Origin of the sequence: Stenotrophomonas sp. TWI700 (assembly GCF_039673645.1) — a bacterium.
Classification (GTDB): Bacteria; Pseudomonadota; Gammaproteobacteria; order Xanthomonadales; family Xanthomonadaceae; genus Stenotrophomonas; species Stenotrophomonas maltophilia_AA.
Map to the genome: position 1 here is coordinate 57,672 of NZ_JBDJMB010000003.1, position 112,058 is coordinate 169,729.

Here is a 112,058-nt window from a genome sequence, read left to right on the forward strand (position 1 = left end):
CAGCTGGGTGCGCCGAAGGGTTCGCTGATCCAGCGCGAAGGCGCTCCCGATCAGCCGTTCGGTGTGACCGAAGGCCTGGCCTTGTATCTCAACGGCACCGATCTGCCGGACGAGGTCTACGAGCAGTGCGATTCGAACCATGTGTTCGAGCAGATCGTCGAGCGCATCGACGGCCACGGCGAGATCTGCAGCTGGTGGCAGGGCCCGACCGAAACCGCGCTGTATCTGTATGGCGCCTCGTTCGACACGATGCACGCGCGCATCGCCGATCTGCTGGCGAGCTACCCGCTGTGCCAGGGCGCACGCGTGGTGCGTACCGCCTGATCAGCCGTCCGGCGCGTGGCCTGCCGCTGCGGCACGGGCAGCGCATGCCTGCGCTATCCGCATTGCGGTGAGCCAGGACGCCTCGCTTCATCCCCGATCGCCCCCGACTCATCCCGGATTTCACGCAGTTCGTCGCGTGCCGCTTGTCGCTCCCCGGGCCGGCGCCCAGAGTCTGCCCCTGTCCGCTGGGAGCGCACTCGTGAACAAGGGAATTCCGTATCTGCTTGCTGCACTGGTCCTGCTGACATGGTCGGCAGGCTGGGCCGAGCCGGTGCTGGCCCTGTTCCAGCACGCACAGACCTGCCTGGCCGGCGGTGGCGACTTCGATCTGCTGCGCCTGCGCTGCCAGCCGCCGCCCAGCGTGGTGTACATCGGCCGGGCGACGCTGTGGTTCTGGCTGAGTGGCATCGTCTTCGCGGTGGTCGCATTGCTGGGCACGCGCTACAAGGCGCGCTGACAGGCGGACGGCCAACCGGCATCATCAGCCTCTGTCCGAAGGAGGCCATATGGGTCCGAGCGAAAAGGAAAAGATGCTGTCCGGGAAGCCGTATCGCCCGGGCGACCCGGAGCTGCAGGCCGACATGGCCGCGGCCAAGGTCTGGATGGTCCGCTACAACGCCGCACTGGCCGAGAGCCCGGCCGCGCGCCGCGCGCTGCTGCGCGAGCAGCTCGGCGCGGTCGGCGAAGGCGCGGTGATCCGGCCGCCGTTCCATTGCGACTACGGCTACAACATCCGCCTGGGCCAGGGCGTGTTCCTCAACTACAACTGCGTGATCCTGGACGTGGCCGAGGTCAGCATCGGCGATGGCACCCAGATCGGTCCCGCGGTGCAGCTCTACGCGGCCGACCACCCGCGCGATCCGCAGGCGCGTGCCGAGGGCCTGGAGTCGGCCAGGCCGGTGCGGATCGGCCGCAACGTCTGGATCGGCGGCGGGGCGATCGTATTGCCCGGCGTCAGCATCGGCGACGATGCGGTGGTGGGCGCGGGCAGCGTGGTCACCCGCGATGTAGCGGCCGGCGCGACCGTGGTCGGCAACCCCGCGCGGGAGGTGCCGGCACGGCCGCACGGCGATTGATCCAGCTCAAGGCGTCGCGTCCACATCGGGTGTGCAATGGTGGTGTCCCCATTGCCGATCCCAAGGAGCTCTGCCATGTACAAGCGCATCCTGATTGCCACCGATGGTTCGGAGCTGGCCGAGAAAGGCCTGGCCAAGGGCCTGGAGCTGGCCAAGGACCTCGATGCGGAGGTCGATATCGTGACTGTCTCCGAACCGTGGGCGGTCGGCATGTACGACGCCATGGGCTGGAGCGTGGGCTACATGAACACGCCCGAGTACAAGGCCGACCGCGAAGAGACCGCGCAGAAAGTTCTGCAGCCGGCCAAGGCCGCCGCCGAAGCGCAGGGCCTGCGTACCGCCACCGTGCACGTGCTGGACCGCTATGCCGCCGACGGCATCATCGATACCGCCACCGAGCGCGGCAGCGACCTGATCGTGATGACCTCGCATGGCCGCCGCGGCGTCACCCGGGTACTGCTCGGCAGCCAGACCGCCGAGGTGCTGGCCCGCAGCACGGTGCCGGTGCTGGTCATCCGGTAACGGGAAACCGGTATCCGGTACCGCACCCCCCGGTTGTCCGGCCCGCGGGCGGGCTCCTGGGGTAGTCCGAGGCCCGCCCAGCCGGCCAGCGGCCGGCACTACGCATCCGTTGCGCAGCGTGCGCGTCCGATCAGTCTCGCAGCTTCAACGTCTGCGATTCATCCAGCGTGCCATCCGGCTGCAAGACCACGTAACGCTCGCCGCTGCGGTCGAACAGCACCGGGATCGGGTCACGGAACAGGGGGCGGCGCACGAAGCGCAGCTGCCAGCCGAAATGTTCGAGTGTCTCCACCGCCTGGCGCTGCTCTGCGGTCAGGCCGGCGCGCAGTTCAGCCGGATTCGGAGCGTTGCGGCGTTCGGATGTGGTCATCGAGCGTAGACGTGCAGGGACGGGCTTGCTGCCCCGGCCACCGCGTGCGGACACGGGGCGGCGGGGCGGACACCAGCGGAGCTCACCAGCTGTAGAGCTTCCAGTAGACCGGCGAGACGCCGTCCTTGTCGCTGTCCATGCGGCCATCGCCATTCTGGTCGTACATGTAGAACGGCGCGCCGCGCGACGGAGTCACCTTGACCATCCGCAGCTGGCCACCCACCCGGTATTCCTCGATGGTGTCGCCATTGTCCTGGACGGTCTTGAGCACGTCGGCACCCGAGACATCGACCGGGGGCCTGCCGCCACCACCGGTGGCACAGCCGGCCAGCGCGAGCAGGCCTGCGAGCAACAGAATCTTCATGGGCCGGGAGTCCTTGGGCGAAGAAGGCCTGATTATGCCCGATGGATCGTGAGCCCGGTGCCGACGACGGTCAGGGCCGGGCGCGTAGAATCGTCATATGAGCCGATTAGTCCTGATTGACGGGTCCAGTTACCTGTATCGCGCGTTCCACGCGCTTCCGCCGCTGACCAACGCACACGGTGAACCCACCGGCGCGTTGTTCGGCGTGGTCAACATGCTGCGCGCCACCCTGAAGGAGCGCCCCGAGTACGTCGCCTTCGTGGTCGATGCGCCCGGCAAGACCTTCCGTGACGACCTGTATGCCGACTACAAGGCCAACCGCCCGCCGATGCCCGACGACCTGCGCCCGCAGATCGAGCCGATGTGCCGCATCGTCGAGGCGCTGGGCCTGAGCATCCTCCGCATCCCCGGCGTGGAAGCCGATGATGTGATCGGCACGCTGGCCCTGCAGGGCCACCGCGATGGCCTGCAGGTGACCATCTCCACCGGCGACAAGGATTTCGCCCAGCTGGTCCGCCCGGGCATCGAGCTGGTCAACACCATGACCGGCAGCCGCATGGATTCGGACGCGGCCGTGATGGAGAAGTTCGGCGTGCGCGCCGACCAGATCGTCGACCTGCTGGCGCTGATGGGCGACGCGGTCGACAACGTGCCCGGCGTGGAGAAGTGCGGGCCCAAGACCGCCGCGAAGTGGCTGGCCGAGTACCAGCACCTGGACGGGGTGATGGCGGCGGCGCCGACCATGAAGGGCAAGATCGGCGAGAACCTGCGCGCGGCGCTGGAGCGCCTGCCGCTCAACCGCGAGCTGGTCACGATCCGTACCGATGTGCCGCTGGAAGTGACGGCGCAGACGCTGCCGCTGCGCGAGCCGGACGTGCCGTCGCTGAGCGAGCTGTACCTGCGCTACGGCTTCACCCAGGCCCTCAAGGAGCTGGGCGGCCCCGTGCCGGCCCCGGCCGCTGCCAGCGATGCCCCGGTCAGCCTGCGCGGCACCGCAGCCGGCTACGCCCGCGCCACGCCGGATGAGGCGGTGGTGCCGGTCGACCCGGCGCTCTCCGCGCCGGGCGAGTACGAGATGGTGCTCACCACCGGGCAGCTGGAGGCCTGGGTGCAGCGCCTGGCCGATGCCGAGCTGATCTCATTCGATACCGAGACCGACGCACTGGACGCCATGCGCGCCAACCTGGTCGGCATCAGCCTGGCGGTCGAACCGGGCCGGGCCGCGTACATCCCGGTCGGCCACGATTACCCCGGCGCGCCGGCGCAGCTGCCGCGCGAGCAGGTGCTCGAGGCGCTGCGTCCTGCCCTGGAAGACCCCACCAAGAAGAAACTTGGCCAGCACGGCAAGTACGACCTGCACGTGCTGCGCCGCCACGGCGTGAACCTGCAGGGGTATCACGACGACACCATGCTCGAGAGCTTCGTGCTCAATTCCACCGCCACGCGCCATGACATGGACTCGCTGGCGATGCGCTACCTGGGCTACACCACGATCAAGTTCGAGGAGGTCGCCGGCAAGGGCGCCAAGCAGATCTCGTTCTCGCAGGTCGGCCTGGACGAAGCCTGCCGCTACGCCGCCGAAGATGCCGACGTGACCCTGCGCCTGCACCACGCGCTGCAGCCCCAGCTGCAGGCCACGCCGTCGCTGGACAGCGTCTACCGCGACATCGAGATGCCGCTGGTGCCGGTGCTGGCGCGGATCGAAGCCAATGGCGTGCATATCGACATGGCCGAGCTGCGCCGGCAGAGCCAGGACCTGGGCTCGCGCATGCTGGCCGCCCAGCAGAAGGCCACCGAGCTGGCCGGGCGCACCTTCAACCTGGATTCGCCCAAGCAGCTGCAGGCCGTGCTGTTCGACGAGCTCCAGCTGCCGGCGCTGGTGAAGACCCCCAAGGGCCAGCCCAGCACCAATGAAGAGGCGCTGGAGGCGATCGCCGAGCAGCACGAACTGCCGCGCGTGATCCTGGAGTACCGCGGGCTGGCCAAGCTGCGCAGCACCTACACCGACAAGCTGCCGGAGATGATCAACCAGGACACCGGGCGGGTACACACCAGCTACCACCAGTCCGGTGCCGCCACCGGCCGGTTGTCGTCCTCCGATCCGAACCTGCAGAACATCCCGATCCGCACCGAGGACGGCCGCCGCATCCGCCGCGCTTTCGTGGCCCCGCCGGGCCGCAAGATCTTGGCCTGCGATTACTCGCAGATCGAGCTGCGGATCATGGCCCACCTTTCCGAGGACCCGGGCCTGGTGCGGGCCTTCGAGCAGGGCGTGGACGTGCACCGGGCGACCGCGGCGGAAGTCTTCAGCCGGCCCCTGGACGAGGTGACCTCCAACGAGCGCCGGGCCGCCAAGGCGATCAACTTCGGCCTGATGTACGGCATGAGCGCGTTCGGGCTGGCCCGCAACCTGGGCATCGACCGCGGCCAGGCCCAGGACTACGTGGCCCTGTACTTCAGCCGCTACCCGGGCGTGCGCGACTTCATGGAGCGCATGCGCCAGCAGGCCCGCGAGCAGGGCTATGTCGAGACGCTGTTCGGCCGCCGCCTGTACCTGAACGACATCAACGCCCGCAACCAGGGCCTGCGGGCCGGTGCTGAACGGGCCGCGATCAATGCCCCGATGCAGGGCACCGCCGCGGACATCATCAAGCGCGCCATGGTGAACGTGGACAGCTGGCTGCAGGACCACGGCGACCAGGCCACGATGATTTTGCAGGTGCACGATGAACTGGTCTTTGAAACCGAAAGCAGTTTCCTCGACACCTTGCGTTTGAAAGTCGTTGAACTGATGTCCTCCGCCGCCGAACTGCGTGTTCCGCTGGTGGTGGATGCGGGCGTGGGCGACAACTGGGACGAGGCGCATTGAGGCCTGAATCACAGTCGAAAGGCTGAATCGGTTCAGTGGTCCGCGATAATCTGACTGTTGGATGAATGTTTATGGGAAGAGGCCCGGATTAATTGGGCCCCTTCACGAACTATCAATGTTCGGGGTGCTTTTATAGACCTCGACAGGCGCAATGCCTGTTGTGGATCTCTCCCATCCCCTGGAGCAGATCTCGGAACGGGGGCTCCTCCCCAAGCGCCCGTTCCCCGGCCCCGCTAACCTCCCCCTGGTTGGCGGGGCTTTTTATTTGTGGCGTTGGAACATGCCGCCCGCGACGCCCGGCCATTGCCTCGCGCCGGGTGCCGGCCCATGCTGGCCTGACCAGCCCGGGGAGAGGCAATGAGCGACCTGTTTACATTGGCCATGCCGTGGTGGGAATTCATCCTGCGCGCGGTGGTGGTGTACGCGGTGGTGCTGGGCATGGTGCGGCTGTCCGGCAAGCGCGCGCTGGGACAGATCACGCCGTTCGACGTGCTGCTGATCGTGCTGCTCGGCAACGCGGTGCAGAACGCACTGCTCGGCGAAGACACTTCCCTGGGGGGCGGCCTGCTGCTGGCGGCGACCCTGATCTCGATCAACTACGGCGTGGGCTGGCTGAGCACGCGCAGCCGTCGCGTGGAGACCCTGGTCGAAGGCGAGCCGATCCTGATCGCCCGCGACGGCAAGGTGCTCGATTCGGTGCTCAAGCGCGAACTGGTCACCCCGGCCGATCTGGACGCGGCGATGCGTCAGCAGGGCTGCCTGTCGATCGACGACGTCGCCCTGGCGGTGCTGGAGATCAACGGGCACATCACGATCGTCCCGAAGAAATAAAAAATAACGGGGACGGAGGTAGTTAAGCGCCCGCGCTTAACTACCTCCGTCCCCGTTACTGCTCCGTTACTGCTACACCCAGTCGCGCGGTACCAGGTAATCCGCCAAACGCGCCTCATCGCTGCCGGCCTCCGGCTGGAACCCATACTCCCAGCGCACGCGCGGCGGCAGGCTCATCAGGATGCTTTCGCTGCGCCCGCCGCTCTGCAGCCCGAACAGGGTGCCGCGGTCGTAGACCAGGTTGAATTCGACGTAGCGGCCGCGACGGTACAGCTGGAACTCGCGCTCGCGCTCGCCATACGGGGTGTCCTTGCGACGCTCGACCAGCGGCAGATAGGCCTCCAGGAAGCCATCGCCGACCGCGCGCAGATAGGCGAAATCGCGCTCGAAATCGCCGTGCAGGTCGTCGAAGAACAGCCCACCGACGCCGCGCGTCTCGTTGCGATGGCGCAGGAAGAAATACTCATCGCACCAGCGCTTGTGCGCGGCATAGCGCTCCTCGCCGAACGGCGCGCACAGATCGTGCGCGACCTGGTGCCAATGCCGCACGTCCTCGTCGATCGGATAGAACGGGGTGAGATCGAAGCCGCCGCCGAACCACGATGCGACCTCCACGCCATCGCGCTCGGCACGGAAGTAGCGCACGTTGGCATGCGTGGTCGGCAGGTAGGGATTGGCCGGATGGAACACCAGCGATACGCCGGTGGCGCGCCATGAGGCACCGGCCAGCTCGGGGCGGTTGGCCGAGGCCGATGGCGGCAGGCGCGTGCCAGCCACATCGGAGAACCCGATCCCGGCCTGCTCGAACACCGCGCCATCGCGCAGGATGCGGGTGCGGCCACCGCCGCCCTCCGCGCGTTGCCACACATCTTCGGCAAAGCGCGCCTGGCCGTCGGCGGTTTCGATCGCCGCACAGATGCGGTCCTGCAGGTCGGTCAGATACGCGCGGACGCGGTCGAAGTCGTTCATGGGCGCTACTTTACCGCAGGCCGGTGCACGGCCTGCGTGTGCCCGCGTGAGCTCAACGGCCGCCTTTGCGGTTGGTGCTCTTGCTGTTTTTCGTCGGGGCGGGCGTTTCGGACGGTGTGTCCTCGGCATCGACATCGGCATCCGCATCCGCGTCGCCTTCAGCCGCCATGCGCTCGGCGATCTGCTCCAGCCCGGCGCTGACCTGCATCAGCCCCCAGTTGCGGGTCGCGTGGACATCGCAGGCGACGTGCGTGCCTTTGCCATCCTTTGCGCAGACGGCGGCCATCTGCTCGGGCAGCGCCTCGTCACCGGTGTGTTCGTAGACGCTGGCCAGGTTCTCGCAGCCTTCGCGCACACCGGCCGTGCACAGCTTCAGATAGAACGGCGCCGCCTCGGCCCAGCGGTCGCGCAGGGCCAGCTGGTGGCCGGCGGCATTGCAGCCCTGCAGCTTGCCGGCCGCGCAGCAGGCCTGGGCGCCGCCCTCACGGCCCAGCGTCGGGCAGTCCTGCGGCAGCGGGGTTTCGACGAAGACCACCGGCGCGCTGCACTGCTGCGCCTCGCCGGTGCGCTCGTAGTAGCTGAAGCGGTTCCAGCTGTCCATGCCGATCAGGTTGCCGTTGGCCAGGCGCTTGAACACGAAGTCGTCGCCCTGGTCGTGGCGCACGCGGATGTCGCCATCGACCAGGCGCGCGCGCAGCTTGCCGCCGAAGCCGCTGGCGAGCATGCCGCCATCGCCGAACGGCAGATGGTCCATCAGGCCCTGGCTGGCCACGTAGCTGCCGCAGGGCAGGGCGGTGGCCGCCTGCGGAGTCAGTGCCTTGGCATCCAGCTTGGCCAGCGGCGCCGCCCGTTCACAGGCGCGCGGGTCCTTGCCGCGGCTGCAGGCCCGCTGCAGCGCATCGCGGGCGGGGACCAGGCGGCCGGCCTCCCACAGGGCTTCTGCAGCCTTGGCGCAGAACGTGCCGCCGGTCTGTGCCTGGCAGATCGTGGTGATCTCATCGAGCTGAGCGGCCGGCAACGGCGAGGCATCGGCGGCGGCGAGCCCGCCGAGCAGGGCCTTGGCAAAGGCCTGGCCCATGGCGTCACGCGCGGCCTCCAGGCAGGCGGCCTGGTCGTACTGGGCGGAGTCGGGCTTGCAGACCTCCGGCTCGGCCATATCCGGGCTGTCGTCCTGCGTGGCGGCCAGCGTCCTGGCTTCTTGCGCCTCGGACTGGAAGTTGGACAGCAGGCGCTTGCAGGCGGCCGGGACATCCTCGCGGCACCACTGGCGGAGGCGGTCGTTGTCGGCGAAAAGCATGTCGTCCAGGCAGGTGCCGATCTCGGCCCGGCAGGACGCAGCGGGGAACACCGTGGCGGGGCGACAGGTCGCGGCCTTCTGCAACCGGTACGCGTTGAAGCGGTCGCTGAGCCGGCGGCCGCCGTCCTCCACGGTCAGCGCGCCGACGCCGCCGTTGTCCAGGTCGGCCAGCTTCAACTCATTGCCGAGGCGGCTCAGCAGGTAAGGTTCGGGCGCCTGCCCGGGGATCTGCCGATAGCCCTGGTTGGCGCTCTCCAGCGTCAGCGTGGTGCCGGTGTCCTCGGCCAGGAAGGTGCCGCAGACCATGGCCTGGGCCGCCGCGGGCAGGCTGACCGCCGTGAGCAGGGTGAACAGCGTCGCGCGCCAGCCGTGGCGGCGCAGGAGGGGAATCGAAACAGTCACAGCATCATCCTTGCGGGGTGGTGCAGCGCACGCGGGCGCTGCGGGGGAAACTCAGCGGCGGAACAGCGCACGCACATCCGGCGCACACAGGCGCACGATCAGCCAGACATGGAGCACCGCGAACGCGACAGCGGTCAGTCCGGTCAATCCCGTCCAGATCACGCGTAGCACCCGCAGGTCTCTGCGCAGTTGCAGGATCTCCAGCGAGTAGGTCTCCGCCGGCAGCTGCGCCAGCACATGCCGGAACGCATCGTCGACGGCCCACACCACCACTCCGTTGAGTACGGCGGTCACGGCGAGCAGCACGACGAACGACGCCCACGCCCCACGCCAGCGGCGCAGCATGCCCCAGCACGACACGGCGCCGGCCAGGCTCGACACGCACAGCAGCACGTTGGCCAGGACCGGATGCGCCAGCAGCCACTGCAGCGTGCCGGGCAGCCAGTGCAGGTCCTCGCCGGCCAGCATCGCCTGCAGGGTGTCGGTAGCGGACAACGGAATGGAGATCAGCGCCAGCACCGCCCACAGCGCGGCCGAGGCCAGGCAGACCAGCAGCACGGACTTGAGCAGGGGTGCGAGGAACGCAGGCGCACCATCGCCGCTGGGGCGTGGCATGAACGAAGGCAATTGCGGGGGAAACGACGCTGACATCCGGTGTCCTGGTTGGGCAGGCCACGACGTCTAGGTCGCAGCCACCGCGTTTGCGGCCGCGGGCAGGATAGGGTCTGCGCTCAGCGGTGCCAAGCGCACGCCATGCGGCGGACGCAGCGGCACCCAGGCCAGTTCGGCGATTTCCGCCTGCGCCCGGGGCGTGCCGGTGACCGTCACCCGGTACGCATCGGCGCGCACGCGGTGCCCGGCATCGAAAACGACCGCGGCGACGATATCGATCGTCGCCGCGGCGTGCTGCACGTCAGGGGGAATCGACGTCATCGCTCGATTACTTCAGGGTCTCTTCGAACAGCTTGAGGATGCGCTTGTACTGGTCCAGCCACGAATCGGCACGCACATAGCCGTGGCGCTCCAGCGGATACGGCGCGATCGTCCAGTTGTCCTTGTGCAGCTCGATCAGCTTCTGGGTGAGGTTGACCGAGTCCTGGAAGAACACGTTGTCGTCCATCATCCCGTGCGCGATCAGCAGGTGATCCTGCAGGCCTTCGGCGTATTCGATCGGCGACGACGTGCGGTACGCCTCCGGGTCGATGTCCGGGGTGTTGAGGATGTTGGCGGTGTAGCCGTGGTTGTACTGGTGCCAATCGACCACCGGGCGCAGCGCGGCGCCGGCCTTGAACGTGCCCGGCGAGCGGAACAGCGCCATGAAGGTCATGAAGCCGCCGTAGGAGCCGCCGTAGATGCCGGCGTGGTCGCGGTCGCCCTGCTTGGTCTGGACCAGCCAGTCCAGGCCGTCCTTGTAGTCTTCCAGTTCCGGATGGCCCATGTTGCGGTAGATCGCCGTGCGCCAGTCGCGGCCATAGCCTTCGCTGCCGCGGTAATCCATGTCCAGCACGATGTAGCCCTTCTGCACCAGCAGGTTGTGGAACATCTGCTCGCGGAAGTAGGCGGGGTAACGCTGGTGCACGTTCTGCAGGTAGCCGGCGCCGTGCACGAACATGGCGATCGGGTACTGCTTGCCCGGCGCGAAGGTCTCCGGGCCGTAGTACTTGGCCCAGACCACGCCGGCACCGTGCTTGGACGGCACCTGCACCAGCTTGGGCTGGATCCACTCGCGCGCCTTGAATTCAGCGCTACGGGTATCGGTCAGCACCTTGGCCTGGCCGCCGGCGGTGGGCACCACGGCCAGCTGGGTCGGCAGGTAGGCGCCGGAGTAACGCACCAGCAGCTGCTGGCCGTCCGGGGAGAGCGAGAAGTCTTCCACGCCATTGAGCGAGGTCAGCTCACGCACCTGCCTGCTGGCATTGTCGACCGCGCACACCTCGTAGTCGCCCGGCGACTGCTGGTTGCACAGGAAGTAGAACCCGCGGCCGTCGGCGCTGGGGACCGGCATCGAGGTTTCCCACTTGCCGCTGGTCAGCGCCTGCGGCCTGGCCGTGCCCTGCTGGGTGTACAGGTGCGAATAGCCGGACTCTTCGGACAGCAGCCACAGCGTGCGGTTGTCGTTGGACCAGCCGAAATCGTTGAAGCTCCAGTTGATCCAGGCGCTGTCGGTCAGGCGATGACGCGTCTCCAGCTTGCCGCTGGTCGGGGTCACGCTGGCGATCCAGCGGTCCTTGTTGTCGTTGGCACGCAGCATGATCGCGGCCTGCTGGCCGTCGGGGCTCCAGCGGATGCCGGGCACACCGGGGCCACCGAGCACTTCCACCGGGCGGTTGCCCTTCAGGGCGTCCTTGCCGGCCGCCTTGCGCAGCGCGGCCAGCGGGTCGGTGGCGATGCCCGGCAGGCCGTCCAGCGACAGCGGCTTGACCGTGCCGGCAACGGCATCGACCAGCCACAGCGCGTTCGGTTCCGGATCGTTGCGGCCGACGCGGGTGCGGGTGTCTTCGAACTCTTCGTAACCGGATTCGGTCACGTATTTGGGCATTTTGCCGCCGCGGCCTTCATCGAAGCTCTTCGGCTTGGTCACCACGATCAGGGTGTGCGCATCGGGCGACAGCACGCTGTCGACGATCTCCACGTCGGCGCCCAGATACACCGGGCCCGGCGCGCGGGTACCGTCGGCACGGCGCCAGCTGGCTTCCTGTGCCTTGAGCGCCTCGCGCTGGGCGCGGTCGTTGCGCAGTGTGGCCAGGGTGCGCAGCTGCTGCTCGCGCAGGGTGTCGGCCTTGGGGGCGTCGTCCGGGTTCTTCTCGGCCTTCAGGCTGGCCACCTGCTGCACGCCGGCGGCGGCGGTCCAGTGGAACCACGCCTGGCCGGTGCGCCAGATCACACCGCCGTCGCGGGAGAAATTGACCGCGCCGGACTTCTCGGTGCTGCGGGTCAGCTGGGTCAGCGCGCCGCTGCGCAGGTCGCGCACGAACACATCGCCATTGCGCACGAAGGCCGAGCGCTGGCGCGCGCTGTCGTAGACCGGGCTGTCCACGTCCAGGGTGCCGCGCTGGTCATCGCCGACCTGGGCGGCCACGCCACCGGCCACCGGCTGGCGGAAGGTGTCGCGCACCGGGCTGCCGCTGCGCTTGAGCTGGTACTCGACCTGCTGGCTGTTCCAGGACCACCACGCGCTCTCGACCGGCGGACCGATCCAGTCCGGGTCGGCCATCGCCTGCTCGATGGTGATCGGCGTCGGCGCCGCATGGGCAGCGCCGCCGAGAGCGGCGAGCAGCAGCAGGGACAAAGGCAGCGTTCTGGGCATTGCGGGCGGCACCAATGAGGAAAACCCGGCAAGCGTAGCAGCCCGACTCCCGAGCGGGCTGGGCCAGTGGTAATGGATACGTCACAAAATGATCCAGAGCCCCTTGACCGCGCATTTATGCAGTGTTAACTAATAAGCGTCGGCTGAGTCCGACGGCAGTCGCAGGAGCGCATGCCGAAGAATGGATGTGGCCTTCTGTGGCTATACCTTCAACAATAGAAAGGAAGTCTCCGTATGTCCAAGAAAATCGACAAGAAGGTCCTTCTCTCGCCCGTGCTGGCCGCGATGCTGGGCATCGCCGGCACCGCAGGTGCCACCGAAAGTCAGCTGCCTTCGGACGCCAACACCCTGGTGGTCACCAGCTCGCAGATCGCCAGCCCATCGCTCGAGTTGAACATCGACTACCTGGATATCCAGGGCCAGCTCGAACTCGACGATGCGATGGCAGGCACCGAGTGCACGCTGTACTCGAGCGGTGGCACCAAGTGCACCTTCTACTCCTCCGACTCCATGGAGAAGTTGATCGCTGGCGAATACGGCGACGGCATCTTCGACGTCTGATGGAAGCGGCCGCCATCTTGTTGATGGCGGCCGTCCAATCACGCTGCCAGGAGGAGACAGGATGTCTCATATGCTCGATCACCTGCTGCTTGCCATGCAGCAGGACCAACAATCCCCGGAAATCTTCTCATCGCTGCTCTCGAGCTGGATCGAGCATACGGCGACTGAACTGGGCGAGGTCATTTCCCGCCATGGCGCCACCGACCATGCTCAGCGCACCCTGATCGATAAGGTGCTTGAGCGTTACCAGAGTCTTGATGATGTCAGTCGTGGCCGCTTCCTGCTGTCCGCGGACGTATCCAGTTACCTGGAAGAACCGGACGGAATGGCCTTCGAGGGTGAACACGTGGGAACGAGGAGCCTGCTGCAGGCCCTCGCGGACGCTCTGGAACGCGAGCATGTCATCGCGTGCATCCGCACCGGCCGGGATGTCACCACGGACGGCGACAGGGTGGACAGCCCGCTCGGCGATGTCATCGCCAGGCGCGGGGAACTCGGCTGGTCACTGGAGTCACGGCAGACCATCGGCGGCGTCATCGCGCTGGATGTCGACAGTACGCTGTCGATGCGCTACGAACCGGACAGCGGTACATTCTGCCGCGCCCGCCTTGAGGTGGACGACACCGAACACCAGCTGATCGCCGACAAGCTGGAGCGCGCGATGGCGCTGATCGACGCCGCGACACCGCTGTTCGGACTGATGATCAGGTCGTTCACCCGTCGCATCATGGTGCGCAAGTCGGTTGGCTTGGACGAGCCGGTGGAGCGCGTACCCCTCGGCTCGGAGTATCGGCCCATCCATACCGGCTGCATCCGCATACTCAACGTGCATCGAAGCGAAATGACCGTGGTTCTCTGCGCCGAGGCGATCCTGCACGAATCCACGCACAGCTTCCTGTCTGCGTATGAATCCATCCACGGCAAGTTCATGTCCTCGGAGATCCGGTTCAGGCCCGTCTCGCCATGGTCCGGGAACTACATTCCCAATCATTCGCTGGCACACGCGATCTTCGTCTACTACGCATTGCATGAGCTCTTCGATCATGCCCTGCGCGACGCCACGATCGAAGATGAGGCAATCCTGCGCAGCCTAAAACGCCGGCGCCTGGATGTTGCCGTGGGCTTCTGTCTCGGCCAGTCCCTGTCCAGCATGTTCCTGCTTGATGAGGTGGTGCCGCCGCGCTTCATGCAGATCGTCGATTGCATGCAGGAAAACATACGTCAGCGGTACAGGCAGAAAGCCATCCCACAACCGGAACGTCGGAGGGCTGCATGAGCCGCGCCATCGTCGTATTGCATACCAACCCCTTCGATGGCGTGGCCGAAGTGCTGCGCGGTCGCCCTGGCGTCACGTGTGTGCACCTGGATGAAATCAGCAAGCACTGGACCATCGGCGAAGGCCATGCGCCGACCGACATCGCGTATCCGGAGCCATTGCTTGCCTTATTCACCGATGCTTACGTGATCAACCGGGTCTTCGACTTCAACCACTGCGAGGCCGGACGTCGCCTGCAAGCGGCCGACCTGCATGGCCTGTGGGGCTACATCGCGTTGTCGGCGCTGCTCGAACGCGCACATACGCTGGCGCACGAGAACGGATCGAGGGGGGTAAGCAGATCACTGCTGCCCTTGAACGCACAGTGGTTCAAGCTGGCCGGCATCTGCAACGGGATCGCCTTCCCCGCATTCGAGTTTGGCTTTGGCCGTGTGGACCCGGACCTGTCCAAGCTGACCAATGCATTGCAGAAGTCACTGTGGTCATACTTTTCCTGGAAGACCGAAAACAGCCTCAACGAAGAAGAGAAGGACTGGCACAGGTTCTACGTGGATCGTCCCGAGGGCACTCCCGTCGTCTGCATCTACCACGAAGGCAACATCGAACTGCAGTTTCCACGTGGGAATGTGGAGGTGGATCGATCGCTGTACCAGCACATCGCCGACGGGGCCCGCCAGGCATTTGCAAGTGAAATGGGCGAGCTGCTGCTCTACGAGCGCGAGGATGCCCCGCCGCTGTTCTGTGCCTTCAGTCCATACATGGCCAATGCCACGCGCAGTGCGACCTTTGGCGATGCGGTGATGGAAACACTGGCGGCGTAGTGCTTCCACCGACCACAGCGGCCAGTCGAGGCGGTCGGCGACATCAACTGCAACCGATGCTCCGGTTCGTGCATCTTTGTAACTGACATCCACCAACGGAGCATCACCGTGAAGGAAATGATCCCGATCATGCTGTTCATCTGTATCGCCTACGCCGTTACCCGCGGCAGCGGCGTAACGGCAGGAGCGACTTCGTGTTGATGGCTCGCCTACCGCGCAATCAGGGGTCAAGATGATCGGCTACTACGCTCTCCTGGCGCTGCGCCGCCTTCGGCAGAACGCCATGGCTTACGCCGTCGTAGCGCTGGTTCTGGGCGCGGGTGTCGGCTGCACGATGATCATGCATTCGATCGTGCGCCAGATCACTCATGATCCTGCGCCCGGTCGCAGTGGGTACCTGTACCGTCCGGCGCTGGATGTGAGGCCGGAAGCGCAGCGTCGGGCGGGCGGCGAAGCGAGCGGCAATCTGACATGGCCGGATGCGCGGCAGTTGCTGGATGGGGGCAGGCAGTGGCCGCAGGTTGCCATGGCTGGTGGCCGGGCTGCCGTCAAGGATGCGAGCGGACGGCCCTTCAACGTCCGCGCGCGTTACGCCACCGACGGCGTGTTCACTGTATTGGGAATACCGCTCGAACAAGGCCGTGGGTGGACGCGCGCCGAAGGGGAGGGGGCACAACGCGTGGCAGTGGTCACCGCGCCGCTGCTCGCACGGGTGTGCAGTGCGGGGCCTTGCCTGGGCACGACCATTGAACTGGATGGGCATTCGTACCGCGTCATCGGCGTAACCAAGCCCTGGCACCCGGTCCCGATGTATCACGCAGACTTGCCGGGCAGCGCCTTTGCCGAGCCGGACGAGGTGTTTCTGCCGCTGGCGGCCGCGGTAGCGGACGACTTGGTGGTGGATGGCAGCATCTCGGCCTGGGGCGATGGCGGTGATACACCCCGGTTGGGCCCGACGATGGCCTGGCTGCAGCTCTGGACGTGGCTTCCGACCACCGACGATGTGCGGCAGTACGAACAGATGCTGCGTACCCACGCTCTCTTACGTGAGCTCCCTGCGGACCAGGCCAAGGTCTGGAGGATGGCCGATTGGCTGGATCTGAAGGGACTGGTCCCGCCCGATACTCGGATCCAGCTCTGGTTGTCCTACCTGTTGCTGGCTGTCTGCGTGACGAATGCTGGCGCGCTGCTTTACCTCACCCTCGACCGCCGTCGGCATGAAATGGCGATCCGCCGCGCCATCGGCGCACGGCGCGTTGATGTTCTGGTTCAGCTGCTGCTTGAAGCGGCCGTGGCAGGTGCCCTGAGCGGCGTGGTTGCCGTCGTGGTTTACGTGGGTGGGATGGAGTTCGTGCGGTCCAGCCGTGTGGTCGCATCCACGCTGACGGTGGTCGAGCCGGTCACTGCCGGGCTCGCCCTGCTCATCGGCGTTGCGGCCGCACTTGCGTGTGCAGCCGTGCCGGCACTTCGGCTCTGCACGCGCCAGGTCGCGGTACAGCAGATCGCAACAAGTCCATAGGGAATAGTCATGTTGATCCTCAAGGCATTGCGCCACTATCTTCCCGGCGCGCTGCTGCTGACCACGCAAGCCGCGCTGGCTTGCGCGGTGTGCATTCTGTCCCTCTCCGTGATCAGGGATAGTCAATCCCGATTGGGCGCACGCGTAAGCAGCGATGCGGAGCGCATCTGGATCGTGCATGCCGCCGACCCCGTGGGCAAACAGGCTTCGCCGGAGACAATCCGCGAAGACCTCGCGCTCCTCTCAAGGTTGGCGGGAGTCCAAGCCGCCGCGGCGGCCGATGCGATCCCGTTCGGCGGGCGATCCCGGCGGTTTGGCCTGTGCAACAGCGCAAAAGCCATGGAAGACGCCATTTCTGCGGGCTCCATCGAGGTGAAGGGCTGCCAGCAGCCCCCGGTCATCACCGCGACCGAGCGCTGGCTGTCCTCGATGGGTATCCCCGTGCTGCAGGGGCGGGACGCGGATCCTGCGGAGGTTGCCACGGGCGCTCGCGTGATTCTGTTGAGCCAGGCGCTTGCCCGCGTTCTATATGCCGACGAGCCGGCTGTGGGCCGTCAGGTTTACCTCGGTCCGGATGATGTGCGTACTGTGATCGGTGTGTTCGACGCCGTGGCGGGCCCTTCGCCCATGGGGAGCGAGGTCGACACCCAGTGGGCCGTCCAGCCAGGCTATCCGGGGGGAAGTCAGCGCTACTTTGCCATGCACGCCCAGCCAGGGCTGGGCCGGCAGGTCGTCGATGGTGCGATCGAGGGCCTGTATGGCCTTGAGGCTTACCGGATGCTGGATCCGGAGAAGGCGCGTTCGCTGGCGGAGTATCGTGATGAGTTCCTGCGGGCCGATACGTTCAAGGCCCGGCTGCTGGGTTCGATGACCGTGCTTGTGCTGGTGATCATGATGGTGGGGGTTTCCGGCATGGTCGGATCCTGGGTAAATCGGCGTCGCCGCGCCATCGGTATTCGCCGTGCACTAGGTGCCCGGCAGCGCGACATCCTCTCCTACTTCCTGGTGGAGAACCTGTTGCTGTCCGCGCCCGGTGCGCTTCTTGGCCTTGCCCTTGCAGCGGCCATCACGCATTTCTCCCGCTTGGAGGCACTCTCCAGCTGGGGTGCGGGCACCGCAGCCGTTGCAGTGTCCGTCGTCATGGTGACCAACGTGCTGGCCTGCCTGCAGCCCTCACTGCGGGCTGCACGACAGGAGCCCTTGGAGTTGCTGCGCGCGCGATGATCACCTCGGGGCGAGCAAGCCCTGCCGGGCCGGTCGAGGCACTGGGCGCCGAGGAGGATGGGCCACGGAAGACCCGCATCATCGCTGGCGGTCAGCAGGCTGTCTTGGCGTTGAGGGGGTGTCGGCAATCCACCTGATGGAGGAGGAGCCAAGGCCCCCAACCTCAGCCGGGCGCTCCAGGCCGGCAGTTGACCGCCGCGCTGGGGGCTGAGCCCATCCCAGCGCCTGATGATCGGCCTACACGGCGTGGAAGAGTTCGATATCCGTGAGATCGCCCAAGTGCCCTCACCTGGCAGGCACCGCTGGAGAGGTGGACCACCGACCAACCCTGAACCCGGCCTCCACCTGCGACAAAGTGAAGCAGCGCGTCACCGGGTCGCATGTGCCTTTCACGGATACCGGCCCAGACTGGTGCGGATTTCCAGAAACCAGTCGGAGGCGTCACGTGGACGCGTTGTTGTTGTCGCGGATCCAGTTCGGGTTCGTCATCAGTTTCCATGTGCTGTTCCCGGCCTTCACGATCGGTACCGCCAGCTGGCTGGCCTTTGTCGAATCGCGCTGGCTGCGTACCGGCAATCCGGTCTGGCGCGAGCTGTACTTCTTCTGGCAGAAGATCTTTGCCGTGTCCTTCGGCATGGGCGTGGTCAGCGGCATCGTCATGGCCTTCCAGTTCGGCACCAACTGGCCACGGCTGAGCGAGGTCGCCGGGACGGTGATAGGGCCGCTGCTGACCTATGAAGTGCTCACCGCGTTCTTCCTGGAGGCCAGCTTCCTGGGCGTGATGATGTTCGGCTGGGGCAAGGTCTCGCCGCGCCTGCATTTCTTCTCCACCTGCATGGTGGCGCTGGGCACGCTGGTCTCCACGTTCTGGATCCTGTCCTCCAACAGCTGGCTGCAGACGCCGGCCGGTTACGAAATCATCGACGGCATCGTGCACCCGCAGAACTGGTGGCAGGTGGTGTTCAACCCGTCCTTCCCGTATCGCCTGGCGCACATGGCCTTGGGCTCGTTCATCACCACGTGCTTCGTGATCGGCGGCGTGGGCGCGTGGTATCTGCGCAAGGACGTGCACCGCGAGGCCGGGCGCAAGATGCTGCTGGCGGCGGTCGGCTTCGCTGCGTTGACGGTCCCGGTGCAGATCTTCGTCGGCGACATGCACGGCCTGAACACGCTCAAGCACCAGCCGATGAAGATCGCGGCGATGGAAGCGCACTGGCACTCCGAAGGCGAGGGCAAGGGCGTCCCGCTGGTGGTGTTCGCGGTGCCCAATGAAAAGGCCGAACGCAATGACTACGAAATCGCGATCCCGCGCCTGGGCAGCCTGATCCTGACCCATTCGCTGGACGGCAGCTTCGAGCCGCTGACCTCGGTGCCCGCCAGTGATCGGCCCCCGGTGGTACCTGTGTTCTTCGCGTTCCGGGTGATGGTCGGGCTGGGCACGCTGATGCTGCTGCTGGCCTGGGTCTCCGCGTTCCAGTGGTGGCGCGGCAAACTGCTGCAGTCGCGCTGGTTGATCCGCGGCTGGAACTGGATGCTGCCCAGTGGCTTCATCGCGCTGATCTCGGGGTGGTTCGTGACCGAGATGGGCCGGCAGCCGTGGGTGGTCTACGGCGTGCTGCGTACCGCCGATGCGGTGGGCCCTCACAGCGCGTGGATGACTGCGTTGTCGCTGGGCGTGTACATCGTCGGCTATGCGTTCGTGTTCGGTTGGGGCGTCTGGTACCTGGTGAAGATCATCCGTACCGGTCCCAAGCCGCACGATCCGGCGCCGAAACTGGATGCCGGCAGCCACACCCCGGCGCGGCCGCTGTCCGGTGCCGATGAACCGCTGGAGGAGCGCTGAGATGGAAATGACGACCTGGCTGCCCGTGGCATGGTTCGCGGTGATCGGTTTTGGGGTGCTGATGTACGTGGTGCTGGATGGCTTCGTCCTCGGCATCGGCATCCTCGCGCCGATGGCCGAGGATGAAGAACAGCTCGACATCATGATGAACACCGCCGCCCCGATCTGGGACGGCAACGAAACCTGGCTGGTGCTGGGCGGGGCCGGCCTGATGGCGGCCTTCCCGAAGGCTTACGCGGCGCTGCTGTCGGCGCTGTACCTGCCGGTCCTGCTGCTGGTGGTGGCGCTGGTATTCCGTGGCGTGGCGTTCGAATTCCGCTTCAAGGCGCACCGCTCGCGCAAACTGTGGAGCGTGGCGTTCGGCTTGGGGTCGCTGCTGGCCGCCTTCGCGCAGGGCGTAATCCTGGGCGCGCTGGTGCAGGGCCTGCAGGTGGTGGACGGCCGTTACGTCGGCGGCGCGTTCAGCTGGTTCAGCCCGTTCTCGATGCTGACCGGCGCGGCGGTGGTGTTCGGTTACGCGCTGCTGGGCAGCACGTGGCTGATCCTCAAGACTGAAGGCCGCGAGCAGACCTTCGCCCGCACCTTGACCCGCCCGCTGGTGGTGGCGGTGATCGTGTTCATGGGGCTGGTCAGCGCCTGGCTGCCGTTCCTGGATTCGCGCCTGATGGCGCGCTGGTTCAGCGATGGCAATTTCTGGTGGCTCTCTCCCGTGCCGTTGCTGACCCTGGCGGTCGCCACGGCACTGTGGCGCAGCGCGATGCACCCCAAGCGCGACCTGCCGCCGTTCCTGTTGACGCTGGCCCTGTTCGTGCTGGGCTTCATCGGCCTGGTGCTGGGCATGTGGCCCTACCTGCTGCCGCCGAGCATGACCTTGTGGCAGGCGGCCGCGCCGGCATCGTCGTTGAGTTTCAGCCTGGTCGGGCTGGTGATCCTGCTGCCGGTGATCCTGGGCTATACGGCGTGGTCATACCGGGTATTCCGCGGCAAGGTGCGGGCGGATGTGGGGTATCACTGAGGAAAGCGCGGTGGCTATTCCCGGTTCCGTGTGGGCGAGGGCGGTCAGACCCTGCCCGGACGCGCCGTAAACCCATCCATGGGGGCTCGTGAGCGGCTTGCACGTGTACGCAGTCCTGCGTACACGGCAAGACCGGGGTTGGGCGTCCTGCCCAACCCGCCCGACGCGTGCGTCGGGCCCATGCCGCTCCAACGGTCCCGGCAGGGTCTGACCGCCCTCGCCCTGCAGAGTTTGCGTCGTCGGTTGGAAGAAGCCAGCCGCAAAAGAAGGGTCAAAGGCAGCCGACCAGCGGTCGGCTCTACCAGAGCCAGAGCGTGGCATCGCCAGATGCATCGGGAAGAAACAAACAGCGTCGACCCGGCACTGCATTTGATGTTCACCATGCGCACCAGCCAACTGTGGAAGGGGCGGTGTGGGTGGGGTGGCGGGACCATGTGTTGCCATGGATGGCAATGAGCTTACATGGGTGAAGGCGCATTGCTCGCGAGGCACTGCCTCGCATGCGACTGAACGCACAGCCGTCAGCGGCTGGGCCGGGCCGCGGAGCGGGACTTGCAGCGGGTCCCGATACCCCACCCACGCCGACCCAGGCCAGGCACGACCGGCAAATCAAGGCTTTTGGCTCAGCCGTGCAGCCCCTCGATCTCCACCAGCAGCTCCGCACGACACACCTCGGCGTGCAACACCACGAACGGCGGCGCCGTCGGCAGTGCCGCCATCTGCGCCGCCACCGCCGCCATATCCTCCGCACGACGCACATACACCTTCAGCACCGACGTCGAACCCAACACCGGTGACAGCGACGGCCGCTGACCGCGCGCCGTCTCCACCAGACTCTGCAGATTCGTCAGCGTCTCCCGCAACTGCTCATCCACCGCCCCCGTGTGCTGCGACACATGCCCCACGATCGCCGCCGTCCCCGACTGCAGCAACGGCAGGCCCGTGGCCAACGGCGGCAGCAGCGCCCGCGAAAAACTCGGCGACTGTGGCCCGTACTGGCGTGGATAGCGGAACGCGCTCACCTGGCGCGGATTCTCCAACGGCTGGCCCGGCTCGCGTGCCGACAACCAGTACACCTGCAGCCGACGCTCGCCATCGAAACGGCCAATGCAGGTCGCCGCCGGCAGCGCAGCTTCATCCAGCTCACGCAGGCCCCGCACGCGGCCCACGCAGAAACGCCGGTAGCGCTCCTGATCACCCTCGCCCTCGGTCACCGCATCCAGATAGTTCCAGGTCCGCAACAGATGCGGATACCCGCAGCGCGACAGGAACGCGCTCATCCGCGCGTAGGCCTCGGCCGCGGCGGTCTCGATGTCGCTGTCGATCTCGTCGATGTCCAGCACCCCGAACAGCAGCTGGCCGTTGTGCGACCAGCGCACGCCGTCGGTGACGCCGTGCTCGACGGGGGTATCGCCGCGCCAGACCTCGATCTGCGCCGGGCCTTGCTCCGCCAGTGGTACCTGCAGCCAGCGCGGGTCATCCAGCGTGGTGCGGGGCAGGCCGAAGCCGAACACGGCCAGCGTCTGTGGGTCGGCCAGGGCCGCGTCACGCTGCGCCGCCGGGACGTAGGCGACATGGAACAACGCAGATCCGGAGGAAAGGGGGGCGACTGCCGGGGCCGTTGCGTTGTCGATCGTGTTGCTCATTTCAGAATGTGAATGCTGCCAGTGCCGAGAGTGTCATGATAGCGTGCGCTCCTTTCTCGGCACCGCCACCGGTGCCAGGCGATGTCGACGACAGGCGTGGAATGGCTGGCATGGGGGGCCGTTCTGCGTTGCCACCATGGCTCGTGCCTTCTCTTGGTACCCATCCATCATGTTGGCGGGAATGATTGAGTTTTCAGTAATCGATTGGGCGGCGTGGGCGCCGGGCATCACGACCCGGGCGGAGTGGCAGGCGTGGGCGAAGGCCCCTTGGCTGCCGGCCGGCGACGATACCCCGGCGTTGTCCGAAGTGCCGGCCATGCAGCGGCGCCGGATCGAACGGCTGGGGCGCATGGCGATCCAGACCGCGTGCTGGTGCGAGCAGCCCGACGACGGTGGCCAGGCGCCGCTGGTGTTCGCCTCGCGCCATGGCGATGTGGCCCGCTCGATGGAACTGCTCAACACCTTGAGCGCGGACCAGCCGATGTCGCCGACCGGCTTCGGGCTGTCGGTCCACAACGCGATCGCCGCGCTGTACTCGATCGCCCGCGGGCATCGGGGCAACTATCTGGCCCTCGCGGCCGGCCGCGCCACGGTCGAGACCGCCTGCGTCGAGGCCTTCGGGCTGCTCGCCGATGGCGCGCCCGAGGTGCGGCTGGTGGTCTATGAATCCCCCTTGCCACCGATCTACGCCGGCTTCGCCGACGAGCCCGACCCGTTCTTCGCCTGGTGCTGGCGGCTGGGCCCGGCTGACGGTCCGGGCACCCGGCTGTCGCTGGGCTGGGGCGCCGGCGGCGAGGACCGACCCTCCCAGGGGCTGCCGCACGGTCTGGAAGCCCTGCGTTTCCTGCTCGACGGCGGGCCTGCGCTGGGGCTGGATGCCGACGGCCAGCATTGGACCTGGCAGCGCCATGGCTGAGCGTTGGCCGGCCCGGATCAACCGTACCTGGCGGGTGCTGGGCACGGGCCTGAGCTTTGCCGCCTTCGGGATCGGCGGGCTGGTGCTGGGCGGCCTGCTGTTCCTGTCGCTGCTGCTGATCCGCGATCCGGTGCGCCGGCGCGTGCTGGCCCGGCGGCTGGTGCAGGCCGGGTTCGCCACCCACGTGGGCCTGATGCACCGGCTCGGGCTGATGACGTATGACATCCGCGGGGGCGAGCGCCTGCAGCGCAACGGTCTGCTGATCCTGGCCAACCACCCGACCCTGATCGACGTGGTGCTGTTGATCGCCCAGCTTCCCAATGCTGACTGCGTGGTCAAGCAGGCGGTGGCGCGCAACCCGTTCATGCGCGGCCCGGTCCGGGCAGCGGGCTATGTCTCCAATGACGACGGTGCCGGGCTGGTCGACGACTGCATCGCCGCGGTCCGGGCCGGCGGCAACCTGGTGATCTTCCCCGAGGGCACCCGCACGGTGCCCGGCCAGCCGCCGAAGCTGCAGCGCGGGGCGGCCAACATCGCCGTGCGGGGCCGGCTGGACATCACCCCGGTGCGGATCACCTGCACCCCGCCGACCCTGACCAAGGGCGAGAAATGGTATCGTGTGCCATCACGGCGATTTCACGTTCAGCTGGAAGTCGGGGAAGATCTCCCGATTGCCCCGTTTCTGAACGAGACCGGCGATGCGCCCAGGGGGGATGCCTTGGCGGCCAGGCGTGTGACCGATCATCTTGCCCATTACTTCGACTTCGCTGGAGACCCGACCCGTGCAGGCACTTGAGCACGAGATCAAGGAATTGATCATTTCATCGCTTTCACTGGAAGACATTACTCCCGAAGACATCGATCCCGCCGCCCCCCTGTTCGTCGAGGGGTTGGGCCTGGATTCGATCGACGCGCTGGAACTTGGATTGGCCCTGCAGAAAAAGTACGGTGTCAGCCTGTCAGCCGATTCGGAAGAGACCCGTCGCCATTTCTCCAGCGTGCGTGCCCTGAGCGAGTTTGTCGCCGCACGCCAGCCGTCCTAACGGCGCGTCAGGATTTACCCATGACCAAGACCGAACTTTTCGAGCGCATCGTCAAGATCCTCAAGGACAGCTTTGAGATCGAGCCGAGCCGCATCACGCCCGCCGCGCGCCTGTACGACGACCTGGACATCGACAGCATCGACGCGGTCGACCTGATCGTGCAGCTCAAGCCGCTGCTCGGCCGCAATCTGCAGCCGGAAGCGTTCAAGCAGGTGCGTACCGTGCAGGACATCGTCGATGTGGTGCACGGGCTGTTGCCCGGTCAAGCGGCCGCCTGACGGCCATCGCTGAAGACTGACCATGGTCCGGGTACGCGTCGCGGCATTTGCGTTGCTGTCGCTGGCATACCCGCTGGTGGTCTACCTGTCGCTGGGCCGGTTCGAGCCACGCTGGTTGTCGCTGCTGCTGTTCACCCTGGCCGCGCTGCGCGCGCTGACCACCCGCCAGGCGGTGTGGTGGGTGGCCGCGCTCGGCACCGGCCTGCTGGCCCTGATCGCCACGGCCTTCAACGAGGCGCTGCCGCTGAAGCTGTACCCGGCACTGGTGAACGCGGTGATGCTGGTGATCTTCGCTACCAGCCTGCGCTTCGGGCCCAGTGCCGTGGAGCGCCTGGCGCGGTTGAGCGAGCCGGATCTGCCGCCGTTCGCGGTGCTCTATACCCGCCGCGTCACCTGGATCTGGTGCGGCTTTTTTGTTCTCAATGGAAGTCTGGCCCTGGCCACGGCGCTGTGGGCGTCCAACCAGGTCTGGGCGTTCTACAACGGAGTGTTGGCCTACGTGATGATGGGTGCGCTGTTTGGCGGGGAGTGGCTGGTCCGGCGACGGGTCAAGGCGGCGCACGCGCATGGCTGAGTGGATCGCACTGGACCGGTTGGCGCTGGCGCCGCGGCCCGGCCGCATCGTCGGCATCGTCGGCGACACCGTGGTGGACCACCCGCAGTTCCGTGCGCAGGTGCTGCGCTGGCAGCAGGCGTTCGCGCGGGCGCCCGGCACCGACTGGGCACTGTATTTCGATGACACGCTCACCTTCGCCGCCGCCCTGCTGGGCGCCTGGCATGCCGGCAAGCGCGTGTTCCTCGGCGGCGACAACCTGCCGGCCACGCTGGAAGGGCTGAGCCCGCGCGTGGCCGGATTCGCCGGTGACGTGCCGGCGCGGTACACACCGCTGCAGCCCGATGCAGAGGTCGATCCGGCGCGGGTGCTGCAGCCGCTGGATGAGGCGCTGCTGGAGCTGGTGGTGTTCACCTCCGGCAGCACCGGCGCGCCGAGCGCGATCGTCAAGCGCATGCGCCAGCTGACCCGCGAGGTGGATGCGCTGCAGGCCGCCTTCGGCGAGCAGCTCGATGGCGCGCAGGTGCAGGGCACGGTCTCGCACCAGCACATCTACGGGCTGCTGTTCCGGGTGCTGTGGCCGCTGGTGGCCGGGCGCGCGATCCAACCGCGGCGGTTCTTCCACGAAGACCTGGTCAGCGCGCTGGGCGGCCAACCGTCGGTGCTGGTGGCCACCCCGGCCCATCTCAAACGCCTGCCCGAGCAGCTGGACTGGTCCTCGCTGGGCGGCCAGCTGCGCGCGGTGTTCTCCTCCGGCGGGCCGCTGCCGACCGAGGCCGCGCTGCAGGTGCGCGCCTTGATGGGCGTGGCGCCGACCGAGGTGTTCGGCAGCAGCGAGACCGGTGGCATCGCCTGGCGCCGCTGGAGTGCCGAACAGCCGCAGTGGCATCCGCTGCCGGGCGTGGCGTGGCGGATCGACGCGGGCTGCCTGGCGGTCCGCTCGCCGCACCTGGACGGCGACGACTGGTGGTTGACCCAGGATCGGGCCGTGGCCGATGACGGCCACAGTTTCCGCCTGCTCGGCCGCGCCGACCGCATCGTCAAGATCGAAGAGCGCCGCGTCTCGCTGGATGGCCTGGAGCAGCAGCTGCGTGCGCACCCCGCGGTGCAGGACGTGCGCGTCCTGGTGCTGCCCGGCGCGCGCGAACAGCTGGCCGCCGTGGTGGTGCCGCAGGCTGCAGGTGCCGCCCAGTGGAACGATGCCGAGCGCCGCCGCCAGGCGCAGCAGCTCATCGCACACCTGGCCCGCAGCCACGATGCCGTGACCCGGCCGCGTCGCTGGCGTTTCATCGACGAACTGCCTTTCAACGCGCAGGGCAAGGTCACGGTCGCGGCATTGGCTGCACTGTTCCGCCCGGTGCTGCCCACGGCCGAGTGGCAGCAGCGCGATGCCACCACCGCGGCGCTGCAGTTCGTGCTGGATCCGGACCTGGTCGCGTTCGACGGGCACTTCCCGCAGGCGAAGATTCTGCCGGGCGTGGTCCAGCTGGACTGGGCGATCCACTACGGCCGCAGCGCGTTCACGATGCCGCCGCGGTTCCTGCGGATGGACGCGGTGAAGTTCCAGCACGTGGCGCGCCCGGGCGACCGCCTGCAGCTGAGCCTGGGCTGGGATGCAGCCAAGTCCGCCATGAGCTTCCGCTATGTCTCCGACCATGGCGTGCACGCCAGCGGCCGGGTGGTGTTCGGCGATGCGTGAGGACACCGGTACCCGCGTGAGCAGGCCGGCCTTCGCCCCGTTGGTGGTGATCCCGGTATACGACCACGCGCACGCGATCGGCGCGGTGGTGCAGGGTGTGCTGGCCAGTGGCGTGCCGTGCCTGCTGGTTGACGACGGTTCTCACTTGCCGTGCGCGCAGGTGCTCGATGCGCTGGCGCGCGCGCACGCACCGCAGGTCACGCTGCTGCGGCTGCCGATCAACCAGGGCAAGGGCGGCGCGATGCTGGCTGGCTTCGCCGAAGCGGCGCGCCTGGGGTACACCCACGTGCTGCAGATCGATGCCGATGGCCAGCATGAAACCGCCGACATCCCGCGCTTCGTGGCGCTGTCGCAGGCGCAGCCGGAGGCGGTGATCTGCGGCATCCCGGTCTACGACGCCAGCGTGCCGAAGGCGCGCCTGTATGGGCGCTATGCCACGCATATCTGGGTCTGGATCAATACGTTGTCGCTGCAGATCCGCGATTCGATGTGCGGCTTCCGGCTGTACCCGCTGGCACCGGTGACGCGCCTGATCGGCGAGGAAACCATCGGCCGGCGCATGGACTTCGACAGTGAGATCCTGGTGCGGCTGTTCTGGCGTGGCATCAAGGTGATCAGCGTGTCGACCGCGGTCACCTATCCCAGCGATGGCGTGTCGCACTTCGATGTCTGGCGCGACAACGTGCGCATCAGCCGCATGCATGCGCGCCTGTTCTTCGGGATGCTGTGGCGCGCGCCGCGGCTGCTGTGGCAGCGCATCGCGGGTCCGCGCGCATGACCACGCCCGCACCCGGAAGCGCGCCGCACTGGGCCGACATCGGCGAGTCCACCTCGGCCGCCGGCGTGCTGTTCCTGTGCTGGGTGCATCGGTGGTTCGGCCGTTGGCCGTTCCGCCTGTGCGTCTACCCGGTGGTGCTCTGCCATTGGCTGACCAACCGGGTCGCGCGCGAATCCTCGCTGCAGTACCTGCAGCGCCTGCAGGCGCATACCGGCGTGTTCGCCTCGGCACCGGGACGCTGGCAGAGCCTGAAGCACTTCGCGCTGTTTGCCGACACCATGCTCGACAAGCTGCTCGGCCTGGGTGGCCGCTATCCACCCGAGCACATCTACCTGCAGCGCGACCTGGTCCTGGACAAGATCGCGCGCCGCGAAGGCGGCCTGATCCTCACCGCGCACATCGGCTGCCTGGAGCTGTGCCAGGTATTGGCCGAGCGGGTGCCGGGCTTCCACATCACCGTGCTGGTGCACACCGCCCACGCGCAGCGCTTCAATCGCCTGATGCAGCGGCTCGATCCGCTGGCCTCGGTGGAGCTGCTGCAGGTCACCGACATGGGCCCGGCCACCGCGGTCGAACTGCAGCGCCGGGTGGAGGCGGGCGGCTTCGTGGCCATCGTCGGCGACCGCGTGCCGTTGCGTGGCGGGCGCACCGTACCGGCCCCGTTCCTCGGCCACACCGCGCAGTTCCCGATCGGCGCCTATGTGCTGGCCGCGGCGCTGGCCTGCCCGGTCTACACCATGGCCTGCCTGCATCATGGCCGTGGCTACCAGGTGCGCTTCGAACAGTTCACCGACCGCATCGTATTGCCGCGCGGTTCGCGTGACGCCGCGCTGACCGCGCAGGCCGAGCATTTCGCCCGGTGGCTGGAAGTTCAGGTCACCCAGGCACCCTTGGACTGGTTCAATTTCTTCCCCTTCTGGGATCAGGCATCTCATGGCAAGTAAGGCCGATCAGGCACCCTCCGTCCGCTTCGGCGATGCGCCGCTGACCATCGAAGACGTGGTCGCGCTGTCGCAGCGCCAGGCCCGGGCCGTCGTCACCGACGATGCCGCATTCACCGCGCGGATCCAGCGCGGCGCGGATTTTCTCGATCGCCTGCTGCGCGAAGATGGCGTCATCTACGGGGTGACCACCGGCTACGGCGATTCGTGCACGGTGAACATTCCGCCGGCACTGGTGGCCGAGCTGCCGCATCACCTGTTCACCTATCACGGCTGTGGCCTGGGGCGCTTCCTGGATCCGCAGGAAACCCGCGCGGTGATCGCCGCGCGCCTGGCCTCGCTGGTGCGCGGCATGTCCGGGGTCAGCCACCCGCTGCTGCAGGGCCTGGCCACGCTGCTGCACCACGATGTGCTGCCGCTGATTCCCGCCGAGGGCTCGGTCGGCGCCAGTGGCGATCTGACCCCGCTGTCCTACGTGGCCGCGGTGCTGTGCGGCGAGCGCGAAGTGATGTACCAGGGCGCGCGCCGCCCGGCCGCCGAGGTGCTGGCCGAGATCGGGATGACCCCGCTGCGGTTGCGCCCCAAGGAAGGCCTGGCGATCATGAACGGCACCGCCGTGATGACCGCGCTGGCCTGCCTGGCGTATGACCGCGCCGATTACCTGACCAAGCTCGCCACGCGCCTGACCGCGTTCAACGTGCTGGCCAGCGACGGCAACGCGCACCATTTCGATGAAATGCTGTTCGCCGCCAAGCCCCATCCGGGCCAGACGCAGATCGCCGCGCGCCTGCGCCAGGACCTGCACAGCGACCGCCCGCCGCGCAATGAACAGCGCCTGCAGGACCGGTACTCGCTGCGCTGCGCCCCGCACGTGATCGGCGTGGTGCAGGACGCACTGCCGTTCTTCCGCCAGCTGATCGAAACCGAGCTCAACAGCGCCAACGACAATCCGCTGATCGACGTCGAAGGCGAGCGCATCCTGCATGGCGGCCACTTCTACGGGGGCCATATCGCCTTTGCGATGGATGCGCTGAAGAACACCATCGCCAACCTGGCCGATCTGCTCGACCGGCAGATGGCCCTGGTGGTGGACGCGCGCTTCAACCACGGCCTGCCGGCCAACCTGTCGGCCGCCACCGGTGAGCGTGCGGCGATCAACCATGGCCTGAAGGCGCTGCAGATCAGCGTCTCGGCCTGGACCGCCGAAGCGCTCAAGCAGACCATGCCGGCCTCGGTATTCTCCCGTTCCACCGAATGCCACAACCAGGACAAGGTCAGCATGGGCACCATCGCCGCGCGCGATTGCCTGCGCGTGATCGAACTGACCGAACAGGTCGTCGCCGCGCTGCTGATCACCGCCCGCCAGGGCGTGGCCCTGCGCGAGCGCGTCGGCATGAAGGCGACCCTGCACGGCGACCTGGCTGCGATGTACCAGGACCTGTCCGCGCGCATCGCCCTGATCGAGGAAGACCGCGCGCTGGATGGCGAGCTGCGCGCCCTGCTGGACGATATCCGCGCACAGCGCTGGGAGCTGTATGTCGACGCCTGAGCTGAGCTTCGAGGTGGCGCTGTCGCCGGCCTTCCACGACTGCGATGCGATGCAGGTGGTCTGGCATGGCAACTACTTCAAGTACTTCGAGATCGCGCGCTGCGCGCTGCTGGAGCGCCACGACTACGACTACCCGCAGATGCGCGATTCCGGGTACCTCTGGCCGGTGGTCGATGCGCGGGTGAAGTACATCCGGCCGCTGCTGTACGGTCAGGCGCTGCGCGTGCGCGCCACGATCACCGAGTGGGAGAACCGCTTGAAGATCGCCTACGAGATCCTGGATGCGGACAGCGGCACCACGCTGACCCGCGCCCATACCATCCAGGTCGCGGTCGACGCGGCCACCAATGAAATGCTCTACCTGTGCCCGCCGGTACTGTGGGAGCGTCTGGGAGTGCAACCGCAATGAACCGTTTCCTGCGCACGCTGTGCGTGCTGGTGATGCTGGCGGTGGTCGCCCCGGCGTGGGCCGCCACCGATGTGGAGGTCGTCAAACAGCGCGTGGCCAAGGTCGACGTGCTGCGCGGCGAGTTCACCCAGGAGAAGCAGGTCGCCGGCTTCAAGAACCCGCTGCGCTCGCAGGGCCGCTTCGTGCTGGCCCAGGCGCATGGGGTGATCTGGACCACGCTCAAGCCGTTCCCCTCCGAGGTGGTGGTCACCCGTGACCGCATCCTCAGCCGGCAACGCGATGGCAGCAGCCGGGTCGAAATGGATGGCCGCCAGCAACCAGCGATGCGCTCGGTCAACGCGATCATGTTCGCGCTGATGAGCGGCGATGCGCAGGCGCTGTCGGCGCAGTTCACGGTCAAGGTCGAGGTGCTGCCGGGCAACGCCTGGAAGATGCAGCTGACCCCGCGCTCGGCGATGCTCGGCAAGGTGTTCGCGCAGCTCACCCTGAGCGGCGACCGCTACGTGCGCGAAGTCCAGATCAACGAGGCCAACCAGGACGTCACCCGCATCCACTTTGCGGGCATGAGCGAGACGCCGGCCACGCTGAGCGCGGACGAGGGCGGCAGGTTTGAATGACGTGCTGACCTCGAACGGACGCCTGCAGCGCATCTGGCGCTGGCTGGCCATTGTGTGGCTGCTGGTGCTGGTCGGCCTCGGCGTGCAGCAGTGGCAGCTGTGGAAGAGCGAATCCCGGATCGACACCGACATCCTCGCGCTGTTGCCACAGGACGCGCATGACCGCCTGTTGTCCGATGTCACCCGGCGTATCGCCGATGCCAATGCACGTCAGATCGTGGTGCTGCTGGGCAGCACCGATGCGGCACGGACCAAGGCGGCCGAGGCGGCCTTCCGCGGCACCATCAAGGCAGAGCAGGGCGCGGCCCCGCTGCTGCAGCAGAGCGGTTCGATCGAGGGCTGGTTTGATCAGGCCCGCGCGTTCTACGCACCGTATCGCGACCGCCTGCTGACCAGTGCACAGCGCGAGCGCCTGCAGGACGAACCCACCGAGGGCCTGGCAGCATCGGCACTGGCGGCGCTGTACGGTCCGATGGGCGCACCGCGCCTGACCGAATGGCGCCAGGATCCGCTGTCGCTGTGGCCGCAGTGGTGGCAGGAACGCGCGCTGGGCTCGGGCCTGCAGATGGGCGATGACGGCCTGCTGGAAGCCGACGGCAAGCATTGGTCGATCGTGCAGTACGACACGGTCGGTTCGGCCTTCAAGCTCGACGGCGAGCGGCACATCGATCTGCTGCTGGACACGGCCGCGGAAGCCGCCACCAAGCAGGCGCCGGGCCTGGAGGTGCTGCGTGCCGGTGTGCCGCTGCATGCCGAGGCGGCGGCGGTGCAGGCCAGCTGGGAAATCAATACGATCGGCTGGGGCTCGCTGGCGGCGGTGCTGCTGCTGGTGTGGCTGGCGTTCCGCTCGCTGCGCCCGATCCTGCTGGTCGCCGCCTCGCTGCTGATCGGCTGCGGTGTCGCGCTGGCGGTGACCGTGCTGGTGTTCGGCAAGGTGCACGTGCTGACCCTGGTGTTCGGTGCGTCGCTGGTCGGCGTTGCCGAGGACTACGGCATCCACTGGTTCGCCTCGCGCCAGGCCGAACCCGCCGACCGCCGCTGGAAGCTGCTGCGGCATCTGCTGCCCGGGTTGTGGCTGGCCCTGCTGACCAGTGCGCTGGCCTATCTCGCGCTGGGCCTGGCGCCGTTCCCGGGCCTGCGCCAGATGGCGCTGTTCTCGGTGGTCGGCCTCGCGGCCGCGTTCCTCACCGTGATCTTCTGGTTCCCGTGGCTGGATGGCGGCGAGATCCGCCGCACCGCGTTCGCCCGCTGGCTCGGCGCCACGCTGGAGCGCTGGCCGCGCCTGCAGGGGCGCAGGGCCGCGCTGTTCCTGGGCGTGGTCACCGTGCTGTCCGTGCTCGGCATCGCCCGCCTGCAGACCAACGATGATCTGCGCAGCCTGCAGTCGTCGCCGCCCGCGCTGATCGCCCAGCAGATCCGCATCAGCCAGATGCTCGGCATGCCCAGTCCGGCCCAGTTCTACCTGGTGCAGGGCGACACCGCCGAACAGGTGCTGCAGCGCGAAGAAGCGCTGATCGACCGGCTGCGCGTGCTCGAGGCAGACAAGCAGATCGGGGGGTACCGCGCGATCAGCGATTGGCTGCCTTCGCAGCAGCGGCAGCACGCCGACGCCGCGTTGACTGCCAGGGTCGAGCCGCAGGTGCTGGCCCAGGTCGGTGAGGCCGTGGGTGAGCCACTGCTGCGCCCGGCCTACGCCGCGCAGGATCTGCAGGCCGAGGCCTTCCTCGCCTCGCCGGCGGCGAGGCCGTTCCGCCACCTGTGGCTGGGCACGGTCGGGCAGGGCGTGGCCTCGGTGGTGATGGTCGACGACCTCTCGCGCGCCGATGCGCTGACGCTGCTGGAAGCGCAGGCCAAGGGCATCGACGGCGTGCGCTGGGTCGACCGCACTGCCGATTTCTCGGGGCTGCTCAAGCACTACCGCAAGCTGATGAGCGGCCTGCTGCTGATCGGCATCGCGCTGGTGTTCGCGGTGCTGTACTGGCGCTACCGCGGGCAGGCCTGGCGCGTGCTCGCGCCGACCCTGGTCGCCGGCGCGCTGACGCTGGCGCTGCTGGGCCTGTTCGGGCAGCCGCTGCAGCTGTTCAACGTGCTCGCCTTGATGCTGCTGCTCGGCATGGGCATCGATTACGGCATCTTCCTGATCGAACACCGCGGCGATGCCAGTGCCTGGCTCGCGGTCTGCGTTGGGGCGGCCAGTACCTGGCTGTCCTTCGGCCTGCTCGGGCTGTCGGCCACGCCGGCGCTGCGCGCGTTCGGGTTGACCCTGCTGTTCGGCATCGGCCTGGTCTGGCTGATTTCGCCGCTGTTCCGCCCACCGCCGCACGACGCACCGCACTGAGCGACCGCGTTTTCCCCTTTCATGATCTGATCAAGGATGTATCCGATGAACCTGCACGTGGAACGTACTGACATCCTGGTCATCGGCGCCGGCCCGGCCGGTTCCGTGGCCGCTGCGATGCTGCGCCAGCAAGGTCGCCAGGTGCTGATCCTGGAGCGCCAGCAGTTCCCGCGCTTCTCGATCGGCGAGAGCCTGTTGCCGCAGAGCATGGAGTACATCGAGGCCGCCGGTCTGCTGCAGGATGTGGTGCAGGCCGGGTTCCAGTACAAGAACGGCGCGGCCTTCGTGCGCGGCGAGGCGACCACCGAGTTCGACTTCCGCGACAAGTTCTCGCCTGGCTGGGGCACCACCTATCAGGTGCAGCGCGCCGACTTCGATGACGTGCTGGCGCGCGGTGCCGAGCGCATGGGTGCCACGCTGCGCTTCGGCGATGAAGTGCTGTCGGTGCAGCCCGGGCGCCCGGCGCAGGTGCAGGTGCGCCGCCCGGATGGCAGCGAATACACCATCGAAGCCGGCTTCATCCTCGATGCCAGTGGCTTCGCCCGGCTGCTGCCGCGCCTGCTGAAGCTGGAGTCGCCGTCGAACTTCCCGGTGCGCGGCGCGATCTTCTGCCACGTGCGCGACCACATTCCAGCCGGCGCGGGTTTCGACCGCAACAAGATCCTGATCACCACCCATCCCGAGCACGTGGACGTGTGGTACTGGACGATTCCGTTCTCCAACGGCTGCTGCTCGCTGGGCGTGGTGGCCGAGCCGGCCTTCTTCGAACGCTACCCCGGTACCGATCTGGAGAAGCTGCAGGCGATCGTCGGCGAAGACCCGAACCTCACCCGACTGCTCAGGAATGCCGAGTGGGCGGTGCTGCCGGTGCGCACCATCACCGGGTATTCGGCCAACGTCTCTTCGTTGTGGGGCGAGGGCTACGCGCTGCTGGGCAATGCCGGCGAGTTCCTGGACCCGGTGTTTTCCTCGGGCGTGACCATCGCCTTCAAATCGGCGCAGCTGGCCAGCGATTGCCTGGCACGCGAACAGGCCGGCGACACGGTGGACTGGGAGCAGGACTTCTCGGTGCCGCTGCGCGCCGGCGTGAAGACCTTCCGGCGCTTCGTCGAGGCCTGGTATGCCGGCGGCTTCCAGAAGATCATCTACCATCCCGATCCGCAGCCGGAGGTACGCCGCATGATCTCCTCGATCCTGGCCGGCTACGCGTGGGACACGCAGAACCCGTATGTCGCCGATGCCAGTGGCCGGCGCCTGCGCGTATTGGAGGAACTGTGCAGCGCCTGATCCTGACCCTGTTGCTGAGCCTGCTGCTGGCCGCGTGTGCCAGCACCCGGATGCCCACGCCGCTGGTACAGCTGCCCACGCTGCAGCTGGCGCCCTCGGCGTTGCCGCAGCCGGTGCAGCTGCAGCAGCGCCTGCAGTTCCGCTTCGGCAGCCACGAGCGCGAGCTGGACGCACTGCTGGAAGTGGATGCCGGGCAGGTGCGGCTGGCCGTACAGGTCATGGGCCAGACCGGCGTGCGCATGGTCTGGGACGGGCAGCACCTGGAACAGACCCGTGCGCCGTGGCTGCCGCCGCAGGTGCGCGGTGAACGCGTGCTGGACGACCTGCAGTTCTCGCTCTGGCCGGCGGCGGCGATCCGCGCCGCGCTGCCGGCCGGCTGGACCCTGCAGGAGACCGATGGCGTGCGGAGCCTGGAGCAGGGCGGCAAACCCTGGCTGGTGCGCGACACGCTGCCCGATGGCCGCGTGCGCCTGCGCAACCTGGCCGAGGGCTATGAACTGGTGATCGAATCGATGGACATGGGGCAGGGCCAAGAGTGAGCAGCAGTGCGGTCTATCTGAACGAACTGGGCGTGATCTGTGCGCTGGGCGCCGACCGCGCCGAGGTGCGCGGCGGCCTGTTCGCGCCACAGCCCGGCGGATTGCGCGACAACGATGCCATCCTGCCCGGCCGCACGCTGGCGCTGGGCGAGGTCCATGCGCCGTTGCCGGACCTGGCCGAGCTGCCGGTGGCGCTGCGTGGCCGCAACAACGGCCTGCTCGACGCGGCGCTCGGCCAGATCCGCGAGGCCGTCGCTGCCGCCGTGGCCCGCTTTGGTGCCGAGCGCGTGGCGGTGATCATCGGCACCAGCACCTCGGGCATCGGCGAATCGGAGAGCGCGCTGCGCAGCTACCATCGCGACGGCACATGGCCGGCCGATTTCCATTATGCGCAGCAGGAAATGGGGACCGCCGCGCGCTTCGTGCGCGAGCGGATCGGCAGTACCGGTCCGGCGTGGACGATCTCCACCGCGTGTTCCTCCAGCGCCAAGGCGCTGATGTCGGCCGCGCGCCTGCTGCAGGCCGGCGCGGTCGATGCGGTGGTCGCCGGCGGCGCGGATTCGATGTGCCGCTTCACCGTGGCCGGGTTCAGCGCGCTGGAGTCGGTCTCGGCGTCGCGCTGCAATCCGTTCTCGGTGAACCGCAGCGGGATCAACATCGGCGAAGGCGCGGCGCTGTTCCTGATGACGCGCGAGCCGGGCCCGGTGCGCCTCGCCGGTTGGGGCGAATCCTCCGACGCGCACCACATGTCCGCCCCGGACCCGCAGGCACGCGGCGCGATCGATGCCATGCAGCAGGCGCTGGACCGGGCCGGCCTGGCCGCGGCGCAGATCGACTACGTGAACCTGCACGGCACCGCCACCGGCCATAACGATGCGATGGAAAGCCAGGCGGTCGCGGCGGTGCTCGGCACGCAGGTGCCGGCCAGCTCGACCAAGCCGCTGACCGGGCACACGCTCGGTGCCTCCGGGGCGATCGAGGCGGCGCTGTGCTGGATGACGCTGGCGGACAACCCGGACCAGCAGCTGCCCACCCACTGGTGGGACGGGCAGGCCGATGACGCGTTGCCGGCGCTGGCGCTGGTGGCACCGGGCACGTGCGCCGCGCGGCCGCTGCAGCATGTGCTCAGCCACTCGTTCGCCTTCGGTGGCAGCAATGCCGTGCTGGCGCTGGCCCGGGGATGAGCATGCCGCTGCCCGATGACATCGACGCGGTGCTCCCGCACCGCGACAGCATGCGCCTGATCCACCGCGTGGTGGCCTGGGAGGACGCATCCATCGCGGTCGAGGTGGACGTGCCGGCGCAGGGTCTGTTCTGCACCCCCGACGGTGTGCCTGCCTGGGTCGGGGTCGAATACATGGCCCAGGCGATCGCCGCCTGGGCCGGGTGCCGCGCGCGCCATGCCGGCCGGGCGCCGTCGATCGGCTTCCTGCTCGGCACCCGCCGTTACACCGCCCACCAGCCGTTCTTCGCCGCCGGCAGTTGCCTGCGGGTGGAGGCGAACTGCGAGCTGTTGGGCGAGAATGGCCTGGGCATGTTCGCCTGCCGGATCCTGGCAGGTGATATCGAAATGGCGGTCGCCAACGTCTCCGTGTTTGAACCCACGGATGCGATGGCCTATCTGGAGACTGGAGAGGCATGACAGGGAATTTGACCGTGCTGGTGACCGGCGCCAGCCGTGGCATCGGCCGTGCCGTGGCGCTGCGTTGCGCGCGCGACGGCTTCGATGTGGTGGTGCATTGCCGCAGCCGCATCGAGGAAGCGCAGGCCGTGGTGGCCGAGATCCAGGCCCTGGGCCGCCAGGCCCGGGTGCTGATGTTCGATGTGGCCGACCGTGACGCCGCGCGCACCGCGCTGGAAGCGGACATCGCCGAGCACGGCACCTATTACGGGGTGGTCTGCAACGCGGGCATCGCCCGCGACGGCGCCTTCCCGGCGATGCCGGCCGAGGATTGGGATGCCGTCATCCACACCAACCTGGACAGCTTCTACAACGTGCTGCATCCGTTGGTGATGCCGCTGGTCCGCCGGCGCAGGCCGGGCCGCATCGTCACCTTGTCCTCGGTGTCCGGCCTGGTCGGCAACCGCGGCCAGACCAACTACAGTGCGGCCAAGGCCGGGATCATCGGCGCCACCAAGGCGCTGGCGCTGGAACTGGCCAGCCGCGCGATCACCGTCAACTGCGTGGCCCCCGGCCTGATCGAGACCGAGATGGTCAATGAAGAAGTGGTCGAGCACGCGCTCAAGTTGATTCCCGCCAACCGCCTGGGCCAGCCGGAGGAGGTCGCTGCGGCGGTGTCCTTCCTGCTCTCCGAATCCGCGGGGTACATCACCCGCCAGGTGATCTCGGTCAACGGAGGCATGGTCTGATGGCCCGCCCCGATCGTCGCGTCGTGGTCACCGGCGCCGCTGCCATCAGCCCGCTCGGCCAGGATTGGGCGGGCATCCGCGCGCGCCTGCAGGCGCGGACCAACGCGGTGCGCTACATCCCCGAGTGGGAAGTGTTCGATGGCCTGAATACCCGCCTGGCCGCGCCAGCCGAGGAATTCGAGCTCCCGTCCAACTACAACCGCAAGACCACCCGCAGCATGGGCAAGGTGGCGGTGATGTCGGTGCGCGCCACCGAACGGGCGCTGGAGGCGGCCGGCCTGCTGGGCCATCCGGTGCTGCGCAGTGGCATGGCCGGCGTCGCCTACGGTTCGTCCTCGGGCAGCCACGAAGCCACCGCCGAGTTCGGCCGGATGCTCCATGAGCACACCACCGAAGGCATCAGCGCCACCACCTACCTGAAGATGATGAGCCACACCTCGCCGGTGAACATCGGCGTGTTCTTCGGTTTGTCCGGCCGCGTCTACACCACCTCCAGCGCCTGCACCTCGGGCAGCCAGGGCGTGGGCTCGGGATATGAAGCGATCCGCAGCGGCAAGCAGACGGTGATGGTCACCGGCGGTGCCGAGCAGCTCGACGCCACCGCCGCGGCGGTGTTCGACACCCTGTTCGCCACCAGTGTGCGCAATGACGCGCCGCAGACCACGCCCAGCCCCTTCGATGCGCACCGCGACGGCCTGGTGCTGGGCGAGGGCGCCTGCACGCTGATCCTGGAAGAACTGGAGCATGCGCAGGCGCGCGGCGCCACGATCCTGGCCGAAGTGGTCGGCTACGGCACCAACAGCGATGGCCAGCATGTCACCCAGCCCAGCGCCGGCACCATGGCGCAGGCGATGCGGCTGGCGCTGGAAGATGCCGGGCTGGCCGCCGATCGGATCGGCTACGTCAACGCCCACGGCACCGCCACCGAGCACGGCGACATCGCCGAAACCCAGGCCACCCACCAGGTGTTCGGGCCGGGCATGCCGATCAGCTCGCTGAAGAGCTACGTCGGCCACATGCTCGGGGCCTGCGGTGCGTTCGAAGCCTGGCTCAGCATCGAGATGATGCGCGAGGGCTGGTTCGCCCCGACCCTGAATCTGCATGAGGTCGATCCCCGCTGCGGTGCGCTGGATTACATCGCCGGCGAGGGCCGCGCATTGCAGACCGACTACGTCATGAGCAACAACTTCGCCTTCGGCGGCATCAACACCTCGTTGATCTTCCGCCGCTGGCAGGACTGACCGCTGTTTCCGGCCTGCGTCGCGGGCCGGCTGTTCCGTAGACCCCTCGCATCCCCCCAACAAGGAGAACGTTGAATGCGTCGTTTTGCCCTGATCGCCGCCACCGCCCTGCTCGCCGTTGCCAGCACCGCCCAGGCCCGCGACACCCGTGTCGAGCAGTCGCTGCATGAGCTGGTCAACTCCGCTGAAGCCCGCAATGTCGGCATCGACGGCAGCGTGAAGTTCTATCTGGCCGGTGAAAAGGTCAGCGTGGTGGAACGCCTGGGCGAGGACGTGACCAACAAGAAGACCAACGCCGCCAACAAGAGCGATGCCGAGGCCTGCCGCTGGGTGGCCCTGTCGGCGCTGCGCGCGCTGCAGGATGGCGCAAAGTCGCGCGGTGCCAATGCCGTGGTCGACATCGTCAGCTACTACAAGAAGAACGAGTTCAAGAGCACCACCCACTACGAATGCTATGCGGGCGCGATCCTGGCCGGCGTGGCGCTGAAGGGCACCTACGCCAAGGTGAAGTAAGCACGCACGACCACCGTCCCTCCGGGGCGGTGGTCGGCGGAAAGCGACGCATTCATCACGGCGGCGTGGGCAGACTGCAGCGGCGCCCAGCTGAACGACATCGCGACATTGATGAACCTCATGCTGTCCCGCGACGGAAAACCGACAGCAGACCGTGCACGCAGCTTTCACCTGTGCCGGCTTTCCTCCACAATCATTGCCATTCACTACCCTGGGCAAAGCCCTGCGGCATGCAAGCCTACGTCTATAAAAGCCAACGCAAGCAGGACAGCTTCGTCTATCTCGCCGTTCGTGATGACTTCTCGGTCATCCCGGACGCGGTGAAGGCCTCGCTGGCGCCGTTCCAGTTCGTTCTCGAAGTGGCCCTGACTCCCGACCGTCGCCTCGCCCAGGCCGATGCCGCACAAGTGCGCCAGAACCTGACCGAGCGGGGATTCCACCTGCAACTTCCGCCGCCGCCGCTGGCGCCGGTCCGGATCCCGCGACGCAATGACTGACGCCCAACGCCCCCGCGCCGTTGCCTCCGCTGCCACGCTCGGCGTGCTGCTGGCCCTGGCTGCGGCCGTCGGTGGCGTGCCCGGTGCCGTATGCGCCGCGCTGGCCCAGCCGGCGTTCGCGCTGGCGGTGTCGTGGTGGCGCCGCACCCGGCCGCTGCAAGCGCTGCCACAGGTGGCGCGCCAGGATGCTCCCGCGCTGCTGGCGCTGTGGTCCCTCGGCCCGCTGCTGCTGACGTTGCTGGTGGCTTGGCCACTGAGCGCACTGCACGACAGCGGCAGCCTGGCGGCCGTGCTGGGCCTGAGCGTGGCGGTCAGCGCCGCGCTGCTCGGGGTCTGGCGGACCTGGCCGTTGTGGAATGACGTGGAGCGCAGCGAAGGCAGCCTGGCGCGCCACTGGCAGACCCTGGCCGGGCGCGACCTGACCGCCTGGCGCGGCCTGGCCGTCGCCGCGCTGGTGGTCCTGGTCTGCGCGCTGGTGGTGCTGCCGGCGTGGCCGGGGCTGGTGTCGGACGCACTGCACTGGCCGATCGCCGCTGCGGTCGTGCTGCTGTCGCCGTTGGCGCACGTGCTCCTGCAGGCGATCGCCCCGGCCGACACGTTGACGGCGACGTTGCCGGTCCAGATGAGTGGCGACCGCGAGGATCCGTTCGCCGGGCACCACGCCGAGCCCACGCCGCTCGAATCTATCGGCCTGCACGAACAGCAGCCGGCGCTGTACGACGCCGCGCGCAGCGGCCGGGTCGACCGCGCCCTGCAGCTGCTGCAGGCCGGCGCGGACCCGCACGGCCTGCCTGATCCGGCCTGGCGCGACCAGCGCAGCCTGGCCGTGCTCGCCGCGGTGCTGCCGGACCTGCGCCTGCTGCGTGAACTGATCGCCCGCGGCGTGGGCGTCAACGCGCCGCATCGCGGCATGACCCCGCTGCTGGCCGCCACCCGCGACAGCTGGCACGGTCGCCCCGAGGCGGTGATGACCCTGCTCGCCAACGGCGCCGACCCGCGTGCGGTGGACAGCGAAGGCAACACCCCCCTGCACCATGCCGCGCGCAGTTCCGATCCCGGCGTCGCCGCGTTGCTGCGCGATGCCGCCGCCGAAGTGGATGCGCTCAACGACGATGGCTGGTCACCGCTGGCGGTCGCCTGCCAGGTCGGCAACTGGCGCCTGGCCAAGTTCCTGCTCGAACGCGGCGCGAAGACCGAGCCGGCCGAAGGTACGCCCGTGCTGCTTGCCGCCGCCGGTACCGAAGAAGACGATCCGGCCGGTGTGCAGCTGCTGCTCAAGCACAAGGCCCGCGCCGACGCGCGCGACCGCCAGCGCCGCAGCGCGCTGCACGAAGCCGCGCTGGCCGGCCATGTCGACATCATCGATGTGCTGCTGGCCGCCGGCGCCAATCTGGAAGCGCGCGATGCACTGGCGCGCACGCCGTGGCTGGAAGCCGCGCGCGGGGGCCGTGCCGGCGTGGTGGAACACCTGCTGCCGCACCAGCCCGACCTCAATGCGGTCGATGGCGAAGGACGCAATGCGGTACTGCTGGCCTGCATGGCGGACAACGTGTCGCCGCTGCTGGTGCGCCGCCTGCGCGACCTGGGCATTGCCGTCGACGTGGCCGATCCACAGGGCCGCCGTGCGGTGGACATCGCCGCCGGCGCCGGCCGCTGGGCGATCGTTTCGCTGCTGGATCCCGCCTACCCGCTGCCGTCCGCGGTCAGCGATGGCCTGGTGATGTCCGCTGACAGCGATGCGGCCGCGCCCTCGTTGCCGGACCGCCCGCCGCTGGAACTGCTGCGCGAAGCGCTGAGCTTCGGCAACGTGGAGGGCATGGCCGCGCTGGCCCGCCTGTGCGCGCCGGAGGAACTCGGTGCGCTGCTGCACGATGCCGAACTGGCGCTGGACCCACAGGCGCTGGACTGGTTGCTCGCGCACGGCGCGGCGCCCGAAGTGCTCGATGCCTGCGGTGATACCCCGATGTTCGCGCTGCTGGCGCGGGGCATCGACGCGGTGCCTGCGCTGCAGGTGCTGCTGCGCCGTGGCCTGTCCCCGGCCGGCCGCGGTGGCCTGGCGCGGCTGCTGAGCGCCTGCGCCCAGCACGACCACGCCTCGCGCGGGCTGGAACAACTTGCGCTGGAACTGCTGGAACGCGGCGCGGATCCGTTCGCGCCATCGCCGGCCGGCGACCCGCCGCTGTCGCTGGCGGTGCGCCTGGGCTGGCTGCGCCTGCAGCAGGCGCTGCTCACCCAGGGCGTGGACCGCGAAGCGCGCGACAGTCATGGCATGACCGCGCTGCATCTGGCCACCGCGCTCGCACGCGAAGGCTCGATCAAGCTGCTGGTCCAGCAGGGCGCCTCACCCGAAGCGCGTGCGGCCGACGGCCAGACGCCGCTGGGCGTGGCGCTGTCGATCGGTCGCCGCGACCTCGCCGACTGGCTGGACTGGCGGGTATGGCCGTTGCCGCGCCGCGCGCTGCGCGACGGTGACCTGCCGGCTGCAGCGATGGCCGGCGATGCCGATGCCGTGCGTCGCCTGATCGATCTCGGCTTCGGCGTCGATGTGGTCGACGCCCAGGGCTGCACCGCGCTGCTGCGTGCCGCCGGTGGCGGTCACCTGGCCGTGGTCGACCTGCTGCTTACCCGCGGCGCGAATCCGCAGCATGCCGCGGCCAGTGGCGCCACGCCGCTGTCGGCCGCGGTGAGCATGCGCCAGATCGATATCGTTTCGGCCCTGCTCGATGCCGGTGCCGAACTCGAGTACCGCCTGCCGGGCGGTGTCACCGTGCTGATGCTGGCCTCGGCGCTGGGCCTGCCGGACATCGTCTCGCGCCTGCTCACCGCCGGTGCCAACGTCCATGCGGGCGACGCCCAGCAGCTCGGCCCGCTGCACTGCGCCGCGCTGTACGGTTTCAGTGCGCGCGACCGCTCGCGTCTGCTCGCGCTGCTCGACACGTTGCTGCTGGCGGGCGCCGAACCGGACCAGGCCGCTGCCGGCTCGGTCACGCCGTTGCTGCTGCTGCTCGGCGCCCGCGCCGAACCGGGCACCGCCTGCGACGAGCAGATCGTGCTCGCCGCGGTGGAGCGCCTGCTGGACGAAGAGGTCTCGCTGGACGTGCGGGATCCGCGTGGCTTCGGCCCGCTGCATCTGGCGGCCCTGCACGGCCTGCCGCTGCTGGTGCAGCGCCTGCTGCGTGCCGGCGCCGACCCGGACGTGCGCGACGCACTCAACCGCAGCCCGCGCGAGATCGCGGTGATGCGTGGTTTCATCGACGTCGCCGGCGAATTCGCACCGCTGGTGCCGGGGGTGTCCTCGATGGCCCGGTTCCTGCGCGATAACGGCTGAGCCCCGCCTGGTAGTGCCGGCCGCTGGCCGGCAGCGCTCAATGATGCGCGGGCAGGTGCACCCTCAGGTTCATCAACGCGGTGGGGTGCCGTCCGCACCCTTCCCATCACTCTCCGCATCCGCCTCGAACAGATGCATCAGGTCCGCACGCGCATCGCGCGAGGTCTGGATCACCGCCGCTTCGTCGTCGTAGACCAGGTACTGGTCGCGCAGCAGTTTCTCGTCGTGCTCGCGGAAACGCTGCACATGGTTGCGCGCGGTCTCCGCCGACAGCCCCAGCGCGATCAGCATCCGTTCGCTCAGTTCCAGGCTGGTGCCGAACACTTCGCGGAACGGCTCGGCGGACATGTCCATCAGGCGCCACGCATGCTGGCGATTGCGCGCGCGCACCAGCACCACCGCATCCGGATACATGCGCCGGATCAGCCGCGTGGCCCGCAGGTTGGCGTCCGGATCATCCAGCGTGACCACGTACACGCGGATGTGTTCGCCCCCGGCGGCACGCAGCATTTCCGGCCGGGTCGGGTCGCCGTAATAGAGCCTGTTGCCGAAACGGCGCAGGTCCGAGACGGTGTCCGGGTTCGACTCCAGCGCCACGAATGGGATCTTCTGCGCGGTCAGCAGGCGCGCCACCACCTGGCCGAAGCGGCCCATGCCGGCGATCATCACCTGGGGCTGCACATCGTTGATATCGACGGTGTCGGCCGGCTGGGCGGGGGCCTTGGGCCCCTCGTCGCGGCCCAGCAGGCGGATCAGGCCGATCATCAGCAGCGGGGTGATCGCCATCGACAGGCCGACGATCGCCACCAGCCGGTCATGATTGGCGTTGCCAAGAAGATGCGCGCGCTGCGCCTCGTTGAACACCACGAACGCGAACTCGCCGCCGAGCCACAGCACGCTGCCCAGCAGCACCGCGTGGCGGGTCCGCAGCTTGGCCAGCTTGCCGATGCCGAACAGCAGGCCGAACTTCACCACCAGCAGGATCGCCACGCCCGCCGCGATCATCATCGGCTCGGCGACGATGCGGTCCAGGTCGATGCCCATGCCCACGGCGATGAAGAACAGGCCGAGCAGCAGGCCCTTGAACGGCTCGATCTGCGATTCCAGCTCGTGGCGGAATTCCGAATCGGACAACAGCACGCCGGCCAGGAAGGCGCCCAGGCTGGGGCTCAGGCCGGCCTCCTGCATGAACCACGCCGTGCCGAGCACGACCAGCAGCGCGGTCGCGGTGAACACTTCCGGGCTGCGCGTGCGCGCGATGATGTTGAACAGCCGGCGCAGCACCGGCCGGCCGCACAGGATCACCACCGCCAGCGCACCGATCGCGATCGCTACGTCATTCCACTGCAGGGTGTCGTTGCGCGCACCGCCGAGCAGCGGGATCGCCGCCAGCAACGGGATTGCGATCAGGTCCTGGAACAGCAGGATCGCAAATCCGAGCCGCCCGTAATCGCTGTTGATCGCTTTGTGTTCGGACAACAGCTGCAGCCCGACCGCCGTGGAGGACAGCGCCAGCGCGATGCCGACGATCAACGCGCTCTTCCACTGGAAGTGATCCAGCATCAGCAGGCTGCCCAGCACCAGCGCGCTCAGCGCCACCTGCAGCGCGCCGGCCCCGAACACCGAGCGGCGCATCACCTTCAGGCGGGCGGGGGACAGTTCCAGGCCGATCACGAACAGCAGCATCACCACGCCGATTTCGGCGGCACCGAGGATGCGGTCGGCGTCCTGCACGAAGCCCAGGCCATCCGGGCCGAGCACCACGCCGGCGGCCAGGTAGCCGAGTACCGCGCCGAGGCCGAGCTTCTTGAACACCGGTACCGCGATCACCGCGGCCAGCAGCAGCACCAGGGCCAGCTCGAGCGCGCCGCTATGCATGGGAGAACCTGCTCATGGGATCGTGTGCCGTGCGGGTGGAAAGCCTCCCCGGGCAGCCGGGGCCTGTGGCCGTGGCCACGCCCCATTATGCGGCCGGCATGGACGCCGAAGACCACTGTCACCCGAACGGGCCGCGGCCCAAGGGTTGACCTGCGTCACACCCGGGTCCAGACTGCCCGCCGCTGCTGGCGCGTCCGCCGTCGGCAGTACACCCCTCCGGAGTCTCCAACCCATGTCCAGCGACAGTAGAAGTCGACCTTGCTCGACGCCAGCGATGGCGACCGCCTGACACGGGTCGGTTCGCCAGCGTTGGCGTCGCGCAATGCGATACCCACAGGCGAATACGATGAACCAGAAAGACCTGCTGCGCCCGGTGGCCGATGCCGCCTCGTTGAGCGCACCCCTCGATAATTTCAACACCGCCGATGCGGTGGAATTCCTCAACACGCTGAGCCTGTCGCGCGCCGCCGACACGCTGGCCGCGCTGCCGTTGCCGCGTGCGGTGAAGATGCTCGAACAGCCCGAGCTCAACCGCGGGGGCGACCTGGTGGCGGCGATGCCCGTTGCCCGCGCGGCCGCCCTGCTCGGCCTGATGGCCGACGACCGCGCCACCGATATCGTCCACGAGCTGGACGAGGACGAGCGTGCGCGCCTGATCCCGCTGCTCAGCCCGGAAGCGCGCAAGGCGATCCAGCAGCTGCTGAGCTACCCGGCGCACACCGCCGGTGCGCTGATGACCACCGAGTTCGTCAGCGTGCCTTCGGACTGGACGGTCGGGCGCACCCTGCAGCACATCCGCGAGGTCGAGCGCACCCGCGAGACCGTCTACGCGATCTACGTGCTGGACCCGCACACCCGCGCGCTGGTGCAGGTGGTGACCATGCGCCGGCTGATCACCGGGCTGCCGGAGGAACCCATCCTCGACGTCGCCCAGGTCAACCCGCCGGTGACGGTGGAGGTGCAGATGGACCAGGAAGAGGTCGCGCAGCTGATCCGCCGCCACGACCTGCTCGCGATCCCGGTGGTCGATGCGCAGCACCACGTGCTCGGCATCGTCACCGTGGATGACATCCTGGATGCCCTGATCGAAGAATCCACCGAGGACGTGCACAAGTTCGGCGGCATGGAAGCGCTGGAAAAGCCGTACATGCAGATCGGCTTCTTCGAGATGCTGCGCAAGCGGGCTGGCTGGCTGAGCGTGCTGTTCCTCGGCGAAATGCTGACCGCCAGCGCGATGCAGCACTACGAAGATGAACTGGCGCGTGCGGTGGTGCTGACGCTGTTCATCCCGTTGATCATGAGCTCGGGCGGCAACTCCGGCTCGCAGGCCACCTCGCTGCTGATCCGCAGCCTGGCCCTGCGCGAGCTGCGCCTGCGCGACTGGTGGAAGGTGGCGCTGCGCGAGGTGCCGACCGGCATCACCCTGGGCGCGATCCTGGGCGTGCTGGCGATCATCCGCATCGTGTCCTGGCAGCTGCTGGGCCTGCACGACTACGGCGAGCACTGGCAGCTGCTGGCGCTGACGATCGGCGCGGCGCTGGTCGGGATCGTCACCTTCGGCTCGCTGTCCGGCTCGATGCTGCCCTTCATCCTCAAGCGCCTCGGCTTCGACCCGGCCAGCGCCTCGGCCCCGTTCGTGGCCACGCTGGTCGACGTCACCGGCCTGGTCATCTACTTCAGCATCGCCGCGATGATCCTGCGCGGCACCCTCCTTTAACGGGGACGGAGGTAGTTAATAACAGGGACGGAGGTGGTTATTAACCACCTCCGTCCCTGTTACTGTCTGGTCGCATGAGCACCTACCACCTGCAAGCTGTCTTCCGCCCGCAGTCGGTCGCCGTGATCGGCGGCAGCCCGCGTGAACGCTCCGCCGGCCGTGCGGTGATGCGTAATCTGCGCGACACCGGGTTCCCCGGCAAGGTCGCCTGGATCAATCCGCGATACAGCGAAATCGACGGCATCCGCACCGTGAAGCGGCTCAAGGACCTGGACTGGGTGCCGGAACTGGTGGTGATCACCGCCCCGGCCAGCATCGTGCCGCAGGTGGTGGCCACCGCCGCCGAGCGCGGCGTCAGTGCGGCGATCATCCTCACCGCCAACCTGGGCGAAGGCCCGGGCTCGCTGGCCGCACAGGTGGAGGCGGCCGCCCGGCCCAAGGGCCTGCGCATCCTCGGCCCGCACTGCCTGGGCGTGATTGCCCCGCACGCGCGCTTGAACGCCAGCATCGCCGCGCATTTCCCGCAGGCCGGTGACCTGGCCCTGATCTCCGAGTCCAGCGCGATTGCCGCGGCCCTGGTGGAGTGGGGCGTGGCACGCTCGGTCGGTTTCTCCGCCGTGGTCTCGCTGGGCGACACGCTGGATGTCGATTTCGGCGACCTGCTCGATTACTTCGCCACCGATTACCGCACCCGCGCGATCCTGCTCTACGTCGAACACATCCGCGACGCGCGCAAGTTCATGTCGGCCGCGCGTGCCGCCGCGCGCTCCAAGCCGGTGGTGGTGGTCAAATCCGGCCGCCACATCCGCATCAACCCCGATGCCGATACCCACGTGCAGGCGCTGGCCAGCGCCGATGCGGTCTACGGCGCGGCATTCAACCGCGCGGGCCTGCTGCGCGTGAGCGCGCTGGACGAACTGTTCACCGCCGCCGAAACGCTGGGCCGGCTCGGCACGTTCCCCGGTCGTCGGCTGGCGATCCTGAGCAATGGCGGCGGGGTGGGGCGGCTGGCGGTGGATCAGCTGCTGGCCCTGCGCGGCAGCCTGGCCGAGCTGTCGCCGGCCACCGTCGCCCAGCTCGATGCGGTGCTGCCGCAAGGCTGGTCGCGCAGCAATCCGGTCGACATCGTGGTCGATGCCGATGGCGACCGCTACGCCGCCGCGATCGAAGCGCTGATGTCCGATACCGAGAACGACGCCGTGCTGGTGGTCAACGTGCCCACCGCGTTCACCTCCTCGGCCGATGCCGCCCAGGCGCTGACCCGCACGCTTGGCCTGCGTCCCCGCTATCACCGCGACAAGCCGGTATTCGCGGTCTGGCTGGGCAACGACGACCGTGCCACCGCCACGCTCAACGCCGCGCGCGTGCCGACCTATCCCACCGAAGCCGAGGCCGTCCGCGGCTTCCAGCATCTGGTGCGCTACCGGGATGCGCAGGCCGCGTTGATGGAAACCCCGCCCAGCCTGCCGGAGGATTTCGTGGTCGATACCGCCGGCGCGCGTGCGCTGGTGGACGCTGCGCTCGCCGCCGGCCAGCAGTGGCTGGACCCGATCGCCACCCACCAGCTGCTCACCGCGTACGGCATTCCGTCGGCCCCGGTGATGCAGGCCCGTGATGCCCACGAGGCGATGGACCTGGCCCAGCCGTTGCTGGAGCAGGGCGCCACGGTGGCGATCAAGGTGTTCTCGGCGGACATCCCGCACAAGTCCGATGTCGACGGCGTGCGCTTGAACCTCAGCACGCTGCAATCGGTGCATGCGGCGGCCACCTCGATCATCGCGCGCGCGCACGAGAAGCGACCCGATGCGCGCATCGATGGCGTGCTGGTGCAACCCACCATCGTGCGGCCGAAGGCGCGCGAGCTGATCGCCGGCATTGCCGACGACCCGACCTTCGGCCCGGTGATCGTGTTCGGCCGTGGTGGTACCGCCGTCGAAGTGATCGACGACAAGGCCATCGCCCTGCCACCGCTGGACCTGCGCCTGTCGCACGAACTGATCGGGCGCACGCGGGTGTCGCGCATCCTCAAGGCCTACCGCGATGTCCCGGCCGCCGACGAACGCGCGGTCGCGCTGATCCTGGTCAAGCTCGCCCAGCTGGCCGCCGACATTCCCGAGATCCGCACGCTCGACATCAATCCGCTGCTGGCCGACCGTGATGGCGTGATCGCGCTGGATGCGCGCGTGGCGATCGAGCCGTCGCGCAAGCTGCACAAGGGCCGCGGCCATCCCCGCTTCGCGGTGTTCCCGTATCCCAAGGAATGGGAGCGCACCATCACCCTGTCCGACGGCGCGCCGGCCTTCGTGCGCCCGGTCCGCCCCGAGGATGACGCGCTGTTCCGCGCGTTCTTCGCGCGCGTCACCGACGACGACCTGCGCCTGCGCTTCTTCCAGTCGGTGAAGCACTTCAGCCACGAATTCATCGCGCGCCTGACCCAGCTCGACTACGCGCGCTCCATCGCGCTGGTCGCCATCGACCCGCGCAGCGGCGACATGCTCGGCGCGGTGCGCCTGCACGCCGATGCGGACTACGACCGCGGCGAGTACGGCATCCTGATCCGCTCCGACCTCAAGGGCCACGGCATCGGCTGGCGGCTGATGGCGATCATGATCGAGTACGCCCAGTGGCTCGGCCTGAACATCATCGAAGGCCAGGTACTGCGCGAGAACAGCACCATGCTGGCGATGTGCCAGAGCCTGGGCTTCAAGACCAAGCTCGACCCGGACGATTCCACGGTGATGGTGGTGACACTGCCGGTGCAGGACGTCCAGGTGCCGCAGGCGCCCGATCCTGCAACGCACTGAGCCGATCGCGGTACGGCGCATGCACGTGGGCGGGGCGACAATAGGGAATGACCGATCGCCTCCCCCTGCTGCTGCTCCCGGGCCTGCTCAACGACGCTGAACTCTGGCGCGCGCAGATCGCCGACCTGTCCGATATCGCCGACTGCATCGTCGGCGACCAGACCCGCGGTGAGACGATGCAGGCGGTGGTCGAGGACGTGCTGGCACAGGCACCGGCGCGCTTTGCCCTGGCGGGATTCTCGCTGGGCGGCTTCGTGGCGCAGGCGATCCTGCGCACCGCGCCAGAACGGGTGCTGCGGCTGGCCCTGATCGACACCTCGATCCATGCCGACTCGCCCGAGCGTGCCAAGCAGCGCCAGACCCAGCGTGCCAGCGTGCGCCTGCCCGGGAAATTCCACGGCTTCGGCGACACCCTGATGCGCAGCTATATCGATGCCTCGCGGCTGGATGACTACGTGCTGGTCCAGCGCGTGCGCGACATGACGGCGCGGCTGGGCGCGGAGGTGTTTCTGCGCCAGAGCGCACTGGACCGGGTGGATGGCCATGATGTGCTGGCCGGGTACCGCGATCCGCTGTTGATCGTGTGCGGTGCGAACGACCGCATCACCCCGCTGGCGATCAGCGAGGAGATCCATGCGCTGGTGCCGCACTCGAACCTGGTCGTGCTGCCGGACTGCGGGCATCTGGCCCCGATGGAGAAGCCCGACGAGGTCAGCGCGGCAATGCGGGACTGGTTGCGGTGATACCGGCCACGCACTTCCGGTGATGCCGGCCAGCGGCCGGCACTACCCGATGATGTCCACGCCGTTGATCGGGCGCTGGCGCTTCCGGTAGGTGCCGACCGTTGGTCGGCACGCACCCCCACGCCCGACCAACGGTCGGGCGCTACCGATCAATCCCAGGCCGGCGCGATCGCTTCCGGGTTGGCCAGGCGATGCCCGCGATCCAGCGTGGCGATCTGCGCCATGTCTTCATCGCTCAACCGCAGCTCGGCCGCCAGCAGGTTGCCGGCCAGGTTGTCGCGCTTGGTCGAGGACGGAATCACCGCGTAGCCCTGCTGCAACGCCCAGGCCAGCGCGACCTGGGCCGGGGTGGCCTGGTGGCGGTCGGCGATGGCCTGGATCACCGGGTCCTTGAGCACTTCGCCGTAGGCCAGGCTCATGTAGGCGGTGACATGGATGCCCTGTTCCTTCAGGAACGCGATCAGCGCGCGGTTCTGCAGGTACGGGTGGACTTCGATCTGGTTGGTCGCGATCGCGTCGGCCCCGAGGATGTCGATGGCCTGGCGGGTCTGGGCGATGGTGAAGTTGGAGATGCCGATCTGCCGGGTCAGCCCGAGCGACTTGGCCTCCGCCAGCGCGCCCAGGTACTCGGCCATCGGCACGGCATCCTTCGGCGACGGCCAGTGGATCAAGGTCAGCTCGACGTGGTCGGTGCGCAGCTTGCGCAGGCTCTCGCGCAGGCTGGCCAGCAACGCGTCGTGCTGGAAGTTGGCGATCCAGATCTTGGTGGTGAGGAACAGATCATCGCGGGCGACGCCGGATTCGGCGATGGCCTGGCCGACCTCGGCCTCGTTCTCGTAGATCTGTGCGGTATCGATGGCGCGGTAGCCGACGTCCAGTGCGTTGCGCACCGAGTCGATCACGGTCTGGCCCTTCAGGCGGAAGGTGCCGAGGCCGAATGCGGGAATGCTCATGGAAACTCCTTCATGGGGGTGAGGTGCAGGCTACGCCGTGCACCGTAAAGCGATGTAGAGCCGACCGTTGTTGGTGGGCTGCGGTTGCGTGAAACGAATCGTTGGGCGACTGCTGTCGCGTAAGGCGAACCGTCGGTCCGGGAGCGATCAATGCGCGGCGACGGTGATGCCTTCGGCGCGGTCGGCCACACCGTCGCGGCGGTCCAGTCGGCCACTCCATGCGGTCAGGCCGAAGGCGCCCATCACCACCAGCGCGCCGAGCCACGGGGTGTGCATCAGGCCGAAATGATCGACCACCAGGCCGCCCAGCGAGGCACCGAGCGCGATGCCGACGTTGAACGCGGCGATGTTCAGGCCCGAGGCCACATCGGCGGCCTGCGGGGCGAACCGCTGTGCCTGCTTGACCACGTACACCTGCAGCCCCGGGACGTTGCCGAAGGCCACCGCACCCAGCGCCAGCACGGTCAGCAGCACCAGCCAGGTGTTGTAGGCGGTGAAGGTGAGCACGAACAGCACGGCCGCCAGCAACGCGAAGATCAGCTTCAGTGCCGGGATCGGGCCGCGACGGTCGGCCAGCCGGCCGCCCCACAGATTGCCGATCGCCACCGACACGCCATACACCAGCAGCACGCCGCTGACCGCATTGGCGGAGAAGCCGGTGACGTCCTGCAGGATCGAGGCCAGATAGGTGAACGACAGGAAGGTGCCGCCGTAGCCGAGCGCGGTGATCGCATACACCAGCAGCAGGCGTGGCTGTGCGAGCACGGCGAGCTGCTGGCCGAACGTGGCGGGCGCGCTGCGCTGCAGATTGCGCGGCACGAACAGCAGGCTGCCGATCAGCGCGATCACGCCGAGCGCGGCCACGGCCAGGAAGGTGGCGCGCCAGCCCAGGTGCTGGCCGATGAAGGTGCCCAGCGGCACGCCGGTAACCAGCGCCACGGTGAGGCCGGTGAACATGATCGCGATCGCGCTGGCGGCCTTTTCCTTGGGCACCACCGAGGTGGCGATGATCGAGCCGATCGAGAAGAACACACCGTGCGCCAGGCCGGTCAGCACGCGCGCCACGATCAGCGAGCCGTAGCCCGGGGCCATCCAGGCGATCACATTGCCGAGGGTGAACAGCAGCATGAGCGCGACCAGCAGGGTCTTGCGCGGCACCCGGCCGGTCAGCGCGGTGAGCACCGGCGCACCGACCGCCACGCCCAGTGCATACAGCGACACCAGCAGGCCGGCTGAGGGCAGGGTGACGCCGAGGTCGGCGGCGATGGTTGGAATCAGGCCGACGATGACGAATTCAGTGGTGCCGATGGCGTACGCACCCAGCGTCAACGCCAACAAGGCCAAGGGGATACCACGGGACATGGACGGATACCGGTGGGGAGTGAGGCTGCGCAGTCTGCGCGCCGTACTCTTGCGGAAAAAGCGGCCTTCACGCCAATCACTGTTGCGCCATGGTCAATAATGGAGCACCTCCACTGTGCCGCCGCCATGAAAACGACCCTGGATGAGATGCAGGCCTTCATCGCCGTGATCGACAGCGGCTCGATCACCGCCGCCGCCGAGCAACTGGGTCAGACCACCTCCGGGGTCAGCCGGGCGCTGGGCCGGCTGGAGGAAAAGCTCGGCACCACGCTGTTGACCCGGACCACGCGGCGCCTGCAGCTGACCGAAGAAGGCGACGCCTTCCTCGCCCAGGCCCGCGCGATCGTCGCCTCCGTGGAAGCGGCCGAGGAGCAGATCGCCGCGCGGCGCCAACGCCCGGCCGGGCGCCTGCGCGTCGATGCGGCGATGCCCTTCGTGCTGCACGTGATCGCCCCGCTGGTGGCCAGCTACCGGGCGCGCTATCCCGACGTGGCCCTGGAGCTCAACAGCAGCGAGCGCTACATCGACCTGCTGGAGCGGCGCACCGATGTCGCCATCCGGATCGGGCCGCTGGCCGATTCCACCCTGCATGCGCGGCCGCTCGCCCACAGCCGCCTGCGCGTGATGGCCAGCCCGGCCTACCTGCAGCAGCACGGCACCCCGCGCGATGTGGCGGCACTGGGTGAGCACACGCTGCTCGGCTTCAACGAGCCCGATTCGCTCAACCACTGGCCATTGCCCGGCGCGACCGACGCGCTGCTGCACGTGCGCCCGGCGGTGGCGGTGTCCAGCGGCGAAACGCTGCGCCGGCTCGCGCTGGAAGGCGTCGGCATCGTCTGCCTGTCCGACTTCATGACCCACCGCGACCGCGAGGCCGGCGACCTGGTGCAGCTGCTGCCGGATATCACCGTGGAAGTGCGCCAGCCGATCCACGCCGTGTACTACCGCAACACGGCGGTCTCGGCGCGGATCAGCTCGTTCCTCGATCACCTGGCCGAGGCCATGGTGGGCACCCCCTACGTCCGGTAGTGCCGGCCGCTGGCCGGCACCTTCGCAATGCCTGCTGCATAAGGTTGCCGGCCAGCGGCCGGCACTACGGCTGCATCATGCGGCGCGAGGCAATCGGGCCACCGCACCGCGTCCCGCATCCAGCACGAACACATCCACCGCCGCATTCAAGGCGACGGCCTGCTCTTCCATGCTGCGCGCCGCCGCCGAGGCTTCCTCGACCAGCGCGGCGTTCTGCTGCGTGGTTTCGTCCATCTGCACGACGGTCTGGTTGACCTGCTCGATGCCGGCCGACTGCTCCTGCGACGCGGCGGCGATGTCGGCCATGATGTCGGTGACGCGCTGCACGCTGCCGACGATCTCGCCCATGGTCTGCCCGGCCTGCTGGACCAATGCCGCGCCACTGTCGACATCGGCCACGGACTGATCGATCAGGGCCTTGATCTCCTTGGCGGCACCGGCCGAGCGCTGCGCGAGGGTACGCACTTCGCTGGCGACCACCGCGAAACCACGGCCCTGCTCACCGGCGCGCGCCGCTTCCACGGCGGCGTTGAGCGCGAGGATGTTGGTCTGGAACGCGATGCCGTCGATGACGCTGATGATCTCGGCGATCTGGCGCGATGAGGACTGGATGGCGCTCATGGTGGTGACCACCTGGCCGACCACCTCACCACCCTGCGAAGCGACGGACGCGGCGCTGATCGAGAGCTGGTTGGCCTGTCGCGCGTGCTCGGCGTTCTGGCGCACGGTGGAGGTCAGCTCTTCCATCGAGGCGGCGGTCTCTTCCAGATTGGCCGCCTGCTGCTCGGTACGGCGCGACAGGTCACTGTTGCCCGCGGCGATCTCGCCGGCCGCAGTCTGGATCGACTGCGCGGCCTGCTTGATGTCGCCGACGATCGTGGTCAGCTGGCCGGTGGTGCGCGCCATGTCATCGCGCATGCGCGCGAACACGCCGTGGAAATCACCGTGCATGCGCGCGCTGAGATCACCGCCGGCGATCGCCTGCAGCACGCGCGAGACCTCGCCCAGATCCTGCTCGGTGGTCTGCATCAGGCGGTTGAGGCCGCCGACCATCTCGCCGAAGTCGTGCTGGTAGCGCGCTTCATCGCCCCGCTGGCTGAAATCGCCCACGGCGGCCGCTGCGGCCAGCCGCTTGATCTCGGCATTGATCGCACCGAGGTTTGCCTTGGCCGTATCCAGCGCCTGGGTGATCACCGCCTTCTCGCCGGGCAGGCGTTCCATGTCCACCGACAGGTCACCGACCGCGTAATGGCCCATGATCTCGATCGCCCGCAGCTTCACCTGGATGTGGTTGGCGACCAGGGTGTTGGTGTCGCGCACCATCTGGCCGTAGCCGCCGGGAAACACGGACGCATCCATGCGGTAGCTGATCTCGCCCGCATCGTGGCGCTGCGCCATCGTCGCCTGTGCCGCCAGCACGGCCTTGAGGGTCTGGGTGACCTCGGCCATGGCGGTGCCAAGGCGGCCGATCTCATCGCGGCTGCGCACCACCACCGCATGCTCCAGATCGCCGCGTGCGACGGCGCGGGCGGCGGCTTCCACCGCGATCAGCGGGGCGATCACCGAACGTCGCAGCCACAGCGCCAGCACCGTCATCAGCACCACGGCGGCCAGCGCCGTGGTGACCGCCGATGCCACCAGCGCGGCGCGCGCGCGCTCGGAGGTGGCATGGGTTTCGAACGTGGCACGTTCGCTGGCGCGCGCGGCCAGCGCATCCAGCGTGGTGCCCACGGCGCGGTCGGCCCCGAGCACCAGCGCGTCGCCGGCCTGGGTGTCATAGCCACTGGCCGCGAACGCCTCCAGCGCGCCGCGGTAGCGGGCCTCCAGCGCACGGTGCTCGGCCAGGAACTGGTTGGCCAGCGTGCGCGTCTGTTCATCGCGGCTGGTGGCGAGCGTGCCGGCCAACGCTTCGATGCGGCGTCCTTCCGCATCGAATGCCGCCAGGTGGCGTTGGCGCTGTGCAGCGTCCGCACCGCGGATCAGCACGTTCTTCCACTCCTGCACCTGCAGGCGGAACTCGCGCTGCAGCAGCTCGGCCTGTGCCTGCCGGGCGACCTCGACCGGCACCTCGGCAGAGAGGTTGCGCCAGGCAGAACCCAGCCCCGCCAAGGCGGCCAGCACGATGATGACCAGGCCGAGCGACAGCGCGCCCAGCAGTTTGAATTGAAGACTCAGGGCGCGTGGACGCGCCGATGCGGAGGACGTCATGAGAGATCAAAAGTAAGGAAGGGCGATGCGGTATCGGTCTGTAAGGAACAGGCTGAAGTGCGACGCCAATCACGGTTACCGTTCCATTAAATGTTGTGACGATGGCGTGCAGATGAATTTTGATCACACATGGAACGAAACAGGACTGGACAGGCAACTCATATGTAACTATCGTTGTTACATGAAATCCAGCAACCAGTTCTCCGACGCGCTCCACGTCATGGCCCATCTGGTCGGCCAGGACGGCCCGCGCACCTCCGAGCAGCTCGCTACCTGCCTGCCGACCCATCCGGTGGTGATCCGGCGCCTGTTGTCGGCCCTGCACAAGGGCGGCCTGGTGGTCACGGTGCGTGGCCACGGTGGCGGCAGCCAACTGGCACGGTCGCCGGCGGAGATCACCCTGCACGACGTCTATCTCGCCATCGGTGCGCCCGCGCTTCTGCACACCGGTGCGCGCGAGACCGGCCGCGGCTGCCCGGTGCAGCGCGTGGTCAACGAAGCGCTCGATGACAGTTACCGCCAGGCCCAGGCCCTGCTTGAGGCCCGCCTGCGCGACACCACCCTGGCCACGCTGGGCGACGAGTTCGCCCGCCACCTGGCCCATCACGCTGCAGGAGTTCCCCATGACGTTTGATGCGATTGTCGTCGGCGGCAGTTTCGCCGGCCTGTCCGCCGCCCTGATCCTGGCCCGCGCCCGCCGCGACGTGCTGGTGATCGACAGCGGCCTGCCGCGCAACCGCTTCGCCGCGCATTCGCACGGGGTGCTCGGCCAGGACGGCATCGCCGGCACCGAGCTGCTGCGCACCGCCAAGGCGCAGCTGCTCGACTATCCCACCGTGCGCTGGATCAGCGACACCGCCACCCGCGCGCAACCGACGGTCGATGGCTTCGTGGTGGCTACCGGAAACGGCGACACCTGGGCCACGCGCAAGCTGCTGCTGGCGACCGGCATCCGCGACGAACTGCCTGACCTGCCCGGCCTGGCCGAACGCTGGGGCCACAGCGTGGTGCACTGCCCGTACTGCCATGGCTATGAAATCGGCGGCGGGGCGATCGGTCTGCTGGGGGGACACGAGAAGTCGGCCACGATGGCCGCGCTGCTCGCCGACTGGGGCGAGGTCACCCTGTTCGCCCACGGTATGACCCTGGCACCCGAGGAACTCGCGGCCCTGCAGCACCGCGGTGTCAGCATCGAACACGCAGCCGTGGTCGGGCTGGAAGGCGAGGCGCCGGCGCTGAGTGCCGCCGTGCTGGCGGATGGGCGCCGGGTCGAACTGCGCGCGCTGTTCGTCACCGCGCGGCAGCACATGGCGGCACCGCTGGTCGAACAGCTCGGCTGCGCGCTGGAAGAGAGTCCGATCGGCGTGCTGGTCCAGGTGGACCCCGGCAAGCAGACCAGCGTGCCCGGCATCTACGCGGCGGGCGATGCCACCCTGGTCGGCAACATCAGCCTGGCCGGTGCCGAAGGCGTACGCGCCGGCGTGAGCCTGCACCACGCGCTGGTCGCCGAGGACAGCCGCGCCAGTCGCTGAGGCGAGGGCGCCCGGCCCGGCCGGAAACAGAAACAGCCGCCCTGCGGCGGCTGTCCGTAACACAGAGAACGTCGGGTTCAGGCCTGTTCGGCGCTCGCCGCATCCAGCTGCTGTACCTCCTGCGCCGACAGCGCGACGTTCGCGGCGGCCAGCACATCCTTCAACTGCTCGACACTGGTCGCACTCACGATCGGTGCGGTGATGCCCGGGCGTGCGATCAACCAGGCGATCGCGATCTGCGAGGGGCTCACGCCATGCGTGCTGGCCACGTCGTCCAGCGCCGTCAGGATGCGCAGCCCACGCGGATTGACGTACGTGTCCACCACTTTCTGGCCGCGCGCGCTGCTCTTGGCCGCATCGGCGGCGCTGCGGTACTTGCCACTGAGGAAGCCGCTGGCCAGCGAGTAATAGCTGATCACGCCCAGCTGCGCCTCGCGCACCACCGCTTCCAGCCCGGCCTCGTAACCGGCGCGGTCGTACAGGTTGTACTCCGGCTGCAGCGTTTCATAGCGCGGCAGTTTGTAGTCCGCGGAGACCTTCAAGGCGTCGCGCAGGCGCTCGGCGGTGTAATTGGAGGCGCCGATCGCACGCACCTTGCCCTGTTCGATCAGGCGGCCGAAGGCGGCCAGCGTGGTTTCCAGCGGGGTGGATTCGTCATCTTCGTGCGCCTGGTACAGATCGATCACATCGGTCTGCAGGCGGCGCAGCGAATCTTCCACCGCCGCGGTGATGTTGTCGGCGGACAGGCCCGGGCGCTCGGCCCACTTGGCCACCTTGGTCGCCAGCACCACCTTGTCCCGCTTGCCACTGTGCTTGAACCAGCGGCCCAGGATGGTCTCCGATTCACCGCCCTGGTTGCCGGGCACCCACGCCGAATACACATCAGCGGTATCGACCAGGTTGAAGCCGGCATCGACGAAGGCATCGAGCAGGGCGAAGGAGGTCTTCTCGTCCGCACTCCAGCCGAAGACATTGCCGCCGAAGGCGATGGGGGCGACATGGAGGCCGGAACGACCGAGTTCGCGCGTAGCAGTCATGGGTGATGTTCTCCCTGGGAATCGTTTTCACAGGATACGGCCGGCGTGGTGACAGCGTTGCGGCAGCAGGCACAAAACAGTGTTCCGGATTGCTGCGCCGCACTAACGCTTTGTGAACACCTGTGCACGCTTGGCTGCTAGTCTCGCCGCATCCCGCTACCGGAAGCCCCGCCGATGAAAGCCCGTTCGTTGACCTGTGCCTGCCTGTTCACTGTCTCCACCCTGATGCTTGCCGCGCCCGCGATGGCCATCAAGCCCGCCGGCCCGAACGCGCAGGTCGCGATCACCCCGGCCGTGCAGAAAGCCGTGCAGGACAGCCGCCGCGATCCGGCCAACGTCAAGCGCGATGCGTACCGCCATCCGGCACAGACCCTGTCGTTCTTCGGCGTCGCGCCGGGCCAGACCGTCATCGAGATCACCCCGGGCAACGGCTGGTACTCGGAGATCCTGGCGCCGCTGCTGCACGACAAGGGCCAGTACGTGGCCGCCGTGGTCGATCCGATGGCCGTGGCGGAAGGGCGTGGCCGCGATTACCAGCAGCGCAGCCGCGAGGGCCTGGACAAGAAGTTCGCCGGCAACGCCGCGGTGTTCGGCAAGAGCAGGGTAGTCGCCTATGACCCGAAGGCCCCAGTGTTCGGCCCGGCCAACTCGGCCGACGTGGTGCTGACCTTCCGCAACGTGCACAACTGGCGCAGCAGCGGCCAGGCCGAGGGCATGTTCAAGGGCTTCTACTCGGTGCTCAAGCCGGGCGGCGTGCTCGGCGTGGTTGAACACCGTGCCAAGGCCGACGTGCCGGCCGACGACAAGACCGGTTACGTGGGCCAGCAGCAGGTGATCGCGATGGCCAAGGCGGCCGGTTTCGAACTGGCCGGCAGCAGCGAGATCAATACCAATCCGCGCGACACCAAGGATTACCCGAACGGTGTGTGGACGCTGCCGCCGACCAACCAGCATGACGCGGCCGACGAGGCCAAGTACCAGGCGATCGGCGAAAGCGACCGCATGACGCTGCGCTTCGTGAAGCCGGGCAAGTAAGAAACCCGCGCGTGAGACACGGCGCGCGGGTGTGGCCCGCGCGTTCCAGGGACGGTAAAGGAGTGCACCATTGAAGAAGCTACTGTTGATCGGTCTTGCGGCGATCACGCTGATCAAGATCGTCGATTTCGTGTTTTACGGGCAGAACGGCTACGACCTGATGGGGGCGGCCGGCTTCGGGCTGCTGTTCACGGGCGCTGCGCTGGATGGGCGCAGCGCGTTCAACGCGCCCGCCACGGGGCGCTGGGCACGTGAAGCCCGCATCGCCAATGTCTGTGGCGTGGTGCTGGTGCTCATCTACTTCCTGCTCAAGATGAACGTCATCGGCTGACGATCGGGCGGATCGCGGCGGCGCCACGGGGATGGGACAATGGGCCATCCCACCGCCGCTGTTGCCTCGATGCTGATCGCCTTCAACAAACCGTTCAACGTGCTGTGCCAGTTCACCGACCGCAGCCAGCCGCCGCGCGCGACCCTGACCGGCTTCGGGTTGCCGCCGGCGGTGTATGCGGCCGGTCGGCTGGACTACGACAGTGAAGGCCTGCTGCTGCTCACCGATGATGGCGGCCTGGCGCACCAGTTGACCGATCCGCGCCACAAGGCCGACAAGACCTATTGGGTGCAGGTGGAAGGCACGGTGACCGATGAACAGGTGCAGGCGCTGCGCCGTGGCGTGCTGCTCAACGATGGGCCTACCTTGCCGGCGGGTGTCGAACGGTTGGAACCGCCGCCCGCGCTGTGGCCGCGCACGCCGCCGGTGCGCTTCCGCAAGACGGTGCCCGATGCCTGGATGGCCATCACCCTGCGCGAGGGCCGCAATCGCCAGGTACGCCGCATGACCGCCGCGGTCGGACTGCCGACGCTGCGACTGGTACGCGTCTCGATGCGCGAGCATGCGATCGGCGACCTGCAGCCCGGGCAGTGGCGGGAGATCGGACACTAAAAAACCGCCGGTGGAGACCGGCGGTTTCGATGCACATGCAGTGTTGCGTCAGCAGATCAGGCGTCGCTGCCGATATCGCTGGTTTCATCCACCACGGTCTCGTTGCGGCGGTTGCGGGCGCTGATGCGCTGCGCCTGGCCGTTCACCACGCCGCCGTTGGCAAGCTTCTTCTTCTGCTGCTTGCGGTACAGCGCGTAGCCCAGCAGGCCCACGCCGACGGCCGCGGCTGCGATGGTCACGGCCGGATTGCGGCGCACCACCTTGGCGGCCACTTTGCTGCCGGTCTTGACCGCGCCGAGTGCGGCGCCGGTCTTGATCCAGTCGGTGGCCTGCGGGCCGAAGTGGCGCAGGTTGCTGCCGGCATGCTTGAGGCCGTCACCAGCGGTGCTGGCGATGTCCAGGGCGCGCTCGAGGGCGCGGTCGGTAATCACAGTCAATCTGCTCATGGGGGGTCCTTGCCTGAGGTTCTGTTCCAGTGTGTCGCCTGGGCCGTGTACGGGGCGTCATCCGCCTGCTACGACCGCATCACGACTGTAGCCGCTCCCCACCGGTGGAGGCGGGCTTGGACGCGGCACGGTCAGGCGCCAGCCATGAATGCGCGCATCCGGTGACGATGGTGGGGGCGTGCTCAGGTGCCGCGCGGTTTCGCCCGGTGGGTCGCGTTGGCCGTCCACGGGTCGTCCGGCCACGGGTGACGCGGGTAGCGCCCCTTCATTTCCTTCTTCACTTCCGCATAGGTGTTCGCCCAGAAGTTGCGCAGGTCCTGGGTGACCTGGAGCGGGCGACCGCCGGGGGAGAGCAGGTGCAGCGTGAGCGGAATGCGGCCGTCGGCGATGCGCGGGGTATCGCTCAGGCCGAACAGTTCCTGCAGTTTGACCGCCAGCACCGGCGCCTGCGGCGTGATGCCATCGGCGTCGAGCGCGTAATGGATCGGACGTTCCATGCCGGAAGGCACGGCAATGCGGACCGGAGCGTGGCGATCGATCAGCTGGCGTTGCGCCCAGGGCAGCGGCGACTTCAGCGCTTCACCGAGGGTGGATTCATCGAGGGCATCCAGGCGCGTCTTGCCGTTGAACGCAGGCGTCAGCCACGTCGGCAGCATCGCCATCAGGGCCGCATCGGAGACGTCCGGCAGATCCAGTTCCGGCATCCACGCGCGCACCGCCAGCGCACGCGCCTGCCATTGGCGCAGGCCCTCCGTCCACGGCAAGGCATCCAGGCCGAGTTCGGCGACGGCGTCGGTCAGGGCTTTCGCGGCGTGGGCGGGGTCCACGCGGCCGGCCGAGCGGCTGTCGAGCACGATGCGATCGAAGCGGGTTTCACGGCGGGCGACCAGCGCTCGTTTTTCGCCGTCCCAACGCACCACATCCTCCTGCGTGAAGCGCTCCGGGAAGTCACGGCGCAGGCGGTTCTCGTCCACCGGCGCGGCGCGCAGCAGCAACGCGTCGCGTGCTTCGTGGCGCAGTTCCACCGCCACCAGCCACGGCTCCCCGCGCAGGTCGCTGGGATCGAACAGGCGCGCGCTGCGGCCGTTGGCCAGCAGGTAGCGCAGTGGATCGGTGGGATGGCGGGCGGCGATCCGGTCGGGGAAGGCATGTGCGAGCAGGTCGCCGAGTTGATGCGCTTCGACCGAGGACGGCGGCGCGGCATCACACCGCAGGCGTCGCCGCCACTGTTTGCTCGCGGCATCGATCGTGGCCAGGCCACCGCGGTTCGCGTCGTGCGGTACGCGCCCCTGGCGGAACGCGGCCAGTGCACGCCACCGCGCGGCGAGTGCGTCACCGCCCTGGCGCAGGGGATCGCGCGCTTCCACCAGCGCGGCCAGATCGCAGGCGAGCGCCTGTTCGACACCAGTGCCTGCCGCCATCAGCATCGCCGCCAGCCGCGGATGCGTGCCGAGGGTCAGCATACGCCGGCCCAGCGGGGTCAGCGTGTCGCTGTCGCTGAGCGCGCCCAGGCGCTGAAGCAGCTCCCGCGCGGCGGCCAGGGCACCGGCGGGCGGTGTATCGACGAAGCGGAGGTCGTCACTGCCCCACGCCGCCAGTTCCAGCGCCAGCGAGGCCAGTTCCACCTGCGCGATCTCGGGCCGTCGCTGTGCCTCCAGCCGCTGCGACTGCGGCCACAAGCGCCAGGCCCAGCCCTCTGCCACGCGTCCAGCGCGCCCGGAACGCTGATCGGCCGAGGCCTGCGCGATGCTCACCACGTCCAGGCGCGCAAAGCCGCTGTTGGGGTCGTAGCGCGGCTCGCGCGCCAGTCCCGCATCGATCACCACGCGCACGCCGGGCAGGGTCACCGAGGATTCGGCGACGTTGGTGGCCAGCACCACGCGGCGGCGACCACCGGGATCGGGCTGCAGCACCTGCGACTGCTGGTCCACCGGCAGTTCGCCGTGCAGCGGCAGCACCTGGACGGCCGGGTCGAGCACGGCCTGCAGCGCCGTCTGCACGCGCGCGATCTCGCGCTGGCCGGGCAGGAACACCAGCACGTCGCCGGGATGCTCGGCCAGGGCCTGCTCCACCGCACGCCGCGCCTGCGGCTCCAGTGCCTCGTCGCGGCGCGCGGGGAAATGCGCGACCGTCACCGGGAAGCTGCGACCTTCGCTGCTCAGGCGCGGCGCATCGAGGAACTGCGCCAGTCGCTCGCCATCGAGCGTGGCCGACATCACCACGATGCGCAGGTCCTCGCGCAGCTGCGACTGCACATCCAGCGCCAGCGCCAGACCGAGATCGGCGGCCAGGTGGCGCTCATGGAATTCATCGAACAGCAGCGCGCCCACGCCGTCGAGCAGCGGGTCGTCCTGCAGCATCCGGGTCAGGATGCCCTCCGTCACCACTTCGATGCGGGTCCGCGCGGAGATCCTGTTCTCGAAGCGGATGCGGTAACCCACGGTCTCACCGACGCCCTCACCGAGCTGCCGCGCCATGAACTGCGCGGCGCTGCGCGCGGCGACGCGACGCGGCTCCAGCATGATGATTTTCCGGCTTTCCAGCCACGGCGCATCCAGCAGGGCCAGCGGCACCTGGGTGGTCTTGCCGGCGCCGGGCGGCGCTTCCAGCACCAGTCGGGTGCCGCTCCCGAGGGTGGTCAGGATCTGCGGCAGCAGCACGGCAATCGGGAACATCGGGGTGGTCATGCGGCAAGGATACGGGGCGCAGGCGAGGGCGGCGAGACGTGCGCGCCGGGGCATCGCCGGGCAGCACGGTAGAATGCGCAGGTTCACCGTCCTGTAGCCCCCCATGCAACTGATCGATATCGGCGCCAACCTCACCCACGACTCCTTCGATCGCGACCGCGACGCCGTGCTGGCGCGTGCGCGCGAGGCCGGGGTGGTGCAGATGGTGATCACCGGCGCCAGCCGCGAGCATTCGCCGATGGCGCTGGATCTGGCCCGGCAGCATCCCGGCTTCCTGTACGCGACGGCTGGCGTGCACCCGCACCATGCGGTGGAATACACCGACGAATGCGATGCGGAGATGCGCGCGCTGCATGCGCATGCCGAGGTGGTCGCCGTGGGCGAGTGCGGGCTGGACTACTTCCGTGATTTCGCGCCGCGTCCGGCGCAGCACCGTGCCTTCGAACGCCAGCTGCAGCTGGCCGCGGAGAACGGCAAGCCACTGTTCCTGCACCAGCGCGACGCGCATGCCGATTTCATGGCGCAGATGAAGAACTTCGACGGCAAGCTCGGCCCGGCCGTGGTGCACTGTTTCACCGGCGAGCGCCAGGAGCTGTTCGACTACCTGGACCAGGACTGGTACATCGGCATCACCGGCTGGTTGTGCGATGAGCGCCGCGGCGCGCACCTGCGCGAGCTGGTCAAGCACATCCCGGCCAACCGGCTGATGATCGAGACGGACGCCCCGTACCTGCTGCCGCGCACGCTCAAGCCGTTGCCCAACGACCGCCGCAACGAGCCGATGTTCCTCTCGCACATCGTCGAGGAACTGGCGCGCGATCGTGGCGAGGACGTGGAAGCCACGGCAGCCAATGCGACGGCGGCCACGCGCGCGTTCTTCCGGTTCCCGCAGACCCGGTAGGTACTGACTGTTGGTCGGTACGCGTGTCGGTGCGCGGCACCCACGACCAACGGTCGTGGGCTACCGTCCGTCTCCATGGGCCCACGCATCGGCCAGCCCTTCGCGGTAGGTCGGGAACCGCGGCTGCCACTGCAATGCCCCGCGCGTGCCGCGACTGTCGATGCGCTTGTTGCTGCTGTAGAAGCGCCGCAGCGAGGCAGGCAGGGCCGGGTCATCCCAGGCCTGCGCCGCGGGCAGCGACAGGCCACTCAGTGCCGCTGCATACGCCAGCACGTCCTGCGAGGGAGCGGGTTCATCGTCGGCCGGCAGATACAGCGCGTTTTCCTGCGAGCGATGCATCGCTGCCAGCGCTGCGGTGGCGAGGTCTTCGACGTGCAGCCGGTTGAACACCTGGCCCGGCCGCACGACCTGCCGCGCCGTGCCCTTCGCCAACTGCACCAGCGCGTTGCGCCCCCGCCCGTACAGCGCGGGCAGCCGGAATACCGCCGAGGCGATGCCGCGCGCCTGGGCGAACGCCTGCCATTGGCCTTCGGCACGCAGGCGCTTCAGTGCGGTGTCGTCGGTGGCATCGGCCGCCGCGTGCAGGTTGATCCAGCCGCCATCACGATCGGCGTAGACGGCGGTCGAAGAGAAATAACCCAGCCAGCGCAGCGCGGGCGCATCCTGCAGCGCTTCGCCGAGCAGGCGTAGCGCAGGATCACCCTCGGCATCGGGCGGAATGCTGCACAGGAGCGCATCGGCGCTGCGGATCGCCTCCTCCAGCGCCGCATCGATGGGGTATCCCTCGGCCAGCCGGTGGCGGATCACACCATCGTCCGGTGCGGTGGAGGGATCGCGCACGGTGCCGCTGCAGGCAATGCCCTGCGCGTGCAGCAGGGCGGCCAGGTGCCGCCCGCTGTAGCCCAGGCCCAGCACCAGCACGCGTGCCGGTGCGGTGTCGGTCGGCACGCTCAGCCCTTGCGCTGCTGCTGGTAGGCCTGCAGGTGCGCATAGGCCACGGCCAGCAGCGGTGCGGCCTGGCCGGCCGCCCGTGCCCGTACCAGCATGTCGCCGACGATGTGCTCGGCCTCGACCTGCTGGCCGGCCTCCAGATCGCGCAGCATCGAAGCCTTCAGCGCCGAGCCGGACTGGGTGGTCGCGGCCAGCGCGATCTCGCGCGCCTTGCCCGGGATCGGCTCGCCGGCCGCCTCGGCCACCGCCACGCACTCGTCATACAGGCCACGCACGATCGCCGCGCCGTCATCGGTCGCCACGATCGTGCCGACATCGGCGCGCATCAGGCAGGTCGCCGCCGCCAGCGTGGTCAGGAAGGTGTACTTGATCCACTGCTCCTGGCCGATCGCATCGGTGGCGACGTGGTCCACACCGGCCTGCACGCAGGCCGCCGCCAGCGCCAGCACGCGCGCGCTGCTGCCGGTGCCGTCGCGCTCGCCGAAGGTCAGCTTGGCCGCCGGCGCCAGGTGCACCACCGCGCCGTCGCTGGCCTTGGTCGCGCTGATGAAGCACAGCCCGCCCAGCACTGCGTCGCGGCCAAAGCGTGCGTCGAGATCGGCGTAATGCCGCAGCCCGTTGAGGATCGGCAGCACCGTGGTGCGCGGCCCGACCGCCGGGGCGATCGCCTCGATGGAGCTGGCGAGGTCGTAGGCCTTGCAGCTCAGGATCACCAGGTCGAACGGCTCGGCCGTCGCCAGCGCGGGCAGCGCGTCGGCGGTGACGTGCTTGACCGGGAACGTCGCATCGCCCAGCGGGCTGCGGATCACCAGCCCTTCGCCCGCCAGCTGCGCTGCACGCGCCGGGCGGACGAGGAAGGTGACGTCCACGCCGGCCTGGGCCAGGCGACCACCGAAGTAGCCGCCGGTCCCGCCGGCGCCGAGGATCAGGATGCGCATCAGCTGCGCATCCCCACGCCACGCTTCAGCAGCCACAGCGCCAGCGCGGTGAGCGCCACCACGAAGCCGATCATCAGCGCATACGCCACCCACAGCGGCACGTCGCTGGTGCCCAGCAGGCCGTAGCGGAACGCGTTGACCATGTAGAAGATCGGGTTGGCGTGCGTGGCCGCTTCGGCCCAGGTCGGCAGCAGCTTCACCGAATAGAACACGCCGCCCAGGTAGGTCAGCGGGGTCAGGATGAAGGTCGGCACGATCGCCACGTCGTCGAACTTCTTGGCGTATACCGCGTTGATGAAGCCGGCCAGCGAGAAGATCGTCGCGCCCAGCAGCACCGTGGTCAGCGTCACCAGCGGATGCGGGATGCGCACCGGGGTGAAGAACATGGCGATGATCAGCACGATCACGCCGACCATCAGGCCGCGCAGCACAGCACCGGACACATAGCCCCACAGGATCACCCAGTTCGGCATCGGGCTGACCAGCAGCTCTTCGACGTGGCGGCCGAACTTGGCGCCGAAGAACGAGGAGCTGATGTTGCCGTAGCTGTTCTGGATCACGCTCATCATCACCAGGCCCGGCACGATGAACTGCATGTAGCTGTAGCCGCCCATCTCGCCCACGCGCGAACCGATCAGGCCGCCGAAGATCAGGAAGTACAGGGTCATGGTGATCGCCGGCGGCACCAGCGTCTGGCCCCAGATGCGCAGGATGCGCGCCACTTCGCGGCGCACGATGGTCATCAGGGCGATGCGGTTGCGCTGGCCGTCGGTCAGGACCGGGGTCGGGGTGCTGCTCATGCCATGTTCTCCTGGTTGCCGGTGAGGCGCACGAACAGCTCCTCCAGGCGGTTGCTCTTGGTGCGCATCGAACGCACGCGGATGCCCGCGGCGTTCAAGGCTTCAAACACCCGGTTGAGGTCCATCGCGCGCGGCATGTCCACGTCCAGCGTGTGGCTGTCGGTGGCGATCAGGATCGCGCCCTCGATCTCCGGCAGCTGGGCCGGCAGGCTGCCGTCGATGTCGAACAGGAAGCCTTCCACGTCCAGCTTGGCCAGCAGTTCGCGCATCGGGCCCTGGGTGACGATCTGGCCGTGGTTGATGATGGCCAGGTTCCGGCACAGGTGCTCGGCTTCTTCCAGGTAATGCGTGGTCAGGATGATCGTGGTGCCGGCGGCGTTGATCTCCTTGAGCACGCGCCACATGTCGCGGCGGATCTCGATGTCCACGCCGGCGGTCGGTTCGTCCAGGATCAGCAGGCGCGGCCGGGTCATCATCGCGCGGGCGATCATCAGCCGGCGCTTCATGCCGCCGGACAGGGTGCGGCTCATCACCTGCGCCTTCTCCCACAGGTGGGCGCGCTTGAGCTCTTCTTCGGCCATCTTCTCGGCCTCGGCACGGGCCACGCCATAGAAGCCGGCGTAGTTGACCAGGATGTCGAAGGGCTTTTCGAACAGGTTGAAGTTGATTTCCTGCGGGACCAGGCCGATCAGGCGCATGGTGGCGCTGCGGTTGCGCACCAGGTCGCTGCCGAAGACCTCGACCTGGCCCTCGCTGAGGTTCACCAGCGAGCTGATGATGCCGATCAGGGTCGACTTGCCGGCGCCGTTGGGGCCCAGCAGGGCGAAGAAGTCGCCCGGGGCCACGTCCAGCGAGACGCCCTTCAGCGCCTGGGTGCCGTTGTCGTAGGTTTTGCGGAGGTCGCGCACCCGCAGGGCGGGCACGGCGGTGGGCGCGGGAGTGTTCTGGGAAGCCAAGCTCTTGCCTTCGCGCCTATGGGCTGGCGCTGGATAGGGGCGGGGAGGGGCTATTATAGAAGACCCCGAGGGCTTGCCCCGGCTACACACTGTCCCGAAAAGTCGTGCCTGCCCAATTCCCCCTCAAACTGGTCGACCGGCGCATGCTGGCGCCGACCGTCGGCCATTACCAGTTCCTGCGTGATGACGGCCAGCCGCTGGATTTCCAGCCCGGCCAGTTCATCCAGGTCCATTTCGAGTACGCCGACGGCACCGCCACCAAGCGCAGTTACTCGCTGGCCACCATTCACAACCACGCCCTCGGCGCGGGCGAAGCGGTCGATATCGCGGTCAGTTTCGTCCCCGGCGGCGCCGCCACGGCCCTGTTCGAGGGCCTGGATATCGGCGGCCACGTCAGCGCCAGCGGCCCGTTCGGCCGGTTCTGCCTGCAGCCGGGCGACCACAATGCCCGCTACCTGCTGATCGCCACCGGCACCGGGGTCACCCCGTACCGCTCCATGCTGCCGCTGCTGGCCACCGCCATGGCCGGGCGCGGCGTGGAGGTGGTCCTGCTGCAGGGCGCCCGCACGCCGACCGAACTGCTCTACAGCGAGGACTTCTACGCCTTCGCGGCTGCCCATCCGGGCTTCCGCTATGTGCCGTGTCTGTCCCGCGAATTACCGGAAAACCCGCATCCGGACGTGCGCCACGGCTACGTGCAGCAGCATCTGGCCGAATTCGTCCCGGACCCGGCGACCGACATCGCCTACCTGTGCGGCAACCCGGACATGGTCGATGCCACCTTCGAGGTGCTGAAAGCGGCCGGCCTGCCCACGCCGCAGGTGCGGCGCGAGAAGTACGTCAGCAGCAAGTAACCGTGCCTGGCGGCCCTGCCATCCGGCATGGCCGCCAGCAGCGTAGGGGTGCGGGCGGCGGTAAGATGCGCCGCGCGCCGCTTCCGCCTGGCTGACACGATGCCCCTGGATTTCCCCACCATTGCCGTGCTCGGCTTCCTGCTGTGCCTGGGCATCGCCATGGGCTTCTCGCTGCTGCTGCTGGTGCTGCGGCGGCAACCGGCCCTGCGGCTGTGGACGGCCAGCCTGTGGATGCTGTCGGTCAGCCTGACCCTGGTCGCGCTGCGGCCCCATCTGCCCCAGGTGGCGGGCATCCTGGCCGGCAACGTTGCCGTAGCGCTGTCCGGCGTCCTGATGCTGTATGGCGTGGCGCGCCATCTTGGCCGTCGGCTGCCGGCGTGGCAGCCCCTGGCATTGGCGGCCACCTACCTCGGGGCGATCGCGTTCTTCCTCGTCGTCCATCCCAGCCTGGTCATCCGGCTGGATGTGTTCAGCGTGTTCGCGGTGTTGCTCAACGGCTGGATGGCGGGGTTGCTGCTGCGGCATGCACCGCCGGCGCAGCGCATCAGCTGCCGGCTGGCGGCTGCGGTATTTGCCGCGCAGGCCGTGCTGTACCTGGTCCGTCTGTTCCTGCCGGTGGCGCCCGATGCGGGCGACGACATCCTGCGCGCCGGGGCGCCGGTGTTCGCGACCTATCTGGTCGGGCTGATCCTGGAACTGGCCCGGTGCTTCGCGCTGGTGCTGCTGCTGGTGGAGCGCATGCTGGTCGACCTGCAGCGGCTGGCGCGCACCGACGTGCTGACCGGCCTGCTCAACCGGGGCGCGGTGCTCGCCGACGGTGCCACGCTGCTGCAGCTCAGCCGCCGCCCGCCGAGGCCGCTGGCGCTGCTGCTGCTGGACGTGGATCACTTCAAGCAGATCAATGACCGCTGGGGGCATCTGGCCGGCGATGCGGTGCTGCGCCACGTCGCCGACGTCCTGGCCGCGTGCGTGGCCGATCGCGAGCACCTGCTGGGCCGCTATGGCGGTGAAGAGTTCGTCCTGCTGCTGCCCGGGGCAGACCCGCACCAGGCACGCCAGTGCGCCGATCGCCTGCGCCAGGCACTGCGGGAGTCGCCCGCCCGGATCGACGGTCTTCTGGTACGGGTGACGGCCAGCATCGGCCTGGCCATCGACCAGGGAACGGGCGACCTGGCGCGCCTGCTCGGCGAGGCCGATGCGGCGCTTTACCGGGCCAAGGCCGAGGGCCGTGACCGCACCATCAGCGCGCTGGCCCCCGCGGCCTTCCCCGGCACCGGGGCAGCCGTGTAAGTTGAGTCACATCGCCCACGCCCGTGCGTCGGGGTGACATGATCTTCAACAAGGGGAAGTACGGAAGATGTCTACACACCACCTGAGGCTGGCCGTCGCGCTGGTCGCCGCCCTGTGTGCCGGCTGCGCGCCGGTACCCGACGCTGCATCCGGCACCGCGGCCGCCCAGCGCCTGTACGGCACGCTCGCGTTCCAGCCCTGCACCCTGACCAGCGCGCAGGCCAGCGCGAATGTCGAGGCGCAGTGCGCCACGCTGCAGGTGCCGGAGAACCCGGCGGCACCGGACGGTCGCAGGATCGGCTTGAACATCGCCTGGCTGGACGCCGGCAATGACGGCGCGGGCAAGGCCGACCCGGTCTTCTTCCTGGCCGGTGGCCCGGGCCAGGCCGCGACGGAGGTCGCCGCCCCGGTCAACATGGCGCTTCGGGACGTGCGCAAGCAGCGCGACATCTTCCTGATCGATCAGCGCGGCACCGGCAAGTCCAACCCGCTCACCTGCCTGGATGCACAGGGCAAGGAGCTGCCGCTGGACGAGAACGCGGCACCGAGCGCCGCGCTCATCGAAGACTACGCCCGCCGCTGCGCGCAGTCGCTGACCGGGCGCGCGGACACCCGCTTCTACACCACCACCGAGGCCATCGGTGATCTGGATACGGTGCGCAAGGCGCTGGGCGTGGACAAGGTCAACCTCGTCGGTGGTTCCTACGGCACCCGCGTGGCACAGCAGTACGCCGCGCGCTATCCGCAGCACACGCGCACGGTGGTGATCGATGGCGTGGTGCCGAACGACCTGGTGGTCGGCGGTGATTTCGCCACGACTTTCGAAGATGCGATCACCCTGCAATCGGCACAGTGCCGCCGGGATCCGATCTGCGCCAAGCGCTTCCCGGTCGATACCCGCAGCCAGCTGCGCAACGTGATGGCCGCACTGGCCAAGGCACCGGTCGAGGTCGACTACCGCAATCCCGGCACCGGCCAGGCCGAACGCGATGTATTGACCGCCGATTCGGTTACCGGACTGGCCTTCATGTTCTCGTACATGCCGGAGCTGTCGTCGCTGCTGCCGGTCACGCTGGATGAAGCCGCGCAGGGCCGCTATGCACCGTTGATGTCGCTGAGCAAGATGGCCAGCCGCACGCTGGGCGTGCAGATGAACCGTGGCATGCAGTGGTCGGTGCTGTGCGCCGAAGATGCCGATCGCTACAAGGAAGGCGACGCGGGCGATCGCGTGCTGGGCCCGGAAGTCGCGCGCATGTTCTTCGCGGCCTGCCCGGCCTGGAATGCCGGTTCGCGGCCGAAGGATTTCACCGCGCCGTTCGCCTCGACGCTGCCGGTGCTGTTGTTGTCGGGCCAGTTCGATCCGGTCACGCCGCCGCGCTACGCCGAGCAGGTGCTCAAGCAGCTGCCCCAGGGTCGCCACCTGCTCGCCAAGGGACAGGGTCACGGCACCATCAATGCCGGCTGCATGCCGCGCATCCTCGGCCAGTTCATCGAAACCGCTGACGCGAAATCACTCGACGCCACCTGCCTGGACACCCTCAGCCCGGTGCCCGCCTTCACCTCGTTCAACGGATGGGCCCCATGAACCGTACTTCGTACCGCACCGGGGAGGTGCGCGCATGATCGTCGCCGAGCATCTGCACAAAGCGTTCAAGACCAAGACCGGCGTGATCCATGCCGTCCAGAACGTCGGCTTCCAGGCCGACAACGGGCGCATCACCGGCCTGCTCGGCCCCAACGGCGCCGGCAAGACCACCACCATGCGCATGCTGTACACGCTGATGAAGCCCGACGAGGGCCGCGTCGTGGTCGATGGCATCGACGCGGCGGTGGACCCGGTCGCGGTGCGTCGCCAGCTGGCGGTGCTGCCGGACGCGCGCGGCGTCTACAAGCGCCTCACCGCGCGCGAGAACATCGCCTATTTCGGCCAGCTGCACGGCCTGAGTGCCGCGCGGATCCGCGAGCGCACCAAGGTACTCTCGGCGGCGCTGGAGATGGAGGACATCCTCGACCGCCAGACCGAAGGGTTCTCGCAGGGACAGCGCACCAAGACCGCGATCGCCCGCGCGCTGGTGCACGATCCGCGCAACGTCATCCTCGATGAGCCGACCAACGGCCTGGACGTGATGACCACGCGCGCGCTGCGCGGCTTCCTGCGCGGACTGCGCGACGAGGGCCGCTGCGTGATCTTCTCCAGCCACATCATGCAGGAGGTGGCCGCGCTGTGCGACCACGTGGTGATCATCGCGCAGGGCACGGTGATGGCGGCCGGCAGCGCCGAAGAGCTGCGCGCACAGACCGGGGAAAGCAACCTGGAAGATGCCTTCGTCAAGGCGATCGGTACCGAAGAAGGATTGCACGCATGAGTTCGTTCGCTACGCTGTTGACCGTGATGCGCAAGGAACTGCGCGATCTCTCGCGTGACCGCCGCACGCTCGCGCTGACGCTGCTGTTGGGGCCGTTGCTGTACCCGGTGCTGATCCTGGGCATGAGCAAGCTCGCCGAAAGCCGGGTGAAGACACAGATCGAGCAGCCGCTGGACATCCCGATGATCGGCGGCGAACACGCGCCCAACCTGGTGCGATTCCTGGCCGCGCAGGGTCTCAATGCGACCGAGGCGCCGAAGGACCTGACGGATGCGATCCGCAGCCAGCGCATCGATGTGGCGCTGCGGATCAGTCCGGCGTTCGGAAAGGACTGGAGCGAGGGCCGTCCGGCGCTGGTCGAGATCATCAAGGACAGTACCCGGCGCGCTGCCGATATTCCCAGCAGCCGGCTGGAGGCGGCGCTGGGCGGCTACAGCCAGCAGGTCGGTGCGCTGCGTCTGCTGGCACGCGGGATCGATCCGCAGGTCGCGCGACCGCTGGATGTCGCCGCGCAGGATCTGGCGACGGCTGAAGCCAAGCGCGGGATGATGCTGTCGGTGCTGTTGCCGATCCTGTTGACCATCACCTCGTTCCTGGGCGGCGCGTATCTGGTGATGGACACCACCGCGGGCGAGCGCGAGCGGCAATCGCTGGAGCCGCTGCTGGCGACGCCGGCACCGCGCAGCGCGATCGTCAGCGGCAAGATCGCCGCGGCCTGCGCGGTCGGTGTGGCGTCGTTGCTGCTGACCCTGGCGGCCTTCAAGATCAGCGCGCAGCTCTCCTCCGGTGGAGTGGGTCGCCAGCTCAACATGGGCTTCCTGCCGATGCTGCAGATGCTGCTGATCATGCTGCCGATGCTGTTCATCGGCACCTCGCTGCTGACCTTCCTGTCGGCGGCGGCCAAGAGCATGAAGGAAGCCCAGAGCCACATGACCTGGCTGATGCTGCTGCCGATGCTGCCGGGCTACGCGCTGATGGTGTACCCGATCAAGAGTGAGCTCTGGCAGTTCGCGGTGCCGTTCCTTGCGCAGAACCAGATGCTGCTCAAGATCATCCGCCACGAAGCGATCAGCCCGCAGATGTGGGCGGTCTACCTCGGTGCAGGCTTCGGCTTGGCGGCCCTGTTCTGGTACGCCGCCGTGCGTCGCTACCATCAGGAACGGTTGGCGATCTCGGGTTGATGCACGAAGGGCTCCGCGAGGAGCCCTTCTTCATAACGGGGACGGAGGTAGTTAATAACAGGGACAGTTAATAACAGGGACGGAGGTGGTTAATCTGGTGGCCGTCGATTCCTTTGCGTTCGCGACGCTGGCGCATGTCCGGCTAGTCGCCCTGTTGCTTGACGGGTCTTCCCGCAGGCCTGCACACCACGGACCTTTGCAATGCCCGCCCCACCATGTCCTGGAAGCGCGGGCTGCCCAACGCGCGCTCCTGCGCGATGTAGGCGACGATCCGCTCTCTTTCCTGCGGTTGGATGCCGGCCTGCAGCCATTGGCTGTAAGCGGCTGCGCGGGCTTTCGGTGTAGCGCCGAGGGCGGTGTAGCCGGCGTGGGGTGTCAGCATCGGGTTGTACTCAAGCCCCAGGTACGCCCGAGCGCTGGACCATCGATAGCTCTCGGGGAGAGCCACCAGCGCGGCCCGCACCGGATTCAATTCTATGTAGCGATGGACCATCAGCAGGTAGCCATCGGAATCCACCAGGCACGACTTGAAGCGGCCCTGCAGCAGCGTTCCGCTCCGAACATGTCGCTTGTTGAAGTACTGGACGTAGTTCTGCCCGCACCTCCGCATCGCTGAAGCCAGCCCTTCGGCCACCATCGGCGATACCAGGAGATGCACGTGGTTGCCCATCAGTACGAAGGCGTGGATCAGGACGCCATGTCTTCGGCAGGCAGAGCGCAACAGACGCAGGTAGTGGTTCCGATCATCGTCGTCGATGAACAGCGCAGCGCGATTGACGCCACGCTGGATGACATGGAGGGGAATGCCAGGCAGAACCAGACGAGGGGAGCGGGGCATGGTCGCAACCGGGATGGCGAGACATCACTCTGCAGAACCGCGCATCAAAACGCGCTAGGTCGGTGGCGCGGAACGCGGTAAGGGAAGTGCGCTTAACTACCTCCGTCCCTGTTATTAACTACCTCCGTCCCCATAAAAGAAGGCCCGGATCGCTCCGGGCCTTTCGTCATCCAAACCGTGCGTTGCGATCAGCCGCCTTCAGGCGCGAACGCAAGCGTGCGGCGGGTCGTGACCGGGGCGCCGACCGGTTCGAACTTCCAGCGTTTGACCGCGTTGAGTGCTTCGCGGTCGAACACGCGGGCCGGGGTGGCGCGCAGCACGCGGGCGGCGGTCACCGAGCCGTCCGTGCCCACCGTCAGTTCGACCAGCACTTCGCCGGCAGTGCCCGAACGCAGGGCGTCGGCCGGGTAGCGCGGCGCCGGGGTACTGACCGGGCGCAGGGTCGAGGCCGGCGCGGCGGCAGCCGGGGCCTGGCGGGCGGCGGCGGCCTGGGCGGCGGCGGCCTGCTGCTGGCGCTGTTCGGCCTCGCGGCGGGCGGCGGCCTGGCGCTCGGTGTCCTGGCTGTCGATGCGGGCGGCTTCCTGCTGCGCTGCGATCTTCTTCGCTGCTTCGGCTTCCGTGGCCTGCTGCTGGGCCAGTTTCTGCTGTTCCACCAACTGCTTGGCGCGGGTCTCGGCGTCCTTCTTGACCTTGTCGGTCTCTTCCTGGGTACGCTTGAGCGCGGTCTGCATGCTGCCGCTGATGCCCTGCTTCAGGCGCGGCAGCGCCGGGGCGGTCGGGTCGACCTTTTCGATCAGCGCGACCAGGCGCTGGGTCTCGGCGAAGTCCTCGCGGCCCAGGTTCTGCTCGGCGGCGATCAGGGTGTAGGGCAGCAGATCGGTCAGCGCGCTCTTGACCGAGGCGTCATCCGGGGTCTTGTCGCGCAGTGCCAGGTAATACTCGATGGCGTTGTCGCCGGCCGGGGCATACATGCGGTTCTCGCGCAGCGCCTTGCTGGCCAGCTCCCGCAGTTCCTCCGTGCCCAGCGACTGGACCTTGGCCGACACCGCCGGTGCGGCCGGGGCAGCAGTAGGGGCCGCCGGTGCCGCGGGCGTGGCCGGTGCGGTGTCGTCCTTGCCCGAGCAGGCGGACAGGGCGATCAGCAGGATCATCGGCGCGAACAGGCGCGCCGGGCCATGAGTCTTGACGTGCGACATCCAACTCCCCTTTGAAGACGACGATACGTAGGGCCTGATGCGGTCAGGCCGACCGACGGCCATGGACGTTTCCCGACGCCCATGGCGGACCCGCAGGTGTGCAATCTAGCATCACCCCGCCCGGCCCGGGGGCCAGGCGGTCAGGGCAGGGGGCATCCTCACCGATGCCGCCACTGCCGGGCAAGCCTCAGTGCGACAGCGCCTTGCTCGGCGTGCCGTTCATCAGCTTGTCGGTGTAGGCGATGCCGATCGCCGACAGGATGAAGGCGGCATGGATGATGGTCTGCCACATCACGCCGGTCGAGGTCAGCCCACTGGCGCACTTGAAGACCTCGGCCGCGGCCGGACCCTGCGCGGCCACGACGGAGGCGACCGCCTGGATGTAGGTATCGCTGTTGCACGCGGGCAGCGAGTCAAGGCTGCCCGCCGCAATGAACGTCTTCAGCAGGTGGATCGAGGAGATGCCGATGATCGACAGCGCCAGCTTCACCTTCAGCACGCTCGCGTTGACATGGCTCAGCCACTCCGGCTGGTCGGGGTGGTTCTCCAGGCGCAGGCGCGACACGAAGGTCTCGTAGCCGCCCACGATCACCATCACCAGCAGGTTGGAGATCATCACCACGTCGATCAGGCCCAGTACCAGCAGCATGATCTGCTGCTCGCCCATCTCGTTGGCCTGGTGCAGCAGGTGCCACAACTCCTTGCCGAACAGGAACACATAGACGCATTGCGCCAGGATCAGGCCCAGGTACAGCGGCAGCTGCAGCCAGCGCGAGGCGAAGATCAGGGAGGACAGGGGACTGATGGGGGTCTGGGTCGAACTCATGCTGGAATGCTGCGTTGCGGGGACGGCGCAGCGTAACGGTCCAGCTTGACCCTGCCAAGCCGAGCGACGGACTAGACTCGGGATTCCCTCTCCGCGCGAGCCCTCGCCATGATCGACCTGTACTACTGGCCTACCCCGAATGGCCACAAAGTCACGCTGATGCTGGAGGAAACCGGCCTGCCGTACCGGATCCAGCCGGTGAACATCGGTGCCGGGGACCAGTTCAAGCCCGACTTCCTGGCGATCTCGCCGAACAACAAGATGCCGGCCCTGGTCGATCACCAGCCCACCGATGGCGGGGCCGCGCAGCCCGTGTTCGAGTCCGGCGCGATCCTGCTGTACCTGGCCGAAAAGACCGGCCGCTTCCTGCCGGCCGACAGCCGCGGCCGGGTGGCGGTGCTGGAATGGCTGTTCTGGCAGATGGCCGGGCTCGGCCCGATGAGCGGCCAGATGGGGCATTTCAACGTCTACGCGCCCGACAAGATTCCCTATGCGATCGAGCGCTACGACAACGAAGTGCGCCGCCTGCACGGGGTGATGGACAAGCGCCTGGCGCAGGCCGCCTACCTCGGCGGTGACGAGTACAGCATCGCCGACATGGCCAGCTACCCCTGGATCGGCGCCTACGACACGCTGCCGGTCGATTTCAGCGCCTTCCCGAACCTCAAGCGCTGGCATGACGCGATCGCAGCACGCCCGGCCACCCAGCGTGCCTACGCCCTGCGCGAGAAGGTGAACCCGCAGGCCGGCAAGCCGCTCAGCGACGAAGAGCGCAAACACCTGTTCGGCCAGCGCTGAAGCGGTGCTCACCTGCCAGGTAGTGCCGGCCGCTGGCCGGCTCCCCGCAGCGGTGGGCGCGCCCGAACGCCCGCCCGCCTCCGGCACGACCGGAACGGTTTTGGTTAGGATGAAGCGTTCCCCGTGCCGCACCCGCGGCCGGGGACTGCCCAGACGCTGCCGGAATCCTTCATGCGCCACCTGTTCGCTTCGCTCGCCCTGATGCTCGCCTCGACCTCGATCGCCCACGCTGAAAAACTCACCCTGGATGCCATCACCGGTCCGCTGCCGTTGTCCGGCCCGACCCTGATGAAGCCCAAGGTGGCCCCGGACGGCTCGCAGGTCAGCTTCCTGCGCGGCAAGGACGCCGACCGCAACCAGCTGGACCTGTGGGCGTACGACATCGCCAGCGGCCAGACCCATCTGCTGGTCGACTCCAAGGTGGTGCTGCCCGGTACGGAAACCCTGAGCGACGCCGAGAAGGCCCGCCGCGAGCGCCAGCGCATCGCCGCGATGACCGGCATCGTTGATTACCAGTGGTCGCCGGATGCACGCACCCTGCTGTTCCCGCTCGGCGGTGAGCTGTACCTGTACGACCTGAGCAGGCAGGGCAAGGCCGCGGTGCGCCAGCTCACCCATGGGGAAGGCTTCGCGACCGATGCCAAGCTGTCGCCGAAGGGCGGCTTCGTCAGCTTCGTGCGTGCCCGCAACCTGTGGGTGATCGACCTGGCCAGCGGACAGCAGATCCAGCTTACCCGCGATGGCAGCGACACGATCGGCAACGGCGTGGCCGAGTTCGTCGCCGATGAGGAAATGGACCGCCACACCGGCTACTGGTGGGCACCGGACGACTCGGCGATCGCCTTCGCCCGCATCGATGAATCGCCGGTGCCGGTGCAGAAGCGCTACGAGATGTATGCCGACCGCACCGAGATGATCGAACAGCGCTACCCGGCGGCCGGCGACCACAACGTCACCGTGAAGCTGGCCGTGATCGCGCCGCGTCAGAACGCCAAGCCGACCTGGATCGACCTGGGCCGCAACCCGGATATTTACCTGGCCCGCGTCGATTGGCGTGATCCCCAGCGCCTGACGTTCCAGCGCCAGTCGCGCGACCAGAAGACGCTCGAGCTGATCCAGACCGAGCTGGCCAGCGGCCAGCAACGCACCCTGGTGACCGAAACCTCGCCGACCTGGGTGCCGCTGCACAACAGCCTGCGCTTCCTCAAGCAGGGCGGCTTCGTGTGGTCGTCCGAGCGCAGTGGTTTCGAGCACCTGTACCGCATCTCCGATGACGGCAGGACCGTCACCGCGCTGACCGCCGGCACCTGGCCGGTGGACGAACTGCTGGCCGTCGACGAAGACGCGGGCAAGGTGTATTTCCGCGCCGGCGTGGACAGCCCGCGCGAAAGCCAGCTCTACGCCGTGTCGCTGCAGGGCGGCACGCCGCAGCGCCTGTCGCAGGCGCCGGGCATGCATACCGCCAGCTTCGCGCGTAATGCCAGCGTCTACGTGGACAGCTGGTCCAGCACCACCACGCCGCCGCAGATCGCGCTGCACCGTGCCAACGGCGAGAAGATCGCCACCCTGGTCGAGAACAATCTGGAAGATCCCACGCATCCGTATGCGCGCTATCTCGATGCGCAGCGCCCGGTCGAGTTCGGCACGCTGACCGCCGCCGACGGCAAGACGGCACTGCACTACAGCCTGATCAAGCCGACCGGTTTCGATCCGGCCAAGCGCTACCCGGTGGTGGTGTACGTCTATGGCGGCCCGGCCTCGCAGACGGTCACCAACAGCTGGCCCGGTCGTGGCGATCATCTGTTCAACCAGTACCTCGCGCAGCAGGGCTACGTGGTGTTCTCGCTGGACAACCGCGGCACCCCGCGTCGCGGTCGTGATTTCGGCGGTGCGCTGTACGGCGTGCAGGGCACGGTCGAAGTGGCCGACCAGCTGCGCGGCGTGGCCTGGCTGAAGCAGCAGGCGTGGGTGGACCCGGCGCGCATCGGCGTGCAGGGCTGGTCCAACGGCGGCTACATGACCCTGATGCTGCTGGCCAAGGCGTCGGACAGTTACGCCTGTGGCGTGGCCGGTGCACCGGTGACCGATTGGGGCCTGTATGACACCCACTACACCGAGCGCTACATGAACCTGCCGGGCAACAACCCGAAGGGGTATGAAGAAGCGCGCGTGCTGGCACACATCGATGGCCTGCGTTCGCGCCTGCTGCTGATCCACGGCATGGCCGACGACAACGTGCTGTTCACCAACTCCACGGTGCTGATGAGCGCCCTGCAGAAGCGCGGCCAGCCGTTCGAACTGATGACCTATCCCGGCGCCAAGCACGGCCTTTCAGGCAGCAACGCGCTGCACCGCTACCGCTTGGCCGAGGATTTCCTGGGGCGCTGCCTGGCGCCCTGATTCCCCGTTCCTGCCACCGGCCTGACAAGGAGTTCGCCGATGACATTGCCGCCCGCGCTTCCTGGTTCGACCGTGCCTCCCGGCTGGTGGCGCCGCCACTGGCGCTGGGCCATGCCGCTGGCCGTGGTGTCCGGCATTGCGGCGGCAGTGGGCGTGGTGTGGTTCGCGCTGTACCAGTGGGCGTACTGGAGCAAATCCAGTACGCCCTACCAGGAGGCCATGCGTCGCGCGCGCTGCAACATCGAGCTGGTCGAAGCGCTCGGTGAACCCCTGCGCGATGGCTACCTGCCGGCAGGCTCGATGCACTCCAATGGCCAGAGCCAGTTCGTGATCGCGATCGCCGGCCCACAGGGCAAGGGCCGCGTGTTCCTCAACGCCAAGCGCTCCGGTGACCACTGGGACTACCCGATGCTGTACGTGGTGACCGACAGCAAGGACGCGATCGATCTGGCGGCCCTGGACGACATCGAAGCCGCGGATAGTTGCGCGCTGGAGGAATGCCGGGCGAAGGGGGAGTGCCCGCCGTCGCCGGGCGGGTTGCAGATCTGAGCGGCGCATGACCTCCGGCCAATTGCCCCCGGCCCGCCAAGTGCGTAGGGTCGCAGGCATCCTGCCCTGGAGTTCCTGCATGAAGCCGCTTGTCCTCGCTGTCGCGTTGGCCCTGTCCGTTCCCGCCGCGCTGTCGGCCCCGCCGGCCCTGGCCGCCCCGGCGGCCGCCAAGCCTGCCGCCTCGCCGGCCTGGGTGACCCGCAGCAACCAGCTGGCGCAGATCCTGCTCGATGCGCAGGGTCCGTTCCAGCCGGAAGAAACCGGCTTCTTCGGCGTACCCGGCTACGACGACAAGGTGGCCGATTTCGGCCCGGACAACGGCGCCCGCTACCGTGCGGCGATGGCCAAGGCGCGCAGCGAGCTGCAGGCCAAGCTCGCCACCGAGCGTGATGCCAACGTCCGCCAGGACCTGGCGATCATGATCGCCGCCGCCGACCAGAACATCGAAGGCAGCGAGCTCAACGAGAAGTACCTGCTGCCGTGGAGCGATACCCCGCAGACGGTGTTCAGCGGCCTCAACCTGCTGCTGTCCGACCAGGTGCCGGCCGAGCGCCGGGCCAAGGCGCTGGATCGCCTGAAGGCCTACGCCGGGCTTGCCCCGGGCAGCCAGCCGGTGACCACGCTGTCGCGCCAGCGCTATGAAGAGCGCCTGGGCGACAAGGCACTGCTGCAGCCGACCAAGATCGAAGTCGAGCAGTCGCTGGCCAATGTGGACACCTACATCACTGGCATCGAGCAGCTGTTCGGCAAGTACAAGATTGCCGGCGCCGAGCAGGCGCTGCAGACCATCGCCAGCCAGCTGCGCGAGTACCGCGACTGGACCCGCCGTGAAGTGCTGCCCAAGGCGCGCACCGACGCGCGTCTGCCCGAGCCGCTGTATGCCTACCAGCTCAAGCGCGTGGGCATCGACATCGCCCCGGCCCTGCTGATGCAGCGCGCCCAGCTGGAATTCATGGAAACCCGCTCGGCGATGCGCCAGCTGGCGCCGCTGGTGGTGCAGGCCAAGGGCCTGAAGGTCACCGACAGCACCGATCCGGTGGCGGTGGTGCGGGCGCTGAAGGGCGACAAGATTCCTGACGACCAGCTCGAGCACCACTACCGTGGCGTGATCGATGCGATCGACCCGATCATCCGCAAAGAGAAAATCGTCGACGTGCCGCAGCGTCCGATGCAGATGCGCCTGGGCTCGGCCGCCGAAAGCGCCGCCTCGCCGGCACCGCATTTCCTGCCGGCGCCGCTGGTCGGCAACACCGGGCAGCAGGGCACCTTCGTGCTGCCGCTGGGCAATCCGGCCGCCGGCGACAAGGCCGCGCAGTACGACGACTTCAACTTCGGCTCGGCTGCCTGGACCCTGAGTGCGCATGAAGGCCGCCCGGGCCACGAGCTGCAGTTCACTGCGATGGTCGAGCGCGGCATCTCGCTGGCGCGCACGATGTTCGCGTTCAACTCGGTCAACGTGGAAGGCTGGGCGCTGTATGCCGAGGCGGAGATGGTGCCGTACGAGCCGCTGGACGGGCAGCTGATCGCGCTGCAGTTCCGCCTGCTGCGGGCCGCCCGCGCGATGCTGGACCCGATGCTCAACCTGGGCCAGATCGACCGTGCCAACGCCGAGCGCGTGCTGATCGACGAGGTCGGCCTGTCCAAGGCGATGGCGACCCAGGAACTGGACCGCTACATGGTGCGCATGCCCGGCCAGGCCGGCAGCTACTTCTACGGCTACACCCGCATCCTGGAACTGCGCATGCAGACCGAGCTGGCGCTCGGCGATCGCTTCGATCGCCTGGCCTTCAACAACTTCCTGCTCGACCAGGGCCTGCTGCCGCCGGACCAGCTGGCCAAGGCGGTCAATGACGTCTTCGTGCCGAAGTACAAACGCGCCACCAAGCGCTGACACGGTTCCGGTAGGCGCGAAAGGTCTTCCGGTAGGCACCGACCGTGGGTCGGTGCGCTGTTCCAGCAGCCACGACCAACGGTCGTGGCCTACCGCGTTTTGCGTTACCCCGGTCTGCGTTACCGCGGATCTCGTTACCGCGTTGGCGTGATCGTCTGCGTCGGCAGGCGCGGGGCCGGCGGCGGATTCGGAACCCAGATGGCCACACCGGCCGCTCGCTTCTGCGTGGTCGGGATGCCGATGCCGACGCCACCGCCCACGTGCGAGCCGTAGCTGCCCGCACCGACGGACATGCCGACCGGCGACCCGCTGGAAGCCACGCCCATCAGGATCACGCCATTGGCGCCGAGTGCGGCGGCCTCACGCTTGAGCCGCATCACGGCGGCATCGGTCTGGCCCTGCGTGCCGAAACCGACTGCGCTGGCCGATTCGAGCTGGGCGATTTCCTGCGAACCGGCCGGCGGCGTGGAATAGATCTGCACCGTGGCCGGATCGACCGGCGCGCGCGCCTGGCCTAGCATGACCTTGGAGGTGCTGGCGCAGCCGGCGCTGAGCAGCGCCAGGCCCAGCAATGCAGCGCATCGGATGTTCATGGCGTTACCCCTGTGTGTGATGGCTGGGATGATCGGTGCTGGCGACTGAATCGGTCCCAACCCCTGCCAGCGCACCCTAGCACCGGCCCGGTGAGGCCCCCGCCAACGGCGTCTCGCCGGCGCTTGCGCCTGCGCCGGGAACCGCTATGGTGGGCCACGCATTCACCTCAAGGAGCCGGGCATGGGATTGATCAGTCTGTTGTGGGGCATCGTGTCGCTGCTCTGGATGATTGTGGCCCTGATCCCGCTGCTGGGGTGGGGCAACTGGTTCCTGATCCCGTTCGCCGCGGTGGGCGCGGTCATCGCCGCGATCGGCATCCTGTTCACCCACGCCAGCAAGCGCGGCCGGGCCTGGACCGGGCTGGTGCTCAACGGCATCGTGGTGGTGGTCGGCATCGTCCGGCTGGGGCTGGGCGGCGGCATCATCTGAGCCGCCGGCGTCTGCGTCGCCGGGTGCGACCGACCGTCGCAGCTCACGGCCGCCGGGTACCATCGGCGTAGAATGACCGGCTGCCGCATCCGGCTCCGCCGGCGGTCCACGCCCCTCCGGGCGCTCTCCCTGCACCGATGATCATTCGTCCTCGTCCCCACGGCTGGCAACTGCTCTACATCCTGCGCGGCTCCATCGTTCCGGCGGTGGCGCCGAAGGTCGTGGCGATCCTGCTGTTGTCGGTCGCCGTCGCCGCCCTGGCCGAGCTCTGGCATCCGCCGGGCATCGAGCGCGTCTCGGTGGCACCGTTCACCCTGCTGGGCCTGGTGCTGTCGATCTTCCTCAGCTTCCGCAACAACGCCTGTTTCGAGCGCTGGTGGGAAGGCCGCAAGCTGTGGGGCCAGCTGATCTACGAATCGCGCAGCCTGGCCCGGCTGTGCCAGGCGCTGCTGGTCGACGATGCCGCGCTGCGCGACCGCGTGTGCCGGCTGTGCATCGGCTTCGCGCATGCGCTGGCCGCCCGCCTGCGCGGTCGCGACGTGGCGCTGGCCGCGCTGCCGTGGGTGCCCGAGGCCGACCGTGCACGGTTCGGCCAGCGCCTCAATACGCCGGATCAGCTGCTGGCCATGATCGCCACCGACCTGGCCCAGGCGCTGCGTGCCGGGCAGCTGGATCCTTACCTGTACACCCAGTTCGAAACGCGCCTACATGCGCTGTCCAGCATCCAGGCCGGCTGCGAGCGCATCCTGACCACGCCGCTGCCGTTCGCCTATACGTTGCTGCTGCACCGCTGCGCCTGGCTGTTCTGCGTGCTGCTGCCGTTCGGCCTGGCCAGTTCGCTGGGCTGGGCGACGCCGGTGGTGTCGGCCGTACTGGCCTACGCGTTCTTCGGTCTGGACCAGCTCGGCGAGGAGATGGAAGAACCCTTCGGGCTGGAATCCAACGACCTGCCGCTGGATGCGATGGTGCGCATCATCGAGATCGACCTGCTCGACAGCCTGGGCGTCCAGCCGCTGCCCGAGCCGCTGCAACCGCGGCAGTACCTGCTGCAGTAGTTCCTGCACTCCTTCCTGCATTCCGTTCCGGAGTTCCTCATGGCACACCCCGACTATCGCCCCCGCCGCATGCGTCACGACGAGTTCTCGCGCCGCCTGATGCGCGAGAACACGCTGACCACCGACGACCTGATCTACCCGGTGTTCGTGCACGAACTGGCTGGCCGCGCGGCGGTGGCCTCGATGCCGGGCGTGGAGCGGCTGTCGATCGACGAACTGCTCAAGGTGGCGGAAGAAGCGCTGGAACTGGGCATTCCGGTGATCGACCTGTTCCCGGTGATCGATCCGGCCGGCAAGTCGCTCGATGCGGCGGCGGCATGGGACGGGAACGGCCTCGCGCAGCGTGCGATCCGCGCGCTGAAGTCGCGTTTCCCGGAACTGGGCGTGATGACCGACGTTGCGCTGGATCCGTACACCACGCATGGCCAGGACGGCATCATCGATGACAAGGGCTACGTGCTCAACGACATCACCGTCGAGGCACTGGTGAAGCAGTCTCTGTCGCATGCCGAGGCGGGCGTGGACATCATCTCGCCCTCGGACATGATGGACGGCCGCATCGGTGCGATCCGCCGGGCGCTGGATGCCGCCGGCCACGTCAACGTGCGCATCATGGCCTACTCGGCCAAGTACGCCTCGGCGTTCTACGGTCCGTTCCGCGATGCGGTCGGCAGCTCCACCGGCCTCGGCAAGGCGGACAAGAAGACCTACCAGATGGACCCGGCCAACGGTGACGAGGCCATGCGCGAGATCGCGCTGGACCTGGAAGAGGGTGCTGACATGGTGATGGTCAAGCCCGGCATGCCCTACCTGGACCTCGTGCGCCGGGTGAAGCAGCAGTTCGGCGTGCCGACCTTCGCCTACCAGGTCAGCGGCGAGTACGCGATGATGAAGGCCGCCTTTGCCAATGGCTGGCTGGACGAGCGGGCCTGCGTGATGGAGTCGCTGATCGGCTTCAAGCGTGCCGGCGCCGATGGCGTGCTGACCTATTTCGCCCCGCAGGTGGCGCGTTGGCTGCGCGAGCGCTGACAATACGCGCCCACCCCGATACAGGACGACGATGATGCAGACGATGGGATGGCTACAGTGGGTGACCTGGAGTGCCGGTGTACTGGCCTTCGCCGTGGTCATCGGCCTGGTGATCCGTGGCGTGCGCCGCGCCGCGCGGCAGGCACCGGAGCAACCCTCCGCCGCCGCCCGCATCGCCCGTGAGGCGCAGCTGTCGCCCGCGTTGCAGGCGCAGCTGGCCGCGTTGAACCAGCGCAAGGACCACGGCGAGATCAGCGAAGCGCAGTACGAGCAGCAACGTGCGGCGCTGCTGCAGGGCCAGTGACGCTGGGCGACGCCGCCTCCACGGGTAGAGCGACGCCAAGCGTCGCTGCCCTTCGGCCCCGCAACATCACCCGCAGCCCGGACCCTGCGGCGCTGACGGCGTCTTGATCCGGTACAGATCCAGCCCGCCGGCACGCGGTGCGCGTGCCACGCCAGCAAGGACCATCTCCGACGGCTTCGAGGCGTCCACCACCGGCGCGCCGGTCTGGCCGTCGGCGGTATTGAACGACAGCGTCAGCGGCACCGCCGCCTGGCGGTGATCGCAGCCCACCCGCCACACCTGCGAATGCCCATCGGTCGCGCGGGTGAAGGCCAGTGCGCCCTCATTGTCCAGCCAGGCGGCACCGAGTTCGTCGGCCGCGGTATTGAGCGGAGCAGGCAGGGCCTGCGCGGTGCCGAATCCCTCGCCCTGCACGGGCGCCAGATACAGATCGAAGCCCCCCTGGGTCTGCTTGCCATTGCGTGAGAACAGAAGGGTGCGTCCATCCGGGCGCAGCGCGGGTGCACGTTCGTCGGCGCGGGTGTTGAGCGCCGGCAGGGCCTGCACGGTCCCGAGGGTGCCATCGGCGCCCACCGGGGCACGGTACAGATCGAACCCGCCCCGGCCACTGCTGCGGTCGGAGGCGAAGTACAGCCAGCGGCCATCGTGGCTGAAGTAGGGATCGCGTTCGTCGCGGGCGCTGTTGAGCGCGAGCGGGGCGGCGTCCTGCCAGCGGCCATCGCGCAGCACCGCCTGCCACAGGTCCCAGCCACCGCTGCCCCCGGCGCGGTCGCTGGCCCAGACGATGCGCTGGCCGTCCGGCGCGATCGTGGCCTGGGCCTCATTGGCCTTGGTCGAGACCACGCCCATGCCCTCGATGCCGAATTCGGAAAGCGCCATCGCGGCGGGTGTGCAGAGTAAACTGGCGCTCAGCGCGAGCAGAGACAATGGAATGCGCATCATCGCGTCCGTTGGGGTTTGCGTTCCATTCTAGGCCCGGAGCAGGAAACCCATGACCGACCGTTACGCCGTATTCGGCCAGCCCATCGCGCATTCGCAGTCGCCGCACATCCATGCCACGTTCGGCCGGCAGGAAGGCCTGGCGCTGGATTACCGCGCGATCGAGGCATCGCCGGCCGAATTCCTGGCGGCCCTGGAGGCCTTTGCCGCCGAGGGGGGCGTGGGCGCCAACATCACCGCGCCGCACAAGGAAGCCGCCTTCGCACTGTGCACCACGCTGACCTCGCGCGCGCGCCGCGCCGGTGCGGTCAACACGCTGCTGCGCAAGGGCGACCGCTGGCATGGCGACACCACCGATGGTATCGGCCTGGTCCGTGACCTCACCGACCGCCACGGACTGGACCTGCGTGGCCGCCGCACCCTGCTGATCGGCGCCGGCGGCTCGGCCCGCAGCGTGGCCCCGGCCTTGCTGGATGCCGGCATCCTGGAGCTGGTGGTGGTCAACCGCACGCCGGAACGCGCCGACGCGCTGATCGATGCGATGGGCGAGCCGGGCCGCGCGATCACCCGCTACTGGGAAGACATCCGCGAGCTGGGCGATTTCGAGCTGATCATCAACGCCACCTCGGCCGGCCGCGACCGCGCCGCGGAGTTCAAGCTGCCGCTGTCGCTGGTCAACAGCATGACCACCGCAGTGGACCTCAACTACGGCGAGGCGGCCATCGCCTTCACCGCGTGGGCGCGCTCGGCCGGCTGCCGCAACATCGTCGATGGCCTGGGCATGCTGGTCGAACAGGCCGCCGAGAGCTTCCTGCAGTGGCATGCGGTGCGCCCGCAGACCGATGCGGTCTACACCGAGCTGCGAACCCAACTGGCGCCGCTGGTCGGCGAGGACTGAGCCGGTGAACATGGACCTGCTGATCTCGATGCTGGGCATGGTCGGCGTACGCCTGCCCGTATTGATCGCGCTGGCGATCGCCGTGGTCTGGGTGGTGGATACCCCGCGCGGGTCGATCCGCAGCGTGGCCCTGTGGGCCCTGGGCGTGCTGGCCCTGACCACCCTGGCAGGCCTGGTGCTGAACGTGGTGCCGATGTGGCTGGTGCAGCAGGGCAACTACGAGAACCTGCAGCTGATGTCGACGCTGCTGGGTGTTGGCCACTTCGCGCTCAACCTGTTCGAGGCGCTCGCCCTGGTCCTGCTGGTCTGGGCGATGACCCGCGCGCTGCGCGGCCGCGCCGTTCAACCGTCTCCGCCGCTGCCGCCGCGCTGAGCGGGTGCAGCCGCCGCCTGTCGTGGTCCACACCTTTCGCGTGGGCCGCGTCACGGATATGAACCGGCGCGAAAAATGGCGCCGGTCACAGCCCCCGGGTCGTGAGAAAATGGGGACCGTGATCCAGTCAGGCAGTCCTCCGGCGTGACCGAAAAAGTTGAAGCCCCCCGCGTCCTGAACGACGAGCTCAAGGCCGGCATCCGCGACGCCTACGCCAAGCTGCAGGCCAATACGCCCGGCTTCAGTACCCGGCGCTCGCAGAGCCAGATGATCGGCGTGGTGTCGCGTGCGCTCTCGCACAGCGGCGGCGTCGGCGTGGTCGAAGCGCCGACCGGCGTCGGCAAGTCGCTGGGCTACCTGACCGCCGGCGTGCCGATCGCGCTGGCGACCAAGAAGAAGCTGGTGATCAGTACCGGCACCGTGGCGCTGCAGTCGCAGCTGGTCGAGCGCGACATCCCCAATTTCCTCAAGGCCACCGGCATCGAAGCGACCGTGGCGCTGGCCAAGGGCCGCACCCGTTACCTGTGCACCCGCAATGCCGCCGAAGCGCATGGCGACGGCGCGCAGGAAGGCATGTTCGAGGACGAGCAGCCGCTGTTCGATCGCCCGCTGGCACCGATTGAAATGGACCTGGCGCAGTCGCTGAGCAAGGCCTTCCTCGAAGGCCGCTGGAACGGTGACCTGGACAACGCCCCGGAAACGATCAGCAACACCCTGCGCTCGCGCATCACCACGCCGGCCTCGGGCTGCGCCGGGCGCAAGTGCGCCTACTCGGCGCAGTGTGCGGTGCTGCGCTCGCGCAACACGGTGCGCGAGGCGCAGATCGTGGTGACCAATCACGCGCTGCTGTTGTCGGCGCTGTCGATCGGGGAGAGCGACAACGGCCAGCCGCTGATCGCGCCGCCGTCGGACATGCTGCTGGTGCTCGACGAAGGCCATCACATCGGCAACGTCGCCATCGACCAGGGCGCGGCCAGCCTCGCGCTGGACGAGATGGCCAAGCGTACCGGCCGCCTGCAGGTGCTGATCGCCGCGTCCTACCGCGCGGTGGACAAGGACAAGCTGGGCAACCTGCTGCCCAACGAGGCCATCGAGGCCGCCGCCAAGGTCAGCAAGCAGCTCAAGGCCTTCCGCGATGTGATCGAGCGCAGCTGGCGGCCGGATCCTTCCGCCCAGGAGCCGATGTGGCGCGCGCCGAACGGTCGCCTGCCGGAGATCTGGATGCCGGATATCGAGGCCATCGCCGACGACACCCGCGCGCTGTTCAACTGGGCGCACGCCGCGCTGACCCAGGTGGCCAAGGGCAAGCCCGAGGATGCCGCGCGCGAGCGCCTGCAGCGCAACCTCGGCATGGCGCTGGAGATGATCGAGCAGCAGCACAACCTGTGGACCGGCTGGCGCCGCGAAGACAAGGACGGCCAGCCGCCGACCGCGCGCTGGATCACCCTCTCGCGCGATGGCGACCTGGTCCTGCATGGCTCACCGGTCTCGGCCGCGAACGTGCTGCGCAAGCTGCTCTGGGATGAAGTGGATTCGGTGGTGATGACCTCGGCCACGCTCACCGGCGGCGGGGACTTCCAGGCGCTGGCGATCGACAACGGCATTCCGGCCGAGGCCGAGATGGTCTCGCTGGCGTCGCCGTTCGATCTGCCCAACCAGGCGCAGCTGATCGTGCCGGCGTTCCCGGTCACCCCGGATGACAAGGAAGGTCACCCCAAGGAAATCGCCAAGTACCTGGTCAAGGAACTGGACTGGGACAAGGGCAGCATCGTGCTGTTCACCTCGCGCTGGAAGATGGAAAAGGTGGCCGAGCTGATGCCGGCCGCGCAGCGCAAGCAGGTGCTGGTGCAGGGCGAAACCGCCAAGCAGAAGATGATCGACGAGCACCTGCGGCGTACCTCGGCCGGCGAGGGCTCGGTGCTGTTCGGGCTCAATTCCTTCGGCGAAGGCCTCGACCTGCCCGGCGAAGCCTGCACCACGGTGGTGATCACCCAGGTGCCGTTCGCGGTCCCGACCGACCCGCAAACCTCGACGCTGAGCGAATGGTTCGAAAGCCGCGGCCTGAATGCCTTCAACCTGATCGCGATCCCGCACGCGCTGCGCACGCTCACCCAGTTCTCCGGCCGGTTGATCCGCACCTCCACCGATACCGGCCGCGTGATCATCCTGGACTCGCGGCTGCTGACCCGCCGCTACGGCAAGCGGATCATCGATTCACTGCCGCCGTTCAAGCGGGTGATCGGGTAGGCCGTAGATTCACGCCATGCGTGGATGCCTTTCTCAACGGGCTGTCGGTGCCCGGCAGGCCATGTCGTAGGCCTCGCGGTACGGCTTGTCAAAGCAGTGCATCAACCCGTCGAGCACGTTGAGGTTGGGCGGCCACGGGATGCGCTGTTCATTGCCGTTGTCGTTGAGGATCAGTATGCCATCCACCACCGGCATGTCCGCTGGCGGGGCGATCAGTGCCAGCGCATCGCGCGCCTGCTGCAGGGCCGTGCGGTCCTGCTGCAGGAAGGCGATGCTGCCATCCACATACAGGTTCCAGCCGGCCCGGTCCTGCGCGGCAGGCTTGTAGCTCTGCTGCATCAGCGCCACCGCCTGCGCAGCCTGTCCTAGGCCGGCGCGGACCTGGGCCTCATGCCAGACCAGCAACGTGATGCCGGCAGCCTTGGGTTGCGCGCGGTAGGCCGCGAGCAGATCCGCGGCGACCTGCTGGCAGCCGGGGCGGGCGTCCAGCGCGCGCCAGCCGCCGCCCATGTCCTGGTCGAAGGCCTCCACCGACATCGCCAGCATCGCACTGCGGTCCACCTCACATGCTGGCTCGGACGCCGTCGCCGTTGACGCGCCCATTGCCAAGGCCAGTACCATCGAAAACACCGCCATCGCCACCTCCCTGTTGGTATGTCACCTGCACCTTAGCGCAGGTCGTGCGTGGCGTCCGGCGTCTACCCCTCCAGCTTGGCCAGGTCCCGCACCGCACCCTTGTCGGCACTGGTGGCCAGCAACGCATAGGCCTTCAGCGCGCCGGTGACTTTGCGCGGGCGGGCCTCGCGCGGCTTCCAGCCCAGTGCATCCTGCTCGGCGCGGCGTGCGGCCAGCGTGGCGTCATCCAGCAGCAGATCGATGCGCCGCGCGGGAATGTCGATGCGGATGCGGTCGCCATCGCGGACCAGGCCGATGGTGCCGCCCGAGGCCGCTTCCGGCGAGGCATGCCCGATCGACAGGCCCGAGGTGCCGCCGGAGAAACGACCGTCGGTGAGCAGGGCGCATTGCTTGCCCAGGCCCTTGGATTTCAGATAGCTGGTCGGGTACAGCATTTCCTGCATGCCCGGGCCGCCCTTCGGGCCTTCATAGCGGATCACCACCACGTCGCCGGCCACCACCGTGTCGGCGAGGATGCCGGCCACGGCGGCGTCCTGGCTCTCGAACACACGCGCGTTGCCTTCGAACACATGGATCGATTCGTCGACGCCGGCGGTCTTCACCACGCAGCCATCGACGGCGAGATTGCCGCGCAGCACCGCCAGCCCGCCTTCGGCCGAATAGGCATGCGCCACGGCGCGGATGCAGCCTTCGGCACGGTCCACGTCCAGCGTCGGCCAGCGCGTGGCCTGGCTGAAGGCGACCTGGGTCGGGATGCCGGCGGGCCCGGCGCGGAAGAAGTCGTGCACCGTTTCATCGGTGCTCACCGCGACATCCCAGCGTGTGATCGCCTCGGCCAGGGTGCGGCTGTGCACGGTCGGCACGTCGGTATGCAGCAGCCCGCCGCGCGCGAGTTCGCCGAGGATGCCGAACACGCCACCGGCACGATGCACGTCTTCCATGTGGTATTTCGGGGTATTCGGCGCGACTTTGCACAGCTGCGGCACACGGCGCGAGAGCGCATCGATGGCATGCAGGTCGAAGTCCACTTCCGCCTCCTGCGCCGCCGCCAGCAGGTGCAGGATGGTGTTGGTCGAGCCGCCCATCGCGATGTCCAGCGTCATCGCGTTCTCGAACGCTTCGCGGGTCGCGATGCCACGCGGCAGGGCGCCGATCTCTTCACCGCCGTACCAGCGGTGGCACAGCTCCACAATCAGTCGCCCGGCGCGGCGGAACAGCTGCTCGCGGTCGGCATGCGTGGCCAGGGTCGAGCCGTTTCCGGGCAGCGACAGGCCCAGCGCTTCGGTCAGGCAGTTCATCGAGTTGGCGGTGAACATGCCCGAACACGAGCCACAGGTAGGGCAGGCGCTGCGCTCGTACTCGGCGACCTTCTCGTCGCTGGCGCTTTCATCGGCGGCGATCACCATCGCATCGACCAGGTCCAGCTTGTGCTCGGACAGGCGCGTCTTGCCCGCTTCCATCGGCCCACCGGAGACGAGTACCACCGGGATGTTCAGGCGCAGCGCGGCCATCAGCATGCCGGGAGTGATCTTGTCGCAGTTGGAGATGCACACCAGCGCATCGGCGCAGTGCGCGTTGACCATGTACTCCACCGAGTCGGCGATGATTTCGCGGCTGGGCAGCGAATACAGCATGCCGTCGTGGCCCATGGCGATGCCGTCATCCACCGCGATGGTGTTGAACTCCTTCGCTACCCCGCCGACCTGCTCGATCTCGCGCGCCACGAGCTGGCCCAGGTCCTTGAGGTGCACGTGGCCGGGCACGAACTGGGTGAACGAGTTGGCGACGGCGATGATCGGCTTGTGGAAGTCGCCGTCGGTCATCCCGGTGGCGCGCCACAGGGCGCGGGCGCCAGCCATGTTGCGGCCGGCGGTGGAGGTGCGGGAGCGGTATTCAGGCATGGTGGCTGGCAGGATCTGGCGGGCCGTGGGGGCGCGTTTCAGCTCGATTCTGCCGAAAAATTCCGGTTGCGTTTGCAACCACCTTCGCCGCTGCCGCGCGATCGAATCCTGAAACGCTGTTCATGTTTTGGACTTTGCCGGTTTTGGTTGTTTGCCCCGATCAGGCATGATTGGGGAGATAACCGTATTAGGGGGCATGACGCCATGAAACGTTCCAGGACCACTGCGCTGCTGCTGATGAGCGCTGCGCCGCTGCTGTTCACCGCCTGCCAGAAGAACGAGGCCGTGCAGGTGCAGGAAGGGCTCTACACCTCGGTGCAGGCCTGTACCGAAGCCACCGGCGATCCGTCCAGCTGCCGCACGGCCTTTGCCGACGCGCAGAAGCAGTCTGCCGATGCCGCCCCCAAGTACGCCTCGCGTGAAGCCTGCGAAGCCGAGTACAACGCCGAGCAGTGCGTGGAACAGAAGACCTCCACCGGCCATTCGTTCATCGGGCCGATGATGATGGGCTTCTTCATGTCGCAGATGCTCAGCAACCGCGGCGGTGCAGGCCTGGCCCAGCAGCCGGCGGCAAGCCCGGCCTATCAGGACAAGGCCAAGGGCTGGGCACGCCCGGGTCCGTCGACCGGTGGGCTGAACACCGCCAGCGGCATCGGCGCCGGCAAGGCCGGCCTGGCCCCGGTCAATGCCACCCCGAACCGTGCGGTCACCGCCAGCCGTGGCGGCTTCGGCAACACCAGCAGCAACCGCAGCAGCGTCGGCGGCTGATCGATGCAGCGCGTGCGTATCGCCGAGCGCAGCCAATGGCGCGCCCGGGCCGAAGAGTCGGGGTTCCGTTTCCACACCATCGATGGCCTGCCGTACTGGGATGAAACCGCGTACTACGCCTTCACCCTGCGCCAGATCGAACAGGACATCGAAGATCCCAGCGCCGAGCTGCATGCGATGGCGATGGATCTGGTCGACGAGGTGGTGGGCAGCCAGCAGTTGATGGACCAGCTGGCGATCCCGCCGCAGTTCCGCGACTGGATCGCCGACAGCTGGCGCCGCCGCGAGCCGCACCTGTACGGTCGGCTGGATTTCGCCTACGACGGCAGCGGCCCGGCCAAGCTCTACGAGCTGAATTACGACACGCCCACCTCGCTGTTCGAGGCCTCGTTCTTCCAGTGGCAGTGGCTGGAGGACCAGCGCAACCAGAACCGGTTGCCGCCGCATGCCGACCAGTTCAACGCGATCCATGAGGCGCTGGTCGAACGCTTCGGCGAACTGGCGGCGCAGTTGCCGCCGCCGCTGTATTTCAGCGCGGTCGGTGCTTCGGAAGAAGACCAGGGCACCGTCGCCTACCTGCGCGACTGTGCGGCCCAGGCCGGCCTGCGTGGCGAAGCGATCGCGATCGAGGATATCGGCCTGTCCGAGGATGGGCGCTTCACCGCGCTCGACGACACCGTGATCGGCAGCCTGTTCAAGCTGTACCCGCTGGAAGACCTGATGACCGAGTCGTTCGGCCAGGCGCTGCCCGCCTCGGGCGTGCAGCTGCTGGAACCAGCCTGGAAGGCGATCCTCAGCAACAAGGGCGTGCTGCCGCTGCTGTGGCAGCGTCACCGTGGCCACCCGAACCTGCTCGCCGCCGAGTTCGACGACGGCAGCGAGCTGCCGCGCGGCTGGGTGCGCAAGCCCTTGTTCTCGCGCGAGGGCGCCAACGTGGCCATGCACCTGGCCGACGGCAGCTGGCAGGAAAGCGAAGGCCCGTACACCGGCCCGGCGATCCGCCAGGCCGCGCATCCGCTCACCGCGTTCGATGGCGGTTATCCGCTGATCGGCAGCTGGATCGTGGGCGACCAGGCCTGTGGCATGGGCATCCGCGAAGACAACAGCCGGATCACCCGCGACAGCGCCCGCTTCGTACCGCACGCGATCATCGACGAAGCGCCGACGCGTATCTTCGTCTGATGGCTGTGCAGCGCCGGCCCGGCTCGCGCGGGCGCACAACACCTGTTGCCGGCCGTCACTTCGATGACGGCCGCAGCCTGCAGGCGTTTGCCGATCGCGTGGCTGTACGCTGCCACCGCTGCGATACGCCAGGCTGGGTGCTGGCGAGCTGGGCACCGTATCGCTGGACCGCACGCTTCCGCTGCACCGGTTGCAGCGCGGCATTGGACAGCGTCGACAACCCCTGGGTGGGCCCGGTCCGCCTGGATGGGCGTCGGCCCTGTGGCCACTGTGGTCATCAATGGCTGTCCGTACACCAGCACCGACCATCTGCGACCACCGGGGTGCCGGGCACGTTGCCTGCGGAGTGCGCGCAATGCGGGCGCAGCAGCGAGGTCAGCGTCACGGTACGCCCACTGCGCGCTGGGGACCCGGCCGATCCGCATTTCGGTCTACCCCTGCGCCTGGTCGAGCCGACCCGCGCCGGTCTGCTGTGGGCGTACAACACAGCGCATCTGCAGGCCCTTCTGGATTACGTCAACGCGTCACTGCGCGAAAGCCGTGGCGTGCATCGTTCGATGTTTTCCCGCCTGCCGGGGTGGATGAAGCTCGCCCGCAATCGTGCGGTGGTGCAGAAGGCGATAACGCGCCTGATCGCCAGCGCCCGCATCGCCGGGTAGCTACCGACCGTTGGTCGCTGCGCGTGGGTTACAGCAACCCATCCCGCTTGACCGCCAGATAGCGCTCCACCAGCGCCCCGGGCAGTGCCTCGGCGGTGACATCCAGCACCATCACCCGATGGCTGCGCAGCGCGTCATGCGCGTCGCTGCGCTGCTGCAGATAACGGGCGATCGCACCAGCCTGGGTGGCGTCCTGCAGGGTCTCCACCGGCTGGGCCAGTGCATCGTCCAGCGCGCGTTCGCGCAGGCTGGCCACGCACACCAGGTGCTGGCGCTGCAGCAGGTGTACGGCCGCGAGCAGGTCTTCGATATCTTCATCGCGCACGTTGGTGACCAGCATCACCAGCGAACGCCGGCGTTGCCGCAGCGAGAGCTCGGTGGCGGCGGCGAGATAGTCGGTGGCGACCGGCTGCGCCTGCAGGTCGTAGCTGGCGCGCAGCAGGGTATCGATCGTGCCCATGCCGCGTTTCGGTGCGACCCAGCGGCTTTCGCCACCGGCGGCGAACAGGCCCACGCCGTCGCCCTGGCGCAGCGCGAGGTAGGAGACCACCAGCGCTGCGTTGAGCACATGATCGAAGTGCGACAGGCCGCCTTCGCTGGCCATCATGCGCCGGCCGGTGTCGATCATCAGCACCAGCTGCTGGTTCTTCTCGTCCTGGTACTCGCGTGAGATCAGCTTGCGTGCCCGCGCGGTCGCCTTCCAGTCGATCTGGCGCAGGCTGTCGCCGATGCGGTACTCGCGCATCTGGTGGAAATCGGTGCCTTCGCCGCGACGGCGCTTGAGGTGGGCACCGACCAGGCGCGAGGCCTGTTCGGCACTGAACAACGCAAAGCGGGTCAGCGGTGCGAAGTTGGGGTACACGCGCACCGTCATCGCCGGCGGCAGCTGCCGCCGCTGATGCCACAGCCGCCAGGCGCTGTGCACGCGCAGGTGCACGCCCTCGAACACGAAGCGGCCACGCGCGGTGGGCGTCAGCCGGTACGCCACGCTGCTGCTGACCATCGGCTTGAGCGCCAGTGCACGCGGCAGGCCGTGCAGGGCCCAGCCACCGGGCACCAGATCGAACACCTCCACGCGCTGGTGCCGGCTCGATTCCAGCCGCAGCGTGGCCTGGCGCTCGACGTTCAGCGCCAGCGACTCCGGCAACTCGCGGTGCACGCTCGGTGAGGGCTGGCGGCGCAGGCGCAGCAGGTCCACCAGTGCGACCAGGGCCATGCCGGCACCGACCGCCCACCAGACCGCGTGCGGCCAGGCACCGAGCACCACCGGCACGCCGAGCAGGCCCCAGCCGGCCAGCAGTGCCAGCAGCAGCGGTCCCGGCCTCATGCCGGTCGCCCGCGATGGACGGCGCGTGTGCTCATTTGCGTGGTGCGTCCACCTTGGCCAGCAGTGCGGTCAATGCATCGTCGGCGCTTTGTCCTTCGATCTGCAGTTCCGGTGCCAAGGCGATGCGGTGGCGCAACGCCGGCTTGGCGATGTCGCGCACGTCGTCGGGGGTGACGAAATCACGGCCGGACAGCACTGCCTGCGCACGCGCCGCCCGCACCAGCGCGATGCTGCCGCGCGGGCCGGCACCGAGCGCGATACCCGGCCACTGCCGCGTGGCGGCGACGATACGCACCGCGTAGTCGATCACTTCCGGATCGACCGTGATCGCCGCGGTCGCCTGCTGCAGCGCGACCACCTCGGCCCCGCTCAGCACGCGTGGCACCTGCGAGAGATCGAAGTCGGCCGCGCTGCGGCCGGTGGTGATCGCATCGACCATGCGCTTCTCGTCGTCCAGCGCCGGGTAATCGATCAGCACCTTGAGCAGGAAGCGGTCCAGCTGCGCTTCGGGCAGCGGGTAGGTGCCTTCCTGCTCGACCGGGTTCTGCGTGGCCAGGGTCAGGAACGGCGGGGTCAGCGCGAACGCCTTGCCCTCGATGGTGACCTGGCCTTCCTGCATCACTTCCAGCAGGGCTGACTGGGTCTTGGCCGGGGCGCGGTTGATTTCATCGGCGAGCAGCAGGTTGGTGAACACCGGGCCGCGACGGATCTTGAAGCTCTCGGTCTTCGGGTCGTACACCGCGTGGCCGCTGACATCGCTGGGCATCAGGTCCGGGGTGAACTGCACGCGGCCATAGTCCAGCTCCAGCGCCTGGGCGAGGGCACGCACGAGCAGGGTCTTGCCCAGCCCGGGAACGCCTTCGATCAGCACATGGCCACCGGCCAGCAGGGCGATCAGGATCTGGTCGAGCACCTCGGGTTGGCCGATGAAAGCGCGGCCGACGGCGTCGCGCACGGCATCGACGCGCTCGGACAACGGCGACGGCGACGGCGGCGCGGTCACGGCAGGAGGGGACAGCGGCGGCGGAAGCGTCGGCTCGGTCATAGCAGGTTTCTCATCTGGATCAGCAGGCGGATGCGGTCGCGCAGGCCGGCGACGTCGTGGGCAGCGGGTGGGGTCAGGGCGGTCTGCACGCGTGCGTGCGACCACTGCAGCAGGGTGGCGATGGCGTGCACCTGGGCCTCGCCGGCCAGCGCGGCGGCCGTCGGTGACCGCCGTCGCAGGCGAGCAAGGAAGGCCCGGCGGACCGCGTCGTACAACAGCGGCGCTTTGCCGAAGCGCAGCAGGTGCTCGCCGCTGGCGCGGATGTGTTCCAGCAGGGAGCGGCGTTCGGCCGGCGGCGAAGGCAGTTCGCTGCCCAGCCGCTGCGCACGCTGCCACAGCCAGCCGAGCAAGGCGAGCAGCAACGGCGCCCACACCGGCCAACCGAGGTAGAACACGCGGTTCCACAGCGAGGGCGGGCGGGAGGCGTAGACCAGCCACATCGTGCCCTTGCCATGGTTCGGCGCCAGCACGTAGCGGGTCAGATCGCGGTGCGCCTTGTCGTGCAGGCCATCGACGATCGCGTTGGCAGCATTCGGGGGGACCGTCGGGTTGGGCCGGCCCTTGCCGTGCATGAAGGCCATGTCGGCCAGCACATCGATGCGGCCATGGCCGTGGCGCAGGCGGGCGAAGACCCGGCTTTCCTCATCTCCCCAGCCCCGCTCGAGCGTGATGCCGGTGGGCGGCGTGACCGCGAAGCGGCGTCCATCGCAGAACTCGACATGCTGCGGGTCATCGCGCACGTGGAACGGCTGGCAGTCGCTTTCATGGCCTTCGCTGTCCACGCCGAGCGCTTCCAGCAGCGGCCCGTTGCGCGCGTCGTCCTTGCCGATCGGTGGCGTGCGCACGATCAGATGCCCGCCGCGTGCCACCCAGGCCATCAGGGCGGCCACGGCGGGTGCGGGGACCTCCGCACTGTCCTGCAGCAGCACGACGGTATCGCCCGGCGCCAACGGCATCCGGGTCAGGTCCAGGCGCGGTCGCGACTGCACCGTGAGGCCGTCCGCACGCAGCGCCTGGCCGAGCACATACAGTGGGTTGTAGCTCGCTTCGCCCTGCGGGGGCAGGCGTTCCACCTCGGTCACCCGCTCGTGCGTGCGCAGGAACAGGATCGCCAGCGGCACCGCGATCACCAGCAGCACGAGGCCAACCAGCAGCCAGCGCAGGCGGGCGCTCATGCGCGCCACCCGAACTGGGCCTGCAGCGTGGAGGCCAGCGTGTCGAAGTCGTCATCGGTCGGCAACTTGCCCGCATAGGCGGCGTACTGCCAGACCCGCACGATGCGCGCGAACAGACTGCGGTCGGCCTCGAGCGGCATCCGTCGCGACGCGCGCAGGCACTGCGCTTCGGTGGCCCCCGGCGGCAGGCTGACCTGCGCGCGTTCGCTCATGGTGTCCACACTGGCGCGATACAACAGCGCCAGCGCCTGGCGGGGGCGTCCCTCCTGCCACAGCGCACGCGCACGTGCAGCGGGATCGGGCGGTGCCACGTCCGGTATCCGGATCGCGTCTTCCACGACCGCCGTCGCCGTTGCGCGACGGCGCTGGCCGGAGCCGCGCAGCCACGGCAGCCAGCGCGGCGCGGTGGCCAGCAGTAGTACCACCAGCAGCCCCACGACCGCCCACAGCGTCCACTCGGCGATCTGTGCCGGCAACAACGGACCCTTGGCACCGCGTTGAGAGCTGCCCTTGGTTGCGGCCTCGCGCTTGGCCTTCTCGACATCGGCTGCGCCGGTGTCCGTGCGCTTCCACTCGGTCACCTCGCGGGTCGGGCTCTGCAGCGGGTCTTCGTACGCGCGCTGCACGGCCTGGCGGAAGCCGGCCGTATCCACCGCATCGCCGCCGAAAATACCGACCGGTGTGTTGTCCGGATCGTTGTCGTAGGTCAGCGGTGGATCGTCTTCTTCGCTTACTTCTTCACCGTCTTCGTCTGCGGCATCGGCCGCGTCGGCCGCATCGGAGGCGGGCGCCAGGCCGTCCTCGAGCGACGGCGTGCCTTCGGCCGGTGCCGCCACCGCGCCCTTGGCGTTCGACGGCGGCCCCTGCTGCGCGTGCAGCGCCGCGCCCGGCCAGATCAGCACCAGGGCCAGCATCAGCAACGGCGCCGCCTGCTGCAGCCGTACGCGCAGGCGCCGGAAGGCGATCTCCAGATCCCACGCTTCCATCTGCGTACGCCGGTCCAGGTACAGCCCGAAGCCCGCGCCGGCGTAGAACGGACCGATCACCGTGGCCGCGCCCCAGAACAGCAGGTTCACGCCCAGCTGCATCCATGCCGGCATGTCCTGCTTGGCCAGCTCCCACGCCGCGCGCCAGGAATCGGACAACAGGTCCACCGGAATGAACAGGAATACCGCGGCGATGCCGCCGGCCACCAGCACGATCTCGAACACCATGCACACCAGCGTGAGCAGCAGCGCATGCCCCATCGCGCCCCCGGCGATCGCACGGCGACGCTGGCGCCGATGCGCCGGATCAGCACCTTCCAGCAGGTTGACCGGCAGCAGCACCGAGCGCAGCGGGCTCAGGCGTCGCCAGCCGAGATAGCCCCAGAAGCCCTGCCAGCCCCAGGAGCGCTGCGCACGCAGGGTCTGCCGGGTCGTCGACGCATCGCCGAAGACTCCGCGCGAGATCACGTACAGCGCGATGCGCTCGAACAGCGGCTTGAGCCACCACATCGCCAGCCAGGCCCAGCCGAAGCTGTCGGTCCACCACGCCACGGCGTTGAGCAGCACGAACACCGGCAGCGACACCGCCAGCCAGGGCGCCCAGACCGCAGCCGCATGGCGGCGCACCAGGGCCATGCCCAGCTCCATGGCCTCCCAGCCCGAGCGTGCGCGCAGCACGACGTTGAGCCGATCAATCTGCATCGGCCGCCCCGCGTCCACCGCGCCACAACCAGACGAACACCGTGGTCCACAGCACCGCGGCCACGCTGTATTTCCCCCAGGCCGGGATCGCCGCGATCGAGGACCAGAAGGCTTCGATGAAGGCGGCGATCAACAGCATCGCGGCGACCCCCACGCACAGCTTGGCCCCGATCACGCCGCCCTCGACCAGCGCATCGATGCGCCGCCGCCGCCCGGGGGCGAGCAGTTTCATGCCCAGCTGCAGGCCGGCGCCGCCGGCGATCACGATGGCGGTCAACTCGAACGCACCATGGCCGGCCACGAAGCGCCAGAACGGATCGCCGTGGCCGATGTGCTGCAGATGGCCGGCGACCGAGCCGATACCGACACCGTTGAACAGCATCACCAGCACCGTGCCGACGCCGGCGATCAACCCGAAGGCGAACGTGCGCAGGCCGATGCTGATGTTGTTCATGATGTAGTAGCCGAACATCGTCCAGTTGGTGCCGCTGTCGCGGCCCAGGTTTGGCGAGGCCGGATCGTACATGCGCTCGAATTCGGCGATGCGCGCGTTGTCCAGCAGCAGGTGGATCAGCTCCGGGCGCCACAGCACCAGCGCGAAACTGCCCACCAGCGGCACCACGAACAAGGCCGCGGCCACCCACATGCTGCGCGCCTGGCTGCGCACCAGCTGCGGGAAATCGGCGAACAGGAAGGCGAGCGCGCGCTGCCACTGAGGTCGCGGCGTGCGGTAAAGCAGGGTGTGGCCCTGCTGCATCAACTGCTGCAACCGCGCGACCAGCTGCGGGCTGTAACCGCGTCGGCGCGCCAGCGCCAGCTGCTGGCACAGGCGGCGGTAGCGCTGCGGGAAATCACCGTCGTCCAGGCCCTCGTGGGCGGCTTGCCGGCGTGCCTGCCGTGGATGCTCGCCGCGCTGGGTCAGCCACTGCTCCAGCGCCTGCCATTCGGCCTGGTAGCGGGCGACGAACTGTTCCTGTCTCATCGGCGTCCCAACAGCCAGTTGGCCATCGCATACAGGCGCAGCACGCCGACCTGGCCGCGGCTTCCGGTGAGCGGCGCGGCGATATCGGCCAGCTCCTGCTGGCGCGGAGTCGACAGCCGCGGCGCACGCTCGGCGAAGGCGACCACGGCCGCCTGCTCGGCCGGCTGCAAGGGGTGCGGTGGCACCAGCACGCTGCCGACCGGCACGCTGCCGCCCAGCGGCGGCGCACCCTGGTGGATCACCACGGTGCCGGCGACCAGATCGCCGAGGCGGCGGCCATGCGCATCGAACAGACTCGACAGCAGGCCGAGCGCGTAGCCGAACGGCAGCATGTCCACGGTGCGTAGCAGGTTGCGGGTGATCGCGCTCATCCAGCCGATCGGTCCGCCATCGCGCGCGACCACGCGCAGGCCCATGGCGCGTTTGCCCAGGGTGCGGCCCCAGCACGCTTCCTGGACGATGGTGTAGGCCCACAGCAACAGGAACATCAGGCCCAGGTAGAGGCCTTGGCCGAAGCCCCCGAGGAAGGCCAGCGGAATGCTGAGGATCATCAGCGCGCCGATGCGGATCACGAAGTCGATCGCCCAGGCCAGCGCACGCGGCAACGGACCGGCCACGGGCAGGTGCAGGGGCACGCCTTCGGGGGTGATGACCTCCCGGTAGGTATCCAGCATGGGTGCGCTCATCGGCGGCACGTCACGGTGGATCGTACGGAAGGCCACAGGGGACGCCGGATTCCTCTCCGGTCTGCCAGCGGGGGCATGCGGGTCTCGACTGCTTCCTGGTCGGCTGAGGACTTTACCGCAATCAACCGCGGTACTGATCCTTCAGGCGCACATAGTGATCGGCCGAGTAATGCAGCGACTCGATCTCCTTGTCGCTGAGCCTGCGTGCCAGCCGCGCCGGGTTGCCCAGCCACAGCTCGCCTTCGCCGACCACCTTGCCGGGGCCGAGCACCGCGCCCGCGCCGAGGAAACCGTGCGTGCCCACCGTGGCGCCATCGAGGATGCAGGCACCCATGCCGATCAGGCAGTAATCGCCGATGGTGCAGGCATGGATGATGGTGCCGTGGCCGACCGTCACGCCTTCACCGATCAGGGTCGGGTAGCCGCCCTTGTTGAACGGGCTGTGGTGGCTGACATGGATGATGGTGCCGTCCTGGATGTTGCTGCGCGCGCCGATCCGCACGTGGTTCACATCGCCGCGGATCACCGTGCCCGGCCACACCGAGACGTCATCGCCCAGCACCACGTCACCGATGATCGTGCAGGCCGGGTCGATGTAGACGCGCTCGCCGAGCACGGGCAGTTTGTCGAGGAAGGGGCGGATCGGGGACATGCGGACTCCAGGCAATGACGCGCCCTGCTGGGCGCGGGGTCATGATACCGGGCGCTGTTGTTACGCGACTCTGCTGCGACGCGCGCGTTCCAGGTGCACCAGCAGCAGCGAGATCGCCGCCGGCGTCATGCCGGGGATGCGCTGGGCCTGGCCGATGGTCTGCGGTCGCACCCGTTCGAGTTTCTGCTGCACTTCGGCCGAGAGGCCGCGCACGCCGGCGTAATCGAACTCCGCGGCGATGGCGGTGTTCTCGTGGCGCTGCTGGCGCGCGATCTCATCGCGCTGGCGGTCCAGGTAACCGGCGTACTTCACCCCGATCTCGACCTGCTCGGCGACCTTGGCATCGGCCACGGCCGGCCCGAGCGAGGGCACCTGCATCAGCGTGGCGTAATCCAGTTCGGGACGCTTGATCAGGTCCAGCACGTTGGTCTCGCGGCTGACCGCCACGCCCAGGGTGGCCTCCACTTCGCGGCCGAGCGCATTGCCCGGCGTCGCCCACAGTGCACGCAGGCGCGCGGTTTCCCGTGCGACGGCGTCCTGCTTGGTCTGGAACGCGCTCCAGCGACGGTCATCCACCAGGCCCAGTTCGCGGCCGGGGCCGGTCAGGCGCACGTCGGCATTGTCTTCGCGCAGCTGCAGCCGGTACTCGGCGCGGCTGGTGAACATGCGGTACGGCTCGTTGGTGCCATGGGTGATCAGGTCGTCAACCAGCACGCCCAGGTACGCCTCGTCACGGCGCGGGCACCAGCCAGCGTCGTCGCGGGTGAAGCGGGCGGCGTTGAGGCCGGCCAGCAGGCCCTGCGCGGCGGCCTCTTCATAGCCGGTGGTGCCGTTGATCTGGCCGGCGAAGAACAGGCCGCTGACGGTCTTGGTCTCCAGCGTGTTCTTCAGCCCGCGCGGATCAAAGAAGTCGTACTCGATCGCGTAGCCCGGCCGGGTGATATGCGCGTTCTCGAAGCCGCGCATGCTGCGCACCAGGTCCAGCTGCACATCGAAGGGCAGCGAGGTGGAGATGCCGTTGGGGTAGATCTCGACCACGTCCAGCCCTTCGGGCTCGACGAAGATCTGGTGGCTGGCCTTCTCGGCGAAGCGCACCACCTTGTCCTCGATGGACGGGCAGTAGCGCGGGCCGATGCCTTCGATCTGCCCGCTGTACAGCGGCGAACGGTGCAGCGCGTTGCGGATGATCTCGTGGGTGCGCTCGCTGGTGTGGGTGATCCAGCAGCTGACCTGCGCCGGATGCTCGGCCACGCTGCCGAGGAAGGACATCACCGGGCGCGGGTCGTCGCCGGGCTGTTCTTCCATGAGGCTATAGTCCAGCGAGCGGCCATCGATGCGCGGCGGCGTGCCGGTCTTGAGGCGGTCGATCACGAACGGGCGCTCGCGCAGGCGCGCGGCCAGCGTAGTCGCCGGCGGGTCGCCCATGCGGCCGGCGGCGTACTGGGTTTCACCGACGTGGATCTTGCCGGCCAGGAAGGTCCCGGCGGTGAGCACCACGGCCGCCGCGCTGAAGCGCAGGCCGGTCTGGGTGATCGCGCCGCGCACGGCGTCGCCTTCGATGATCAGGTCATCGACCGCCGCCTGGAACACGGTCAGGTTGGGCTGGGCCTCGACGATCTGACGGATCGCCATGCGGTAGAGATTGCGGTCGGCCTGGCAGCGCGTGGCGCGCACGGCCGGGCCCTTGGAGGCGTTGAGCGTGCGCCACTGGATGCCGGCGCGGTCGGCGGCATGCGCCATCGCGCCGCCCAGGGCATCGATCTCCTTGACCAGATGGCCCTTGCCGATCCCGCCGATGGCCGGGTTGCAGCTCATCGCGCCGATCGTTTCCACGTTGTGGGTCAGCAGCAGGGTGCGCGCACCGCTGCGCGCGGCCGCCAGCGCGGCCTCGGTGCCGGCGTGGCCGCCGCCGATGACGATCACGTCGTAGCGGTAGAAAGAGTCAGTCATGGCGGAGGAACTCGGGACGGGGCCGGGCGGCCCGGATCAGCCCTGGCGACAGGGCGCGGGTGGCGATTTTAGCGCCATTCGTCGGGGGCCATGAAATCCACCCTCAAGTTGGCACGTTTTCTGCAGATAACCCAATAGCACCCAGGATGGCATGCGCCTTGTGCGCAACGGACCGGAATTGGAACAGGGGCCGGTCCAAGCGCATCGTGGGGAAGCAGAGGGGCCGGTAGTCGGGGGACTGCCGGCCCTGTTTTTTTGCCGTTCCCGGCCGGGCCGGGTGGCCCAAATACAGAAGGCCCCGCCAGTAGCGGGGCCTTCTGCGTTTAAGGTGCCGACATCCGACAGGGCCGGAACAGGGGGGATCCAGATGTTCCTGGCGGATATCGACATAGAGCCGAATGTGACGCCACTCGTCGCTTTTGACACTTTGTGACCGTGGCAGTCACCGCCCGGCTAGAGTGAACCGCCGGGCGCGTGAAAATCAAGCCATCTCAGGGCTCAACTGTGCGTTGGTTCGCATTGTTGAGATTCCGCCACGGGGAGCCGTTCATCCTCGGCGAAGACGGACGCGGGGCCTGGGCCGGACGGGCCTGTGGCGGCGGCGACGGACGCTGCTGCTGCTGTTGCTGCGGCCGGCGCGGGCCCCCCACCGAATCCATGTTCCGCCACGGCGAGCCGCCGTTGGTCGGGCGCGGACGATCCGGCGGACGGGTCGGGTGACCCCCATTGCCGTTGCCGGGGCGCGGCGGCGGGCGATGATGGTGCGGCGGACGGTAGTTCGGGTAGGGGCGATACACCGGGTAGCCGTAACCACCGCCATAGCCGCCGCCATAACCGTAATATCCGCCACCGCCGTAGTAGCCGCTGCCGTAGCCGTAGGGATAGCCGGCCGGGTAGCGGTACTCGACCGACGGTGCGCCGTGGTAGTAGCCACTGCCGCCACCGCCACCGCCGACATAGTCGTACGTCGCGCAGCCGGACAGGGCCAACAACAGGCCACCGGCAAGAACAAGGCGCATTTTCATGATGGGTCCCCCCAAAGGGCTGTAGGGCCAGCTTCGGCCCACGGCATTGAATCGGCCCTTAACTCGGCCCGATCCGAATGAATGGTTGCCATGCTGACACGTTCATCAGGGCGCATGTGGCCGTGGGGCATACGTTAATCTTGCGTCATGAGCGATTCACCCTTGCCCTGTGTTGACGACCTGCTGGCGGCGGCGGCGCGCATTGCCGCGCACGCCTGCGTGACCCCGGTGCTGCGCTCGCGCACGCTGGATGCGATGACTGGCGCCACGATCTTCTTCAAGGCCGAACACCTGCAGCGCAGCGGGGCCTTCAAGTTCCGCGGCGCGTGCAATGCCGTCTGGGCGCTGGCCGATGACCAGGCCCGGCGCGGGGTGGTCACCCACTCCTCGGGCAACCATGGCGCCGCCCTGGCGCTGGCCGCGCGTACCCGCGGCATCGCCTGCCATGTGATCGTGCCCGAGGGCGCCGTGGCGGCCAAGCTGGCCAACATCGGTCGCCACGGGGCCACGCTGTGGCGCTGCGATGCCTCGATCGCCGCGCGCGAAGCGATGTGCGCGCAGGTCCAGGCCGAAACCGGGGCGACCCTGGTGCATCCCTACACCGATCCCCAGGTGATCGCCGGGCAGGGCACGGCCGCGCTGGAGCTGCTGCACGCCAGCGAGGGCCTGGACATGATGGTGGTGCCGGTGGGCGGCGGTGGCCTGGCCTCGGGCACGCGGCTGGCGCTGCAGGCGGTCGCCCCGGCGACCGGGCTGGTCCTGGCCGAACCGCTGGGCGCGGCCGATACGGCGCGCTCGCTGGCGGCCGGCGAGCGCCGCATCGATTTCACCCCCGATACCGTCTGCGATGGCCTGCGTGGCACGCTGGGCACGCCGAACTTCGCGCTGCTGCACGGCGCAGCGCAGGTGATCACCGTTGCCGATGACGCCACCATCGCCGCGATGCGGCTGATCTGGCAGGTGCTCAAGCAGGTGGTCGAGCCGTCCTCGGCGATCGCGCTGGCGGCGATCCTCGCCGAACCGGCCCGCTTTGCCGGCAAACGCGTCGGTGTGGTGCTGTCGGGCGGCAACGTCGACCTGGACGCCCTGCCGTGGAGCGCGGCATGAGCCGGCGCACCGGGGTGGGGTTCTTCGGCTGGCTGTGGCGGCTGTGCATCGTGCTGGCCGTGTGGCTGCTCGGGGTCACGGCGTGGATTGTCTGGATCGGCGAGCGCGACCAGGCACAGAAGGCCGACGCGATCATCGTGCTCGGTGCGGCGGCGTATGACGCCAAGCCCTCACCGGTGTTCGAAGAGCGCATCCGGCACGGCCTGGATCTGTACCAGCAGGGCTATGCGCCGCTGCTGATCTTCACCGGTGGCTACGGCGGCACCGGCGCGCGCTTTTCCGAATCGCAGGTGGCACGTCGCTACGCGCTCAAGCAGGGTGTACCGGATGACGCGATCCTGATCGAGACCGCCTCACGCACCACCCGGCAGAACCTGATCGAGGCACGGCGCCTGATGGACCAGCGCAAGCTGCACCGCGTGATCATCGTCAGCGATCCGCTGCACATGGCGCGCGCGCTGCGCCTGTGCCGGGAACTGGGCATCGATGCGCTGGCCTCGTCCACGCCGAGCACGCGCTTCCGCAGCTTCCACACCAGCTGGCGGTTCCTGGCGCAGGAAATCTACTTCTTCCACCGCGACCTGTTTCCGGCGTCCTAGCGCAGCGCTTCGCCCCGGCCCTACGCCGTAACGCCGGCCAGACGCCGGCGCATCACGTCGTCCGCCGACGGATCGGAATCGCCGAGATCGGCACGGTGGCGACATCGTGGCCGCGCTCACGGATCGGCGCGCCGCCCTCCGGTGCCCAGGCATGGGCGTAGATCACTTCCCAGCTGCTGGGCAGCTTGCCGTCCTCGCGGCGCAGCGGCTCGTACGCCGCCCGCGCGGCATCGAAGCGCCCGCGCCCGGTCAGGGTGTGGCGGCGGTCCTGGCGTGCGTTGGTGGCGCCGATCGCCTGCAGCTCGCGCATCAGCGCGGTCAGGTCGTCGTAGGTCAGGGTGAACAGGTCGCGGTCCAGCACCGGATCGCGGAAGCCGGACATCATCAGCGCATCGCCGAACTGCGCGATCGGGGCGAAGCGGCTGACATGCGGCACGTCGTCGGCGGCGGCGAACGCATCGCGCAGTTCGATCAGGGTTTCCGGCCCGAACGTGGAGACCAGCAGCAGGCCACCGGGCTTGAGCGCGCGGCGGAACCCGGCGAACACCGCCGGCAGATCCTCCACCCACTGCAGGCACAGGTTGCTGAAGATCACATCCACGCTCTGGTCCAGCACCGGCAACGCCTGCGCATCGCCGCACACGCGCGAGAACGGCTTCCACCAGCCGGCCTGCTTCTTCGCCTCGCGCAGCATCGGCTGCGCCAGGTCGAGCGCGATCACCTGCGCCTTCGGCCAGCGCTTCTTCATCACGGCGCTGGCGTGGCCGGTGCCGCTGCCGACATCGAGCACCACCTGCGGCTGGCGGTTTTCCAGGTAGTCCAGCGATTCGAGCAGGCGCTTTTCCACCTCGCGCTGCAGCGCCGCGGCGGCGTCGTAACTGCTGGCGGCGCGCGAGAAGGCGCGGCGGACGTGATGGGGATCGAAGCTGGACGTCATGGGGTACTCACGGCTCAAAACGGTGGTGCGGGTGGAATCAGAAGGTGCCCGGGTAGGCGCCGCCATCGATCAGCAGGTTCTGCCCGGTGATGTAGCCGGCCTGCGCACTGCACAGGAACGCGCAGGCGGCGCCGAACTCATCGGCGGTGCCGAAGCGGCCGGCCGGGATATGGGTGCGCTTGCGTTCGGCCAGCTGGCCGGCATCGATGCCCTGCTGCTGCGCCAGATAGGCGAAGTTGCCGCGCAGGCGATCGGTATCGAACTGGCCCGGCAGCAGATTGTTGAGGGTGACATTGTGGGCAACGGTCCTGCGTGCCAGCCCGGCCACGAAGCCGGTCAGCCCGGAGCGTGCGCCGTTGGAGAGCCCGAGGATGTCGATCGGCGCCTTCACCGAGGACGAGGTGATGTTGACCACGCGGCCGAAGCCGCGCTCGATCATGCCGTCCACGGTGGCGCGGATCAGCTCGATCGGGGCCAGCATGTTGGCATCCAGCGCGGCGATCCAGTCGTCGCGGGTGAACTGGCGGAAATCGCCCGCCGGTGGTCCCCCCGCGTTGTTGACCAGGATGTCGACCTGCGGGCAGGCGGCCATCACCGCGGCGCGGCCCTCCGGCGTGGTGATGTCGGCGACCACGCCGATCACCCTGCGGGCGCCCGGCAGGGCCTGCAGCTCGAGCACGGCGCGATCCAGCGCCGCTTCACCGCGCGCGGCGATCACCACGTTGACGCCTTCGCGGGCCAGCGCACGCGCACAGCCCAGCCCGAGGCCTTTGCTGGCGGCGCAGACCAGGGCCCAGCGGCCGGCGATTCCAAGATCCATGGGTCAGTCCTGTGGCGAGAGGCAGGCGTACATGATCGGCGATGCGTGGCCGGGAGAGGTCAAGAGTGTGCGGCAACAAAGTGTTGCAGCTGCGCGGCGACCTCGTCGGCATGGCCGAGGAACGGGGCATGCCCGCCGTGGGCGACCACATGGACCTGCGCGGCGGGAGCCAGCGCGCCGGCAGCCTGCATGGCCCGCGCCGAGACCAGCCGGTCGCGCTGGCCGGCCAGCCACAGGCTGGGTTTGCCCAGCGGGGCCAGGGCGCCGCGGAGATCGGTGTTCTCCAGCAGGCGCAGGCCTTCCTGCAATGCACGGGGGGCCGGTTCTCCGCGCGCGACCAGCATCTCGCGCAGCGTGCGCAGTTCCTGGCGGGCGTGTTCGGACCCCATCGCGTCCAGCGCGAGGAAGCGCTCCAGCGTGCCGCGATAGTCCTGCGCGAGGTCCTGGCCGAACTGGCCGAACACCGCCGGCTCGACCGCATGCGGCCAATCGTCGCCGCGAACGAATCGCGGGGTGGCGGCGATCATCGCCAGGGCGCGCACCTGCGGCAGCGTCGCGGCGGCATGCAGGGCGAACAGGCCGCCGAGCGACCAGCCGCACCAGACCGCCGGCGGCGTGGCTGCGGCGATGGCGTTGACCACATGCGGCAGGCGCAACGGGGTGGTGTCGTCGCGGCTGGCACCATGGCCGGGCAGATCGACCAGGTGCAGCTGGAGATGCGGTGACAGCCGCTCCACCAGCGGCGCGAACACGCCGCCATGCAGGGCCCAGCCGTGGATCAGGACCAGTGCCGGGCCCTGGCCGATGACATCGATATGCATGCTCAACTCTGTGGCGTCACGCGGTCAGGGCATTCAACGCGTTCTGCTGCCCAACGGTATCGCGGGCGTGCGCGATCGCATCGACCAGCGCGCGCACCTGCGCCGGCGCATGCAGTGCGGACAGCGTCACGCGCAGGCGCGCCTTGCCCTCGGGCACGGTCGGTGGACGGATCGCGCTGACCAGGAAACCCGCCGCCTCAAGCGTGGCCGACATCGCCATCACCGTCGACTCGGCGCCGCACAGCAGCGGTTGGATCGGGGTATCGGACGGCATCAGTTCCAGGCCGTGCTGGCGGGCACCGGCGCGGAAGAGGCCGATCAACTCGGTGAGCTTCTCGCGGCGCCAGTCGTCGCGGCGCGCCAGCTTCACGGCGGCCAGTGCAGCGGCGGCCTGGGCCGGCGGCACGGCGGTGGTGTAGATGTAGGGCCGCGCGGTCTCGGCCAGGTGCTGGATCATCGCCTCGTCGCCGAGCACGACCGCACCACTGCCGCCGAGTGCCTTGCCGAGCGTAGCCAGCTGCAGCGGCACATCGTCGACGCCCAGACCCGCATCGGCCACGCAGCCGCGGCCATGTTCGCCGACCACGCCGATACCGTGCGCATCATCGACGTACAGCAGCGCTTCCTGCATGCGCGCCACCAGCGACAACGACCGCAGCGGGGCGATGTCGCCATCCATGCTGAAGACCCCGTCGGTGGCCAGCATCGCCGCGCCGTTGGGCGCGTGCTTGAGCTGGCGCAGCGCGCCTTCGGTATCCAGGTGCGGATAGCGCCGCAGCCGGCAACCGGCCAGGCGCGAGGCATCGAGCAGGCTGGCGTGGTTGAGCCGGTCCTGCACGCAGACATCGTCTTCTTCGCCGAGCAGCGCCTGCTGCACGGCCAGGTTGGCGGCAAAGCCGCTGCCGAACAGCAGTGCGCGCGGATAGCCGAGCCAGTCGGCCATTTCCTGTTCGAGCGCTTCATGCAGCGCATGGTGGCCGCAGATCAGGTGCGAGGCGGTCGCGCCGGCGCCTTCGCGCGCGGCGGCATCCTGCAGTGCGCTGACCACCCCGAACTGCTGCGACAGACCCAGATAGTCATTGCTGCAGAAGTTGGTCAGCCATTGGCCGTCCACTTCCAGCTGCACGCCATCGCGCCGGCTCACCACGCGGCGGACACGCAGGCGCCCCTGCGCGTCGCGGAGCTTGCGCTGGGCCTGGATGCGGTCGTGCAGGTCAGGACGGGCCATGGTCGTCAGGGGGTCCGGGTGGGCCGTTAGCGTACCCGGTTGCCGGGCCCGCTGCTCGGGGCTCAGGCCGCCCGCCCACAGCCGCCGCCAGCGGTGATGTCGGCGTGGACCGTGGCCGGGTGATCGTGCCCCACCGCGTCCACGGTGATCGCCATCGGGCGCAGCCCCAGCCGTTCGAACAGGGCCAGGTCGCGCTCGGTGTCCGGGTTGCCCGTGGTCAGCAGCTTTTCGCCATGGAAGATGGAGTTGGCCCCGGCCAGGAAACACAGCGCCTGCAGCTCGTCGCTCATCGCCTCGCGCCCGGCCGAAAGCCGCACCATCGAACGCGGCATCACGATGCGGGCCACCGCGATCATCCGCACGAACTCGAACGGGTCCAGCGCGGCGGTGCCGTGCAGGGGGGTGCCGGCAACCTGCACCAGGCGGTTGATCGGCACCGAGTCCGGGTGGGCGGGCAGGGTGGCCAGCGCCAGCAGCAGGCCGGCGCGGTGTTCGCGCGTCTCCCCCATGCCGACGATGCCCCCGCAGCAGGTCTTCAGCCCGGCATCGCGCACGTGCGCCAGCGTGTCCAGGCGGTCCTGGTACTGGCGCGTGTGGATGATCGAGTCGTAGTAGTCCGGCGCGGTGTCCAGGTTGTGGTTGTAGTAGTCCAGCCCGGCCTCGCGCAGTGCGGTGGCCTGCGCGCCGCTGAGCATGCCCAGCGTGGCGCAGGTCTCCAGGCCGAGCGCCTTCACTTCGCGGATCATCGCCGCCACCTTGGG

At 68.4% G+C, this 112,058-nt stretch carries 105 protein-coding genes (2 of these 105 cut by a window edge); 65 read left to right on the top strand and 40 right to left on the bottom strand.

All coding sequences use genetic code 11. The features are described 5' to 3' along the window. The 4 genes from ABE473_RS03750 to ABE473_RS03765 all read left to right on the top strand — a co-directional run. A protein-coding gene (locus tag ABE473_RS03750) for a hypothetical protein (protein WP_179459704.1) crosses the window boundary here: on the top strand, positions 1–324 show its 3' portion. It extends 231 nt beyond the left edge of the window; 324 of the gene's 555 nt are visible here — the last part of the coding sequence; its start codon lies beyond the left edge, outside the window; its stop codon occupies positions 322–324. Between the two features lie 199 nt (positions 325–523). Further along, positions 524–781, top strand: a complete 258-nt coding sequence (locus ABE473_RS03755) for a hypothetical protein (protein ID WP_346488552.1) — start codon at positions 524–526, stop codon at positions 779–781. 49 nt (positions 782–830) lie between these two features. Then, entirely contained in the window at positions 831–1,400 is a 570-nt protein-coding gene (locus ABE473_RS03760; RefSeq protein ID WP_176987807.1) for a sugar O-acetyltransferase, read from the top strand. Positions 1,401–1,475: 75 nt separating this feature from the next. After that, entirely contained in the window at positions 1,476–1,922 is a 447-nt protein-coding gene (locus tag ABE473_RS03765; RefSeq protein ID WP_121040915.1) for a universal stress protein, read from the top strand. Positions 1,923–2,052: 130 nt separating this feature from the next. Here ABE473_RS03765 and ABE473_RS03770 read toward each other — a convergent pair whose 3' ends face one another. After that, complete coding sequence (locus ABE473_RS03770) at positions 2,053–2,292, bottom strand: hypothetical protein (RefSeq protein WP_179459707.1); 240 nt, start codon at positions 2,290–2,292, stop codon at positions 2,053–2,055. Positions 2,293–2,374: 82 nt separating this feature from the next. Continuing rightward, complete coding sequence (locus ABE473_RS03775; protein ID WP_176987810.1) at positions 2,375–2,656, bottom strand: DUF2782 domain-containing protein; 282 nt, start codon at positions 2,654–2,656, stop codon at positions 2,375–2,377. A gap of 97 nt (positions 2,657–2,753) precedes the next feature. Here ABE473_RS03775 and polA point away from each other — a divergent pair, with 97 nt between their 5' ends. Together polA and ABE473_RS03785 are read left to right on the top strand one after the other, a co-directional pair. Further along, positions 2,754–5,525 carry a DNA polymerase I gene (gene polA / locus ABE473_RS03780; protein ID WP_346488553.1) on the top strand — a complete coding sequence of 924 codons (2,772 nt, stop codon included), beginning with the start codon at positions 2,754–2,756 and terminating at the stop codon, positions 5,523–5,525. Between the two features lie 357 nt (positions 5,526–5,882). Beyond that, positions 5,883–6,356: a YetF domain-containing protein gene (locus tag ABE473_RS03785; protein ID WP_346488554.1), complete on the top strand. Its 474-nt coding sequence runs from the start codon at positions 5,883–5,885 to the stop codon at positions 6,354–6,356. A gap of 72 nt (positions 6,357–6,428) precedes the next feature. Here ABE473_RS03785 and hemF read toward each other — a convergent pair whose 3' ends face one another. From hemF to ABE473_RS03810, 5 genes are all read right to left on the bottom strand, one after another. Next, positions 6,429–7,325: an oxygen-dependent coproporphyrinogen oxidase gene (gene hemF, locus ABE473_RS03790; protein WP_176987813.1), complete on the bottom strand. Its 897-nt coding sequence runs from the start codon at positions 7,323–7,325 to the stop codon at positions 6,429–6,431. A 52-nt stretch (positions 7,326–7,377) separates the two neighbouring features. After that, positions 7,378–9,024: a hypothetical protein gene (locus ABE473_RS03795; RefSeq protein WP_346488555.1), complete on the bottom strand. Its 1,647-nt coding sequence runs from the start codon at positions 9,022–9,024 to the stop codon at positions 7,378–7,380. Between the two features lie 51 nt (positions 9,025–9,075). After that, complete coding sequence (locus ABE473_RS03800) at positions 9,076–9,639, bottom strand: hypothetical protein (protein WP_346488556.1); 564 nt, start codon at positions 9,637–9,639, stop codon at positions 9,076–9,078. 66 nt (positions 9,640–9,705) lie between these two features. Beyond that, positions 9,706–9,957, bottom strand: a complete 252-nt coding sequence (locus ABE473_RS03805) for a hypothetical protein (protein WP_346488557.1) — start codon at positions 9,955–9,957, stop codon at positions 9,706–9,708. Between the two features lie 7 nt (positions 9,958–9,964). Continuing rightward, complete coding sequence (locus tag ABE473_RS03810; RefSeq protein WP_346488558.1) at positions 9,965–12,331, bottom strand: prolyl oligopeptidase family serine peptidase; 2,367 nt, start codon at positions 12,329–12,331, stop codon at positions 9,965–9,967. Positions 12,332–12,565: 234 nt separating this feature from the next. On the opposite strand from ABE473_RS03810, the gene ABE473_RS03815 reads away from it, so the two are divergent. From ABE473_RS03815 to cydB, 7 genes are all read left to right on the top strand, one after another. Beyond that, positions 12,566–12,892, top strand: a complete 327-nt coding sequence (locus ABE473_RS03815; protein ID WP_346488559.1) for a hypothetical protein — start codon at positions 12,566–12,568, stop codon at positions 12,890–12,892. Between the two features lie 70 nt (positions 12,893–12,962). Continuing rightward, the gene (locus ABE473_RS03820; RefSeq protein ID WP_346488560.1) at positions 12,963–14,168 is read left to right on the top strand and encodes a hypothetical protein; all 1,206 of its coding nucleotides are present in this window, start codon (positions 12,963–12,965) and stop codon (positions 14,166–14,168) included. Next, entirely contained in the window at positions 14,165–14,989 is an 825-nt protein-coding gene (locus ABE473_RS03825; RefSeq protein WP_346488561.1) for a hypothetical protein, read from the top strand. The genes ABE473_RS03820 and ABE473_RS03825 overlap by 4 nt, the downstream gene beginning before the upstream one ends. A gap of 232 nt (positions 14,990–15,221) precedes the next feature. Next, the gene (locus ABE473_RS03830; protein WP_346488562.1) at positions 15,222–16,508 is read left to right on the top strand and encodes an ABC transporter permease; all 1,287 of its coding nucleotides are present in this window, start codon (positions 15,222–15,224) and stop codon (positions 16,506–16,508) included. Positions 16,509–16,517: 9 nt separating this feature from the next. Continuing rightward, on the top strand, positions 16,518–17,732 hold the full coding sequence (locus ABE473_RS03835; RefSeq protein ID WP_346488563.1) for an FtsX-like permease family protein: 1,215 nt from the start codon (positions 16,518–16,520) through the stop codon (positions 17,730–17,732). A 445-nt stretch (positions 17,733–18,177) separates the two neighbouring features. After that, positions 18,178–19,575, top strand: coding sequence for a cytochrome ubiquinol oxidase subunit I (locus ABE473_RS03840; protein ID WP_346488564.1), 1,398 nt, complete (start codon positions 18,178–18,180; stop codon positions 19,573–19,575). A gap of 1 nt (position 19,576) precedes the next feature. Continuing rightward, a complete protein-coding gene (cydB, locus tag ABE473_RS03845) occupies positions 19,577–20,590 on the top strand; it encodes a cytochrome d ubiquinol oxidase subunit II (protein ID WP_176987818.1) in 1,014 nt (337 codons plus the stop codon). A gap of 623 nt (positions 20,591–21,213) precedes the next feature. Here the strand turns inward: cydB and ABE473_RS03850 are convergent. Further along, the gene (locus ABE473_RS03850) at positions 21,214–22,236 is read right to left on the bottom strand and encodes a pteridine-dependent deoxygenase (RefSeq protein WP_346488565.1); all 1,023 of its coding nucleotides are present in this window, start codon (positions 22,234–22,236) and stop codon (positions 21,214–21,216) included. A gap of 181 nt (positions 22,237–22,417) precedes the next feature. On the opposite strand from ABE473_RS03850, the gene ABE473_RS03855 reads away from it, so the two are divergent. The 21 genes from ABE473_RS03855 to ABE473_RS03955 all read left to right on the top strand — a co-directional run bounded on the left by ABE473_RS03855 (position 22,418) and on the right by ABE473_RS03955 (position 43,132). Beyond that, a complete protein-coding gene (locus tag ABE473_RS03855) occupies positions 22,418–23,152 on the top strand; it encodes a beta-ketoacyl synthase chain length factor (protein WP_346488566.1) in 735 nt (244 codons plus the stop codon). Beyond that, entirely contained in the window at positions 23,145–23,948 is an 804-nt protein-coding gene (locus ABE473_RS03860; protein ID WP_346488567.1) for a lysophospholipid acyltransferase family protein, read from the top strand. The genes ABE473_RS03855 and ABE473_RS03860 overlap by 8 nt, the downstream gene beginning before the upstream one ends. After that, positions 23,935–24,195: a phosphopantetheine-binding protein gene (locus ABE473_RS03865; protein ID WP_228886160.1), complete on the top strand. Its 261-nt coding sequence runs from the start codon at positions 23,935–23,937 to the stop codon at positions 24,193–24,195. The genes ABE473_RS03860 and ABE473_RS03865 overlap by 14 nt, the downstream gene beginning before the upstream one ends. A 20-nt stretch (positions 24,196–24,215) precedes the next feature. Next, on the top strand, positions 24,216–24,473 hold the full coding sequence (locus ABE473_RS03870; RefSeq protein WP_176987821.1) for an acyl carrier protein: 258 nt from the start codon (positions 24,216–24,218) through the stop codon (positions 24,471–24,473). A 22-nt stretch (positions 24,474–24,495) separates the two neighbouring features. Further along, on the top strand, positions 24,496–25,047 hold the full coding sequence (locus ABE473_RS03875; protein WP_176987822.1) for a hypothetical protein: 552 nt from the start codon (positions 24,496–24,498) through the stop codon (positions 25,045–25,047). Beyond that, positions 25,040–26,725: an AMP-binding protein gene (locus ABE473_RS03880; protein WP_346488568.1), complete on the top strand. Its 1,686-nt coding sequence runs from the start codon at positions 25,040–25,042 to the stop codon at positions 26,723–26,725. Before ABE473_RS03875 ends, ABE473_RS03880 begins: the two co-directional genes overlap by 8 nt. Then, positions 26,718–27,503 (top strand): glycosyltransferase family 2 protein, encoded by a 786-nt coding sequence (locus ABE473_RS03885; RefSeq protein WP_176987824.1) that lies wholly within the window; start codon positions 26,718–26,720, stop codon positions 27,501–27,503. The genes ABE473_RS03880 and ABE473_RS03885 overlap by 8 nt, the downstream gene beginning before the upstream one ends. Continuing rightward, positions 27,500–28,447 carry an acyltransferase gene (locus tag ABE473_RS03890; RefSeq protein WP_346488569.1) on the top strand — a complete coding sequence of 316 codons (948 nt, stop codon included), beginning with the start codon at positions 27,500–27,502 and terminating at the stop codon, positions 28,445–28,447. The genes ABE473_RS03885 and ABE473_RS03890 overlap by 4 nt, the downstream gene beginning before the upstream one ends. Then, positions 28,437–29,993, top strand: coding sequence for an aromatic amino acid ammonia-lyase (locus ABE473_RS03895; RefSeq protein ID WP_346488570.1), 1,557 nt, complete (start codon positions 28,437–28,439; stop codon positions 29,991–29,993). The genes ABE473_RS03890 and ABE473_RS03895 overlap by 11 nt, the downstream gene beginning before the upstream one ends. Beyond that, positions 29,980–30,402, top strand: coding sequence for a thioesterase family protein (locus tag ABE473_RS03900; RefSeq protein ID WP_346488571.1), 423 nt, complete (start codon positions 29,980–29,982; stop codon positions 30,400–30,402). The genes ABE473_RS03895 and ABE473_RS03900 overlap by 14 nt, the downstream gene beginning before the upstream one ends. After that, positions 30,399–31,019, top strand: coding sequence for an outer membrane lipoprotein carrier protein LolA (locus tag ABE473_RS03905; RefSeq protein ID WP_176987828.1), 621 nt, complete (start codon positions 30,399–30,401; stop codon positions 31,017–31,019). Before ABE473_RS03900 ends, ABE473_RS03905 begins: the two co-directional genes overlap by 4 nt. Beyond that, on the top strand, positions 31,012–33,357 hold the full coding sequence (locus ABE473_RS03910; protein ID WP_346488572.1) for an MMPL family transporter: 2,346 nt from the start codon (positions 31,012–31,014) through the stop codon (positions 33,355–33,357). Before ABE473_RS03905 ends, ABE473_RS03910 begins: the two co-directional genes overlap by 8 nt. 45 nt (positions 33,358–33,402) lie before the next feature. Beyond that, a complete protein-coding gene (locus ABE473_RS03915; protein ID WP_346488573.1) occupies positions 33,403–34,644 on the top strand; it encodes an NAD(P)/FAD-dependent oxidoreductase in 1,242 nt (413 codons plus the stop codon). Beyond that, a complete protein-coding gene (locus tag ABE473_RS03920; protein ID WP_346488574.1) occupies positions 34,632–35,183 on the top strand; it encodes a DUF3261 domain-containing protein in 552 nt (183 codons plus the stop codon). The genes ABE473_RS03915 and ABE473_RS03920 overlap by 13 nt, the downstream gene beginning before the upstream one ends. Continuing rightward, positions 35,180–36,367, top strand: a complete 1,188-nt coding sequence (locus ABE473_RS03925) for a beta-ketoacyl-[acyl-carrier-protein] synthase family protein (protein ID WP_346488575.1) — start codon at positions 35,180–35,182, stop codon at positions 36,365–36,367. The genes ABE473_RS03920 and ABE473_RS03925 overlap by 4 nt, the downstream gene beginning before the upstream one ends. 2 nt (positions 36,368–36,369) lie before the next feature. Continuing rightward, positions 36,370–36,825 carry a hypothetical protein gene (locus tag ABE473_RS03930; protein ID WP_257018678.1) on the top strand — a complete coding sequence of 152 codons (456 nt, stop codon included), beginning with the start codon at positions 36,370–36,372 and terminating at the stop codon, positions 36,823–36,825. After that, a complete protein-coding gene (locus ABE473_RS03935; protein WP_346488576.1) occupies positions 36,822–37,553 on the top strand; it encodes a 3-ketoacyl-ACP reductase FabG2 in 732 nt (243 codons plus the stop codon). Before ABE473_RS03930 ends, ABE473_RS03935 begins: the two co-directional genes overlap by 4 nt. Beyond that, positions 37,553–38,794 (top strand): beta-ketoacyl-ACP synthase, encoded by a 1,242-nt coding sequence (locus ABE473_RS03940; protein WP_346488577.1) that lies wholly within the window; start codon positions 37,553–37,555, stop codon positions 38,792–38,794. Before ABE473_RS03935 ends, ABE473_RS03940 begins: the two co-directional genes overlap by 1 nt. Before the next feature lie 75 nt (positions 38,795–38,869). After that, positions 38,870–39,307 carry an excinuclease ATPase subunit gene (locus tag ABE473_RS03945; RefSeq protein WP_346488578.1) on the top strand — a complete coding sequence of 146 codons (438 nt, stop codon included), beginning with the start codon at positions 38,870–38,872 and terminating at the stop codon, positions 39,305–39,307. A gap of 230 nt (positions 39,308–39,537) precedes the next feature. Next, positions 39,538–39,804, top strand: a complete 267-nt coding sequence (locus ABE473_RS03950; RefSeq protein ID WP_176987837.1) for a YcgL domain-containing protein — start codon at positions 39,538–39,540, stop codon at positions 39,802–39,804. Then, positions 39,797–43,132 carry an ankyrin repeat domain-containing protein gene (locus tag ABE473_RS03955; protein WP_346488579.1) on the top strand — a complete coding sequence of 1,112 codons (3,336 nt, stop codon included), beginning with the start codon at positions 39,797–39,799 and terminating at the stop codon, positions 43,130–43,132. Before ABE473_RS03950 ends, ABE473_RS03955 begins: the two co-directional genes overlap by 8 nt. A gap of 72 nt (positions 43,133–43,204) precedes the next feature. Here the strand turns inward: ABE473_RS03955 and ABE473_RS03960 are convergent, their stop codons facing one another. After that, entirely contained in the window at positions 43,205–45,010 is a 1,806-nt protein-coding gene (locus ABE473_RS03960; RefSeq protein WP_346488580.1) for a monovalent cation:proton antiporter-2 (CPA2) family protein, read from the bottom strand. Positions 45,011–45,356: 346 nt separating this feature from the next. Here ABE473_RS03960 and mgtE point away from each other — a divergent pair, with 346 nt between their 5' ends. The 3 genes from mgtE to ABE473_RS03975 all read left to right on the top strand — a co-directional run bounded on the left by mgtE (position 45,357) and on the right by ABE473_RS03975 (position 50,274). After that, entirely contained in the window at positions 45,357–46,727 is a 1,371-nt protein-coding gene (mgtE, locus tag ABE473_RS03965; RefSeq protein WP_176987840.1) for a magnesium transporter, read from the top strand. Positions 46,728–46,801: 74 nt separating this feature from the next. After that, positions 46,802–49,531, top strand: a complete 2,730-nt coding sequence (locus ABE473_RS03970; protein ID WP_346488581.1) for a bifunctional acetate--CoA ligase family protein/GNAT family N-acetyltransferase — start codon at positions 46,802–46,804, stop codon at positions 49,529–49,531. Positions 49,532–49,578: 47 nt separating this feature from the next. Beyond that, positions 49,579–50,274 carry an alpha/beta fold hydrolase gene (locus ABE473_RS03975; protein WP_346488582.1) on the top strand — a complete coding sequence of 232 codons (696 nt, stop codon included), beginning with the start codon at positions 49,579–49,581 and terminating at the stop codon, positions 50,272–50,274. Positions 50,275–50,423: 149 nt separating this feature from the next. Here ABE473_RS03975 and dkgB read toward each other — a convergent pair whose 3' ends face one another. Next, a complete protein-coding gene (gene dkgB / locus ABE473_RS03980; RefSeq protein ID WP_346488583.1) occupies positions 50,424–51,227 on the bottom strand; it encodes a 2,5-didehydrogluconate reductase DkgB in 804 nt (267 codons plus the stop codon). A gap of 147 nt (positions 51,228–51,374) precedes the next feature. After that, positions 51,375–52,589: an MFS transporter gene (locus tag ABE473_RS03985; protein ID WP_346488584.1), complete on the bottom strand. Its 1,215-nt coding sequence runs from the start codon at positions 52,587–52,589 to the stop codon at positions 51,375–51,377. Positions 52,590–52,715: 126 nt separating this feature from the next. Here ABE473_RS03985 and ABE473_RS03990 point away from each other — a divergent pair, with 126 nt between their 5' ends. Next, positions 52,716–53,618, top strand: a complete 903-nt coding sequence (locus ABE473_RS03990) for a LysR family transcriptional regulator (RefSeq protein WP_346488585.1) — start codon at positions 52,716–52,718, stop codon at positions 53,616–53,618. Between the two features lie 75 nt (positions 53,619–53,693). Here ABE473_RS03990 and ABE473_RS03995 read toward each other — a convergent pair whose 3' ends face one another. Next, positions 53,694–55,826: a methyl-accepting chemotaxis protein gene (locus ABE473_RS03995; RefSeq protein WP_346488586.1), complete on the bottom strand. Its 2,133-nt coding sequence runs from the start codon at positions 55,824–55,826 to the stop codon at positions 53,694–53,696. 181 nt (positions 55,827–56,007) lie between these two features. Here ABE473_RS03995 and ABE473_RS04000 point away from each other — a divergent pair, with 181 nt between their 5' ends. Continuing rightward, a complete protein-coding gene (locus tag ABE473_RS04000) occupies positions 56,008–56,460 on the top strand; it encodes an Rrf2 family transcriptional regulator (protein ID WP_346488587.1) in 453 nt (150 codons plus the stop codon). Further along, complete coding sequence (locus ABE473_RS04005; RefSeq protein WP_346488588.1) at positions 56,450–57,358, top strand: NAD(P)/FAD-dependent oxidoreductase; 909 nt, start codon at positions 56,450–56,452, stop codon at positions 57,356–57,358. Before ABE473_RS04000 ends, ABE473_RS04005 begins: the two co-directional genes overlap by 11 nt. Before the next feature lie 77 nt (positions 57,359–57,435). On the opposite strand, the gene ABE473_RS04010 is transcribed toward ABE473_RS04005, so the two are convergent. Beyond that, positions 57,436–58,395, bottom strand: a complete 960-nt coding sequence (locus tag ABE473_RS04010) for an aldo/keto reductase (protein ID WP_346488589.1) — start codon at positions 58,393–58,395, stop codon at positions 57,436–57,438. 225 nt (positions 58,396–58,620) lie between these two features. On the opposite strand from ABE473_RS04010, the gene ABE473_RS04015 reads away from it, so the two are divergent. The 3 genes from ABE473_RS04015 (at position 58,621) to ABE473_RS04025 (ending at position 60,373) form a co-directional block, all read left to right on the top strand. After that, positions 58,621–59,430 carry a methyltransferase gene (locus ABE473_RS04015; RefSeq protein ID WP_346488675.1) on the top strand — a complete coding sequence of 270 codons (810 nt, stop codon included), beginning with the start codon at positions 58,621–58,623 and terminating at the stop codon, positions 59,428–59,430. A gap of 70 nt (positions 59,431–59,500) precedes the next feature. Continuing rightward, the gene (locus tag ABE473_RS04020; protein WP_346488590.1) at positions 59,501–59,761 is read left to right on the top strand and encodes a hypothetical protein; all 261 of its coding nucleotides are present in this window, start codon (positions 59,501–59,503) and stop codon (positions 59,759–59,761) included. A gap of 69 nt (positions 59,762–59,830) precedes the next feature. Then, complete coding sequence (locus tag ABE473_RS04025) at positions 59,831–60,373, top strand: pseudouridine synthase (RefSeq protein ID WP_346488676.1); 543 nt, start codon at positions 59,831–59,833, stop codon at positions 60,371–60,373. Positions 60,374–60,429: 56 nt separating this feature from the next. On the opposite strand, the gene ABE473_RS04030 is transcribed toward ABE473_RS04025, so the two are convergent. Both ABE473_RS04030 and hrpB read right to left on the bottom strand, forming a co-directional pair. Beyond that, positions 60,430–60,819, bottom strand: coding sequence for a hypothetical protein (locus ABE473_RS04030; protein ID WP_121040832.1), 390 nt, complete (start codon positions 60,817–60,819; stop codon positions 60,430–60,432). Between the two features lie 182 nt (positions 60,820–61,001). Beyond that, complete coding sequence (gene hrpB, locus ABE473_RS04035) at positions 61,002–63,506, bottom strand: ATP-dependent helicase HrpB (protein WP_346488591.1); 2,505 nt, start codon at positions 63,504–63,506, stop codon at positions 61,002–61,004. A gap of 103 nt (positions 63,507–63,609) precedes the next feature. Here hrpB and ABE473_RS04040 point away from each other — a divergent pair, with 103 nt between their 5' ends. Next, complete coding sequence (locus ABE473_RS04040) at positions 63,610–64,407, top strand: TatD family hydrolase (protein WP_346488592.1); 798 nt, start codon at positions 63,610–63,612, stop codon at positions 64,405–64,407. Between the two features lie 60 nt (positions 64,408–64,467). Here ABE473_RS04040 and ABE473_RS04045 read toward each other — a convergent pair whose 3' ends face one another. From ABE473_RS04045 to ABE473_RS04060, 4 genes are read right to left on the bottom strand one after another with little or no spacing between them, the layout of a single operon-like run. Further along, positions 64,468–65,355, bottom strand: a complete 888-nt coding sequence (locus ABE473_RS04045) for an epimerase (RefSeq protein ID WP_346488593.1) — start codon at positions 65,353–65,355, stop codon at positions 64,468–64,470. A gap of 2 nt (positions 65,356–65,357) precedes the next feature. Continuing rightward, positions 65,358–66,296 (bottom strand): 2-dehydropantoate 2-reductase, encoded by a 939-nt coding sequence (gene panE, locus ABE473_RS04050; protein WP_346488594.1) that lies wholly within the window; start codon positions 66,294–66,296, stop codon positions 65,358–65,360. After that, positions 66,296–67,096 (bottom strand): ABC transporter permease, encoded by an 801-nt coding sequence (locus ABE473_RS04055; RefSeq protein WP_019185458.1) that lies wholly within the window; start codon positions 67,094–67,096, stop codon positions 66,296–66,298. Before ABE473_RS04055 ends, panE begins: the two co-directional genes overlap by 1 nt. Further along, entirely contained in the window at positions 67,093–68,052 is a 960-nt protein-coding gene (locus tag ABE473_RS04060; protein ID WP_346488595.1) for an ABC transporter ATP-binding protein, read from the bottom strand. Before ABE473_RS04060 ends, ABE473_RS04055 begins: the two co-directional genes overlap by 4 nt. 104 nt (positions 68,053–68,156) lie before the next feature. Between ABE473_RS04060 and ABE473_RS04065 the strand changes: the two genes are divergently transcribed. The 5 genes from ABE473_RS04065 to ABE473_RS04085 all read left to right on the top strand — a co-directional run bounded on the left by ABE473_RS04065 (position 68,157) and on the right by ABE473_RS04085 (position 73,743). Then, positions 68,157–68,906 carry an FAD-binding oxidoreductase gene (locus tag ABE473_RS04065; protein ID WP_176987857.1) on the top strand — a complete coding sequence of 250 codons (750 nt, stop codon included), beginning with the start codon at positions 68,157–68,159 and terminating at the stop codon, positions 68,904–68,906. A gap of 99 nt (positions 68,907–69,005) precedes the next feature. Continuing rightward, the gene (locus ABE473_RS04070) at positions 69,006–70,196 is read left to right on the top strand and encodes a GGDEF domain-containing protein (protein ID WP_346488596.1); all 1,191 of its coding nucleotides are present in this window, start codon (positions 69,006–69,008) and stop codon (positions 70,194–70,196) included. 67 nt (positions 70,197–70,263) lie between these two features. Then, positions 70,264–71,781, top strand: a complete 1,518-nt coding sequence (locus ABE473_RS04075) for an alpha/beta hydrolase (protein ID WP_346488597.1) — start codon at positions 70,264–70,266, stop codon at positions 71,779–71,781. Positions 71,782–71,815: 34 nt separating this feature from the next. Further along, positions 71,816–72,562 (top strand): ATP-binding cassette domain-containing protein, encoded by a 747-nt coding sequence (locus tag ABE473_RS04080; protein ID WP_346488598.1) that lies wholly within the window; start codon positions 71,816–71,818, stop codon positions 72,560–72,562. Further along, positions 72,559–73,743, top strand: coding sequence for an ABC transporter permease (locus tag ABE473_RS04085; RefSeq protein WP_346488599.1), 1,185 nt, complete (start codon positions 72,559–72,561; stop codon positions 73,741–73,743). The genes ABE473_RS04080 and ABE473_RS04085 overlap by 4 nt, the downstream gene beginning before the upstream one ends. Before the next feature lie 142 nt (positions 73,744–73,885). Here ABE473_RS04085 and ABE473_RS04090 read toward each other — a convergent pair whose 3' ends face one another. The 3 genes from ABE473_RS04090 to ABE473_RS04100 all read right to left on the bottom strand — a co-directional run bounded on the left by ABE473_RS04090 (position 73,886) and on the right by ABE473_RS04100 (position 76,603). Next, a complete protein-coding gene (locus ABE473_RS04090; RefSeq protein ID WP_346488600.1) occupies positions 73,886–74,581 on the bottom strand; it encodes a transposase in 696 nt (231 codons plus the stop codon). 188 nt (positions 74,582–74,769) lie between these two features. After that, entirely contained in the window at positions 74,770–75,777 is a 1,008-nt protein-coding gene (locus ABE473_RS04095; RefSeq protein WP_346488601.1) for an energy transducer TonB, read from the bottom strand. A 187-nt stretch (positions 75,778–75,964) separates the two neighbouring features. Then, positions 75,965–76,603, bottom strand: a complete 639-nt coding sequence (locus ABE473_RS04100) for a TIGR00645 family protein (RefSeq protein WP_319207443.1) — start codon at positions 76,601–76,603, stop codon at positions 75,965–75,967. A 108-nt stretch (positions 76,604–76,711) separates the two neighbouring features. On the opposite strand from ABE473_RS04100, the gene ABE473_RS04105 reads away from it, so the two are divergent. From ABE473_RS04105 to ABE473_RS04120, 4 genes are all read left to right on the top strand, one after another. Further along, entirely contained in the window at positions 76,712–77,401 is a 690-nt protein-coding gene (locus tag ABE473_RS04105) for a glutathione binding-like protein (protein ID WP_179459754.1), read from the top strand. A gap of 171 nt (positions 77,402–77,572) precedes the next feature. Continuing rightward, positions 77,573–79,801, top strand: coding sequence for a S9 family peptidase (locus ABE473_RS04110; RefSeq protein ID WP_346488602.1), 2,229 nt, complete (start codon positions 77,573–77,575; stop codon positions 79,799–79,801). Between the two features lie 39 nt (positions 79,802–79,840). After that, positions 79,841–80,350 carry a cytochrome c oxidase assembly factor Coa1 family protein gene (locus ABE473_RS04115; protein WP_346488603.1) on the top strand — a complete coding sequence of 170 codons (510 nt, stop codon included), beginning with the start codon at positions 79,841–79,843 and terminating at the stop codon, positions 80,348–80,350. Between the two features lie 79 nt (positions 80,351–80,429). After that, positions 80,430–82,241 carry a DUF885 domain-containing protein gene (locus tag ABE473_RS04120; protein WP_346488604.1) on the top strand — a complete coding sequence of 604 codons (1,812 nt, stop codon included), beginning with the start codon at positions 80,430–80,432 and terminating at the stop codon, positions 82,239–82,241. A 134-nt stretch (positions 82,242–82,375) separates the two neighbouring features. Here ABE473_RS04120 and ABE473_RS04125 read toward each other — a convergent pair whose 3' ends face one another. Then, positions 82,376–82,834, bottom strand: a complete 459-nt coding sequence (locus tag ABE473_RS04125) for a hypothetical protein (protein ID WP_346488605.1) — start codon at positions 82,832–82,834, stop codon at positions 82,376–82,378. Between the two features lie 181 nt (positions 82,835–83,015). Between ABE473_RS04125 and ABE473_RS04130 the strand changes: the two genes are divergently transcribed. The 4 genes from ABE473_RS04130 to ABE473_RS04145 all read left to right on the top strand — a co-directional run bounded on the left by ABE473_RS04130 (position 83,016) and on the right by ABE473_RS04145 (position 85,652). Then, entirely contained in the window at positions 83,016–83,264 is a 249-nt protein-coding gene (locus tag ABE473_RS04130; RefSeq protein WP_179459760.1) for a hypothetical protein, read from the top strand. A gap of 137 nt (positions 83,265–83,401) precedes the next feature. Then, positions 83,402–84,319, top strand: a complete 918-nt coding sequence (locus ABE473_RS04135) for a bestrophin family ion channel (RefSeq protein WP_346488606.1) — start codon at positions 83,402–83,404, stop codon at positions 84,317–84,319. 39 nt (positions 84,320–84,358) lie between these two features. Next, entirely contained in the window at positions 84,359–85,348 is a 990-nt protein-coding gene (gene hemB / locus ABE473_RS04140) for a porphobilinogen synthase (protein ID WP_179459762.1), read from the top strand. 34 nt (positions 85,349–85,382) lie between these two features. Continuing rightward, positions 85,383–85,652 carry an SHOCT domain-containing protein gene (locus ABE473_RS04145; protein ID WP_346488607.1) on the top strand — a complete coding sequence of 90 codons (270 nt, stop codon included), beginning with the start codon at positions 85,383–85,385 and terminating at the stop codon, positions 85,650–85,652. 66 nt (positions 85,653–85,718) lie between these two features. Here the strand turns inward: ABE473_RS04145 and ABE473_RS04150 are convergent, their stop codons facing one another. Next, entirely contained in the window at positions 85,719–86,591 is an 873-nt protein-coding gene (locus ABE473_RS04150) for a TolB-like protein (protein ID WP_346488608.1), read from the bottom strand. A gap of 52 nt (positions 86,592–86,643) precedes the next feature. On the opposite strand from ABE473_RS04150, the gene aroE reads away from it, so the two are divergent. From aroE to dinG, 3 genes are all read left to right on the top strand, one after another. Continuing rightward, a complete protein-coding gene (gene aroE / locus ABE473_RS04155) occupies positions 86,644–87,489 on the top strand; it encodes a shikimate dehydrogenase (RefSeq protein ID WP_176987875.1) in 846 nt (281 codons plus the stop codon). Positions 87,490–87,499: 10 nt separating this feature from the next. Continuing rightward, positions 87,500–87,862, top strand: a complete 363-nt coding sequence (locus ABE473_RS04160) for a hypothetical protein (RefSeq protein ID WP_346488609.1) — start codon at positions 87,500–87,502, stop codon at positions 87,860–87,862. Positions 87,863–88,006: 144 nt separating this feature from the next. After that, positions 88,007–90,109 (top strand): ATP-dependent DNA helicase DinG, encoded by a 2,103-nt coding sequence (gene dinG, locus ABE473_RS04165; RefSeq protein WP_346488610.1) that lies wholly within the window; start codon positions 88,007–88,009, stop codon positions 90,107–90,109. Between the two features lie 33 nt (positions 90,110–90,142). Here the strand turns inward: dinG and ABE473_RS04170 are convergent, their stop codons facing one another. Further along, positions 90,143–90,745, bottom strand: coding sequence for a hypothetical protein (locus tag ABE473_RS04170; RefSeq protein ID WP_346488611.1), 603 nt, complete (start codon positions 90,743–90,745; stop codon positions 90,143–90,145). A 62-nt stretch (positions 90,746–90,807) separates the two neighbouring features. Continuing rightward, positions 90,808–92,646: a dihydroxy-acid dehydratase gene (ilvD, locus tag ABE473_RS04175; protein ID WP_346488612.1), complete on the bottom strand. Its 1,839-nt coding sequence runs from the start codon at positions 92,644–92,646 to the stop codon at positions 90,808–90,810. 204 nt (positions 92,647–92,850) lie between these two features. Between ilvD and ABE473_RS04180 the strand changes: the two genes are divergently transcribed. The 3 genes from ABE473_RS04180 to ABE473_RS04190 are packed head-to-tail and all read left to right on the top strand — an operon-like array spanning position 92,851 to position 95,255. Then, a complete protein-coding gene (locus ABE473_RS04180) occupies positions 92,851–93,414 on the top strand; it encodes a DUF1190 domain-containing protein (protein WP_346488613.1) in 564 nt (187 codons plus the stop codon). 3 nt (positions 93,415–93,417) lie between these two features. After that, a complete protein-coding gene (locus tag ABE473_RS04185) occupies positions 93,418–94,596 on the top strand; it encodes a glutathionylspermidine synthase family protein (protein WP_346488614.1) in 1,179 nt (392 codons plus the stop codon). Beyond that, positions 94,596–95,255 carry a hypothetical protein gene (locus ABE473_RS04190; protein WP_346488615.1) on the top strand — a complete coding sequence of 220 codons (660 nt, stop codon included), beginning with the start codon at positions 94,596–94,598 and terminating at the stop codon, positions 95,253–95,255. Before ABE473_RS04185 ends, ABE473_RS04190 begins: the two co-directional genes overlap by 1 nt. 28 nt (positions 95,256–95,283) lie before the next feature. Here the strand turns inward: ABE473_RS04190 and ABE473_RS04195 are convergent, their stop codons facing one another. The 9 genes from ABE473_RS04195 to ABE473_RS04235 form a co-directional block, all read right to left on the bottom strand. Next, on the bottom strand, positions 95,284–96,582 hold the full coding sequence (locus tag ABE473_RS04195; protein ID WP_346488616.1) for a DUF58 domain-containing protein: 1,299 nt from the start codon (positions 96,580–96,582) through the stop codon (positions 95,284–95,286). Between the two features lie 31 nt (positions 96,583–96,613). Further along, positions 96,614–97,627, bottom strand: coding sequence for a MoxR family ATPase (locus tag ABE473_RS04200; protein WP_346488617.1), 1,014 nt, complete (start codon positions 97,625–97,627; stop codon positions 96,614–96,616). Then, entirely contained in the window at positions 97,624–98,802 is a 1,179-nt protein-coding gene (locus ABE473_RS04205; RefSeq protein ID WP_346488618.1) for a DUF4350 domain-containing protein, read from the bottom strand. Before ABE473_RS04205 ends, ABE473_RS04200 begins: the two co-directional genes overlap by 4 nt. Beyond that, entirely contained in the window at positions 98,799–100,490 is a 1,692-nt protein-coding gene (locus tag ABE473_RS04210; protein WP_346488619.1) for a DUF4129 domain-containing protein, read from the bottom strand. Before ABE473_RS04210 ends, ABE473_RS04205 begins: the two co-directional genes overlap by 4 nt. Beyond that, positions 100,480–101,472: a stage II sporulation protein M gene (locus tag ABE473_RS04215; protein WP_346488620.1), complete on the bottom strand. Its 993-nt coding sequence runs from the start codon at positions 101,470–101,472 to the stop codon at positions 100,480–100,482. The genes ABE473_RS04210 and ABE473_RS04215 overlap by 11 nt, the downstream gene beginning before the upstream one ends. Then, positions 101,469–102,158, bottom strand: a complete 690-nt coding sequence (locus tag ABE473_RS04220; RefSeq protein ID WP_176987885.1) for an RDD family protein — start codon at positions 102,156–102,158, stop codon at positions 101,469–101,471. Before ABE473_RS04220 ends, ABE473_RS04215 begins: the two co-directional genes overlap by 4 nt. A gap of 121 nt (positions 102,159–102,279) precedes the next feature. Next, positions 102,280–102,810, bottom strand: coding sequence for a gamma carbonic anhydrase family protein (locus ABE473_RS04225; protein ID WP_346488621.1), 531 nt, complete (start codon positions 102,808–102,810; stop codon positions 102,280–102,282). Positions 102,811–102,870: 60 nt separating this feature from the next. Beyond that, the gene (gene mnmG, locus ABE473_RS04230; RefSeq protein WP_346488622.1) at positions 102,871–104,760 is read right to left on the bottom strand and encodes a tRNA uridine-5-carboxymethylaminomethyl(34) synthesis enzyme MnmG; all 1,890 of its coding nucleotides are present in this window, start codon (positions 104,758–104,760) and stop codon (positions 102,871–102,873) included. 491 nt (positions 104,761–105,251) lie between these two features. Beyond that, on the bottom strand, positions 105,252–105,785 hold the full coding sequence (locus ABE473_RS04235) for a hypothetical protein (RefSeq protein WP_346488623.1): 534 nt from the start codon (positions 105,783–105,785) through the stop codon (positions 105,252–105,254). A gap of 147 nt (positions 105,786–105,932) precedes the next feature. On the opposite strand from ABE473_RS04235, the gene ABE473_RS04240 reads away from it, so the two are divergent. Continuing rightward, a complete protein-coding gene (locus ABE473_RS04240; protein ID WP_346488624.1) occupies positions 105,933–106,892 on the top strand; it encodes a pyridoxal-phosphate dependent enzyme in 960 nt (319 codons plus the stop codon). After that, a complete protein-coding gene (locus ABE473_RS04245; protein WP_176987890.1) occupies positions 106,877–107,491 on the top strand; it encodes an ElyC/SanA/YdcF family protein in 615 nt (204 codons plus the stop codon). Before ABE473_RS04240 ends, ABE473_RS04245 begins: the two co-directional genes overlap by 16 nt. A gap of 52 nt (positions 107,492–107,543) precedes the next feature. On the opposite strand, the gene bioC is transcribed toward ABE473_RS04245, so the two are convergent. The 5 genes from bioC to bioB form a co-directional block, all read right to left on the bottom strand. Further along, positions 107,544–108,428 carry a malonyl-ACP O-methyltransferase BioC gene (bioC, locus tag ABE473_RS04250; RefSeq protein WP_179459781.1) on the bottom strand — a complete coding sequence of 295 codons (885 nt, stop codon included), beginning with the start codon at positions 108,426–108,428 and terminating at the stop codon, positions 107,544–107,546. Between the two features lie 37 nt (positions 108,429–108,465). Then, positions 108,466–109,248 (bottom strand): SDR family oxidoreductase, encoded by a 783-nt coding sequence (locus tag ABE473_RS04255; protein ID WP_346488625.1) that lies wholly within the window; start codon positions 109,246–109,248, stop codon positions 108,466–108,468. A 59-nt stretch (positions 109,249–109,307) separates the two neighbouring features. Continuing rightward, a complete protein-coding gene (gene bioH, locus ABE473_RS04260; RefSeq protein ID WP_346488626.1) occupies positions 109,308–110,069 on the bottom strand; it encodes a pimeloyl-ACP methyl ester esterase BioH in 762 nt (253 codons plus the stop codon). A 16-nt stretch (positions 110,070–110,085) separates the two neighbouring features. Beyond that, entirely contained in the window at positions 110,086–111,297 is a 1,212-nt protein-coding gene (gene bioF / locus ABE473_RS04265; RefSeq protein WP_179459783.1) for an 8-amino-7-oxononanoate synthase, read from the bottom strand. A 62-nt stretch (positions 111,298–111,359) separates the two neighbouring features. Then, positions 111,360–112,058 carry the 3' portion of a biotin synthase BioB gene (gene bioB, locus ABE473_RS04270; RefSeq protein ID WP_346488627.1) on the bottom strand. It continues 336 nt past the right edge of the window, so the window shows 699 of its 1,035 coding nt (coding positions 337–1,035); its start codon lies off the right edge, out of view; its stop codon occupies positions 111,360–111,362.

Excerpts from the sequence above, each read along its gene's own strand:
- ABE473_RS03975 (WP_346488582.1), top strand. The coding sequence starts at position 49,579 with ATGACCGATCGCCTCCCCCTGCTGCTGCTCCCGGGCCTGCTCAACGAC.
- ABE473_RS03870 (WP_176987821.1), top strand. The coding sequence starts at position 24,216 with ATGACCAAGACCGAACTTTTCGAGCGCATCGTCAAGATCCTCAAGGAC.
- ABE473_RS04075 (WP_346488597.1), top strand. The coding sequence starts at position 70,264 with ATGTCTACACACCACCTGAGGCTGGCCGTCGCGCTGGTCGCCGCCCTG.
- ABE473_RS03990 (WP_346488585.1), top strand. The coding sequence starts at position 52,716 with ATGAAAACGACCCTGGATGAGATGCAGGCCTTCATCGCCGTGATCGAC.
- ABE473_RS03775 (WP_176987810.1), bottom strand. The coding sequence starts at position 2,656 with ATGAAGATTCTGTTGCTCGCAGGCCTGCTCGCGCTGGCCGGCTGTGCC.
- hrpB (WP_346488591.1), bottom strand. The coding sequence starts at position 63,506 with ATGACCACCCCGATGTTCCCGATTGCCGTGCTGCTGCCGCAGATCCTG.
- ABE473_RS03835 (WP_346488563.1), top strand. The coding sequence starts at position 16,518 with ATGTTGATCCTCAAGGCATTGCGCCACTATCTTCCCGGCGCGCTGCTG.
- ABE473_RS03945 (WP_346488578.1), top strand. The coding sequence starts at position 38,870 with ATGCGTCGTTTTGCCCTGATCGCCGCCACCGCCCTGCTCGCCGTTGCC.
- ABE473_RS03800 (WP_346488556.1), bottom strand. The coding sequence starts at position 9,639 with ATGCCACGCCCCAGCGGCGATGGTGCGCCTGCGTTCCTCGCACCCCTG.
- ABE473_RS04180 (WP_346488613.1), top strand. The coding sequence starts at position 92,851 with ATGAAACGTTCCAGGACCACTGCGCTGCTGCTGATGAGCGCTGCGCCG.
- ABE473_RS03995 (WP_346488586.1), bottom strand. The coding sequence starts at position 55,826 with ATGACGTCCTCCGCATCGGCGCGTCCACGCGCCCTGAGTCTTCAATTC.
- ABE473_RS04115 (WP_346488603.1), top strand. The coding sequence starts at position 79,841 with ATGACATTGCCGCCCGCGCTTCCTGGTTCGACCGTGCCTCCCGGCTGG.
- ABE473_RS04000 (WP_346488587.1), top strand. The coding sequence starts at position 56,008 with ATGAAATCCAGCAACCAGTTCTCCGACGCGCTCCACGTCATGGCCCAT.
- ABE473_RS04145 (WP_346488607.1), top strand. The coding sequence starts at position 85,383 with ATGCAGACGATGGGATGGCTACAGTGGGTGACCTGGAGTGCCGGTGTA.
- ABE473_RS04120 (WP_346488604.1), top strand. The coding sequence starts at position 80,430 with ATGAAGCCGCTTGTCCTCGCTGTCGCGTTGGCCCTGTCCGTTCCCGCC.
- ABE473_RS04070 (WP_346488596.1), top strand. The coding sequence starts at position 69,006 with ATGCCCCTGGATTTCCCCACCATTGCCGTGCTCGGCTTCCTGCTGTGC.
- ABE473_RS03805 (WP_346488557.1), bottom strand. The coding sequence starts at position 9,957 with ATGACGTCGATTCCCCCTGACGTGCAGCACGCCGCGGCGACGATCGAT.
- ABE473_RS04095 (WP_346488601.1), bottom strand. The coding sequence starts at position 75,777 with ATGTCGCACGTCAAGACTCATGGCCCGGCGCGCCTGTTCGCGCCGATG.
- ABE473_RS03760 (WP_176987807.1), top strand. The coding sequence starts at position 831 with ATGGGTCCGAGCGAAAAGGAAAAGATGCTGTCCGGGAAGCCGTATCGC.
- ABE473_RS03895 (WP_346488570.1), top strand. The coding sequence starts at position 28,437 with ATGGCAAGTAAGGCCGATCAGGCACCCTCCGTCCGCTTCGGCGATGCG.
- ABE473_RS04040 (WP_346488592.1), top strand. The coding sequence starts at position 63,610 with ATGCAACTGATCGATATCGGCGCCAACCTCACCCACGACTCCTTCGAT.
- ABE473_RS03905 (WP_176987828.1), top strand. The coding sequence starts at position 30,399 with ATGAACCGTTTCCTGCGCACGCTGTGCGTGCTGGTGATGCTGGCGGTG.
- ABE473_RS03810 (WP_346488558.1), bottom strand. The coding sequence starts at position 12,331 with ATGCCCAGAACGCTGCCTTTGTCCCTGCTGCTGCTCGCCGCTCTCGGC.
- cydB (WP_176987818.1), top strand. The coding sequence starts at position 19,577 with ATGGAAATGACGACCTGGCTGCCCGTGGCATGGTTCGCGGTGATCGGT.
- ABE473_RS03960 (WP_346488580.1), bottom strand. The coding sequence starts at position 45,010 with ATGCATAGCGGCGCGCTCGAGCTGGCCCTGGTGCTGCTGCTGGCCGCG.
- ABE473_RS04105 (WP_179459754.1), top strand. The coding sequence starts at position 76,712 with ATGATCGACCTGTACTACTGGCCTACCCCGAATGGCCACAAAGTCACG.
- bioH (WP_346488626.1), bottom strand. The coding sequence starts at position 110,069 with ATGCATATCGATGTCATCGGCCAGGGCCCGGCACTGGTCCTGATCCAC.
- ABE473_RS04150 (WP_346488608.1), bottom strand. The coding sequence starts at position 86,591 with ATGCGCATTCCATTGTCTCTGCTCGCGCTGAGCGCCAGTTTACTCTGC.
- dkgB (WP_346488583.1), bottom strand. The coding sequence starts at position 51,227 with ATGAGCATTCCCGCATTCGGCCTCGGCACCTTCCGCCTGAAGGGCCAG.
- ABE473_RS03825 (WP_346488561.1), top strand. The coding sequence starts at position 14,165 with ATGAGCCGCGCCATCGTCGTATTGCATACCAACCCCTTCGATGGCGTG.
- ABE473_RS04225 (WP_346488621.1), bottom strand. The coding sequence starts at position 102,810 with ATGTCCCCGATCCGCCCCTTCCTCGACAAACTGCCCGTGCTCGGCGAG.
- ABE473_RS04010 (WP_346488589.1), bottom strand. The coding sequence starts at position 58,395 with ATGACTGCTACGCGCGAACTCGGTCGTTCCGGCCTCCATGTCGCCCCC.
- ABE473_RS03940 (WP_346488577.1), top strand. The coding sequence starts at position 37,553 with ATGGCCCGCCCCGATCGTCGCGTCGTGGTCACCGGCGCCGCTGCCATC.
- ABE473_RS03815 (WP_346488559.1), top strand. The coding sequence starts at position 12,566 with ATGTCCAAGAAAATCGACAAGAAGGTCCTTCTCTCGCCCGTGCTGGCC.
- ABE473_RS04005 (WP_346488588.1), top strand. The coding sequence starts at position 56,450 with ATGACGTTTGATGCGATTGTCGTCGGCGGCAGTTTCGCCGGCCTGTCC.
- ABE473_RS04185 (WP_346488614.1), top strand. The coding sequence starts at position 93,418 with ATGCAGCGCGTGCGTATCGCCGAGCGCAGCCAATGGCGCGCCCGGGCC.
- ABE473_RS04130 (WP_179459760.1), top strand. The coding sequence starts at position 83,016 with ATGGGATTGATCAGTCTGTTGTGGGGCATCGTGTCGCTGCTCTGGATG.
- ABE473_RS04190 (WP_346488615.1), top strand. The coding sequence starts at position 94,596 with ATGGCTGTGCAGCGCCGGCCCGGCTCGCGCGGGCGCACAACACCTGTT.
- mnmG (WP_346488622.1), bottom strand. The coding sequence starts at position 104,760 with ATGACTGACTCTTTCTACCGCTACGACGTGATCGTCATCGGCGGCGGC.
- ABE473_RS03955 (WP_346488579.1), top strand. The coding sequence starts at position 39,797 with ATGACTGACGCCCAACGCCCCCGCGCCGTTGCCTCCGCTGCCACGCTC.
- ABE473_RS04085 (WP_346488599.1), top strand. The coding sequence starts at position 72,559 with ATGAGTTCGTTCGCTACGCTGTTGACCGTGATGCGCAAGGAACTGCGC.
- ABE473_RS04030 (WP_121040832.1), bottom strand. The coding sequence starts at position 60,819 with ATGAGCAGATTGACTGTGATTACCGACCGCGCCCTCGAGCGCGCCCTG.
- ABE473_RS03950 (WP_176987837.1), top strand. The coding sequence starts at position 39,538 with ATGCAAGCCTACGTCTATAAAAGCCAACGCAAGCAGGACAGCTTCGTC.
- ABE473_RS03875 (WP_176987822.1), top strand. The coding sequence starts at position 24,496 with ATGGTCCGGGTACGCGTCGCGGCATTTGCGTTGCTGTCGCTGGCATAC.
- ABE473_RS04215 (WP_346488620.1), bottom strand. The coding sequence starts at position 101,472 with ATGAGACAGGAACAGTTCGTCGCCCGCTACCAGGCCGAATGGCAGGCG.
- ABE473_RS04195 (WP_346488616.1), bottom strand. The coding sequence starts at position 96,582 with ATGAGGCCGGGACCGCTGCTGCTGGCACTGCTGGCCGGCTGGGGCCTG.
- ABE473_RS04080 (WP_346488598.1), top strand. The coding sequence starts at position 71,816 with ATGATCGTCGCCGAGCATCTGCACAAAGCGTTCAAGACCAAGACCGGC.
- ABE473_RS03930 (WP_257018678.1), top strand. The coding sequence starts at position 36,370 with ATGCCGCTGCCCGATGACATCGACGCGGTGCTCCCGCACCGCGACAGC.
- ABE473_RS03880 (WP_346488568.1), top strand. The coding sequence starts at position 25,040 with ATGGCTGAGTGGATCGCACTGGACCGGTTGGCGCTGGCGCCGCGGCCC.
- ABE473_RS04240 (WP_346488624.1), top strand. The coding sequence starts at position 105,933 with ATGAGCGATTCACCCTTGCCCTGTGTTGACGACCTGCTGGCGGCGGCG.
- ABE473_RS03860 (WP_346488567.1), top strand. The coding sequence starts at position 23,145 with ATGGCTGAGCGTTGGCCGGCCCGGATCAACCGTACCTGGCGGGTGCTG.
- ABE473_RS04170 (WP_346488611.1), bottom strand. The coding sequence starts at position 90,745 with ATGGCGGTGTTTTCGATGGTACTGGCCTTGGCAATGGGCGCGTCAACG.
- ABE473_RS04055 (WP_019185458.1), bottom strand. The coding sequence starts at position 67,096 with ATGAGCAGCACCCCGACCCCGGTCCTGACCGACGGCCAGCGCAACCGC.
- ABE473_RS04210 (WP_346488619.1), bottom strand. The coding sequence starts at position 100,490 with ATGCAGATTGATCGGCTCAACGTCGTGCTGCGCGCACGCTCGGGCTGG.
- ABE473_RS04235 (WP_346488623.1), bottom strand. The coding sequence starts at position 105,785 with ATGAAAATGCGCCTTGTTCTTGCCGGTGGCCTGTTGTTGGCCCTGTCC.
- ABE473_RS03855 (WP_346488566.1), top strand. The coding sequence starts at position 22,418 with ATGATTGAGTTTTCAGTAATCGATTGGGCGGCGTGGGCGCCGGGCATC.
- ABE473_RS04100 (WP_319207443.1), bottom strand. The coding sequence starts at position 76,603 with ATGAGTTCGACCCAGACCCCCATCAGTCCCCTGTCCTCCCTGATCTTC.
- ABE473_RS03915 (WP_346488573.1), top strand. The coding sequence starts at position 33,403 with ATGAACCTGCACGTGGAACGTACTGACATCCTGGTCATCGGCGCCGGC.
- ABE473_RS03935 (WP_346488576.1), top strand. The coding sequence starts at position 36,822 with ATGACAGGGAATTTGACCGTGCTGGTGACCGGCGCCAGCCGTGGCATC.
- hemF (WP_176987813.1), bottom strand. The coding sequence starts at position 7,325 with ATGAACGACTTCGACCGCGTCCGCGCGTATCTGACCGACCTGCAGGAC.
- polA (WP_346488553.1), top strand. The coding sequence starts at position 2,754 with ATGAGCCGATTAGTCCTGATTGACGGGTCCAGTTACCTGTATCGCGCG.
- ABE473_RS03770 (WP_179459707.1), bottom strand. The coding sequence starts at position 2,292 with ATGACCACATCCGAACGCCGCAACGCTCCGAATCCGGCTGAACTGCGC.
- ABE473_RS03820 (WP_346488560.1), top strand. The coding sequence starts at position 12,963 with ATGCTCGATCACCTGCTGCTTGCCATGCAGCAGGACCAACAATCCCCG.
- ABE473_RS04090 (WP_346488600.1), bottom strand. The coding sequence starts at position 74,581 with ATGCCCCGCTCCCCTCGTCTGGTTCTGCCTGGCATTCCCCTCCATGTC.
- mgtE (WP_176987840.1), top strand. The coding sequence starts at position 45,357 with ATGAACCAGAAAGACCTGCTGCGCCCGGTGGCCGATGCCGCCTCGTTG.
- ABE473_RS04220 (WP_176987885.1), bottom strand. The coding sequence starts at position 102,158 with ATGAGCGCACCCATGCTGGATACCTACCGGGAGGTCATCACCCCCGAA.
- ABE473_RS04110 (WP_346488602.1), top strand. The coding sequence starts at position 77,573 with ATGCGCCACCTGTTCGCTTCGCTCGCCCTGATGCTCGCCTCGACCTCG.
- ABE473_RS03765 (WP_121040915.1), top strand. The coding sequence starts at position 1,476 with ATGTACAAGCGCATCCTGATTGCCACCGATGGTTCGGAGCTGGCCGAG.
- ilvD (WP_346488612.1), bottom strand. The coding sequence starts at position 92,646 with ATGCCTGAATACCGCTCCCGCACCTCCACCGCCGGCCGCAACATGGCT.
- ABE473_RS03785 (WP_346488554.1), top strand. The coding sequence starts at position 5,883 with ATGAGCGACCTGTTTACATTGGCCATGCCGTGGTGGGAATTCATCCTG.
- ABE473_RS03885 (WP_176987824.1), top strand. The coding sequence starts at position 26,718 with ATGCGTGAGGACACCGGTACCCGCGTGAGCAGGCCGGCCTTCGCCCCG.
- ABE473_RS03890 (WP_346488569.1), top strand. The coding sequence starts at position 27,500 with ATGACCACGCCCGCACCCGGAAGCGCGCCGCACTGGGCCGACATCGGC.
- aroE (WP_176987875.1), top strand. The coding sequence starts at position 86,644 with ATGACCGACCGTTACGCCGTATTCGGCCAGCCCATCGCGCATTCGCAG.
- ABE473_RS04135 (WP_346488606.1), top strand. The coding sequence starts at position 83,402 with ATGATCATTCGTCCTCGTCCCCACGGCTGGCAACTGCTCTACATCCTG.
- ABE473_RS03830 (WP_346488562.1), top strand. The coding sequence starts at position 15,222 with ATGATCGGCTACTACGCTCTCCTGGCGCTGCGCCGCCTTCGGCAGAAC.
- ABE473_RS03900 (WP_346488571.1), top strand. The coding sequence starts at position 29,980 with ATGTCGACGCCTGAGCTGAGCTTCGAGGTGGCGCTGTCGCCGGCCTTC.
- bioC (WP_179459781.1), bottom strand. The coding sequence starts at position 108,428 with ATGACGTCCAGCTTCGATCCCCATCACGTCCGCCGCGCCTTCTCGCGC.
- panE (WP_346488594.1), bottom strand. The coding sequence starts at position 66,296 with ATGCGCATCCTGATCCTCGGCGCCGGCGGGACCGGCGGCTACTTCGGT.
- ABE473_RS04025 (WP_346488676.1), top strand. The coding sequence starts at position 59,831 with ATGCTGATCGCCTTCAACAAACCGTTCAACGTGCTGTGCCAGTTCACC.
- ABE473_RS03970 (WP_346488581.1), top strand. The coding sequence starts at position 46,802 with ATGAGCACCTACCACCTGCAAGCTGTCTTCCGCCCGCAGTCGGTCGCC.
- ABE473_RS03985 (WP_346488584.1), bottom strand. The coding sequence starts at position 52,589 with ATGTCCCGTGGTATCCCCTTGGCCTTGTTGGCGTTGACGCTGGGTGCG.
- hemB (WP_179459762.1), top strand. The coding sequence starts at position 84,359 with ATGGCACACCCCGACTATCGCCCCCGCCGCATGCGTCACGACGAGTTC.
- ABE473_RS03850 (WP_346488565.1), bottom strand. The coding sequence starts at position 22,236 with ATGAGCAACACGATCGACAACGCAACGGCCCCGGCAGTCGCCCCCCTT.
- ABE473_RS04200 (WP_346488617.1), bottom strand. The coding sequence starts at position 97,627 with ATGACCGAGCCGACGCTTCCGCCGCCGCTGTCCCCTCCTGCCGTGACC.
- ABE473_RS04015 (WP_346488675.1), top strand. The coding sequence starts at position 58,621 with ATGCTTGCCGCGCCCGCGATGGCCATCAAGCCCGCCGGCCCGAACGCG.
- ABE473_RS04125 (WP_346488605.1), bottom strand. The coding sequence starts at position 82,834 with ATGAACATCCGATGCGCTGCATTGCTGGGCCTGGCGCTGCTCAGCGCC.
- ABE473_RS04205 (WP_346488618.1), bottom strand. The coding sequence starts at position 98,802 with ATGAGCGCCCGCCTGCGCTGGCTGCTGGTTGGCCTCGTGCTGCTGGTG.
- bioF (WP_179459783.1), bottom strand. The coding sequence starts at position 111,297 with ATGGCCCGTCCTGACCTGCACGACCGCATCCAGGCCCAGCGCAAGCTC.
- ABE473_RS04255 (WP_346488625.1), bottom strand. The coding sequence starts at position 109,248 with ATGGATCTTGGAATCGCCGGCCGCTGGGCCCTGGTCTGCGCCGCCAGC.
- ABE473_RS04160 (WP_346488609.1), top strand. The coding sequence starts at position 87,500 with ATGGACCTGCTGATCTCGATGCTGGGCATGGTCGGCGTACGCCTGCCC.